The organism is Niallia taxi (assembly GCF_004005475.1).
GTDB classification, from domain to species: domain Bacteria; phylum Bacillota; class Bacilli; order Bacillales; family Cytobacillaceae; genus Niallia; species Niallia taxi.
The window spans coordinates 1-89,075 of record NZ_RZTZ01000017.1; the positions used below are offsets into that span (position 1 = coordinate 1).

Genomic DNA, 89,075 nt, shown 5'->3' on the forward strand with positions numbered 1-89,075 from the left:
TACCAGTTTTACCTTTAACTTCTTCCAGGAAATCGAAGAGTTCCTTCAGCCCCTCAAGAGTATGGGAAACTTTAAATCCCTTACGATATGGCTTCCCTTTATCCAAATATGCTTGAACCTGACTTTCACCTTTTGACACATCCAGACCCACTACTGGATTCATTATAAAATCTCCTCCTTTGAATTCTTTGCCAGTAACCCCTATATCCCTAATGCAGTATCACAGCTTCGCTTGTTATACGAGATCAAGTCTCAACCAGCCTCAAACATGTTTCTACAAGTAGGGGGTGAACGGTTTAGTTGACGGGATCTAGTCCCACGGGGGCGGACGTTCTACCCTGGCTACGATTATCATATATCGATATAAAAAAAGGTCAACCAGAAATATTTTCTGGCTGACCTTATAATACGAACGGGGGCGTTAGTAAAATAAGATGTTTCAATATAAGAGTTTTTTAGTGTAAATTATCGCTTAAATTAAATGAAAAATAACTCTTAAAGTGACACAGGGTATTGAGTGGTGTCAAAACTTATATCCATAAATGGAGGCGGCTTTTATGAAATATGGGTATGCAAGGGTGTCAACAATCGGCCAAGATTTACAAGCGCAGCTACAACGTTTAGAACAGGAAGTATGCGACGAAATTTACTCGGAAAAGTTTACGGGTACTAAATCGGATCGACCTAAGTTTCAAGAAGTTCTTACAGCGTTACAGCCTGGAGATACATTAGTGGTAACGAAGCTCGACCGTTTTGCTAGGTCAACATCTGAGGCGCTATCTATCATAAAAGAGTTGTTCGATCGGGGAATAAAAGTTCACGTTCTTAACATGGGGCTTATCGAGAACACTCCGACGGGTCGGCTTATCTTTACAATTATGAGTGGCTTCGCTGAGTTTGAACGTGACCTTATAGTGGAGAGAACGCAAGAGGGTAAGGCTATTGCAAGGCAGCGTGATGACTTCCGGGAAGGAAGACCACGCAAGTTTAATCGCAAACAAATCGAGCATGCACTCGACCTATTACAGACGCATTCATATACGGAGGTTGAGCGTATGACAGGAGTTAGCAAATCAACTTTAATAAGACGGAATAAGGAACGAAAAGACAATCGATAATGACTGTCTTTTTTTTCATGCCGGGGGCGTGTTCGAAATCTGAACTGCGTTTCCAAGCGGTATTAACACGCGAATATTAAAAAATCACTTTGACTTTAGAGTAACCGAATGTACAACGGTTGCTCTTTTTTATTCCGGAAAGGAGGGCGGTACTATCGCATGGGTTAACGGTAAATGGCTAACGACAAAGGAACGTCAAGAATTAATCGATATCTTAACGGAGTATCTGAACGCAATAGATGGACGTTACGGCGAGGAACTGCCCTCCGATGTAATCTCCGATTATTACGAGAAGGCAACAGAGCTTGAACGGCTCGCTAGGATACATCGCTGCGAAGGAAACTTACTCGAATTTGCGATCGAGTATTTTAGCGAAGCCCGTAACGCTGGAAATGACGGGAATTGGGACGGTTTTGATATCACGGAAGCAGGCCAAGCGCCAGAGTTTCACAAGGAAATAACCGCAATAATGAACGACGTGTCGAGCGTGAATACCAATGCAAAGACAGCAGTAGCAGCACCTCGTGGCCATGCGAAATCCACTTATTTATCAAAGGGATTTCCGTTACATGAGCTCGTATTTAGGCGTAGAAAGTACGTAATTATGATATCCGAAACGCCTAAAGTAGCAAAAGCGAATTTAGATTGGATACGTGACCAATTAAAGTTCAATAAAAAATTGCGAAATGATTTCGGCCCACTCCTATCTCCGAAGGATCAGGCGAACATTCAAGATAACAGCGAAGGCTTTATCGCATGGGTACCAGAAGATGATTATAAACGCCAAATTGCTTTACTTGAGTCTGCTTCGGTAGGAGGAGCGATTCGAGGACGTAACTGGAACGGTATGCGGCCGGACTTAATTATTGGTGATGACCTCGAAGATGCTCGACCAGGTGGTAACGCAAGTACGTCGGAACAACGGTCCCAACTTAGAGATTGGTTTTCACAAAGTGTAATACCGTTAGGAGATCCAAAAGGGCAGAAGACGGCCATTATCTTAATGGGTACGACTGTACATGCAGATTCACTCTTAATGCAAGTCTTATATAAGCGATCTGATTTTAAAACAAAGGTATACAGAGCAATAATTGATTATCCCATCAGAATGGACCTATGGGAAGAGTGCAGACAGATATACACCAATAGGGAAGATGAAAATAGGCTCGAAAACGCACTTGCTTTTTACCAAGGGAACAAGGATGACATGCATCAAGGTAGTAAGGTTTTATGGGAAAACGGAAAACCAATATGGGTCTTAATGACTTGGAAATGGGATAACGGAAGCAAAGCGTTTAATACCGAATACATGAATAACCCTATTGATGAAGAGTCAATGATATTTAACCCTGAAAAGTTCACTTACTGGACTGAATCAAACCCTAGACGGGAATTTCCTCATAAGCTTTATACAGTATCGCTTGGAATAGACTTTGCGATGGGGAAGAAAGAGCGTGGAGACTACTCAGCCACTACGATTGTTGCTAAACACAAAGAATCCGGTGCGTTTTTTGTTATAGATTCCTATGGAGATAGGGTAAAACCTGATGAATTTATTGAAGTTATCGTCACAAAGGTAAGTAAATTCCAACCGGATATTATTGCCGCTGAAAGTCAGGCTGCACAAGAGTTTTTCGTAGATATACTTAAGGAAAGGTTGCAGGCCGAAGGTTATCCTGCCAGCACAAGAGTTAAAAAGATTTATCAACGCTCGAGGAAAGAATTAAGAATTGAAGCCATGCTGCCATTGATAGAAAACAACACAATTCAATTCAGTAGTAACCACGCTTTGTTGCTTGAGCAATTCGAAAGATACGGTCAAGGAAGTCACGACGATTTAATAGATGCGACCGAGATGGCTATTTCGGCATGCAAACAAAAAGAGAATCGAATTGTTACATCCGCAAAACGAACACGATGAAAGGAGGCGGTGTCTAAGTGTTTTTCTCACCGAATAACGCAATGCCTTGGATTCGCCCGGACCAAGAATGGATGGGAACGGACGAAATGGAACGCATAGCACGCGTACTTCAATTATACGAACGCTACGACGGCTTGCAAGTATGGAAGCATTATAAGAAACCGGAAGGACTTGATTACGACCCGACCTTACTGACGATAAACTTTGACCGACTGCTTGTCGATACAATGGCCGCATGGGAATTCGAAATGGCTCCGAAATGGGAAGTCGAGCCAGACGTAATCGATAACCCAATCGACATGGTAAGCGAAAACTACGAACCGAGCACGGCGCAAGATGCAGAAAACCGAAAGGCTGCTGCAAAAGAGCAGTTGCTTAATTGGGTACATCGCGAAAACAAAACGCATGAGAAACTAATCGAAGCAGCGAAGGACCGTAAGATTGCCGGAACAGTATGGGCGAAGATATTCTACGACAAACGCCAGGGTAAAGTTCGCGTTGCTTTCCGCCCTGACTTCGAAGTGATTGCGAAATACAACCACGACGACGAAGAGTTGCTCGAAGAGGTTCATTTCTTTCGCTATCTCGACAAAGACGGCCGGCTGTTTTGGAAGCAATCGTTCACGCTCGAATGGGTCGAAGGCAAAGAAGACTACGAATGCTTCTTAACGGAAGCGACATACGAAATCGATGAAAACAACGACGTTTGGTTGCACGAAATGAAAATCGAGAAGTCAGCGATGGGGCTCAACTTCATTCCAATCGTGGAGATCCCGAACGAACGCCTTACGGGTATGAATCGCGGCTATTCCGAAATCGATAAGTGGGCGCCAATCACTGACGAAATCAATAAAAAGCTTAGCGATTACTCAGACGCAATCCGTTTTGAAATGTTTGCCATTACGCTATTGATGAACGTCGACAACGACAAAGGGCTTAACGTAGCACCAGGCGCAATGTGGAACTTACAAGGTGCAGGCGGATTGTTAGAAGGCGAACGACCGGACGCAAAGAAACTCGAATCGAACTTCAAATTTAAAGAAGCGGTCGAAGCGTACCTTGACCGGCTGTATTCGAATCTTCATAAGATTGCCGAAGTGCCAAGCGTAAACACAGCCGAAATGAATGTCGGCGGTATCAATGATATGGCGGTGAAGTTACTTTATTCGTCCATCATATCGAAAACACAACGGTCATGGATCGTATGGAAATCCCGTCTTGAATTATTGAACGAATATATATTGCGATACATGAGTGCGCGGTCAAATGATTCGCGTTTTATTTACGATCGCGATTTAGTAAATAGCATCGATAACAACTTCGATAATACGGTTCATTTCCGATTGCCACTGCCGGAAGACCAAGCGGAGTTAATCGAACGCTTAACAACCGAAATGAGCAGCGATTTAGAATCGATAAAAGGAGCACTTTCTCGCTTAGGCGTTGAAAATCCGGAAGCAAAATTGATGGAGATTCTAACGGAACGTCGATTAATGAAGAGCGAAGAAGATCCGTATAATGCTTAGTAAAAAGAAAAAAAGAGTGGAATGAACCACTCTTAATTTTCAAACTTGCGGATCCAATCTACAATTACCTCGTCACAATCTACACAGTGTGAGACAAAGCGCAGCCACATTCCAACTTGTTCTGGTTTTTTAGCATCAAACCGATCAGCTAAATAGAACTCCTTGCATGTTGGACATTGTACAAAATTATCATCTTTTTTCATATCTATATGCTCCTTTTGTTTAAGATACTTTATTTAAAGTTGTTAATAACGGAATGTCAATAGAACACAGGAAAAAAATGAAGAAATTATGAAGCAACAGCGCCTTACGGAATGGCGGTAAACTTTCGGCAGTAATCCAAATATAATGCGCGACGGCGGGTAAACGGCGGAGGTTTAAAATGAGCGAAGAATTGAAAAACGAACAAGTCGAAGAAGTTACCGATAAAACTACGGTTGAGGAACCGGAAACTAAACCCGAACCAAAAACGGTAACAATGACGCAAGAGGAACTCGATACTTTAATCGGACGTGAAAAAGGACGCGTTAAGAATAAATACGCTGACTATAACGATATTAAAGCGAAGTTAGACGAGTTTACACAAGCCGAAGAACAACGCAAGCAATCCGAAATGACAGAAGTCGAAAAGCTTCAAGCGCAGTTACAGAAATTTGAAACGAGCGCCAAGGAAGCGGAAGAGGCGAAGTCGAAAGCGCTAGAGAGTGCGAACAAGCGACTAATCAAATCGGAGTTTAAGTTGTTGGCGAGTTCGAAAGATTTCGGAGTTCGTAAAGATGCGCTAGACGATGCGTTTGTATTAGCGGATTTGTCAGGCGTAGAGGTAGACGAGGACGGCAACGTATCCGGCGTGCAAGAAGCGCTTGAAACGCTGAAGAAGGCGAAAGGATACCTATTCGGCGTAAGTGATTACGTAGATCCATCGCCAGGCCAAACCGAAACAAAGCGCGAAGGTTCGCAGGAGCAAGCACGAAGAAAGTTGCAAGATCTAGCGGACAACGCAAAACGCACTGGTCGTATCGAAGACAAAATTAAATACGCAGCATTTAAGAAAGAACTTGGATTGTAAAAAGAGGCCCCGATAAAAATTCGGAGTCTTTTTTAATACAAAAAAATATTTCAGGGGGAACATACAAATGCCTAAAATTTATAACTCAGATTTAATCGGAAAAAAATTATCGGTAGCAGATGAAATTCTATTATTGAATCCACATCAAACTCCATTACTAAACCTTTTAGGGTTTGCGGATCCAGTAACACAAGTAGAACACAGCTGGTATGAGGACGAATTATTTGGTGATGAATCAACTGTATCAGGAGCTGTTACTAATTCGGCAACTGCTGTCGTTGTTACTGATGTAGAACCATTTCGTGTAAACCAAGTTGTGAAAATTGGAGAAGAGTTACTGCTTGTAACTGCTGTAAATGTAGGTAGTAAAACATTAACGGTTACTCGTGGCTATGCAGGCACAACTGCAGCTGCAATTGTTGATCAAGCTAAAATTGAAGTTCAGTTTGTTGAAGGGCAAGAAGGTCGTGATGCTCGTGACGCAAGAAATAAACCTCGTGCTCGTAAGGCGAATCTTACACAAATTTTTGATGACACAATTGATATTTCTGGCACAGCTGCAGCTGTTGAACAGTATGGAATTGATAATGCTTACGAATATGAGAAACAAAAGAAACAGTTAGAGCTAGCTCTACAATTAGAAAAGGCTTTGATTGGCGGTATCAAGTATGAAAATGGTAATGTACGCCAGATGGCTGGTATTCGATCTTTGATTACTTCTAATGTAACAACAGCTGGTAGCCAACCACTTACTGAATCAATGATTAACGACCTTGCACAAAAAATCTTTGAAAAAGGCGGTTTTTCAGACGGTGGAGACTTCGTAATTATGGTTCCTGCGAAGCAAAAACGTGCTATCTCTTCCTTCGGTGAGAAGAAGTTAGATCGCCAGGATAATGGTCGCGGTTCAGTTGCTGATTACTTTATCTCTGATTTTGGTCAATTCGAAATTGTTTTGAATAACAACCTTCAATCTGATGAATTGTATATTCTAGACAAGAACCGCACGAAAGTTCGTCCATTGAATAACCGTGAATTCTTTCATAAATATCTTGGAGAAGTTGGTGATTCAACTAAGGGGATGGTACTTGGTGAATACACACTTGAGTTTAAACAAGAAAAAGCTCACGGCCGTTTGAAAGGATTGTCCTAATACGCTCGCCTTTTGGCGGGCTATTTTCTTTGTGAGGTGAATATGAATGGCGGAATATCAATCGAAATATCCCGAATTAGGGTTTTACGTTAATGGAGAACGAAAGCAGTTTGCATTCGGAGCTTACAAAACGGAAGAAAAAGATGAAATCGCAGTGTTAGACGTGTTAACTGATGTGAATCGCGTTGATAAACCAAAAGCAGCGCCTCGAAAAGCTGCGGCGGATAAAAAATAAGCGGAGGTGGCGCTAGTTGGCGACATTAGAGGAAAGATTAACGAAACGCTTTAGGAAATTGCCAGGCGTTACAGCCGATGATATTGCCGACTGGCTATCCGAAGCAACAAGCGAAAGTGGATTAACGGAAGGAACCGATACAAATACGGATAACGCGCTTTTATATCTTGCGTTTTCGATCGGATGTAAATCGGTTGCGTTAGATGCGGCACGCTATTTTAGTTATGGTGACGGAGAGGAGAACGTCGACAAGACGAATATATTCGAAAATTACATGCGTCTTTCCCTCGATGCAATCTCGAAGTTTAACTATTACAAAAGCGGCGGAGGTTCCCGTACTATAACACCGAAACGAGCTGACGATCGATGACGGAACAAGAAAAGCTCGACCAATTGCTCGAAGGTCTTTCAGACAAATATCAGAAACTCAACGCGAAACAACAACAGTTTGCCGTTAAAGAGATCGAACGTGTGCGGTCGCAAATGAACGACATTCTTGCGGACTATGCAGATAGCGAAGGAATAATAAAACGAACGCGCTTAAACGCATTGCTACGCGAGTTAGAGTCGATTGAAAAGGCCGTACGCACAAACAGCATGGATGCGTTAGAGTCGATTATCAAAGAGTCGTCGGAAGCGTTGACCGTTGGTATCGGCACTTCAATTGCTGCTGCCGGAATTGCCTTCGATAAAGTGAACGCAAATGTATTTCGCTACGTTGTAAACAGATTCGGAGAGGACGGTCTTGTACTGTCCGACCGAGTTTGGCAACTGGCGGGTGATCAGCGCGAGCAAATATCGAAAGTGCTCCGGTCCGGTATTATACGAGGCGAATCGGTAAATACGCTAATCGCTGCAGTACGTCAAGTATTTGCAAATGAAACGTGGAAAATTAAGCGGTTGGTTGTGACGGAAGGCAATACGGCATATCGTGTTGCATCGGCTTACTCAGCGCAACAAAGCGAAGTAGTTAAAGCGATGCAGGTACACCGCGGAAAAGCCGACCGTCCGGACCACCGTTGTACACAATTGGAACTTGCAGATTCTTACGGAATGGGCCGCGGTATCTATCCGGCAACAGCAAGCGAAATATACATGATGCATCCGAACTGTACCGGCTATCTAACGTACGTGCTAGACGAAAGGTGGTTATAAGATGCTAACGCAAGGTGATATCGAATTTATTAAGCAAACGCGGGCGGAAATAACCGCCAATCGAACGCACGAAATTACGGTTTACTATCCGGGTGAAGGAGCCGCAGACCCTATCACTGGAGAGCCAATCGGCGAAGCTACTATTCCTCGCACGGTCCCCTCGGTCGTTACCGAAATATCTTCGACTGCTTCTACGTCAAGCGAACGTGCATTAGAAACCGGTGTAGCAATCGAAAACGGCGACATTTGGTTTTCGGTGGACCTTAATTTCATTGCAGATATAGCCGAGTTAATAACTTCGGTTAAATATGACGCAGTAGAATACGAGATACTCGCGGGGGATAAAAAGGGCATCGGCGAACGTAACCGAGTCGAGTTCCTGGGGAGGCGAATAACATGAACGTTCAAATTCGAATTCAAGGCGTTAACCGTGTTATTTCAGCGCTGGCATATGACGGCTTGAAGCGTGATATCGCAAATACAACTGAAGCATACACACGAAAGGCTGCGAATGAGTCGGCCGGAATGGCGCCGGTAAAAGACGGGAAACTCCGAAACTCTATCGTTGCTAGTCCGGAACAAATTGACGAAACGCATTGGCAATACGGTTCAGACGTAGAATATGCGAGAAAGCAAGAATACGAACATAAAACGCAGAAGGCATTCATTCGTAAATCCGTTTGGAATAACGAAACTCCTTACCGTGAAAAGATACGCGACCATGTGCGCGATTTAGGGTAGGTGATACGATGCAGATGGAAATACAGCATTCAATCCGGACTTGGCTTGCGAATAAGACGGGGCTAACGACGACTTGGATTTATGACGGAGTAAAGCTTCCGACTGTTAAGCCGTTCCTTACGATCGAGCAAATGCAGAACAATATTTCGCAAGTGGCAAAGCTTCGCGAGACAATGCTAACAACCTATCGGTTTCAAGTAGGTTTATTCGCTAGTTCTTCAAGTGAGCGGGCACGACTGCAGGAACAAGTTAAAAAGCTATTAATGTTCGAAGAGATACCCTTAATAACCGCAACTACACCGGCTGAAACAGTCGGTTCTTTTTATGCGCAAGTAACAGCCGAGGTTCCAATCCCGGCAGAAGATGTCAGTAGTACAACGAATTTTCATCACTTGTACTTTGATATCGAGGTAGAAATAACCCAAAACAGGAGGAATAACTAATGGGAATTGAATACAGAGGCGACGAGATTTTATACGTAGTAGCTATTCCAGGCGAAACAGATGCGGAAACACTTCATCGACCATTTAACCAAACTGCAGGCACAACAACTATTTCCGCAGACTCAATCGACTTAGATACGAAAGATAAATCAGGTTCTGACTACGGAAAAGTAACGGAAGAGGTTTCGCTTGAAGGCGTTGTTTCAGAAGGCGATCCATTCGTTGATTACGTTAAAAACGCTATTCGCAAAAAGGAATTCGTTAAGATTTACGAAGTTGATACACGCACAAAGAAAGCGGAGTACGGAATGTATATGATTTCGTCTTTCGAAAAATCATTCGGAACAGGCGACTTTGCAACGTATTCACTAAGCGGAACATTGAACGGCGATGTAACACCGGTAACACTAACGGAAGTTCCAGAAGGAGCATGATTAACGGCGCTAATGCAGCGCCTTTTTTAATTTCGAAAACAACCGAAAGGATGATATAAATGGCACGTTTTGAAATCGAAGGTAATGAATACGACGTTAAATTAACGTTCGCAGGCGTTAAGTATCTCGGAAGCTTATATGAAGGTGGAGCGCTTAGTCTTATCGGTAAGGCAATGTCGGGCGATTTAGATACGTTTTCGCATATTATTCACGCTGGTCTTTTCCATACGGAGAAAAACTTTGCGCTTAAAACAGTCGAAAAGGCAATCGAGCAAGCTTTTGAAGCGGAGAAACTCGACATGGAAGCGGTCTTGAAAATGTCCAACGAGGTAGTGACGGAAAGTTTTTTCTTCAAGAAAATCGTGGCGAAGTTGGTGGCGAAGAATCCGGAAGCGTTCAAACAAATGCAGGAGATTTTAAGCTAGACGATATCTTGTCGGACGGTTGGCGTTACTTGTCGCTGAAACCTTCCGAAATTTACTTACTTACACCTCGCGAATTTACGTTGCTATTGAATGCGGAACGTGAAAAACACTATGACAGTTACGAACGCCAATCTCACTTTATCATAATGAGCGAAAATGCCAAACGAGCTAAACGTTCTATTAAAGCAAGCGACTTGTACAAACGGCCTGCAGACGAAAAAGCAGAAGCGAAACTACAAGAAGGCGTTGAGAAGGCGCAACATGCTTCGGAATGGTTGGCGCAGTTTGAGCAATTTAGCGGGAAGGAGGTAAGCGATGGCAGACCATAGTATTATCGTTGAGATAGGCGCCAATATTGCTGATTTAACGAATCAACTCAACAGCGCCAGCAATACGTTGCAAAACTTCGGATCAGCAACACAACGAATAGGCGCTGACATAGCAAAAGGGTTCGGTGCCGTTGGCGCAGGAATTGGTGCCGGTCTTGGCTACGCGGTAAATATGGCGGCAGACTTCGACTCTTCCATGCGTAAGGCAGGCGCAATTGCCGGTGCAAATACGCAAGAGTTCGAAGCGATGAAACAAGCAGCAATTGATCTTGGCGCAAACACTTCGAAAAGTGCCACGGAAGTTTCCGGCGCAATGACCGAGCTTGCAGCGAAAGGATTTGACGCAAATCAAGTAATCGCAGCAATGCCCGGTATCATTTCTGCAGCGGAAGCATCAGGCGAAGATTTAGCAATGACATCCGACACAGTATCGTCAGCGCTTAATATTTGGGGACTTGAAGCTGGCGAAGCAGGTCGTGTTGCTGACGTATTAGCGGAATCGGCTAACTCTACGGCAGCAGGTATTTTAGATATGCAATACGCATTCAAGTACGCAGGTGCTCCGGCAGCGGCCTTAGGTGTTTCGATGGAAGAAACGGCAGCATCTATCGGGTTAATGACAAACGCAGGTCTACAAGGGGAAAATGCTGGTACGGCGTTACGTGCGTCCTTACTAGCTTTGTTGAATCCGTCTGAGAAAAATTCGAAGATGATGGAAAGTATGGGAATTCAAATCACAGATACGGCAGGTAATTTCGTCGGTATTTCGAAGTTGGTCGATAACTTATCGAAGTCAATGGAAGGAATGACGGACACGCAAAAAGCGGCCAATCTTGCATCGTTAGTTGGAACCGAAGCGGTATCCGGCTTCTTAGCGTTGATGGACGCAGGACCGGCGAAAATTGATGAAATGACGGCTTCATTAGAGAATAGCGCAGGTGCTTCGCAAGAGGCTGCGAATAAAATGAAAGCGGGTATCGGGGGTTCCATCGAACAGTTAACAGGTTCTATTGAGTCGTTGGCAATATCGCTAGGTGATCAATTAGTTCCATACGTGCAGATAGTTGCGGACTTCATTTCGATGTTGGTGAATAAATTTAACGAGTTATCCGAAAGCACGAAACAGTTTCTTGTCGTAGGTGCTGCTGTAACTGCGTTACTGGCCTTGTTTTTGGCAACTGTTGGTGTAGTAATTATGACTATAGGCACTGTTGCTTCTAGTATAGGAGCACTAGCTATCGCCTTAGGCACTACCTCAGCAGTGATACTAACAACAATAGGAGTAATTTTAGCGATAGTAGCTGCAGTAGTAGCATTGGGTGTCGGGTTAGTTGCTGCATACAATCACGTTGGATGGTTCAGAGATATGGTCGACGCAGCATGGGCGTGGATTAAGAATGCGTTCTTCACAGCGCTCGAATATATCATGGGAGTCGTACAATGGTTAATGGCGGATATCAGTGCGTTTATAGGTGAACAACTTGCGAAGATTAAAGCATTTTGGAACGAAAACGGGCAAGCAATTATGACTATAGTTAAGACTTATTTCGGAGTTATCCAAGAGTATGTACAGATGGTGATGGGGATTATTAAAGGCGTTTTCCAAATGGTGTGGCCTATTATCGTAGGTGTAATTAGGGCAGCATGGGAAACGATTAAAGCGATAGTTGCAACAGCCATCGATTTAGTGTTAGGTGTTATTCAAACTACCCTGCGTATTCTACAGGGCGATTGGGCAGGCGCGTGGGAAACGATTAAGTCAACTGCGATGTCAATATGGAAAAACATCGTCGGCATCTTCGAAAATATCGACCTAGCAGAAACAGGAAAGAACATCATAAACGGACTGATTGGCGGTATCTCTTCTATGGCTGGTGCTGTTAAAGACGCAGTGGTTGGTATCGGCGAAAAAATCAAGAACGGATTTACTTCATTCTTTGACATTAACTCGCCTTCAAAAGTTATGTATAAAGACGTCGGGCGTTGGATTCCAGCAGGTATCGCTGACGGTATCATCGGTAATATTAGCTCCGTTATTGCTGCAACGAAGGAAATGTCGAAAGCAATTATGCCGCAAGCGGAAATGTCATTAGCGTACAGCACGCCGACAAGCAGTTACTCGCCAAAGTATCATAACGTTGATACAAAAGCCGAAACTGCAAACGCAACGAAATCGATGCAACCACGAGACATCATAATCGAAATGACACACGTACTAGACAGCGAAGTAATCGGCCGCAAAACAGAACGAGTAGTCAGCGGTCAACAAGCCGGTAAAATAGCGATTAAAAATTACATGCGAGGTGATTGACGGAATGAACATGATTGTAACGAAGCTTGACGGAAAAACCTACGACTTGGAATCAATGGGTATTACTTTGCGTGAATTCAATCCGGAATCTCCGTCGCCTCGCCATGTAACGGAAGAAATCGAAGGAATTCATGGCTTGATTGATAACGGCACGACTTACGCAGAAAGAAAGATTAATTGTTCGTTTTATTTAAAAGCAGTCGACGTCGAAGATTACTATCTGTTTCGCGATGAAATATTTGCGCTATTTGATTCAAGCCAGGCTTTTTACGTAACAGAATCGCGGAACATCGGTAAACGCTGGCTTGTCAAAACCGACGGCACATATTCCATTGACCAAGAGCGAGTCTACGGAATGTTTGACGTTACTTTTGTTGCGTTTCAGCCTTTCGCAGAGTCTCGTGGAACAACACTTTCGCCATTTTCATTCGATTCGGACTTATGGCAAATTGGCGAAGGATTAGACGATGGTATTCCGCCTCAGTACCGATTTAACACGACAACTTTTCGAGTTTACAACGCAGGTAACGTCGTAGTAAGTCCGGTACAAATGCCGATGCAAATAACGTATTTAGGCGAGTCGAGTACGTTGCAAATAAAGAACCGTACGACCGGAGATGCGTGGTTATATTCGGGCACATCCGAACCAAATGACGTCATTGATCTTAACCGTGTGCAAGCGAAAAAGAACAGCGTAAGTATCTTCGCTGCAACCAATCGAAAGTATATCACATTGGCTCCAGGCTGGAACGAGTTTATCTTATTAGGAACACGCGGAAGTTTCGAAATCGCATTTAACTTTCGTTATTACTATCTATAGGAGGGGAGTTGCGTGAGAGATTTATTCGTACAGGATTTAAGCGGTCGAATGGAACGGCTGACAGACTATTCCGTTACTCGTAAGAATGCGATTAATAACGAGAAAACAATCGATGTATCTTGCACTAAAACCGACCGTAATGCGCACTCCTTTCCGATGGTACAGAACGAGAATATCTTCCTTTACGAAGACGAGGAGTACGTAATTAAGCAGACGACGTTAACGGCTCGTGGCGTATCGAGCACGGGCATTCACCGAGTGTTTTGTGACCTGCGCGACTTGTACATCTACGACGTTATTGAAGGCGAAAACACTCGCGGTATTCAAACGCTACTTAACATCGCATTGAACGGCTCGGGCTACAGTTTTACGGTTGACTCGGTGCTAGTGAATACGACAGCAATCGTTGAGGATTTCGGCGATGCGTCTGCGCTTGAATTATTGACGACTATTTGCGAAAAGTTCGGCGTTGAGTTTGAGTGCGTCGGCAAAACGATTTACATTGCTAAGGAAATTGCGCGATATACCGATCATCAACTTCGATATCATTTCAACGTGAATGCACCGTCGAAAGAAATCGCAACCAACGATATTAAAACGTATATACGTGGTTACGGAAAGAAGTTCGAGGATGAGGATATATTCGACGAGTATAAATACGCAGGATCATCCGGTAGAAGCGGTACGTGGTACGAGGATGACAGCGGTGCACAACAATTTAGATCCGATAATCCAGAAGCCGAACTCGAATACGGTTTAATTACGAGAACAACCAACGATTATTTTACGTTCAATTTCACCGGAACTGGATTGCGAATGAAGATGATTACGAGCACTCTTGGCGGTAAAGTAAAATTCGACATTGATAACGGAGATAAAACGAAAACAGTTTCGCTGTATACGAATTATCTCAATCGTCCGACTAGCGTAGAGACTTTCGAAATTGCACGCGGATTGGAAAACAAAACACATACTGTTAAAGTATCGCTGGTAGGTAAAGACGGTAGTAATCCGTTTACTACTGGGCCTGTTCGACCGGTTTTTGTTATGCCGAAAAACGGCGACATTATTGGCGTGTATAGGTTACGTCAAGGTGATGACGAAATTTACACGTCAACGGCCGAATATACAAGCCCGTTAGCAAGCGTTTATGGTATTCGCCACGCAAAGCCATTACGCGATGATCAGTATACAAACAAGGTATCGTTGATTAACGCATTAAAAGCGGAACTGCACGATTACTTCGAAATATCGCTAACGCTTGATTATGTCGAGTTGCTGGACTTCGGAATTCAAGATATCCGCAAAGGTGATTACGTATGGTGCATCTTAGATCCGTTCGGTATCGACGTTAGAATTCGCGTAGTAGAAATCGAAGACTATTCCAACGATGCCACGTCGCCAAAGTTTACGCTAGGCACATTGCGCAAGACTTCGAATGATATTGCGGTAGAGTTTAAGAAAACGAGCAACACACTGGCGAAGGTAGTCGATAGCACGACCGGAAAGGTTAAGTCGTCCGCAGTCGATTTAACTATCGGTAAAACAACGAAGTTTGAGGCCGGCTATGACCCTACGCAAATTACTACGCCAACATACGATTTAGCGAGCGCATCTACCGACGGGCTAATGAGTTCGGAAGACTTCGCAAAGCTATCGAATATTGCGGTCGATGTAAACGGAAATGTCATCGTCACAATTGGGCCTGCGTCCGAACTAACTGACGGATTAATGAGCGCTGCAGACTTCGTAAAACTTCGCGACTTAGATTTCGAACAGATAAAAGCGGACATCGAAGATATAAAAACAAGGCTAACTGCGCTAGAAGGAAATAACGGAGAAACTACCGTATAGAAAGGGGAATATCGCATGGCAAAGTGGCCGTATAGAGTATTCGGAACGGCGTTCGACAGAGTGTTTCGCAACAATTTGAACAAGAACTTCGAAGATATTGCGACGGACATAAAGGAGCAAGCGAATAGGGTTAACGATTTAATAACGAAGAATCCACAGCCGTCGGAAATTATCGATGCGCGTATTGACTACGAGCACCGTCCGCACAGTTCACTCCGAGAACTATTAGTCGGAGAACAAATAAAGGTGGCGAATATAATGGGTGAAATCGAAGGGACAACGAAAATAAGCGAACTAACTTCTCCGCAGTATTTAGCGCACAGGGGAAGTTCTTTTTTATATCCGGAAAATACGCTCGAAGCATTTAAGATGAGCAAATTAAACGGCGCCCTGTTTATCGAATTGGATATTCGCCAGGACAGAACGGGTTCATTATGCGTTATTCATGACGAAGAAGTAATTCGAGTAACTGGCATTGACCACCGAGGAACTGACCGAATTCAATATCTGAATCCATCGTATGTGCGCTCGATGAAAGTGGAAGGTTTATTGCCGAATTATCCAGCGCAACCAATCGCTTATTTGGAAGAAGTGTTTCAGACGTTTGGCAACAAAGTTAATTACGCAATCGAATCGAAGGACAGACGAAGCGCCGAAGCAATAGCGGACATGGCGGAAGCTTATCGCCTGCAGGACCACGTATTAATTCAGTCGTTCAACCAAACGGAATTGAATGCGATTAATGATCGCGGATTCGATTTATTGCTATTAAGCGACAACGTATCAGATACCGAAGGATTACTCGCAAATAACATTAAGTACGTCGGCTGCAGCACGAGCGTAAGTGATTTATACGTTAGTATGCTGACGAAAGCCGGAATTAAGGTTTTGGTATATACGGTAAATCATCAATATTTAGCGGAAAAGTATATTGCGCTAGGAGCATTCGGCGTATTTAGCGACGATCCTTTTTATGTTGCCAACACGTACCCAACACGAGAAGACGCACCGTTTTCGGAAGTAGTATTTAGCAGCGGTTTTATTCCGCACTACGCCGAATATCGCGGAGGATTTACAAGCGATTATCGCTGGGGCTTCTTAACGCAAAGTGAAGACAGGGACTTCGTATTGCAAGGTTGGGCGGGCGAGTTGCCGGATACCTTTACAATGACTCTGAACGCAAGCTTTATCGAAAGGGCTAACGGTTGGGGAAGTATTGCGTTATGTACGCCGATTGACTACTTCGACGATAACAAAACGACATTATCGAACGGATACCATTTGCTGTTCAGTCCGGCAGGTATTTCGATTTATAAAGTGAAGAGCGGAGTAAGTACGCTGCAAGCGAGTTCGGCGGAAATAGACAATCTGACCGATGGAGCTACGAAGTACTTCACCGTTACAGTTAGCGCAACATCAATTACGTTTAGCACAAATGACGCAACCATTACAGTTAATGATTCAGAATTTCGTAATGGCTTTTTGCATTTCGGAAGAAAATGGGGAACTGTTTCCTTTCAAAATGTTCTAATTTCTTAAGAAGGTAGGGCGAATGTATGGGAATATTTCATCCGAATATTGATCCGGTTTATTTAATTAAACGCGCAGGAACAACGGAAGACCCGTTCGTAGAACTGAACGAAACTAAAACTGTGAAATACGGAAAGGTTCGTTTAGTAGAATTTCCGGACTTTAATTCAGAATTCAAAGTGGTCAGCCAAGATGGAGTGGAGTTCGCTGCGACAACGGAAGAAAATCCGAATGACGAAGAGTATCGAGTTGATTATATTGCAGGGTTGGTAATATTCAACCCTTCACAGGAAGGTAAGGATTTCGACTTCAATTATTTTGGAACAGGGTATCTGAACATACCGGCAGCTCGTGTCACGTCTGAGGATAGCGACGTTGATATTCAAGAAATTTTGGATGCGCAAGGTAACATCGTAACTAGATTGGATGAATCATTGTCTGCAACGGAAAATATTGAACAGTTAGTCCTTAACAATGAAGTCGTTAAAAACGTAGACTATCAATCTAATCAGGCTGAACTGAACCAAAAGATAGCGAAAAAAGTGGAACAAACATATGTTGACGCAATATTATCGAACCTTACAGATGGATCTCCGAAAGAGATATTCTATTCTGTTAGTTCTTTATTATCTAAGTACCCAAGTGGAGCGGTAGGTCCAATGTTGGTTTTCGACTCTTTACATCTAGATGGGGCACACGCTTATATATGGGACGGTTCTACATGGGCTGATATAGGAGTTTACCAGAGTAGCGGTATAGCTGATAGTAGTATTTCAGTTGGGAATTTAAGTAATAACGTAGTTGAAATGATTGAATCTGGAGAGGGAACAGGTCCTTGGATTTTGAATTACCCAACAGACATGAGTTTAGCTGCTAATACGACTAGGAATTTTATAATCAATAAACTATTCACACAGGAGAATTTAATCAAGAAAGTAAAGTTAGACACTCTCGCAACTGGAAATGTGAACATCTATGTATTTTCTAAGTTAAACGACCAATTTACTGTTCTTTCTAAAACAACAATAGCTGCGGACATAGGGCTAAAATCTTATGATGTAAATATAAATTTACCTGCAAATACTTACATCGGTGTTCAAGGCGCATTAAAATATAAAGCCACCGGAGGACTTGGAGTATTCGACAATAATAGTGGTATCTTAACCGTCGGGAATACTTACACTGGGACTTTTTCTGGAATCACAACACTAGTTTTAAGTATAGATATAGCTTTTAAGGCAGGAACACCATTAAAAACTTTAGCGTTAACGTCAACAGTTGACCCGGGAAGAATATCAAAAGACCTAAAGAGTTATATTGAAAGGAAATGGTACGGAGAAGAAGAGGTTTTTTCTGCGCTATATGACAGTGGGAAAGTTCGAGAGTTAGGTACAAAAAACACTTATTTAATTAATAAACCGTTAGGTAAATCGACCATTATGCGGTTGAAGTTGTATTCATTGAGTGGCGGAAAGTGTTATATATATATAGTCGATAAAAGTTCAGATTCAACTCAGTATACTGTCCGCAAAAAATACGAATTCACTGCGGTTGTTGGAGAAAATACGTTTGAATTGATAACAACTAATGACGCGAATCAATACCTAGTCATATTCGGAGCGATAAGTTGCACTACTGGTGTCACTAACGGAGTTGAGTTTTACGATACTCTAAAAACAAACGCTGATTCGACGGTGACTTATTACAGCGACTTAGCAGTCGGAAGCACTTACCCGATAACCAAATCCGGTGTAACATTAGCATTAGGGATTGTATTGTACGGCGTATTAGATTCAAGTTACGTAGCAGGTACGTCGATCTTGAATAATTTTACAAGCGGCTTTCAAAAACGGCCAGACAACGGGCAAGTTCTTTTTACCGTACCTGTCAATCAATTCGTTGTAGATAAAAGTTCAACAATTACTAATGTTAATGACAATGAAAGTAATATCATTAATGTTCCTAGTGCATTATGGCTACCTTCGACATACAAAGTATCTGGGAAAAAAGTTCCTTTGGTGATGATGGCTCATGGACACGGGGAATATTTAACAACAGACGGTACTTGGGGAACAAATCCTACTTGGATTGCGTGGAAAGATAGTATTGTAGCAGCAGGTTATGCGGTTTTTGACATAAATGGTTATGATAATACAATTAATCCAGGCTCAAAACACTGGGGAAGTCCTAGAACAATTGAGGCTTACTTCAAGGCTTATCTTTGGATTACAGAAAACTTTAATGTCGATTATAGGCTGATTATTACAGGCGGATCAATGGGCGGTATGACTGCGTTAAACTTCGCTAATGCTCATGCCAACATTGCACGATGTGTGCTTGCTTATGCTCCTTGTACAGATTTTGTGAACCAAGTATCTTCTCAAGCATGGCGAGATGAATATTTAACTAGTTATGCTATCACAAATCTAGAAAATGTTCCGGGATGGACACCTATTAATATAAATTACTTGAATATCCCTTTAAAGATATGGCATGGAACTGGGGATACAACACTAAACTACACATACAGTCAGACACTTGTAAATAAATTAAAGGCAAATAACTGTCCGAGTGAACTGCGTTTAATGAGCGGGTCTGGTCATGACGTAGCATACGGTAACCAAACAGTAATGAAAGAAAGTCTCATGTTTATGAATCGATTTAAAATTTAGATGAAAAGTCTAGATTTTGTTCTTAATAAAGAATATAATGATAGTTAATATGACAGGAAGAGGTTAACAAATGAATAAGATCCTTTCAACCTTGAAACATATATTAACTAATAATAGTACAAAACACAGAGTTGATAACTACTCGCCACAAACTCATAAAAAATGCGAGTCATGTGATGGTACCGGGTTTGAAGATGTTTTCTTTGATTGTGAATCATGTGAAGGCTCAGGAATTGTTAAGAAATCCTACGAAGAGTACGTGAACTCTTTAGAGATGAAATATTCCGATACTAAAAGCAGTGCGTAAATGTATGCTTATTTTTATTAACATTTCGTTCTCAATGAAGAATAAAGAAGGGGTTTAAATTAATTATGAGTGCAGATTTGTTCAAATTAGATAGAAGTATTGAATGGAACGGCGTTGAGTATTGTGTTTTAGAAACATTGTCTAGTGAACATTTACTTGTTGTGAAAAAGGAAGACTACCTGAAAGAAAATTTTCCATTGTTAACTTATATTATTCCTCATGAATAACACTCTAAAATTCAAATAAGAAGCTGAAAGCGCCCAGTCCTAACGGATTAGGCGCTTTTCTTATGCGCTGAAAGGAAGCGGGACCATGCCAGCGGAAGATATGAACGATAAAATAGCGGAAATTAGAGAGTGGCTCGTTCGCTTAGATACGAAACTTGATTACATGCATGACGTAAAACGGACGGCAGAATCGGCGGATGACAAAGCGACAGAAGCATTATCACTTGCGCAAAAGAATCACGATGATATACGTGATATGAAAGCCAATAGTAAATGGGCCTGGGGCACAATTTTTACGGTTGCCGGGCTCTTATTAACGTTTGGTATAGCAGTTTTTACATGATTGGACAACTTTATAACACGAAAAGGGGCGAATAAAAATGGGTAAAATTGTAGACATTTCGCATTGGCAAGGGACGATCGATTGGGCTGAATTCGCAAAGGAAGTCGACTTGGTAATTATACGCGTCCAGGACGGAAGCACCGGCGAAGACCGCGAATATAAGAACTACGTTGCTGGCGCGAAGAAATACGGAGTTCCGTTCGGACATTATGCATTTTGCCGTTTTGTTAGCGAAGAAGATGCGAAGAAAGAGGCGCAAGATTTCTATAATCGAGGCGATAAAGATGCGTTGTTTTGGGTTGCTGACGTCGAAGTTAAAACGATGGACGATATGGCGACCGGCACGCAAGCATTCGTCAATGAATTGCGAAGACTTGGCGCTAAGAAAGTCGGGGGCTACTTCGGCCATCATACGTATGAACCTTTCGGCATGAAGAACGTGAAAAATATCGACTTTACTTGGATTCCGCGATACGGCTCGACGAAGCCGAAGTTTGATTGCGATTTGTGGCAGCATACGGATACCGGAAAAGTCGCTGGCGTAAATGGTGGCGTTGACTTGAATACGCTGAATGGCGACAAGGATATCGAATGGTTCATCGGCAAGCAACCGGTTAAAGTAGTCGAGCCAGTCAAAACGGAAGTGAAAGCGGAAATAGTAAAGACACCAAATAAAGACACTACGCCTACAACGTATAAAATTAAAGCCGGTGACACACTCGGTAAGATTGCGGCGAAATACGGAACAACTGTTGCGAAGTTACAATCGTTAAACGGAATCGCCAACGCAAATAAGATATACGCAGGGCAAACGATTAAGTTGAGTGGAACTGCAGCGAAGAAAACAACGACTACTTCTAGCGCTAAGTATCATACGGTTAAATCTGGCGACACAGTTTCGAAACTGGCAATTCAATACGGATCTACTCAAGCGCAAATTAAAGCGTGGAACAAACTCGATAGTAAATATCGGATTTTTGCTGGTAAGAAAATCCGCGTGAAGTAAACGAAAAGGGAGCGATTAAAATGAAACGATTCAAAAACTACGTACTATGGACTGCGGTAGCTTCATTGATTGGAATGGCGTTGGTGGACTTCGGAGTAATTCCGGATACGGCGCTATTCAATGAATACGTTGAGAAGGCGTTATATATTGCGGTATTGCTTGGCGTTGTAAACAATCCGTCAAATGGGACCGGACTTAAAGACGCGGAATAATTAAAGGCCCGTCCACATAAGACGGGCCACTCATACTAGGATTTGAACTTTAATTTCTCTATTTGTTTGTGTAATTCAGTTTTATCAGTGATACCAAGGTAATCTTTGTCAGTTAGGAATGCTCTAATTAAATCAGCTGTATATGATTCAAGTTTGAGCAAACTCTTTAAGTCAACATCAGATTTCCCGTGATGTACAATACCCGATCTCTGTTTATATAATGTGCTCATTTCTTTAGAGATATCTATTCGCTCACTTACTTCCTTGCCAAGTATAAAAGCTGTCCGATCTCTTAGTGTTGCTGTTATTGGGTCACTATCATTAGAATTTAGCAGGGTTTCGACTGCTAAGGTTAACTTAACAAATCTTGCCCCAAGATCATGTTCAACTTTCGATTCTCCGAACCATGTTAACGCTCTTAAAATAGATTTATCCATACTCCCAAGATTATGATCTAAATTTTTCTGTAATAAATGACCAAACTTTTCATACCCTATATAATTTATATATTCTTTATCATCTAACTCATAATTTTCGCTTAGATCTTTCACTTGCTGGTATGTAAAAGTTGTTGAGTTACTGTCTTCTTTAACTATATACGCTCTCATGGATTCACGAGTTCCCCCAAATCCAGGCAGCCTAACAGCAAGATTTTCTTCGTTCCATCCAAAAAAATCAGCTAATCTAAAAAAGTTAACAATGTATTTCCCGATTTCAATAGCGAATTCGCCTGATTTTTCTATGTCGGCAGTTTCAGTAGAAACTTCAAGCATCGTTGGAGAGAGATATTTTACGTCGGCATCGTCAAAAGTTCCTATAGTGAGGAAGTCGATTATTCTTTTCATATTTAAATTATGAATTTTTATATTAGGAGAAAAATATACTTCCTCTGTATCAAATAAATCTAACCCCTTAATTGGAATGTAAACACTATGTTTTTGTGTGTTATTTGCATACTTTGAAAATTTTTGAATGTCATCGGTTATTTGTTTTGATTTATTGGTAGTATCCAAATTGTTATTTATTATTTTATTTAAATTACCAGCAATCATCGTGTAAGAAACTACCTTGCTAAGTCCAGTTTTCTCGTCTAAAAGTTTGCTTAATGTTTTTTCATAAGTTTCGTTATTGAAAATTTCTTTCGTCGTACTTACACCATTAAAATATACTGTACCTCGATTTCGTTTCTCAGGTGGTAATTCTTCAATTTCTTTGCAAATTTTTATAATGCTCTCTTTTAAAAAACTTAGGTTCATTATTAACCCTTCCTTTCATTTAAAATAAAGGTTGAATTTATTATAACCCAGCAACCTTGATCTGGCGTATACTATAATAAAAACGCGTAACTCCAAATTCACTCCATTTCGCACCACGAAGTTTTCCATAGAATACTAACTGCCCGTTAGGTTACTGCTATTTTAAAAATATTTTTCCAATTGCGCCATTAATCGCCTAACTAAGCACGTTGCCTATCCGTGCTATAATTGATGGCGAGGTGTTATATCGATGTTTATTTCGCCAATGTTATTACACAAGTCGGATGAACCGTTCGATTCGGCCGATTATTTGACAGAGCTGAAACTCGACGGCATCCGTTTTATATATTCCGTTGATGATGCGGGCAAAGTCCGCTTATATACGCGTCACAAGAACGAAGTAACCGCACGTTTTCCCGAATTAACTGCGCTCGATGTTCCGCCTGGTACCGTACTGGACGGCGAGTTGATTGTCACTGATAACGATGGCAAGCCGGACTTCGAGGCCGTCATGAGCCGTTTCATGAGTTCGCGTGCAACAACGCCTATTTCGCTCGTTGTGTTCGACGTGTTGAAAGCCGGCAGCAAGTCGACTACTAGTCTACCGTTGCTAGAACGCAAGGTAATACTCGCCGATGTCGTGCCAAATGATACCGAGCTGCTTTCGAAGGTTCAATTCGTCGAAGGACATGGCGCTAACTATTTCGACGCAGTTAAAGCGCAATCGCTCGAAGGTATCGTGTTAAAGCGCAAGGATTCGCGTTATGACGTCGGCAAGCGATCGCATAACTGGCTGAAAGTGATTAATTATCAATACGCCGATGTATTCGTAACTGGCTTTCGCAAAAAGGAATTCGGATGGTTGCTTGCTGATGCTGACGGTCGTTACCTCGGCGTAATGGAGCATGGCGTGCCACCGGTTGAGAAGCAGCGTGTGTATCGTGCGCCTATTGCGAAGGAAACCGACGACTTTTCGTACCTTGTTTCACCAATTAAATGCCGCGTGAAGTTCCGCAATTATACTAAGGCGGACTTATTGCGCATTCCTAGTTTCGTCGAATGGCTCGCCTAATTGCTGGCGGGCTTTTTATTTCGAACGAAATATTGGAGCGAATGTACACAAGGACAAATTTACAAACGTAGGAAGTGATATAATATATATTATTGAAAAATTTATGGGTGGGTTAATATGTATACAGGATTAATAAGATTTAACGATAAAAATTGTGTTTTTAAGCTTAAAAATTATGACTTGGAAATTGAAGAGATAGAGAATAGGGATGAGGTTTATATAAATGATTTAGAATCTATATTTAACCCTGATAAAAGGGAAACCATATCACTAAACGTTTTAGTTGGAAAAGACTTTGACAATGGGAAGGTAATGCATTTTAATCCTTATAAAATTACAAAAACAGGGGCCAAAACATTTTGCGCATCTTTATCTTCATATATTGTCTTTGACGACAAAGAATCTACAATTGAAGGGTTAAAGCTTAATTCTGAGGAACTTAATTGGTTCCATAATGTTGAGCATTCGTATTCATTTACTATCTCACCCGAAAATGGAAATTCAGAAATTAAAATTGAACCGTACGATAGAACTGATAAGAGGTTTTCATTTAATATTGAAGGCCAAAAAATTGAAGGTAACCTTAATATCTCTAGAACCTTTTCCCGTGTATCAACTATGCCACTAAAGTTAAAAACTGACATGAATCTTTATTTTAAGGCAACTAATAATTTTGCGCTAATTGAAAGGTTATCTAATATTACCTTCAATTTCCTTAAGTTTGTTACATACAGAAGAAACATTACATTCAATCAATTAACCTTAATGAGTAAGTATAGGGATACAGATAAATACCATAAAGTTGGTACCTTACATATCAAAGGGTTTAATAAAGACCGAATTGAAGAGGAAAAAGTTATTCAAAATCAGTTAATTGATTTACCGTATTTAGAGAATGAATTAGGAAAGTTATTTGATGATTTAGCAGAAAATAAAATTTATCTAACACATATTCCCGAGAGCCATGCTGATAATAATACTATAACCCCAGCTCGCTTTATATTGGTTACAGCAGGTTTTGAATGGCAGTTTCGTTCAACTTATAAAGAATTAAATACAGAAAGTGAAGACAAATATAAAGAACTTAAAGATGAGATAATATCTTTCTTAGACGAGAAGATTAATCAGCACACTGGAAAAAATAAAAAGTATTTTAAAAGTCATAAAAATTTGTTAATGAAGACTAGTATGACACTGGCAGATAAAATAAATTGGGCTTTAAGGGAATTCAATGATGAATTGAACTTGTTTATAAAATCTGTGTATGAAATGAATGGAATAAATAATTACAAGTACTCAGAAATTTCAGAACGGATTCAAAATCAAAGAAATAATATTGCTCATGGTAATCTTGATAAAGAATTTAACAATATTGTGGTCTTAGATTTGTTTGTATTGGAATGGCTTTATTATGCAATGGTATTAAATTCTATGGGTGTCTCAAGGTCTAAGATTAAATCAGCTATTAACAAATTATTTAAACGAGGATTCGCGGTTTAATTCTGTCTAAATTGCGTGCAGAACATGCGTTCGTGTATAATGTTCACGAGGTGAAGTTTTTATGGTGATTCGAGACAGAGGAAAGATAAAATGGCTACCGGCAGCGTTCTTGCCAGAACAAAAACAACTGATAAGCGAAGCATTGTACGACCTGAGCAAATTAGCGCAACCGATTCTCGACGAGTATCAAATCGAGGAAATCGAAAAAAAAATTTGCTACGCAATGGAGTACAACTTTTTCGTAACAATTAGCGTTTGGGAGTCGGGGCTAATTCACAAAATGAGCGGGTACATACGCTATTTAGAGCCGCTGAAAAAGGAAATACGAATGGAAGTCGGTACACCCAGCGAATACATAATCGAAAGAATAAGTTTCGCCAATGTTATTTCGATATACTTAAATTCATAAAAATATCGCAAAGGCCATCGGAAAGTTATTGACGGAACAATGATCCGGATGTTAAAATTCGGTTAAAACGGTCAGTTGTTCGACTCAATGACCGATTCAACTTTCGATTAATAATAACGTTATATATAACGCGCTCAATTAGCGGTCAGAGGTTCGAATCCTCTAAGGCGCGTACTTAAAATAAGCCCTCTCTTTTATTATTTAAAGGAGAGGGCTTATTTTTATTTTAGTATAATATTATCAGCATGAAAAGGGTACGGACTGAATGCTCGCCCCCTTTATGTAAACTGAAGCAGCAACACATCCTATTTTAAAATACTAGCAATTCAGAGCTACCTCAAAGTTCTTTTTAACAGCATTCACAAAAGGGTTTAGGCAAGTTATCTATTTTTGTTTTCTTTTTGTAAAAGCTAATAAAATGAAAGAATTCAAGTGAAAAAAGGAGCTAACATTGACTTATGCTATTAAATTTAGCTCAATTGGTTCAATATGGTTAAATTTGAATGAAAATCGAATTTTAACTATCTTTACATGCATTAACTTAAAGGAGTATGATTGCTAACATAATATTGCTTCTTATATCGCTGAATCTATTTTAGAGCGGGGGACCCATCCGCGGTATTTTTACCGCACGGGGTGAATCCTTCTTAGTAAGGTAGGGCTACTCTTTTGGCCCGAATCCGACAGCTAACCTCGTAAGCGTGAAGAGAGAGGATGTGTAACTGGTGATCGAAAAAATCAACTCGACCACGGGGTAATCCTCCGCGGTCTTTTTTCTGTTAACTAAATTAAAAAATATCTTATATCGCTGAATCCACTTGGAGCGGGGGACCCATTTTAATTGTGAGATTTCTCACCGGGGTGAATCCTTATTAAAGGTAGGGCTACTTCTTGGCCCGAATCCGGCAGCTAACTTCGTAAGCGTTAAGACAGAAGGTATTACCTTGGAATTTTACCCCTTGTGTAATACAGGGGGTTTTTTGTGCAAAAAACAATGGTAAAATTTAACAAAAAGAGGAGAAGTGTATGGAAGACTTGCTTATGCTTTTTATTATCGGAATGTCCTTAACCTCTATGTATGGATTAATTAGATGGTCTGCTAGAAAAACAGCTCGCAATGAGCAGGAGGGACAGAAATGATTACTTATATATTTATCCTGGCGCTTGGTGTTGTTAGTTATTTGCTTTATGCCTTAATAAATCCTGAGAAATTTTAAGTTGGATGGAGGGAAATTAAATTGTTTTTGACAATAGTATCTATCATTCTCACATTGCTGATCATAGTTGGACTGGTAATACCAATGGGAAACTATATGGCTTCTGTTTTTAGTGACAATACAACGAAGCTAGATAAGCTATTCCATCCTGTTGAAAAGTGGATATATAAGCTTGGGGGGATAAAAAACAATAACCAAAATTGGAAGCAGTATGCCTTATCGATGCTTACAGCAAATGCCTTTATGATTCTGTTAGTCTATTTAATCTTTCGGATGCAGGGTCACTTACCGTTAAATCCAGGGAATATTGCGGGAATGAGCCCAGATTTAGCCTTTAATACGGCGATAAGCTTTATGACAAACACGAATTTACAGCATTATAGCGGTGAGTCTGGACTTTCGTTGCTTTCCCAGTTGATAGCCATTGTTTACATGATGTTTGTTGCGCCGGCTACTGCGTTGGCTGTTGCGATTGCGTTTATTAAGGGGCTGGCTGGAAAGAATATCGGCAACTTCTTTATTGATTTTACAAAAAGCATTACAAGAATCCTGCTGCCTATTGCCTTTGTAACTAGCTTTCTCTTTATAGCGCTTGGTGTTCCGCAAACATTCGAAACAACGACGGAAGCAACAACGCTAGAAGGGGCGGAGCAAGTAATAGCGACAGGGCCGATTGGTTCCTTTCTTTCCATCAAGGAGCTAGGGAACAACGGAGGAGGCTATGTTGGTGTTAACTCTGCTCATCCATTCGAAAATCCGAATGCAATCAGCAATATCATGCAGATTATCTTAATGTTTTTATTGCCAGCATCCATTCCAATTACTTACGGAAGGCTAGTTGGAAATAAAAAACAAGGAAAAGTACTATTAATCTCAATGTCTTTGATATTTCTTGTGTTCCTCAGCACGTCTCTTTATCAAGAATATCAGGGAAACCCAGCGCTTACAGCACTTGGCATATCTGCTGAAAACGGCAGTATGGAAGGAAAGGAAGTAAGATTAGGCATTGCACAGTCTGTTTTTTATGCGATAACAACAACTGCAACAGAGACCGGTGCTGTTAATACGATGCATGATACATTAACACCGATATCTGGTATGCTGTCTCTTGCCAATATGCTGTTAAATACAGTATTTGGAGGTGTCGGCTCTGGTTTTATCAACATTATGATGTATGTATTAATCGCTGTATTTATTTCTGGGCTAATGGTAGGAAGAACACCTGAATTTCTCGGCAAAAAAATAGAAGGTAAAGAAATGAAGCTGATTGCTATAACGATGTTAATATCACCATGTCTTATATTAGTGGGGAGTGCGCTTGCGTTATTTACACCATTAGGGAGTGAGGGGATATCAAATCCAAGCTTTCACGGATTGACACAAGTACTGTACGAATTTACTTCGTCTGTTAATAATAATGGCTCAGGTTTTGAAGGGCTTGGTGATGCAACGCCATTTTGGAATATATCAACAGGAATCGCCATGTTTATTGGCAGATACTTCCCCCTTATTACCATGCTTGCAGTTTCTGGAAGTCTTGCAGCAAAAAATATTGTACCAGAAACAGCAGGAACATTTAAGACAGACACATCTCTTTTCGGAGGTTTATTTATCGGAACAGTATTCATTGTTGGAGCGTTAACGTTTTTCCCAGTATTAGTTTTAGGGCCAATTGCAGAATTTTTAACATGGTAATGGAGGGTAGCTATGAATACTCAGGAGGAACTGCAAAGTCAGAAAGGAAGTACGTTAATGAATAATAACATTATCATTCAGGCGGTTAAGGATTCATTTATTAAGCTGAATCCAACATTAATGGTGAAAAATCCAATTATGTTTATTGTAGAATTAGGCTTTTTTATTACAGTTGTTCTGGCCATTTTTCCAGACGCATTCGAAGCAAACGGGGCGGAACGCGGCTTTAATATTGCCGTTTCTATCATTCTATTGTTTACTATTTTGTTTGCAAACTTTGCAGAGGCGATTGCAGAAGGACGGGGAAAGGCTCAGGCCAGTACGCTAAAACAATCTAAAACAGATATGTTCGCAAACCTTTTAAATGAAGGCAGCATTAGTCATGTACCGTCCTCTCAGCTGAAAAAAGGTGACGTTGTATTAGTTAAGCAAGGAGAAACGATACCAGGTGACGGAGAAGTGATTCAAGGATTGGCATCTGTCGATGAATCTGCAATCACAGGTGAATCAGCACCTGTTTTAAAAGAAGCTGGCGGCGATTTTAATTCTGTAACTGGCGGAACAATTGTAGTCAGTGATGAAATAAGGGTGAAAATAACAAGCAATCCAGGAGAATCCTTTTTAGATAAGATGATTTCATTAGTAGAAGGAGCAGAGCGGCAAAAAACACCGAATGAAATAGCATTGAATACGGTTTTGATTAGCTTAACTCTCATTTTCCTGTTTGTTGTCATCTCACTGCCGTTCTTTACAAACTATCTAGGCTTTCAGCTTTCATTGCCAGTATTAATTGCTCTTCTTGTTTGCTTAATTCCGACAACAATTGGCGGACTCCTTTCAGCCATAGGGATTGCTGGGATGGATCGGGTCACAAAATTCAATGTCCTGGCGATGTCGGGTAAAGCAGTTGAGGCTGCTGGTGATATTAATACGATAATTTTAGATAAAACAGGTACGATAACATTTGGTAATCGGATGGCAAGTGAATTTATCAAAGCAGGCGAGGCTGATAAGGATATCTTTTATAAATGGGTTGCAGCAAGCTCACTGAAAGATGAAACACCAGAAGGCAGATCTGTTTTGGAGCTATTAAAAAAGGAAAATTATCACTATGATGATACATTGGCAGCTGGAGCGGAGATAGTTGAATTCAAAGCGGAAACTAGAATGAGCGGCTTGAATTTGCAGGATGGTAGATTGGTCCGTAAAGGAGCAGTAGATGCCATAAAGCAATGGGTTTTATCAAAAGGCGGCATAATACCTGCAGATTTAGACAAAAAAGCGAATCATATTGCACAAGCAGGGGGTACACCTTTAGCAGTAGCAATTGACAGCCGAATAGTTGGGCTCATTTACTTAAAGGATACTGTAAAACCAGGCATGAGAGAAAGATTCGAAGAGCTGCGGAGAATGGGCATAAAATCAATCATGTGCACTGGCGACAATCCTTTGACTGCAGCTACGATTGCTAAGGAAGCAGGGGTTGATGAGTTTATTGCTGAATGTAAGCCAGAGGATAAAATTGCAGTCATTAAGCAGGAGCAAGCAAAAGGCAAATTGGTCGCAATGACAGGCGATGGTACAAATGATGCGCCAGCATTAGCACAGGCAGATGTTGGATTGGCAATGAACTGTGGTACAACTGCTGCTAAAGAGGCTGCCAACATGGTTGATTTGGATTCTAATCCAACTAAACTCATAGAAGTAGTTAGTATTGGGAAGCAGCTGCTAATGACAAGAGGAGCTTTAACAACCTTTAGCATTGCAAATGATATTGCCAAGTATTTTGCGATAGTGCCAGCCATGTTTATGGTGGCAATACCTGAAGTCAGCAGATTAAATATTATGGAGCTGCATTCACCGGTTTCGGCGATATTGTCTGCATTAATTTTTAATGCGGTTATCATCCCGCTTCTTATTCCGCTAGCGATGAAGGGAATAGCATATAAGCCAATGAGCTCTGATGCATTATTAAAGAAAAACCTGTTTTTATACGGTGCTGGAGGTGTTGTCGTTCCGTTCATTGGCATTAAAGTAATTGACTTGCTTATATCGACTGTATTATAAATTTTATTTGACTATTGGAAGGGATGAAAACATGTTTGCAACCGTTGCAAGAACCAGCTTGCTGTTTATGCTTATTTGTGGATTGATTTACCCGTTAGCTGTTACAGGCATTGCCTCCATTTTGCTCCCAACACAGGCTAACGGCAGCCTCGTGTACGGGGAGAATAGTGAAATAATTGGCTCTAAGCTAATTGGTCAGTCATTTACGGATGAACGTTTATTTCATGGGAGAGTTTCAAGCATTAATTATGATGCTTCAAGCTCTGGCACCAATAATTATGCACCAACAAATGCAGAGATGCTTGAGCGGACGAAGTTATCAATAGTGGAATGGAAGAAGGAAAATCCAAATCAAACACTGCAGGATTTGCCAATTGACCTTATTACAAACTCTGGGTCCGGGCTTGATCCTCATATTACTCCAGAGGCAGCAAGAGCGCAGGTAACAAGAATCTCCAATAATACTAGCATAACAAAGCAGGAATTACTGGAATTGATTGAGCGTCATACAGAGAAAAAGGATTGGGGGATGTTTGGCGAGGAAAAGGTAAATGTTCTGCAATTGAACATAGAATTAATGAAATTAATCCTCTAATACAGATTGGGTTTCCCGCTTGTGACTAAGCGGGAAGCTTATGAATGATGGAGCTGATGTTGGGTGTGAATACGGAAAATCCATTTGCCAACAGGAGAACGCCTGAAGAAATCCTTGCAGAAATCAATAAGCAAAGCAGGGGTAAATTAAAGCTGTATATTGGCGCAGCACCAGGGGTCGGAAAGACATATAGAATGCTACAGGATGCTAATGAATTGCGGAACGAAGGAAAGGATATTGTCATTGGGCTGGTTGAAACACATAACAGAATGGAAACAGGAAATCAGATAGGAAAACTAGAGAGAGTTCCACTGCTTGAAATAACATATAAAGGAAAGAAGTTTTTTGAAGTAAATGTTCCGGCTATCATAGCAAGAAAACCGGAAATTGTCATTATTGACGAGCTTGCTCATTCGAATATTTATGGATCAGTAAATCCAAAAAGATACCTAGATGTAGAAGAAATAGTAGCTGCAGGGATTGACGTTTATACAGCTGTTAATATACAGCATTTGGAAAGTGTTCATGATATTGTGGAGAATTTCACTGGGGTAAAAGTAAAGGAAAGACTGCCAGACCTTTTTCTTGATAAAGCAGATGAAATTCAGCTTATTGACATCACTCCAATTGAACTAAGAAAGCGGCTGAAGGAAGGAAAGATTTATGCAAACCATAAAATTCAGCAAAGCTTAAGTAATTTTTTTACGGAAGCGAATCTTTATGCATTAAGAGAGTTGGCTTTAAGAGAAGTAGCCGATGATGTGGATGAAAAAATAGAAGAGAACAATGGTCATCTTTACCAAGGTCCGATTGGACTTCATGAAAAGATATTAGTATGCGTGCAGTATAGTGAAACAGCGGAAAAGCTGATAAGAAGAGGCTGGCGTATGGCCAATCGACTAAAGGCAAAGCTCTATGTGCTCCATGTTACAGATACTGAAGTGCTGGAAATGCCGCAATGGAAAAGGGAAAAGATCAGAGTCTGGGAAGAATTATCCATACAGTTTGATGCTCAGTTTATTCTTCAGAAAAAAGGAAAGAAAAAGCCTGCTAAAGTAATTGTGGAAACAGCCAAAAGTTACTTTATTACGCAAATATTATTAGGGCAATCAGCAAGAACAAGGTGGGAGGAAATTAAGAGAGGCTCCATCGTCAATGATATTATGAGACAAACAACTAATATAGATATTCATATTGTGGCAGACAGCAAGCCAATAAGAAAGGAAAATAAACGGAAATGAACGTAGCATTTTTTCTCATTCCAAAACAAGAGGTTGCTTTCGTATTTCAACATTGGACAATGAGACAGGTAATGGAAAAGATGGAATATCACCGCTACAGTGCTGTGCCAATCTTAAACAAGAATGGTCACTACTTAGGCACAATAACGGAAGGTGACTTACTGTGGAAAATGAAGAATACTGGTAATCTCGATTTTCAGCATACAAATGTAGTCAGCCTTCAAGATGTGCCGCTCTATTCTAAATATGAAGCCATTTCCGTCAGCAGCGAAATAGAAGAAATAGTTAGTACCCTACTTGAACAAAACTTTGTCCCAGTCGTTGATGATTCAGGTGTGTTTATTGGGATTATTAGACGAAGAGAAGTGATACAGTGGCTTTCAAAGCAAAATGGCAATGCGATGCTACAAGAAACTGATTAGGAATGTCTAATCAGTTTCTTGTTCTTATCTTCTTTATTCTGCGGTAAACACTTGATTAATTCTTTCAAGTGCCCAATCCAATTCTTGCGCAGTGATAATCAGCGGCGGCGCAAACCGAATTACCGTATCGTGCGTTTCTTTGCAAAGCAAGCCAAGATCCTTCAACCGCTCACAATATGGTCGTGCTGCCTCATATAATTCCATACCGATAAATAATCCTCTGCCACGAACTTCTTTAATTGCCGGGCTCTTGATTTCTTGCAGTTTGGCAAGAAAATAAGAGCCAAGCTCATGGGACCGTTCTGCAAGCTTTTCCTCCTCTATTACTTCTAATGCTGCGATGGAGACGGCACATGCAAGCGGGTTTCCGCCAAATGTAGACCCGTGTGATCCTGGATTGAATACGCCGAGTATGTCCTTGTTTGCAACAACACAGGAAATAGGAAATACGCCTCCACCAAGTGCTTTGCCCAATATAAGCACGTCTGGCTCGATGTCCTCCCACTCATAGGCAAACATTTTTCCTGTTCTGCCAAGGCCAACTTGAATTTCATCTGCGATAAAGAGAACGTTATGCTTTTGACATAATTCAAATGCAGCTTTAATAAAGCCGGGAGGTGGGAGAATAATACCAGCTTCTCCTTGAATTGGCTCGATCAAAAATGCTGCCGTACTTGGAGTAATCGCTTGTTTAAGACTGTCTAGATCTCCGTATGGAATGAGTTTAAAGCCAGGAAGCAATGGACCGAAACCACGCTGATATTCAGCCTCAGACGATAACGAAACGGCGGCCATCGTGCGGCCGTGGAAATTTCCTGTGCATGCAATAATTTCTGCCGAATTAGCTTTGACGCCTTTCACATCATAGGCCCAGCGCCTTGCTGCTTTAATGGCTGTTTCAACAGCCTCTGCACCAGTATTCATCGGCAGTGACATATCCTTATTTGTCCATTTACTAAGCTTCTCATACCATGGACCGAGCTGACTATGGTGAAAGGCGCGGGAGGTTAATGTCACTTTATCAGCTTGATTTTTTAAAGCCTCAATAATTTTCGGATGCCGATGTCCTTGGTTTACGGCCGAATAGGCACTAAGCATATCCATATATTTTGTGTTTTCTGGGTCTTCCACCCATACCCCTTCTGCTTTTTCAATCACTATTGGCAGAGGGTGATAATTGTTTGCTCCATATTTTTCCGTTTGCCTTATAATCCTTTCCGATAAAGACATAAGGGTTCCTCCATTCATTAGGTGGTTTATCAAACGTGAGTTTATATCATATGATTTGTTGTCCAAACATAAACTAAAATAGCTGATTTTTCCGTAATGTGGAAACGATATCTACTATTTGGAAATTATCTTTATTGTCAAATAATTTCAATAATATGTCAATAGGTTATCATGCTTGTTATGAATAAAATTTTAATAATTCTTAAGATTGTAAAAATTATATTGCGCAATGTTTATCTGTCTGCTACATTGATGGTGTGAAAAGGTTTTTTATGTCAAAAACAGAATGAAGGTTATTATGGTACAGTCTATCGATAGAGCATTAAACATTATCAAGTTAATAGCTTCTGATAAAGGAGAATGGTGGTCCATTTCAGAAATTGCTGATAGCTTGTGTCTTCCAGTAAGTACAGTTCATCGCTTACTGAATACACTCATTCAACATCGCTTAGTACAGCAAAACCAACATACGAAGCAATATAAACTCGGAAGCTTATGGATGGAGATCGGCTTAAGGGAGCTTGAGAAAGCTGACTATAGAACAAAAGCACGAGAAGTGATGGAAGTATTAGCACTTCAAGTAGAGGAAAGTATCTATTTCAACATTCCGGACGGAAAGGAAGCTATCATAATAGAGCGTGTGGACAGTCCAACAAATGTGCGAATCATTGACAAAATCGGACTGCGAATTCCCCTTCATATCGGAGCGCCGAATAAGACAATTCTAGCTTATATGCCAGAGGAGACAATTGAGGCAAATGTAAAGGAGTTGCTGCCATCATCTAAAGAAAAACAAAAAGAATTATATGGTCATTTAGCTCTTATTAAAGAACAGGGCTATGCTACTAGCTTCAGTGAAAGAACAGAGGGAACATTGTCTGTTGCAGCACCTGTCTTTAATTTTAATCACGATATTGTCGGGGCAATCAGTATTGGTGTCGTCCAATATCGTGTTAGTGAAGAACGTTTATCCTATTTAATTCATTGTATAAAGAAAGCGGCAGACGAAATTTCAACAGCAATAGGCAGAACCACATAATTTGCGGGTTCTGTCCATTTTTATATAGTGAATGGAAAGCAATTTCATCATTCGGAAAAGAGGGCATGTCATGGAGAAATGGAGTACAAAGGAGCAATTAGTTGACCTTTTATGTAATCTTGTAAAGATTCCTAGCATTACAGGCACAAATGCCGAAAAGGAGCTGCCTGACTATGTCATAAAACAGTTAACAAGCTTAAAATATTTCCAAGACAATCCGCAGCATCTGCAAAAAAATCCAACAGGTGACGGAACGTATTTTGTTACGGCTCTTGTAAAAAAACAGCCACTAACGAAAAAGACAGTCATACTTATCAGTCATTTTGATGTAGTAGATGTGGAGGATTATGGAAGATGGAAGGAATACGCATTTGATCCCCAGAAAATCACAGAATTATTCCAACAGCATAAGGAAGAACTGCCAAGACAGGTCAAGAACGATTTGGAAACAGGAAATTGGCTATTTGGCAGGGGAACAATGGACATGAAATGTGGGCTTGCGCTCCATATGTCTATTATAGAAAAAGCATGCAACGGAGAGTTCGATGGAAATATTCTGCTAGTGACAGTTCCTGATGAGGAAGTAAATTCAGTCGGAATGAGAGCGGCTGTCCCACTTTTATTAGAAATCGCACAAAAACATGACTTGGAATATGTGACGGTATTAAATGGTGAGCCGATGTTTATGAGATATCCCGGTGACCAGAATAAATATATATATACGGGGTCGATTGGGAAACTGCTGCCAGGCTTTTTATGCTATGGAAAAGAAACGCATGTTGGAGAACCCTTTGCAGGATTAAATGCAAATTATATGGTCTCTTTATTGACAGAGGAATTCGAATTAAACACTGATTTATGCGAAATGGTAGAGGGAGAAATTACGCCGCCGCCAACTAATTTAATTCAGTATGGGATAAAAAAGGATTATTCTGTACAAATTCCGCATCGGGCGGTATCGCTATTCAATTTATTTTTATTAGAGAAGAAAATGGATGATATTGTGACTGCATTAAAAGAAACAGCCGACAGAGCCGCAGCAAAAATAGCTAGTTCTTATCAAAAACAAGCTCATGCGTTTGCTAAATTTACTCCTTTTGTGCCACCGGACATGAAAGTTACTGTATTAACATTTGATGAGCTTAGTAAGTATGCTGTGACAAAGTATGGAAAAGAAAGTGTGGAAAGTATTCATGCAAATATCCTGAAAAACAGGGGGACAATGGATGACAGAGAGGCAACGATTGAAATGGTCGATAAGTTAGCGATTTTATGTAAGGAACTGGCACCGATGATGATCTTGTTTTTTGCGCCGCCCTTTTATCCAGCGATAAGCTCCTATAAAGATCCGTTAATCAATAATGTTGTGCAAGCCGTTCAGAAATATGGATTAACTTCTCATGGAGTAGATTTCGAAAAAAGAAACTACTTTAATGGCATATCTGATTTAAGCTATGCTGGTTTACAGTATCCTGCTGCATCCATGATATCACTTACCGCCAATATGCCAATGTGGGAGAGGGGATACTCTGTTCCGCTTAAAGAATTAGAAGTATTTAATGTACCTGTTTTAAATATCGGACCTGTTGGTTTTGATGCACATCAGTGGACAGAAAGATTGGATATCGACTATGCATTTGAAACATTAAAGGATCTTCTGTTCTTCAGCATTACAACAATATTTGCAGCCAATCCTTCTGCATAACATCATGAGAATGGGTAATGTTCGTTTAATTATTTGCTTGTACTTTTTCCACCTTGCGAACAACGGCCATAAATAACCTAACAAATAAGAAGGAGAAAGCAATGGAAATAAAGCTGTAATAAGAGTTCCAGCCTTTTTTATATTGGACCAGCTTCGTATTTTTCTCAATAAAATGTTCTGCAATTGCTGATGGAATGCTGAAAAGCAGGCACTTAATCACTATTCCGGGCAGCTTTGAATCTTTTGATGCGTGGTTGTAATAAACACATGTGACAGGAAAGATTAAGTAGCTGAAAAGCACACTAATGTCGAACGTCCTAAATATTCTGACAGGGTATGTAATATAGCCTTTTTTAACAGCTAGATTATCTAATATTGACGCAATGTAGCTTTTGAACAAAAAAATAATCAGCCACTCCTTTAAAGGTGGCTTTCTAATCATATTTATCAATAATCCAATGCTGGCAAAGAATAATAGACGTAAGAAGTTTAATTCATTCCGCTTAAACATCGTTTTCTCCTTTTATTTTTATCTTAGTTTGTCCTTGGAGATCATAAATATTTAATAGTAGATGTTAGATAATATTGGTATTTTAGAGGTTGTAATTCTTAGCGTAAATAGTAAAAAAAGAGGGAATCCTTAAATTCAATAAATCATTTATTAGGGCTTATGTTTATAAATGAATCATCCAAGTAAATAAAAAACCGAACTAAATAGTTCGGTTTTAATGGAGATTATTATACTAATGTCCCATCCTCATCGTTTTAGACGGAATTACTAATTCTTAGCCTAATTAAATATGTCTGTCCCGTCCTGCCATCATTCCAAATATTGTTACAATCGCTGCTACAAAAATAAGAGTGATTAGTGGGATGGACCATACATGTGTCCAATCAAATAGGGAACCGATGAATAATGGTCCAACTGCAGCCAGAATATAGCCTGTTGATTGTGCCATACCTGAAAGCTCTGCTGCTTGCTTCGCACTTTGTGAACGGAATCCAATTAAGCTTAGTGCTAATGGGAATATTCCGCCAAGAGCTAAACCAATTAATATAATGCTGATAATTAAAATAGGATAGTGGTCAGCACTAACCAATAACCCGAAATAGCCTAAAATCGCGCAAATGCCCAAACCGAGGGCAATCCAAGATTGGGACTTGAGACGGCTTGCCACAAATGGGATAAAAAAGCTGGCAGGTAAACCTACTAATTGCATAAAGGATAACATCCATCCCGCAGTCTCTATGCTCATTCCATAGCTATGCAGAATTTCTGGCAGCCATGAAATTGTCACATAAAATAAAAATGACTGAAATCCCATGAAAATAGCGATTTGCCAAGCAATCGGAGAAGACCAAACTTTTGTTGGAGTAACAAGATTTGTATTTTTAACTTCTGCACTATCATTCCGATTGTATTTCTGTAAATAAAACCAGACAATAATCGCTGCTACAGCGGGAATGCCCCACACCATTTGAGCACCTTGCCAACCTAGACCGTTCTCCTCAGCTAGCGGAACACTAAGACCTGAAGCTAAGGAAGCGAAAATACCCATAGAAGTAGAGTATACACTTGTCATTAGACCAAACTTTGTCGGGAATTTATCCTTTACAATTGCTGGCAAGAGCACATTGCCGATAGCTATGCCAATTCCGATTAGTAATGTCCCAGCGAAAAGGAAAAAGGTATATGGAATGGATCTAGAACAAATCCCTGTTAATAATACAATTAGACCGAGAAGTAGCGCCTTTTCATTTGATAACCGGCTGGATATTTTCGGTACGAGAGGTGACATGACGGAAAATGTGATTAATGGCAAGCTCATCAGTAACCCTGAACTCCAATGGGCTAGTCCAACGTCTTCCTGAATAAAGCCGACAAGAGGTCCTAAAGAAGTAATTGCCGGGCGAAGGTTGAAAGCGACAAGGACAATCCCTGCAATAAGTAAATAAAAAGAAATAGATTTAGTTTTGTTATACTCAGATGATTTTGATAAGTCCATAATATTGGTAACTCCTCTCTTATGTTGCAAACCTTATACAGTATAACATAACAAGGATAGTTTTTTTGAGAATGATTCTTCTAAAAAAAAGTAAATAGATGATTAACTAGTTGTTCACGGAAATTAAATATTTTTGGTTTTTTTGTTATATTGAAATATTCCTTACACAGAAAATAGTGTAGGTAGTAATAGGTAGCTTTCACTTGCACTATCCAAATAAGAAATACAAGAATAATTCTCTGCTAAATTGCCAGATATGCCCCTATTGACATTAATTTCATAGATTGGTAATGTTAAAAAAATATTTCTTATCCAGAGAGGTGGAGGGACTGGCCCTATGAAGCCTCAGCAGCAGGTCTATTGACACTGTGCTAATTCCAGTGGGTGTTGACTCCCTGATAGATGAGAGCTTAGTTTATTTGTCAGCGACACACTCTGTTTAGGGTGTGTTTTTTTCTGGATATTTTAAGGAGAGTTTGGGATGGAAAACAACAAAGAACAATTTCAACGAAAAATGCAAACGAGGCATTTAGTGATGCTGTCACTAGGGGGAGTTATTGGAACAGGGCTATTCTTGAGCTCAGGCTATACGATACAGCAGGCTGGCCCTATAGGCACAATTCTAGCGTATCTTATTGGAGCGCTTGTCGTATATTTGGTGATGCTGTGCTTAGGAGAGCTGGCTGTACATATGCCGGAAACAGGAGCATTTCACAGCTATGCCGCTAAATACATTAATCCAGCTACAGGCTATACAGTTGCATGGCTGTACTGGTTAACATGGACTGTTGCGTTAGGATCGGAATTTACAGCAGCGGGACTTCTTATGCAAAGATGGTTTCCATCTGTTAATGTTTGGATTTGGAGCTTAGTATTCGCACTTTTAATATTTTTGTTGAACGTACTAACAGTGAGGTTGTTCGCAGAATCTGAATTTTGGTTTTCTTCTATTAAAGTAATTGCTATCGTACTTTTCATTTTACTAGGCTTAGGTGCTGTTATTGGCATTATACCAATGGCACATACACAGTCAGCACCATTGCTAAGTAATTTCACAAGTGGTGGTCTTTTTCCTAATGGAGCTATCACAGTGTTCATGACAATGCTGGCAGTTAACTTCGCCTTTTCGGGAACAGAGTTAATCGGAATTGCAGCAGGTGAAACAGCCAATCCAGAAAAAACAGTTCCTAAAGCGATTCACACAACATTATGGCGTTTAGTTATCTTCTTTGTTGGAACGATTTTTATTTTGTCAGCACTATTGCCATCATCGGAAGCTGGAGTGCTAGAAAGCCCATTTGTGGCTGTTTTTGAGCGAATCGGAATCCCTTATGCAGCAGATATTATGAACTTTGTAATATTGACTGCTATTTTGTCAGCAGCTAACTCAGGACTCTATGCATCATCAAGAATGCTATGGTCACTAGCAGATAAAAATACTATTTCACCGAGATTTAAAAAACTATCCAAAAACGGTGTTCCAGTTTATGCAGTGGTATTCAGCATGTTTGGCGGAGGATTGGCCCTTTTATCAAGCATTATTGCACCAGGTACCGTTTATATCGTATTAGTGTCCATTTCTGGACTTGCTGTTGTCGCTGTGTGGATGAGCATAAGTGCTTCGCAGTTTTTGTTCCGCAAGCAGTATTTAAAAGAAGGCAATTCAGTTGACGACCTTGTTTATCGGACGCCGCTTTATCCTTTTGTACCAATCGCTTCCTTTGTACTCTGTCTTGCATCATGCATTGGAATAGCCTTTGACCCAACACAACGTATAGCCTTATATTGTGGAATACCGTTTATCGTATTCTGCTATAGTAGCTTTTACATCACAAAGAAGCTTAAGACGAAAGGGGAAGCAGACTATGTTCAGCAGCAATCCAATTAAAACTATATTAACAGAATACCCTCTAATGATTTTGGATGGAGCGTTAGCGACAGAATTAGAAGCATATGGGTGTAATTTGGATGATCCTCTATGGTCAGCAAGAGTGCTTCTAGACAATCCAGAACTTATCTATCAGGTGCATAAGGGTTATTATCTAGCTGGAGCAGATTGTGCCATCACCGCGAGCTATCAAGCCTCCATCGCTGGTTTTGCCAAAAGAGGCATTCAAGAATCTGCAGCATTAGAGTTAATAAAAAAGACTGTAGCCCTTGCAAAAAAAGCCAGGGATGACTTTTGGGATGAGCATAAACATCCTATCCCAAACAGGCCGAAGCCGTTAGTCGCAGCATCAGTTGGACCGTATGGAGCTTACTTGGCAGATGGATCTGAATATGTCGGAAATTACGGAGTATCAGATGAAGTGTTGGCAGATTTCCACCGCAAAAGAATGGCGGCATTAATTGAAGCAGGGGCTGACTTATTAGCATTTGAAACAATTCCATCATTGCAGGAAGCAACAGTGTTAGTAAAAATCCTAAGTGAATTCCCAGATACATATGCATGGCTGTCTTTTTCTTTAAAATCAGATACAGAAATTAGTGACGGCACTCCAATCAGAGATTGTGGAAGATTGTTTGACGAAAATGACCAAATTGCTGCAATTGGAATAAACTGTGCACCAGCACCAATTGTTACAGAATCAATCAAACATTTTAAAGAAAATACAAGTAAACCAATAATCGTCTATCCAAATTCGGGTGAAACATATAATCCTGAAACGAAAACATGGCATGGCGAAGAGGTCTGTTCCAGTTTGTACCATAAAGAATGGTTTAAAGCAGGAGCGAGCATTATTGGCGGCTGTTGCCGAACATCACCGCGGGATATTGAGGAGATTGCGAAGAATTGGCGCAGGTGAATGATGATAATCGGAAGACCACTTCCTTACGGGAAAGTGGTCTTTTTTATATTCGTAGCATTTTATTTTTTCAACAGTGTAATTATTTGGTATAGTAATGGTATGTTTAAATATGCAACAGAAGGTGAACGGAATGAAGGTATTAGCAATAGCTCCATATGAAGGGCTAAAAGAATTAATTACACAGCTGGCAAAAAAAGAAAAGCTTGATATTACGACAGAAATTGGTGATTTAAACCAAGGCTTATCACTAGCAAAAGCTGCGAAAAAGCAAGGCTTTGACATTATTATAAGCAGAGGAGGAACAGCAGAACTCATTCAACGGGAGCTGAGTATACCAGTCGTTGAAATAGAGGTTTCCGGTTATGATATGCTTCGCGTTTTAACGCTTGTTAAGAAATATCCTGGAAAAACAGCAATCGTAGGTTTTGAGCAAATTGCAGAGGGTGCTGCTGCGGTTTGTGAAATTTTAAATATTAGCATGTCATCCTACAAAGTAAAACAGGAGCAAGATATCAGCGCGATTTTGGAAAATCTAAAATCAAATGGCTATCAAAATATTATTGGGGATGCTGTCACAATCAAAATGGCACAAAGTGCCGGTTTGAATGGCATTCTGCTTACATCAGGAAAAGAAAGTGTCATGAAAGCTTTCCGCAATGCAGAGAAGGTATATGGATTTTATCAAAAAATAAAAGAAACCTATTCTTTGCCATATCAACTGATTGAGCAATCTGATTTGGGAATAGCTGTTTATGATGCCGATAAAACAAGAATATACAGCAATAGCCTTTTTAATGAACAGGTTACGCCGAACATGCAAGAGCAATTGCAGGAATTGTTAGGTAGTCAGGTTGGCGAAAAACATGTCTACTTGCTTTCAGACGCAGAAGCACATTGGAAGGTCTTACAGGAGCAGCTGAATAGAAACGATGAGCAAATAACTGTATTCAAGCTGGAAAGACTAGCCGTGAACGAGAAAAATCAAGCTGGCGTTCTGACATCAATTGGTGATGAAAAAAGAAACAATGGCCTTACATTCCTGTCTAAAAATGAAAAAGTGCAAAAGATCTTCACATTTATCCAAAATAGTAAACAAGTGAATTCATGCATTTGGATAAACGGAGAAAAAGGAACAGGGAAAGAATATATAGCTTCCTATATACACGCAAGTAACATGCATCTAAACAGTTCATATTTGATTACATTTGATTGTGAGCTTATGACAAAAGAGACTTGGCTGGATTGGCTATCACGGCTTGATAATGGCAAGAAAACAGTGTTCATCAAAAATATCGAGTATTTGACAATTGAACTGCAAAGAGTTCTATATCGCTTTGTAAAAGAGCATAAAGAGGAGTGCTTTTTTATTATATCTTGCAGCCAAAATATCTTTGCTAAAATCCAAACAGGTGAGTTTTTGGAAAGTCTCCATCAGCTTTTGTCTGATGTAAGCTTTGTATTGCCACCATTACGGGAAAGAAAAGAAGATATTGAAGGGATGGCATCTGTTTTCATCAATGAACAAAACTTGAGGTATGGAAAGCAAGTTGTTGGCCTTCGTCAAGAGGCAAAAGAGTATTTAGAACAAGGGAATTGGCCAGGTAATATTAATCAGCTTAAACAAACTATAAATAATGGTGTGTTATTTTCAAATGGATATTATTTAGAAATAGAAGATGTTGCAGAAGTAATGCAAGGTGAACCTGCTGGTGTGACGAGTGATTTGACGTTAACAGGAACCTTAGATGAAATAGAAAAAAGCATCATCCAAAAAGTTTGGCTAGAAGAAGGCAAAAATCAGACGAAAACCGCCGAACGGTTAGGAATTAACCGAACAACATTATGGAGAAAATTAAAAGAATAATAATAGTTGCAAAATGCAACGATATAAAAAGGTTTAAAAATTCAACTAAAAAAGTGTTGAGTTTTTAAACCTTTAGTTTTATAATGAAAAATGTAAGCGGTACATAAAATGTTAATTGTTTAAAAATGCAACCATTCGGAGGTTTATTATGGATATTAAGGGGATTATTCCAGCAATCGTGACACCAATACGTCAGGATCAAACAGTTAATGAGGTGGTGCTGAAACAACTTGTCAGCCATCTAATAGAATCGGGAGTACATGGCATATTTGCACTTGGTACAAATGGAGAATTTCATTTGTTTAATAAGGAAGACAAACTGAAAATCGCAAAAACTGTCATTGAAGCAGCTAATGGAAAAGTTCCGGTTATTCTTGGAGCTGGCGGTAATAGTACAGAGGAATCGATTGAGCTGTCTAAAGAAATGGAAGCGCTTGGTGCAGATGCATTATCGGTTATCACGCCATACTTTATTGCCCCATCACAAGAAGAATTAAAGGAGCACTTTAAAAAAGTAGCCGAATCTACATCCTTACCTGTGCTGCTTTACAATATTCCAGGAAGAACAGGTGTGAATATTGAGCCTGAAACAGCAGCTGCACTCGCAGATGTTCCGAACATTATCGGTATTAAGGACAGCAGCGGCAACTTCGAAAATATTGAACACTATATTGAGCTGACAAAGGATAAAGACTTCTCCGTATTGGCAGGAACTGATTCGCTTATTTTACAAACATTAAAAGCCGGGGGAGCAGGGGCTGTTGCAGCAACCGCAAATTTATTGCCAGAAATAGTTGTTTCTATTTATACACAGTGGATGAATGGAAATTTGGAAGAAGCAGAGAAAGCACAAAGCAGGCTTCAGCCATTGCGAGACACATTTAAATACGGAACGCTTCCGTCAACCTTAAAAAAGGCAGTTGTGTTATCAGGTATTGATGTTGGACCTCCTAAGCTTCCTGTTAAGGAGCTTGAAGGCGAAGGACTTGAAGTGGTAAAACAAATGGTTTCTGGTTATTCAAAATTACAAGTTTAATAGGCAGGGAGGAAAAGAAAATGCAACCGATATATAGCTTTCAGACAGCAAAACAAATAATAGCAGGTAAAGAATCCCTTAAACGATTAAAGGATGATATCAAACTAGTAAATAAAAATATAAAATCAGCGCTGATTATATCGCAGCCCTCCATCAGCGATTTAGGGTTTGTTGGAACAATTAAGGAGCAGCTTGAAGACCAAGGAATATATGTAAATATTAATTTAGATATTCTTCCAGAGCCTACGGTTGAAAATATCGAGGACGTTTTTCAGCAAACCTCTAATACACAGTACGATGTTCTTATTGGTATTGGTGGAGGAAGTGTACTTGATACAACGAAGATCTTGTCTGTTTTAATGACAAATGATAAGCAAGTCAGAGAGCTTTTAGGCACTGATATGGTGGAAAAGGCTGGTGTTCCTACAGTATTAATACCAACAACTTCTGGAACTGGCGCTGAAGTTACTCCTAACGCAATTGTGACAATTCCTGAAGAGGAATTGAAAATAGGGATTGTTAGCAATCACCTATTACCGGCATTGGTTGTATTAGACCCTCTATTGACAGTTGGATTGCCAAAGCCAATTACAGCAGCGACTGGAATGGACGCATTTACTCATTCATTAGAGTCATTTATTTCAAATAAAGCAAATCCGTTAAGTGATATGTTTGCACTTGAGTCGATTCGTCTTATTGCTTCAAGTATTGTCGAGGCATATGAGAATGGATCATCAGTAGAAGCAAGAGAAAAAATGCTAGTTGGTTCCATGTACGGAGGAATGGCTTTGACAAGTGCAGGCACTGCTGCCGTACATGCATTAGCATACCCACTTGGCGGTAAATTTAAAATACCTCACGGTGTTGCAAACTCAATGCTGCTTCCACATGTAATGGAATTTAACTTAGATGCTTGTACAGAAAGATTAGCACTTGTTGCAGAGCCTATGGGATTAGCTGTTTCTGGTCTGTCTGCAGAGGAAAAAGCGCGAAAGGTAATTGAAAAAATCTCAGAATGGACTGCAACACTCGAGATTCCACAGGATTTACAAGCATATGGAGTGGTCGAAGAAGATATTCCGAGTTTGGCAGTTTCAGCTGCACAAGTTACTAGACTATTGAACAATAATCCGAAAAAGGTAAGCACCGATGAAATGGAAGCGATTTATCGTAGGCTGCTTGGCTAGGGAGTGGTGTGTTAACTATGAGATTAGCAGTAATTTCTGATGATTTAACTGGTGCTAGTGATTGTGGTGCACAACTAGTGCCTTACGGGCTGAATGTAGTCGTTTCTGTGAAAAATGACAGAATTAAACGACAAAATGATACGGTCATTTTTAATACTGACAGCCGTTCTTTATCAAAAGAAGAAGCCTATAAAAAAGTACATGAGCTTGCATCCATATTAGCAGCAGAGAAATTTGATGTAATTTATAAAAAAATCGACAGCACGATGAGAGGCAATATTGGAATAGAGTTAAATGCACTTTTTGAGGCATTGTGCCCTGATTTTATCGTCATTGCACCAGGATATCCGAAAAACGACCGAATAATCGCAAATGGCCTGCATTATTTAAATGGAAAACTGCTGCATGAAACAGAGGTTGCTAAAGATCCGAAAACACCAGTGCTTGAGTCTAATATTACAAAAATGATCGAACAGCAGGCTGGACGTAGGGTTGGGCATATTAATAAAGAAGTGCTGCGAAGTGGGATTGACGACATTTGTAAGGCTTTGCAAAAGTATAAGCAAGAAGGAGTTTCCTACATTACTGTTGATTCAGTAGAAGAACTGAATTTTGAAGTGTTATTGCACGCTATTAATCTCATGAACTATAAAACAGTATATTGTGGTTCATCTGGATTAATTGCACATATACCGAAACTCTTTCAGTTAAAAGTCAAGGAAAAGAAATCTTTCATGCTAAATGAGCCAATTTTACCAGCATTATTCGTTGTCGGCAGTGTCAGCAAAATAGGGAGAACTCAGCTGGGTTATCTCTTAAATAATGAACAAATCGAAGGAATTGAATGTAATCCAATTAACCTTTTATCAGGAGAAAGTAGGGCACAAGAAGAGCTTAATTCCATAAAAAACCGAGCTGTTGAAGCAATCCGCACACAAAAAAATGTTGTGTTATTTTCTTCAGATAAAGTCGAGGAAACCCAAAGGGTTGGGATAGATAGAGGACTGACATTAGTGGAAATAAGCAATATTATTTCCAAAACAATAGGTAATATAGCCGTCCAAATCATCCGTGAATGTCAGGTGAAACGACTTTTCCTGACAGGTGGAGATACTGCACAGCAAGTACTTGAGCATCTTGAAATTGAGTATTTTCACTTACTTGATGAAGTCGAGAGTGGTATCCCAATTGGAAGATTAGACAATAGTGGGATAATCGCGGTTACAAAAGCAGGTAACTTCGGTAATGAGTATACAATGAGCACAGTATTAAAAAAACTAAATGGCACAGATCAGCAACAACTGATTGCTGAGTAATAATACTTGCCAAAAGAGGAGGGGAAATCAAGATGAAGCCAGTTATAGGAATTACAATGGGGGATGCTGCAGGCGTAGGACCCGAGATTATAGTTAAAGCACTAGCACACCAAGAAACATACGATTTGTGCAAGCCTGTCGTAATAGGTGATTCCTCCATTTTAGAAAGAGCAATCAATATTTTAGGTTATTCTTTTAAAGTAAATATAGTTAAAGCAGTCCAAGAGGCAAAATTCAAACACGGAGTCATCGATATTGTTGATTTAAACTTGTTCGAATCAAATCTTGAATTTGGTAAAGTATCAGCGCAATCCGGCGCAGCTGCGTTTAAGTTTTTGGAAAAGGCAGTACAGCTTGCAAAGGATAAGGAAATAGCGGCAATCTGTACGGCTCCCTTAAATAAAGAGGCAATGCATTTAGGCGGTTATAAATATCCTGGTCATACAGAAATATTAGCGGATTTAACAGATACAAAGGATTATTCTATGATGTTGTCATCTCCAAAGCTAAAGGTAATTCATTTGACAACACATGTTGGATTAAGAAAAGCAATTGATTTAATTGATCCTGAGCGTACATATAAAGTAATTCAATTAGCGTATGAAACATTAAGAAATGCTGGTATGCTGAACCCAAGAATTGCTGTTTGCGGAATAAACCCGCATGCAGGAGAAAATGGTCTGTTCGGTATGGGAGAGGAAGAGGAAAAATTACAGCCTGCCATTGAAAAAGCTGCTGCAGAAGGTGTAAATGTTACTGGACCGTATCCTGCCGATACTTTATTTTTCCGAGCTGTAAGGGGAGATTTTGATATTGTAGTAGCTTGTTATCATGATCAAGGCCATGTACCGATAAAGGTTCTCGGCTTAGAAGAAGGCGTGAATATCACCGTTGGTTTAAATGGCGGCATTATCCGGACATCAGTTGATCATGGTACTGCCTTTGATATTGCCGGTAAAGGGATTGCAGATGAAAGAAGTATGCTTGCTGCATTAACATCTGCGGCTGAATTAGCTCCTAAAGAAGTCAAAAAATAATCAAGCTAGGGAGGGAGGTTAGCGATATGCTATCTTTCCCCTGCGCAGTGAAAAGGAGAATAAACATGAAAGTTGTTTCAACTTCACCTTCATTTGCTAAATACTCCAATGAACCAATCGAATTCTTAAGAAGTCACCAAATCGAGTTTGAGTATTTACCAGCAGATATTACAGAAGCTGAATTCATTGAGAAAATGCAAGGGGTTAATGCGGCGATTGTTGCTTTTAATACCATTAGCGAAAAGGTACTTGATAGCTTGCCAGATTTAAAGATTGTCTGCAAGCATGGTGTCGGTGTTGACAATATAGACGTAAAAGCGGCACAGGACAGAGGGGTCGTTGTCACAAATGTCCCTAATGCCAACAAGCATGCTGTAGCTGATTTTGCATTTGCACTAATGCTTTCATTAGCGAGAAAAATACCTGAAGCCAATGATAAAACCAAAAAAGGGGAATGGCCAAGAATTTTTGGTTCAGATGTATACGGAAAAACGTTAGGAATCGTTGGGCTTGGAATGATTGGCAGAGAAGTAGCGAAAAGGGCAAAAGGCTTTGATATGAAAATAGTCGCCTATGATCCATATCCAAACGATGCATTTGCTGCGGAGTATGGTATTGAATATGTGCAACTTGAAGAATTGCTGACAATTAGTGACTTTATCACATTACATATGCCATTAACACCACAAACAAGAAATCTCATCGCAGAAAAAGAGTTTGCACTTATGAAGGAAGAGGCATTTATTGTAAACGCTTCACGAGGTGGCATTGTTTCTGAAGCTGCTTTATATGAAGCATTAAAAAATGGCAAAATTGCTGGAGCTGCTTTAGATGTGTTTGAAGAAGAGCCTGCTACCGATCATCCGCTTTTTGAGCATTCCAATTTTATTGCCTTGCCACATATAGCCGGCTATACAAGTGGAGCAATTAATACCCTTGGTATGGTGTGTGTGCAGAATATTGTTGACGTACTTGTTAACAACAAAGAACCAAACCATGTAATTAAGCTATAAATGCACTTTTTTCGAAATGTAAGGAAATGCTTCCACTATAAATGATGAAATGGGTGAACAATGTATGATAGAAAATAAACAGACCATTCCTAATGAAGGCATACAACCTGCAAGAAAGAAATCAAAGGTCCGCTGGGTTGTCATTTTCCTCATGTGGCTGGCAATTGCCATCAATTACATTGACCGTACGGTGCTCTCTGCTGCTGCACCATATATTACAGAGGAATTCCACTTATCTGCAGCACAAATGGGTGTTATCATGTCAGGCTTCTTTTGGTCCTATGCACTGTTACAAATTCCAGCAGGCTGGTTTGCAGATAAATATGGACAAAAGAAAACGCTCGGATTTGCAGTAATTTGGTGGTCTGTAGCTACTGCAGTGACAGGGCTGGCAACTGGCTTTAAATCACTGTTAGGATTTCGGGTTGCGCTAGGTGTAGGGGAAGCTGCTGCATACCCAAGTAATGCGGGGATTGCATCAAAGTGGTTCCCTGATAAAGAAAGAGCAACCGTTTCAAGTATTTTTGACAGCGGTTCCAAGTTTGGCGGAGCAATCGCAATGCCGCTAATTGTTTGGCTGATTGCCCTTGTTGGCTGGAAGGCAACCTTTGTAGTTATCGGTTTATTAGGAGTCATTTGGGGAGTTATTTGGTTCATCTATTTTAAAGAAAATCCAGAGGACCATAAAGGTGTGAATGAAGAAGAACTTCATTATATCCGCTCTGGACAATCTCGAAAAGATGGATTATCAAGCGCTCCTGCAATGAAATGGTATGAGTTACTTAAATACCGCAATATTTGGGCTATGTGTCTTGGTTTCTTTGTCATTAACTATAATTCCTATTTCTTTATTACATGGCTGCCATCATACCTTGTCGAAGAACGAGGCATGAATTTAATTGAGATGGGATTTATCGCGTCATTACCACTATTAGTAGCGATGGTAGTAGAGGTTATTGCTGGCTGGACTTCTGATAAAGTAGCTGCAAGTGGCAAACTATCGTTAACGGCAACAAGAAAACTATTTTTGATTATAGGCTTATTGATGGCATCTTGTATCGGATTTGCTGCCTTTGCAGATTCAGCAGTTCTAGCAGTAGTGTTATTATGTATCGCTAAATCAGGAACAACTGTAGCTGCATCACAAGTATGGGCATTGCCTTCAGACGTAGCTCCGAAAAATATGACATCCATCGTTGCAGGTATGCAAAATACAGTGTCTAATATGGGTGGCGTAGTTGGACCGATTATTACAGGCTTTATCGTTGCAGCTACAGGCTCCTTCGTCCCTGCACTTTTGTTTTCAGCAGGATTAATTATCCTAGGAATATTCAATTATTTATTCCTGTTAGGTAAGGTTAAACCTTTAGATGCTTAATTGGTGTATTGATTTTCGAAGAGGCTGAAATGGCCTCTTTTTTGTTTGCGAATATACAAAGCTCTGCTTGTCTATAGGAAATTCAGATTAGAATTTTTACTAGATGAGAATTGGGGTAAAGAGCAGGGTTGTACCTAAGGTTATAGCTTAATATGATAAATATATGCCAGATGAAAAGGGAGGTATTTGTCATTTCAAAGATAGCATATAGTTCTTTTTGGAAACAAAGTGTTTTAGGATCCCTAATAGTTTTGTGTATTACATTCTTTCTTCATGATTGTATTGTAGAAAATGCTCAATTAAATGTCTTTGTGGATTTCCTTGTTTTTGTGGTAATATTCTTTATTCTGTATACGATGTATTTTCTAATTGTCCGTCCTAAATTTCATCTAAAAACTAGAAAGCATGTCCAGTTGTTAACAGTATTGTTACAACTGGACATGCTTTTTTACTTGATTTATTTATTGTAAGGAAATAAATCTAGATAAATTAGCAGTAAAAGAGCTATGTTATGATAGATATAAGAAATATAAATATCCTTTTGTGTCAGAAAAGAGGAAGTAAATGAAATACTTAGACAAACGGTTAGCACAGGAAATCGTCAACCGAACGATGACAATCATCAACTGGAATATTAATGTAATGAATGAAAAAGGGATTATCATAGCGTCTGGTGATGAGCGACGGGTCGATGCTGTCCATGAAGGCGCATTAAAGGTGATTGAAACGCAAGCTGGCTTTGAAATTGCTGATACAGAAATTGGGCAGTTCCATGGCGTAAAAGCGGGTATTAACTTGCCAATCAAATCTTTCGATAAAGTGGTCGGTGTTATTGGGATTACAGGAAATCCAACAGAAATCCGTCATTATGGAGAGCTTGTGAAGATGGCTGCCGAAATGATTATCCAGCAAGCATTTTTAATGGAGGAAATGCAATGGGATGAGCGTCTTAAGGAGGAGCTTGTAACCAAACTTCTTGACGGGCAGGAATACGATGCGCTATTTTTTGACAGGGCAAAACGGCTCGGCATCGATGTGAGTATACCGAGGACGGCGGTAATTATTGCATCTACAGATAAAGCGAGAGTGTTTAAATCGCTCCGTTCTAAGCTGTTAAAGGATGATCTTCATGTAGTTCACCAGCAATATATCATTCTATTAAAAAAGATAGCTTTAAAAGATGGAGTTTGGAACGAAGCAGCTACAAAGCTTGAACTGAATAAGTGGGCAGCCTATTTTGAAACACAGGAAGGGATATCAGTTGAAATTGCACTTGGCTCCTATCATAGTGGCATGGAAGGTCTAAGTTTTTCTTATCAGGAGGCTTTTCATGCGTTGAAGGTTGGAAGAAAGCTGTCTCCAGATACAACTCTATATTTCTCAGCTGATAGTAAGCTGCCGATCTTTCTTTCGCAAGCGCAAGAGCTGGGATTAAGTGTCAGCATTGAACCATATGTTGACCGCTTCAAGCAACAGGATAAAAAGGGGGAACTGCTTGAAACATTGCTTATGTATGTGGAGGAAAATGGCGATGTCAACAAAGTGGCAGGCAAGCTGTTTATCCATCGCAATACACTTCGGTACCGGTTGGAGAGAATTAATGAACTGACAGGCAAAGACCCGCGAAAACTAAAAGAGCTAGTGGAGCTTTATATTTCGGTCCTGCAAAACCAGCTTTCATAACAAAATTGTGCAAATGCACAAAAAAGCTTGGCGCTGCCGAGCTTTTTTTTATGCTGTGTCCAATGAAAAAACATTAGTAACCGCTTACAATATAAAGTATAACAAACGAGGAGGAACTCTTATGGATGACATTCAAGTAAGTGCATTAGGAGCGATTGTTGCACTTGTTGTAGCGATCGTTTTGATACTGAAAAAGGTTTCTCCTGCTTATGGGATGCTTGCCGGCGCCTTAGTCGGAGGAATTGTTGGAGGAGTCGATATAGTCAATACAGTTTCATTAATGATGGCTGGTGCGGAGGACATTATTCCTGCTGTATTAAGAATTTTGGCTGCTGGAGTGCTTGCCGGTGTCCTGATTGAATCTGGAGCAGCTGCAGTTATTGCTGAAACAATTGTTAAGAAGCTGGGAGAAACCAGAGCGCTTCTCGCTTTATCATTAGCGACAATGATTTTGACAACAGTTGGGGTGTTTGTTGATGTTGCGGTTATAACAGTTGCACCAATTGCGCTTGCCATTGCTAAAAAGGCAGGCATTTCAAAAATGGCGATATTACTGGCGATGATTGGCGGAGGCAAAGCAGGGAATATCATGTCACCAAACCCGAATGCGATTGCTGCGTCAGATGCATTTGATGTTCCGTTAACCTCGATTATGGCTGCGGGTATCATTCCAGCTGTATTCGGACTGATTGTTACTTACATACTCGCAAAGAAACTCGTGAAAAAAGGTTCAGCAATCCAAGTAGAGGAAATCGATACACCTAATAGTTTAGAGCTTCCTTCCTTCTTAACAGCTATCATTGCACCTATTGTAACGATACTATTATTATCATTACGACCGTTGCTTAATATTAGTATTGATCCTATGATTGCCTTGCCAGTTGGTGGTATTGTCGGGGCAATTGTAATGGGAAGAGGGAAAAAGATTAATGATTATGCTGTTTCAGGATTAGGTAAGATGACTGGTGTTGCGATCATGCTGCTTGGAACAGGGACATTAGCAGGTATTATTGCGAACTCTGGCCTAAAGGATGTGCTCATTGATGGTTTAAATCTCCTTGGACTGCCAGGCTTTGTACTTGCACCTGTCTCCGGTATCTTTATGTCAGCGGCAACAGCCTCAACAACAGCAGGAACAGCGGTTGCGAGCCAAGTGTTTAGCTCAACCATTTTAGATATGGGGGTGTCCGCACTTGCTGGGGCAGCAATGATTCACGCAGGAGCAACAGTGCTCGACCATCTCCCGCACGGCAGCTTTTTCCATTCAACAGGCGGAAGTGTCAATATGGAGATGAAGGAGCGTTTAAAGCTGATACCTTATGAAACGCTAGTTGGTTTAACATTAGCACTTATTTCGACGCTTATTTATGGAGTTTTTCACTTATTTGGCTAATAAATAGAGAGGAGCAAAAATAATGAAGATTGTCCTTGCACCAGATTCGTTTAAAGAAAGCTTGTCAGCATTACAGGTAGCAAAGTCGATAGAAAGAGGCTTCAAACAGGTTCTTCCAAATGCTGAATATGTGAAGGTTCCAATGGCAGATGGTGGAGAAGGCACTGTGCAGTCTTTAGTTGATGCAACAGGCGGAAGAATCATCAAGAAAACAGTGACTGGACCATTGGGAGAAGCAGCAGAGGCGTTTTTTGGCATATTAGGGAATGAAAAATCAGCGGTAATTGAAATGGCCGCCGCCTCTGGCCTTCACTTAGTTCCAGCAACTAAAAGAAATCCACTACTTACAACAACAAGAGGCACAGGCGAATTGATTGCTGCTGCACTTGAATATAATGTCAATCATATAATTATCGGAATTGGCGGCAGTGCTACAAATGACGGCGGAGCTGGGATGGCGAAAGCGCTCGGTGCACGTTTTCTTAATTCAAACGGACAAGAAATAGCAGAAGGAGGCGGGGCTTTAAGCGATCTCGCTGCCATTGATTTATCCAGCTTAGATTCTAGATTAGCACATGTCAAAATAGAAGTAGCCTGCGATGTTGATAACCCGCTTATTGGTCCAAAAGGAGCTTCTGCCATCTTTGGACCACAAAAAGGGGCGACACCAGAAATCGTCAACCAACTGGATGAAAACCTTGCTCATTATGCGGAAATTATTGAGAAAGATCTCGGCGTGAAAATAGCAGATGTGCCTGGAGCCGGTGCCGCAGGCGGTCTTGGCGGAGGTTTGCTGGCATTTATGCAAGCTGAATTAAGTCGTGGGGTCGATATTGTTATGGAAGCGGCAAAGCTTTCCGACATCATTGCGGGAGCTGATTTAGTCATTACAGGCGAAGGTAAAATTGACGGACAGACCATCTTCGGAAAAACCCCAATCGGTGTTGCCAAAACAGCCAAAAAACACGGCGTACCTGTAATTGGGATTGCTGGAAACGTCGCAGGTGATAGCGATGCTGTACATGAATATGGGATTGATGCCATATTCAGCATAGTTCCAGGAGCAGTGTCCTTACAGGAGGCTTTCCTCCATGCAGACAAATTTGTCGAGAGAACTGCCCGTAATATTGCGTCAGTTTGGCAGTTGAAAGGAAAATAAGAGTCGCCAGTATACTGGTGACTCCCATATGAAGCCCCGGTGAGCTTCCTTGTGATTGACAGAATAGAAGAGTTGATGGAGGTAAAGTTCAGACTAGGTATTTGTTTTGGTGTTGAAGTGGAAACACCAATTTCTAATGAGTAATATTAATTAAAATTAGATTGAAATGAAAAGTAAAAGCCATGGTGCTTTTACTTTTTTATTATGTTTGAAAAATAAAAAACGCGTTGGAATACAACTGTTCCATCTAATGAACAGATATGATATTGAAACTTTTTTTGGACTTGATACGTAAATAATTAATAAATATTAACGTGAAAAATTTAGGTTCAAGCTATAAAGGAAAGTTATTAATCGATTTATAGTAATGGCAAATTTTAAAGGAGGCTTCTTATGAAACAGCTTTATATAAAGCAAAAGGTATTCAGTTTAAGTGGAAAGTTTACAGTGAAGGATCAGCAGGAAAAAGATATTTATTATGTGGAAGGGAGCTTTATGCAAATCCCAAAGACTTTCTCCATTATGAATACAGCAAGACAGGAAGTTGCCCTTATTACTAAAAAGGTATTTAGCTTTTTACCGAAGTTTTATGTAGAGGTCAATGGTCAAGAGGAGCTAACGATAAAAAAAGAATTTTCGTTTTTTAAACCACGTTACACGATAGATGCTGCTGGTATTGATGTACAGGGTAACTGGTGGGATATGGATTTTCAGGTCCTGCAGCATGGGAAAGTAATCGGTACAGTTAGCAAGGAGTGGTTCACTTGGGGCGACAGCTATAAGGTTCAAGTAGTGAACGAAGACATGGAAGCTATTATTATTGCGTTGGTTGTTGCAATTGATTGTGTGAAGGCTGATGAAGCAGCTGCTTCTTCTGCTGCGACCTGATCCAAAATTGTTGAAGTAATTATTATGTTAGGAAATCATATTCATTATGATAAAACCTCATTTAGAAATGGTACTTTTTTCTGTACTAAGTCTAATTGAGGTTTTTATTTTTATCCTTATAAGTATCCTCGGTATCTTTCGTTCTATTATTTTAACTTCATTTTTCAAAACAAAAAACTCCATGTAATTAAAAAATAACTTAGAAAATAGTGATAAAAATCCTTACAGGTCTTTAGATGTGTTTTTGCTCCTAAGAGAGATTGAATTATGAAATCTCGGTAGCGTTTTCATCCTTGATATGATTCGAAAAAATTAAATAAAATGGATAAAGTATTTACGCTTTAACACGAAAATGTAGCAAAAAGAACATGTGAGAAAATCTCACATGTTGCTTGCAGTACTACTAGGTAGCCGAGTAAACTAGGCACAGGAATATTATCGGAATAATCCGAAAGTTTTGAGGGGGCTGCCAGTTATGTTAAAGCGAAAGTTAATTTTGATTGGAAATGGAATGGCCGGAATTAGGACGATAGAAGAAATATTAAAACTTGATCCAGATGGATTTGACATTACTGTTTTTGGAAGTGAACCACATCCAAACTATAACAGAATCCAATTATCAAAGGTTTTGCAGGGAGATACAACAGTTGCAGATATTACATTGAATGATTGGAATTGGTATGAAAGCAACAATATTCGCTTATATCCAGGCGAAAGCGTAATTAATATTGATACAAAAAAACAGATTGTTTATACAGATAAGGACCGCGAAGAACCTTATGATAAGTTAATTATTGCAACTGGATCTAATCCATTTATGCTGCCGCTACCTGGTGCGGATAAACAGGGTGTAACTGCATTTCGCGATATTAAAGATTGTGAAACAATGCTGCAGTACTCCAAAAAGTATAAGAAAGCAGCCGTTATCGGAGGAGGCCTGCTAGGACTTGAAGCGGCTCGTGGGTTGCTTAATCTTGGAATGAAGGTAGATGTTATTCACATTAATGAATATATTATGGACAGACAATTAGATAGAGAGGCAGGTAAACTGTTACAAAAAGAGTTGGAAAATCAAGGCATGAACTTTTTATTAAATAAACAGACAACTGAAATTATTGGAAAAAAACAGGTAACTGGCTTACGTTTTAAAACCGGTGAAAAGATTGCAGCAGACTTGGTTGTTATGGCAGTCGGAATAAAACCAAACGTGGCATTAGCTGAAGAATCCGGCATTCCTGTTAATCGAGGGATTGTCGTTAATGATTATATGGAAACGGAAATTCCTAATATATTTGCAGTCGGTGAATGTGCTGAGCACAGAGGAATGGTATACGGCTTAGTTGCCCCGCTGTATCAACAGGGAGAAGCGTTAGCTAAACGTATTTGCAGTGTATACGATGAGGGATACAAAGGGTCCGTTCTTTCCTCTCAATTAAAAGTGTCAGGTGTAGATGTCTTCTCTACTGGAAAAATCAGAGAGGATGAGAACACTAAGGCAATAAAAATGTTGGATGATTGGAATGGCATCTATAAAAAGATAATGATTGAGCAAGGGAAAATAACTGGGGCTGTTTTATTTGGTAACACCAAGGAAGGCAATCGATTATTAAATTTAATCAAGAATGGTGCAAATATAGAGGAATATACCGAATCAAATCAGACGGAAGAATCTGGTGCCAGCTTAGTAGCACAGATGACAGATGATGAAGTGGTATGTGGATGTAATGGGGTAACGAAGGGGAATATTGTCTCGGCTATTAATAATGATGGACTTACAACAGTTGAACAGGTGAAGGGGTGTACAAATGCATCACGTTCATGTGGTTCATGTAAGTCATTAGTTGCTGATATTTTGGAATTTACACTAGGTGATAAATATAGTGAAGACCACAAGGAATCCATTTGTGCTTGTACCACGTTAACAAGGGATGAAGTTGTTAATGAAATTAGAGAAAAGCATCTTACACATACACGAGAAGTTATGAATGTATTGGGCTGGAAAAACGATGACGGATGCTCTAAATGCAGACCAGCATTAAATTATTATTTAGGAATGCTGAACCCAACGGAATATAAGGACGAACGGGAATCTCGTTTTGTTAATGAAAGATTGCATGCCAATATTCAAAATAACGGTACCTTTAGTGTGATTCCAAGAATGTATGGTGGTGTAACTAATGCCGATGACCTTAGAAAGATTGCTGATGTAGCAGATAAATACAAGGTGAAAATGATTAAATTAACCGGGGGACAACGCATTAATTTGCTTGGTGTTCAAAAGCAGGATTTACCAAGTATTTGGGCAGAGCTTGGGATGCCATCAGGACATGGTTATGCTAAAGGATTACGTACAGTTAAAACTTGTGTTGGTGCAGACTTCTGTCGTTTTGGCACACAAGACTCAGTAGGAATGGGGATTGAATTAGAGAAGAAATTTGAAGGGTTGAATGGACCACATAAAATTAAAATGGCTGTATCAGCTTGTCCAAGAAACTGTGCTGAGAGCGGAATTAAGGATGTTGGAGTTGTTGGTTTAGATGGGGTTTGGGAACTTTATGTAGGAGGCAATGCAGGTACAGATCTTAGGGAAGGTGACTTATTCGTTAAGGTGAAAACAAAAGCTGAGGTACTTGAATGGACTGGGGCCTTTTTACAGTACTATCGAGAAACAGCGAATTACTTAGAAAGAACATCTGTATGGGTTGGCCGTCTTGGTATTGATCATGTGAAGGAAAAACTTGAAGATAAAGGCTTCCGTGATGAACTGAATAAACGGATGGATATAACTTTAGCAACCGTTCAAGAACCATGGAGTGAAACACTTAAGGATGAAAATTTAGTAAAAAGACTTTATGAAACAGTTAATGTTCCAGTAGCTTCTAAATGATAGGTAGGGGGAGTAATTGTGGAAAATACACTAGGAAGAGTCTTAATCGGAAAATATTCGGATCTGCCAGAACGCCTCGGAAAAACGGCTTTTATTGGGAAGGAAGAAATTGCGATATTTAAGCTGGCAAATGGGAATGTCCGTGCCATAAAGAATCGATGCCCCCATAAAGGCGGTGTCCTTGCAGAGGGAATGGTAAGCGGAGAACATGTTTTTTGCCCGATGCATGATTGGAAAATTAATGTGTGTGACGGCCAGGTTCAAGCACCGGATCATGGTTGTGTTAAAGCATTTAAGGTGGAAGTGGAAGAGAACCTTGTATACATTGTTATCTGATTATACAAAAGGAGGGATACCATGTCATTCGTAAAGACAGATCAAGTAGTGCAGGGCATGATTGAGGCTGGTGAAGCAAAAGCGAAATTATCTGTTATAGACATGTTAATTCGAGGAGGGCTTGCAGGGGCCCTGCTAGGGTTTGGTACAACATTGGCATTCACCGCTGAAATTCAAACGGGAATGGGGATTTTTGGAGCATTATTATTTCCGGCTTGTTTTGTATTAGTCATACTGCTCGGGCTTGAATTAGTAACAGGGAGTTTTGCACTCATCCCTTTAGCAGTTTTAGAAAAAAGGGTTTCCGTTTTTCAAATGCTTTCAAATTGGTTTTGGGTCATAATTGGTCATTTAATAGGAGCAGGACTGTATGCTTTGCTGTATGTTATCGCAACAACGCAACTTAGTCATGTGACGGACAATGCTATCGCTGCAAAAATTATCGCAGTTGCAGAAGCAAAAACATTATTGTATGAAAACCTTGGCAGTGATGGTTTAATCGTCGTTTTTGTGAAAGCAATACTGTGTAATTGGATGGTAACATTAGGTGCAGTTATGGCGATGACATCGACAAACACCATTGGAAAAATTGTTGCTATGTGGTTGCCGATTTTGATCTTCTTTGCACAAGGATTTGAACATGCTGTTGTAAATATGTTTGTCATTCCTGCAGGGATGATGTTAGGTGCAGATGTGTCGTTAGCAGATTGGTGGCTATGGAATCAGCTCCCTGTCCTATTTGGCAATTTAGTAAGTGGTGTTGTATTTACAGGTCTAGCATTATACTTTACTCATCATAAAGTGAAAAAGAAAACTAGTAGCATGGTAGTTTCAGAAAAGGAAGACTATATTGCTGAAACATAACAAGTTAGTTTAGGGGGAGGCATGATGATGGGGAAAGTATATATAGTTGGAGCGGGCCCAGGTAATCCTGACTTACTTACAATTAAGGGTTTAAAATGTATACAGCAGGCAGACGTTATTGTATATGATCGATTAGTCAATAGAGAATTATTACGGGAAGCAAAATCTCATGCAGAATTCATTTATTGTGGCAAACAACCAAAATTTCATACAATGCCACAAGAAAGGATTAACCAGCTATTGGTACAATATGCCCGTTCAGGAAAAGTAGTTACTAGACTAAAAGGTGGGGACCCTTTTGTGTTCGGCAGAGGGGCGGAAGAAATAGAGGAATTGGTAAGGAACAATATTCCTTATGAAATCGTACCGGGTGTAACAGCTGGAATTGCTGCCCCAGCTTGTGCTGGAATTCCCATCACACATAGGGAGCTTGGTAACTCATTTGCAATCATTACTGGTCATTGCAAAAACGGAGAACCAACAGACATTAAGTGGGAAAGTCTTATTCATGGAGTGGATACATTAGCTATCTATATGGGAGTAGGAAATCTGCCATATATATGTGACCAATTAGTGAAGCACGGTAAGCGGGAGAATACACCTGTCGCAATTATTCAAGAAGGTACCACCTCCGGACAAAAAACAGTAACAGGTACAATAGGAACAATTGTTAGTCTTGCGCAAAAGACGAAGATAAACAACCCAGCAATGATTATTATTGGTGAAGTTGTTAGCTTCAGACATAGAATAGAGCAAATTCAAGCAGCGAATAAACAAGTCACCATGGAACTTGTTTCAGGAAGCTAACTAAATGTAAAGTGTTGATAATGGGAGCGTAATTACAGAAAACACATATTAAGAGTGATTGGTATGTTTTTTATTCGAAAAACTATGTAAAGAGGCTGGGACATAAGTATTTAAGTCTGATTCATAATCGAACTATTTAACTTTTATGATTAAAAGTTTATGTTTTTCCGTTTAAAACAATCATTAAAAATATTAGTGGAATGAAGCGGAGGCCACTCGACTACTAAGGGAAATAGAGGAAAGGATGAGACCCCGCAGTCGAAGACGAGGAGGCTCCATTCCTCCCCGAGGAAAGCGAGTGGGTGCAGCGTAATGAAACGAATTAAATTTAAATTCATACTCTATTGATAATTTAATGCTCCATTGTTTGTTAGATAAATTTATTTACTATTCGTCTTTAGATAGGTATTTTTGTTTTTGTCTCAACCTCTTTTAGTAATTTTAAGAAACCTCGGAAGATTATCAAATTATATATCTTGCGCACCAAAAAATAATATGTTACTATGTGTGTAACCGGTTACACAAAAGAGGTGAACACATGGCTACAATACGGGATGTTGCCAAAAGAGCTGGAGTATCTGTGGCAACCGTTTCGAGAGTATTAAACAATAAAGGCTATGCACATGAAGATACGAGGAAGCTCGTTAATGACGCAATAAAGGAATTAAATTACAAACCAAATGAAGTAGCAAGATCTTTATATAAAAAAAAATCAAGATTAATAGGGTTATTGCTTCCTGATATTCGCAATCCCTTCTTTCCTGAGCTAGCTCGCGGCGTAGAGGATGAAATGCAGGAGCAAGGACTTCACTTAATTATTGGAAACGCGGATGAAAAACCAGAAAAAGAAATAGATTACATACAGACTTTTAAACAAAATAATGTAATAGGCATTATTTCAGCAACAAATCACGCTGAGACAAAGCTTTACGAAAATCTATCCTTCCCTGTCGTCTTACTTGATCGCATAACAGGCAGTTATCCTTCCGTTTATGCAGATGGATTAGATGGAGGCAAAATAGCAGCACAAGAAATGGTCAGAAGGGGAAGTAAACGAATCGCTTTACTTAGAGGTCCGATTGAATTAAGGACAGCACAGGACAGATTCAAGGGTGCAGTGGATGAGCTGTGTGACGCTAATGTGGACTTTCAAGTGATTACATCATCATTTAGCTTTCATGATGCTGAAAAAATGGCTAAAACCTTATTTGAGAAATTTCCTGAAACAGATGGAATAATTGCCAGCAATGACCTAAGTGCAGCAGCAATTTTACATGAGGCGCTACGCATTGGAAGATCCATTCCAGACGATTTACAAATTATCGGATATGATGATATCCCGCTTAGCAAGCTGCTGTTTCCGTCCCTTTCAACTATAAGGCAGCCTGCCTATGATATGGGAAGAGAAGCCGCAAAATTATTAATGAACATTATTAATAACAAGCCGTTAGCACAAAAGAATATTCAATTGCCTGTTACCTTTATAGAAAGGCAAACAACAAGAAAGGTTGAGGAAAATGATTAAAATGACGACAATTGGCAGTTCTTCTATCGATTTAGTTGTAACTGCAGCAAAACGACCAAATCAAGGGGAAACGATTATTGGAGAAAGCTTTAAGACAGTTCCTGGTGGCAAAGGGGCTAACCAGGCTGTCGCAGCTGCCAGGCTCGGTGCTGATGTAAAAATGATTGGTTGTGTTGGAGCCGACGAGTTTGGAGAGAAAATCGTAAATAATTTCACTGCTAATGGTGTTGATACAACCAATGTGGAACGGGTTACACATACGGAAACAGGCACAGCACATATTACCTTAGCAGAGGGTGATAACAGCATAATTGTAGTGAAAGGTGCTAATGATTATGTCACACCTGATTTAGTTGAAAAAGCACTAAATATTATTCTTGCATCTGATATTGTGCTTATTCAGCAAGAAATTCCCGAGGAAACAGTCGAATATGTTGCAGAACTTTGCTTTGCAAATGATGTGCCCCTATTACTTAACCCAGCTCCTGCAAGACCTATAAGTAAAAATGTTATTGAAAGAGCTGCTTATCTTACACCAAATGAAACAGAAGCGGCTATCCTTTTTAAAGACAAGGATATCACTGAAGTATTAAAAGAGTTTCCCAATAAATTATTAGTTACAGAAGGTAAAAACGGAGTTCGTTATTATGATGGTGAAAGGGAAAGGCTTATCCCAGCGTATTCTGTTGAAGCGGTTGATACAACTGGTGCAGGAGATACCTTTAATGCAGCATTTGCAGTTGCGGTAGCAGAGGGTAAAAGCGTGGAAGATAGCATTCGTTTTGCTAATCGGGCTGCCTCCTTGTCTGTAACAAAATTTGGTGCACAAGGCGGGATGCCAACAAGAGAAGAAGTAGAAGGGAGTTTATGAATATGAAACGTTTTGGCATTTTAAACAGTCACATTGCGAAGATTTTGGCTGATCTCGGTCATACCGATTTTATTGTAATCGCAGACGCTGGTTTACCAATTCCAGATGGTGTTAAAAAAATCGATTTAGCAATTAAAGGCGGCATTCCTTCATTTATAGATGTTGTGAATGCCGTGGAAGAGGATATGGTTATCGAAAAAGTGATAATTGCGTCTGAAATAGAAGCAGGAAACCCCGAGCATGCTAGCTACTTAAAGGATAAATTTGCTGATAAGGAAATTGAAAACGTTTCCCACGCGGAGTTTAAACAATTAACGAAACAAGCTAAAGCAGTTATTCGTACAGGTGAGATTACACCATATGCAAATTGTATTTTACAATCAGGAGTATTTTTTAATTAAATGAGGTGATAACGATGCGAATTACGATGGAAAACATCCATAAAGCATTTGGAACCAATCAAGTTTTGACTGGTGTTGATTTTGATTTGCTTAATGGAGAAGTGCATGCGCTAATGGGGGAAAATGGGGCAGGAAAATCAACAATGATGAACGTACTTACAGGACTGCATGCCCGAGATAATGGAAAAATCACCATTGATGGAACGGAAACCTATTTTAAAAATCCAAAAGAAGCCGAGCAAAGTGGGGTTACCTTTATCCATCAGGAATTGAATATTTGGCCTGATATGACTGTTTTAGAAAACTTATTTATTGGCAAGGAACGAAAGAATACCTTTGGCTTTTTAAAAACCGCTGAAATGAAAGCGTTAGCAAATAAGCAGTTTGAACGATTATCCGTATCCATACCGTTGGATAAAGAGGCGGGAAGCTGTTCTGTTGGGGAACAGCAAATGATTGAAATTGCGAAGGCATTAATGACAGAAGCAAAAGTAATTATTATGGATGAACCAACTGCTGCACTGACTGAAAGGGAAATCAGCAAGCTGTTTGATGTGATTTCTTCACTGAAAAAGGAAGGCGTATCAATCGTCTATATTTCTCATCGAATGGAGGAGATTTTCTCCATTTGTGACAGGATTACCGTTATGCGTGATGGGAAAACCGTTGATACGAAGGCCATTGCCGCAACCAATTTTGATGAGGTTGTCAGAAAAATGGTCGGCAGGGAATTAACGGATCGATTTCCTACCCGAAATCAAAGCCTTGGTGAAACCGTTCTGGAAGTAAAGGGTTTAACAAAAAGTGGCTATTTTGAAGACATTAACTTCTCTGTTCGTGCTGGCGAAATCGTTGGGGTTTCAGGATTGATGGGAGCTGGCCGAACCGAAATTATGAGGACAATCTTTGGTCTTGATTCAAGCGAAAGTGGTGAAATATGGCTAAATGGCAAGAAGGTTCATATCAAAACACCAGTTCAGGCTGTTAAGTTAGGTATCGGCTTCATTACAGAGGATCGCAAGGATGAGGGATTAATCCTTGATTTCTCCATAAAAGATAATATCGTTTTGCCAACACTTGCAAGCTTTGCTCCAAAAGGAATCATCCGGGAAAAAAGTGAGACAGACTTTGTTAATATGCTTATTAAACGCTTAACAGTTAAAGCAGAATCAAAGGATATTGCTGTTGGCAGACTTTCAGGCGGAAATCAACAAAAAGTGGTGATTGCCAAATGGGTGGGAATAGGACCGAAGCTGCTCATTTTAGATGAACCAACAAGAGGAGTAGATGTTGGTGCGAAAAGAGAAATCTACCAACTAATGAATGAGCTAACAGAGCGTGGTGTTGCAATTATCATGGTATCTTCAGAACTACCTGAGATTCTTGGCATGAGTGATCGAATACTTGTCGTCCATGAAGGAAAAGTAAATGGAGAATTACTAAAAGAAAATGCGACCCAAGAAAAAATTATGACATTGGCAACAGGAGGTCAATAATATGAATCCCCTTAATACAGTAACACAACCGAGTAAGACGAATATGATGAATACTATTACCCAAAAGTTAGGACCATTACTAGGTTTGTTTTTATTAGTAGTGATTGTGTCTATTTTAAATCCTAGTTTCCTTGAACCTTTGAATCTATTAAATTTATTGCGGCAGGTTGCCATTAATGCACTAATTGCTTTTGGGATGACCTTTGTTATTTTAACAGGAGGAATTGATTTATCTGTCGGAGCTATTCTTGCGTTATCCAGTGCATTGACTGCAGGGATGATGGTAGCTGGCGTAGACCCAATTGTTGCCATCTTAATTGGCTGTATTCTTGGAGCTTTAATGGGAATGGTCAACGGATTATTCATTACAATCGGAAAAATGGCTCCATTTATTGCAACACTAGCAACAATGACGATCTTCAGAGGCTTAACACTTGTTTATACTGGTGGAAACCCTATTACTGGTCTTGGAGATAATTATCTGTTTCAGTTATTTGGCCGTGGGTATTTTCTAGGAATACCTGTACCAGCTATTACGATGATTCTAGCATTTGTGTTTTTATTTGTTCTTCTTCACAAAACTCCATTTGGTCGCAAAACATATGCGATTGGTGGCAATGAAAAGGCAGCCTTAATTTCAGGTATTAAAGTACCAAAAGTAAAAATCATGATTTATAGCCTTTCCGGCATGCTTGCCGCTTTGGCAGGTGCGATACTGACATCTCGTTTAAATTCAGCACAGCCAACAGCAGGTACTTCCTATGAGCTTGATGCGATTGCCGCGGTTGTGTTAGGAGGGACAAGCCTTTCAGGGGGAAAAGGACGAATTTTTGGGACACTTATTGGTGCGTTAATTATCGGTACTTTAAATAACGGCTTGAATTTGCTTGGCGTATCATCCTTCTACCAAATGGTGGTTAAGGGGATTGTTATATTAATTGCAGTATTACTTGATCGTAAAAAGTAGTATAGGGAGAGATTACCATGAAAAAATTAATCGTTTTATGTTTAACACTAACACTTTTGCTCCTAAGTGCTTGTTCTATGCAACCGCCTTCATGGGCAAAACCAGCTAAAAAGGAAGATTTAAAGGATATTAAGATTGGTTTATCAGTTTCGACGTTAAACAACCCGTTTTTTGTATCTTTAAGAGATGGAGTTGTGAAAGAAGCGGAAAGCTTAGGGATGGAAGTTATTATCGTTGATGCACAAAATGATTCGGCAAAACAAGTAAATGATGTCGAGGATTTAATTCAGCAAGGGGTAGATGCGCTGCTTATTAATCCAACTGATTCGGCTTCTATTTCAACAGCTGTTCAATCAGCAAATAATATTGGCATACCTGTAGTTACATTGGACCGCTCTGCAGATAAAGGGAAGGTAGAAGCGTTAGTAGCTTCTGATAATATAAAAGGCGGAGAAATGGCTGCGAATTATTTGATTGAAAAGCTAGGAGAAAAAGCAGAGGTTATTGAATTAGAAGGGGTGCCAGGGGCATCAGCTACTCGGGAAAGAGGTCAAGGTTTTCATAATATAGCGGATCAAAAATTGAATGTCATTGCTAAACAAGCAGCTGACTTTGATCGGACAAAAGGCTTAACTGTCATGGAAAACCTGCTGCAAGCAAACCCGAATGTTAAAGCAGTATTTGCTCATAATGATGAAATGGCATTAGGGGCTATAGAAGCAATTAATAGCTCAGGTAAGGATGTGTCGGTTATTGGATTTGATGGAAATGACGACGCCCTAAATGCTATTAAAGCGGGAGACCTGGAAGCAACAGTTGCTCAGCAACCAGAGCTAATTGGTAAGCTTGCGGTAAATGCTGCAAGAGACGTTTTACAAGGTAAAAAGGTCGAGGAAAACATTGCTGCACCACTAAAATTAGTCACAAAAGAATAAATGTGCAAATCGTTTGAGTAGCCAAAAGATAAAAAAGGACTGGTTTCAGTCCTTTTTTATTTGAACCATCCTTTTTCCTTAAATCTCGTGATGGCTTCTATGCGATTTTTCACTTCTAATTTATCGAGAATCATGCTGATATAGTTACGTACGGTTCCTGTTTTAATTGATAGCTCTTGAGCAATCTCTTTAGTATTTTTGCCATCTGCAACTAGCATAAGGACTTCTTTTTCCCGCTCTGTTAGGGGATTTTCTTCTTTATATACATCATCAACTAACTCTGGTGCGTATATTCTTTTTCCTTCCATCACACTGCGGATGCTTTTTGCCAAATCATCACTTGGACTATCCTTGAGTAAATACGCCGATACGCCAGACTTCAAGGCTCGCTGGAAATAGCCTGATCTGGCAAAGGTAGTTAGTATAATGACTTTGCATGGATGGTTCATGAGCTCTTCCGCTGCTTCCAAGCCAGTCTTGGCAGGCATTTCAATATCCATGATACAAATATCAGGATTTTGTTCCTTAACAAGCTGAACTGCTTCTTCACCATTGTTTGCTTTGCCGACAACCGTAATATCATCTTCTAAATCAAGCAATGAACCTAAAGCACCTAAAAGCAGGCGCTGGTCTTCGGCAATGACAATCCGGATCATAATAACTCCTCCCTTTCAATTAATTTCCCGTCATGTGGAATCACGATTGTTAATATTGTGCCCTCATTGCTGCAAATCTCTAAAGTACCGTTGATAAAATCCAATCGTTCTCGCATGCCTGCTAATCCATTTCCATTGTGCGTATCTTCTTCCTTAAAAGGACTTGTTCCGTTATCCTTAATTTCCATGATTGTTTCCTTTTTATTTTGGATGATGCTTATGTAGCAAGAGGTGGCATTGCTATGGCGAACCACATTAGTAACAGCCTCTTTTAAGCACATGCTAATAATATTTTCAGCAATCGATGACATTTTTAGATTGGAAGCAATATCGCTAATTAAGGTTATTTCAGCCGCCTCTAATACTTTCTTTACGAGAAGGAGCTCGTCTCTCAATTTAATGCCGCGCATTTCAGAGACCATTTTTCGGACTTCGTTTAATGCTGTTCTTGAAGTATGCTGAATATCCTTAAGCTCCAAGCGGGCTTGTTCAGGGTCCTTGTAAACTAATTTTCTTGCTAAATCACTTTTTAAGCCAATAAGGGAAAGCTTTTGGCCAAGTGTATCATGAAGGTCTCTTGCAATCCGCTGTCTTTCCTCTAGTTTAACTAAATTTGATATGCGTTTATTCGCATCCTCCAGCTTTTCCTGCAGCTGGCCTCTCTCTTTGCGGTTATGGATGGTCAATGGCAATAAAATAACACCGAACCATATAATCAGCACAAACGGAAGCTGCTTTAACAGCAAGGAATCACCTATTATAACTTTGTAGTAAATGGCGAAGGTTGTAACCGCCAAGTGTATAAAGTAAAGGACAAAATAGGGAATTTGTTTTTTTATATTACCGATAAAGTACGACAGGAAAAAAGAAAAATACACATAGCTGTATGCATAAATGGCAAAGGTGGATATCCCAATTAAAAGGGAAGGCCATAAATATATCGTCCAGCCTTTAGAAAGATAGGCTAATCTATAAAATAGAAAAAATAAAATCGTTAGGATGATACCAGAAATCACATCAACCGCTGAAGAGGCGTGAAATATAAAATAAAAGGGCAAAATTGTAAGTAATGTCCATATATAAGGAGAAATGCCGGTGCTCTTTTTTAAAACCTCTAATTTTTTTATCATCAGTTTAATCCTCGTTATTTATTGGCTGTCATTTGTAATTTTAACATAATTAAGCAGCAATTAATGGCATAATCGCCGTTATAATTGCTGCTCATAAGATTGGTTTATGTTATTACATCTCTGATCCTGCAGACAATTTAAGTGATTTCTTTTGTTTTTTCCATTCATAGAAGCTAATAAACTTCTTGTCTTTTTCGTCCCACAAACGGAACTTTAAAGAACGGAGACTGCTTGCCAGTGTTATCGTTGGTACATTCCTTAGTGGTTCTGTCTCATTATGAACCTGCTCCAAATTATAATTTGGAACCCTTGGACTTAAATGATGCACATGATGGTAGCCAATATTACCAGTCAGCCATTGCATCCATTTCGGCAGGTGATAATAGGAGCTTCCTTCAACAGCAGCCTTAACATAGTCCCAATTTTCATCTTCCTCAAAATACGTATCTTCAAAAGTATGCTGCACATAAAATAACCAAACTCCAACAGAGCCAGAAATAAGAAAAATCGGCAGCTGTACAAGCAAGAAAGAGGACCAGCCAAGTGTACTTCCAAGCAGAATAACCAATAATACAAGGGCAATGTTAGTTGCATACGTATTTAGCCTTTCATTCCATCTAGCTCCTTTACGATTAAAGCGATTCGCCAAAAGGAATTCATAAATAGGTCCTAAAATAAACATGATGAATGGATTGCGGTACAAGCGGTATTGCAGCTTTACAAACAAAGAGGCATTCTCATACTCGTCAATCGTCATCATCCATAAATCGCCGACGCCACGTTTATCGAGGTTGCTGCTTGTTGCATGGTGAATAGAATGGCTATGCTGCCATTTGCTGTATGGGAATAATGTCAGGATTCCTGTAATGGTACCTAAAACCTTATTCGCCTTCCGGTTCTTAAAGAAAGAAAAGTGACAGCAATCATGAAAAATAATAAAAATTCTGACCAAAAATCCTGCTGCAGCTACAGCGAACACAAGTGTTAATATATAAGAAATAGTTAAGCTTTTGTAGGCCGCAATCCAGAGCAATACAAAGGGCAGGATAGTATTGACAAGCTGCCAGACACTCGTTTTTAAAGTGGACTTCTCAAAGGGCGCTACAGCAGTTCTCAATTGTTTTAAGTTTTTAATATTCATAATTAGCTTCCCTTCTATTAATCGATATCTCCATTATAAATATAGCCCTAACATATTTGCAGACATACATGTCATGGTCGCTATATGACATTTGTCATATAGGAAGCATTTCCTTGTGAGATGGCCACTAAAGCGCTAACAGAATGGCAAGTAAACTACTAGAGGCTGCTTGATAATGGGAAGTAGATTTACGTTTACCTTACTGGATTTTAGTTGATACCGGAATTAAAAGCAGGGAAGGGGAATCTGTCTTAAATAACGTAAGCTTCTGACATTAAAGAATTATTGCAAATATCATTAATTTAAATGATTATTATAGATACTAGGTGAATTTTGTAACTAAAATATACAAAGGAGTTTTGCTATGGAAAAGTGGGATGTATTTGATAAGCATCGAAATAAAATAGAAAAACAAATAACGCGTGGAGATGAAATGGCACCAGACGAGTTTCATTTAGTAGTACATGTATGTATATTTAATTCAAAAGGAGAAATGCTCATTCAACAGCGTCAGCCCTTTAAGGAAGGATGGTCGAACCTTTGGGATATCACATGTGGCGGCAGTGCCATTGCTGGCGATACAAGTCAGCAGGCCGCTTCAAGAGAGCTATTCGAGGAGTTGGGAATTCATTATAACTTTGACAAAATCCGTCCACACTTTACTATTAACTTTGAACGTGGCTTCGATGATTATTATTTAATCGAATATGACGTTGATTTAAATGAATTGACGTTACAGGCTGAAGAGGTACAAGCAGCTAAATGGGCCTCTAAAGAGGAAATCTTAAAGCTAATCGAACAAAAAAAATTTATACCTTATTATCAAAGTATCATTGCGTTTCTTTTTGAGGGTCGCCATCATTATGGGTCTATTCGTCTTTAAATGAAACTTAAAAAGGTGGATGCCAATTAAGAAGCCATTAACACTGTCAAATCATTGTTAGTGGCTTTTCTTTTCACTATAGTGGATTAAGGGAAATCATTACATTTAAGTACTAAGATTATTTGAGAAATGTTTCAATCGCTAATATCTACTTTAGGGTTATTTTCAAGTGAATATCTGTTAAATGGTTTATATTCTACAACAGAGGATAATTTCACTAAGGTAGTAGGTTCTCCAAAACGTAAACTAGCATCAATAAATTCTTCAAGTAGTTTTACTGATTCCGTTACGACCTTTACTAAATAACTAAATTGGCCTGCTAAACGATGGCATTCTACCACTTCAGGTTGTTCCTTACAAAAGTCCTTGAATTTTTGCCCCTGCTTCGTATCGAATAAAATAAATGCTGTTACATTTTTATTGAGTTTTTCAGGATTAATGATGGCTTTATACCCTTTTATAACCTCTTTTTCTTCCAGTTTTTTCACTCTTTCATTTGTTGCAGGTGTTGAAAGACCAATTTTCTTCCCTAATTCTGTCATTGATATCCGCGCATTTTCTTGAAGATGAATAAGAATATTTTGATCAATTTCATCCAAAGCAGTTTCCTCCCAATACATAAAAAAATAAAGTGAAAGCACATTATAAAAGTTAAAAAGTAAGTATATTTCGAAAATAACATCAAATAATTATGTATTTAGAATAATATACCATATAAAATTATACCTAATAAATATAAAAAAAGTAGGAGAGGAACATGAATGATTATATTTCAAGCTACAATGGAAGATCTAGACGGAGTTGCTAATTTATTTAATTTGTATCGAACATTTTATCAACAAGAATCTGATTTAGAAGGAGCTAAGAATTACATAAAAGAGCGGATTAATAAGGAGGAATCCGTAATATTTGTTGTTAAAGACGAACAAAACTATCTTGGATTTACTCAACTTTATCCTACATTCTCATCCATTTCAATGAAACGAGCGTGGATATTAAACGACTTATATGTTGATGAACAAGCAAGAAAACAAGGCGTGGGTGAACTGCTCATACATAAAGCAAAAGAATATGCCATTGAAACAGGTGCAAAAAGTCTTAGTCTAAGTACAGCACCGGATAATCATACAGCCCAACGATTATATGAGAAAAATGGATACGAGAAAGACATTTCTTTTTATCATTATGAATTAGGTCTAGTAGAATAGGCTTATAATGGCAGCATTCCTGTAATAAAAGAAAAAAGGCTTATTTATGTTACAATCATGCAAAGGCGGCAAAGGAATTTAATAAAGTTTAGAGAATAGTAAAGGAAACAAAGTGTAAAAAGGGTGAATTATTTGGAACATCATATTTCCCTTAATGTTGATTTAGATTCATTAGAAATTAATCGAAGTAAAAATATAACATGCACGATATATTTTATTATTGATTATCATCGATACTTTCCTAGTGAAGGGTGGGATGATTTTTTGGTAATCATCTTATCTTGGTGGATTAAATCTATTAGAGGTCTTGATATCTCTAGACTTGGAACAACCTATAAATTGGATTTTATGGATGGCACACCAGAAATTTTTGTGAAAAAAATAAGTGAAGATCAAGTAGAAATGAATTTTAAATTTGAAGATAATTTAGAGGACAGTTTTAAAGGAAGATTCCTGTTTAAAGAACTCAAGGATTCTGTACTTTCAGTCTCAAAGAAAGTAATACGCGAACTTGATAGAAATCAGTGGATAACAGAAGATATTGATGAATTTAAAGCTTTAGTTTTATCATTAGAACGCTATCCATTTAAGAGAGGAACAAACAAATGAGATTTAAATTATTTGGTGCAGGGATTTTAACAAGTTGGTCAAAGCGATGAGTAGCACAGTCACTATTTTAGTTACAGTCTTCTCAATTATTGTGGTTTCTAATTTTGTAAAAAAGTTGAAATTTACTAAATATCAATCAAGTAGTGTTAAGCAATATGGAGTACGTGCTGTTGTAGGAATTGTACCTGTTATTGTATTGTCAACCATGGGTTATTTGCTTTTGAATTTTATTTCAAGTAAATAAAATAAGCGTATATCAGTTTTATCCTGTTAAGAGGTTGCAATTTGGGTAACCTCTCTTTTAGTTAACTAATGTTACTATTTTAAGGAAAAGATTACTGCTTCTTACCATTTAAACTTTGTACAAGAGGGACTATCTGAGACTATGTATTATATTAATGAAGATAAAAAACATACAGATTTTTTTTAAACTAGCCCTTTCCTACAAGAGCAAGTAAATAAAACAAAAATAAACGTGACGAGAATTATGTATAATATGATTCGAGAAGAAAGAGAAAACAAACCAAGAGGTACATATATGTAACTATAGTATCCTTTCTAAATTTTAGATTTTTATTAACTATAGGGCAGCATTCCTGTAAGAAATAAAAACTAGGTTATGGCAAGGACGGGGCTGATTGGTTCAGAAGGAAAATAAGTGGATACAGTGTATCGTATCCACTTATTTCTAAAAAAGTTCTAAGGTAAGGGTTATTGAAGATGATAGTATTTATGAAGAGATTTAATTAATTATAATGCTTCCGCAAATCCATTTTAGTCCTTATGCTTTTATATCTAGACCTTCTTTTTTATATCATGCTTTATCAATGTTTGTCGGTTATAAAATTTTTCAAAAAGAATTCCCGTTAAATAGTAAAACACGAGGCCAAAAAAAATGTGAATAAGAGTAAATTTAGAGCCAAATGAAGTGATTTCATAGACTATAACTGGTAATTTTACTGTTGACCAAGCACCTAGGAAAAACACGATATATCGGACGCTGGCTCCTTTTTTTAATAATAGTACTGCAATTGGAAAGGCAATATAAAGAGGGCCTGCAGCCACCGTTGCTAATAATAAGGTGAAGAAAACTCCATATATACCTGATTTTTCACCCATATACCGAATAAGTGATTCTTTCTTTACCCATTGATCTAATAATCCCACTAAAATGAATATTGGAGGAAGTAGGAATAACATATCTAAAATACTTTTACCAGTAATCTGAACGGTTTTCAAAGCTATAGAGTGATTAATAAACGCAATTATAAGAAGCCCTAATAATAAAATGGAAAAGAACCGATATTTTTTTAAGATTGTCATGTCATTGCCACCCCAATAATCAATGCGAATAGAAGAGACATTATTATGGCAGAAATATTTCGAGCATAAGCAAATCTTCTTCCAAAAGTTTTTTGTTCCATAGATAAAGTTACAAGTCCTACTGACATCATTGTTGACATTAATACGGCTACTTGTGGAAGCGCCGCACCATTTTGAAGTAATGTATTTCCAAGAGGAAAGACAATAAAGCTTGGTACTAGAGCAATAGAGCCGATGATTGTTGAGAAAATGATACCTAGGAAGCCGGAACTTTCACCAATAATCGATGAGATAAAAGTGGGTGTAAATATCGATAATGCTAGCCCAATAAAAAGCATAATGGCTAATAAATCCGGTAAAACATTGCGGAACATTTTCCATGAACTCAAAAGGGCAACCTTTGTTTTATGTTTGTCTTTTATGAAGGAAATACCTAAATAAATAGTGGCAATAGTATAGAGAATAATTCCACTAACCATCATTTTAATCGTTCCATTCTTTATATCTTTCTAGGAAAAACGATAAGTTTTTTATTTTTTCTTCAATATCTATTTGAAATTCCTCTAATTTCTTTTTACCTACATTAGTGATTTTGTACATCCTTATTGGTTTATCTCGATTAGATACATCAAGATAAGACTCTACAGCACCTTCTTCCTCTAATTTTTTTAGTGTGCGATATAATATCGAACTATCAATTGGATTGATGGGAAGTTCTTCCTCACATTTTTGTAGGAGTTTCCCTCCATAGTTATCGCCCTCTGTTAAAAACAGCAATAGAAATGCTCCTGTATGTCTCCCTGTATGTTTCATAAAGTATATACCTCCTTTTTTTATCGAAAACGTAATACTGTTAATAACAGTATGCTGTAGTTAACAGTAATGTGTCAATTTTTTCTTTATTGAGAATTAAAAATTTTATTTGAAGTATGAAAAGAAAAGGGGAAGGGTTAGCCTCAATGAATTTACAAAGTGTATAGCCTTGTTCAAGGATGCGTTTCTTATTTAAGTGAGGTAGGATTATTAATATTGATGGTAAAGATACATTAGTTAAGAAAACCCCATATATAGACACTTGTACACCCGAAATGACTAATCAAATCAACCTTTTCAGCACTATACTAGGTTCTTCTTTTCGTATTACTATCAAATTTTAATTATTAGAAGATAAATTAAGTTTCAATATATTTAAGTTTCCTAGCTTATTTAGGTAAAAAGATTACTTTTCTATAAGAATATACGATTTTGACAAAGTTATAATCAATTTTTATGGAATTTATAAGTGGGAGAACCTAGAATGTTGATATACCTACAATAAGTGGGATAAGCATTAGAGCCAATTGCATAATTTCTTAGTATGATGTGTAAAGTCTAAAAAAATATTAAATTGACAGCAAGAAATTACCTATGCTAGACTTATTTCAAGGATTGTTACCGCTTTATTGCGAGCTATACCGTTGTTTTTTTAAATTTTTTTTAAATAGAATCTAATTAAAAATGAATAGGGACTATCGATGAATGTTTATAAAGTAATTAATAATAATATCGTATTGTCTAAAAATAAAGATAATCAGGAAGTTGTCATCATGGGAAGTGGTATCGGCTTTAAGAAAAAAGTCGGTGATGATATTGATGAAACTCGAATTGAGAATATCTATCTCAGTTCAAAGGAGTGGAGTGTCAATAAACTAACCCAGATGCTTTCCTCTATACCAATGGAGCATATTCAGGTTGCAAATGAAATCATTAGCTTTGCAAAGATTTCACTTGGGAAGAAATTAAGTGAAAATATCTTTTTGACATTGACCGATCATATTAGTTATGCAATTGAGCGCTATGAGAATGGTATGGAAATCAAAAATGCTCTTCTATGGGAAATTAAGAGATTTTACAATCATGAGTTCTTAATTGGTAAAGAAGCATTATCCATTGTCAAAAACAGACTTGGGGTAGATTTACCTGAGGATGAAGCAGGATTTATTGCCTTACATATCGTAAATGCAGAACTTGATATGGGACAAGTAAGCCGAGTTTCAGAAATAGCTAAGGTTATTCAAAATATTCTAAGTATAATAAAGTTTCACTTTAAAATTGAATTGGATGAGTATTCTCTTTATTATGAACGGTTTATAACTCACTTGAAGTTTTTCTTCCAACGTTTGTATAGTGACGTTAAATTAAATGATGCAGGGACTACGAGTTTTTTATGGATTTTGAAGGAAAAATATAAGAATGAGTACGCCTGTGCATTGAAAATTAAGGAATACATAAAAAAGGAACTTGGCAAAGACCTAGAAGAAGATGAGTTAATCTACCTAGTAATACACATTAAAAGAATAACGAATGATTAGGATTGTTACTGATTCAGGCTATACCTAAATGAACCCTTTATGATAAGGACTTCATTTAGGTATTTTTTTATTCATTTTTTACTTTATTAATCATGGAGGATGATGGGGATGAACTATCAAGAGTTAGCGAAATTAATCATCGACAAAGTTGGTGGTGAAGAAAATGTCAAAAGTTTAAATCACTGTGCTACACGCTTGCGTTTTAATTTGAAAGATGACCAAAAACCAGATGAACAAGCGTTGAAAAGTACTTCGGGTATAATGGGCGTAGTAAATAAAGGTGGTCAATATCAAGTTATTATCGGAAGCGATGTGGGAAATGTTTATAAAGAGATAACGAAGCAAACCAATATATCGAATGAAGGTGAAGAGACTAAGGAAGAAGATAAGCGTTCCACTTTTGCAAAAGTCATTGATACAATAACAGGGATTTTCACACCGATTCTTCCAGCAATAACAGCAGCAGGTATGCTAAAAGCCGTTTTATCTGTATTGGTTGTATTTAATGTTTTAACAACAGAAAGTCAAAGTTATCAAGTTATAAATTTCATGGCTGATGCGGCATTTTACTTTTTACCTATTTTGCTAGCAGCGTCTTCTGCACAAAAATTTAAAACAAATATGTATTTAGCTATAATGGTTGGAGGAATTTTACTACATCCGGCATTCGTTACGATGGTGAATACAGTAAAAGAGTCCGGAGGCAGCATTCATCTTCTAGGACTTCCAATTTCAGCAGTATCTTATTCTTCCTCTGTTATACCAATTATTCTTTCTGTATGGTTCATGTCTTATGTTGAACCTATTGCAGATAAAATTTCACCAAAGGCAATAAAGTTCTTTAGTAAACCATTGATTACGATATTTGTTGTAGGGACAGTTAGTCTTGTTGTATTAGGACCTATCGGTTATTTGATTAGTGATGCTATTTCAAAAGGAATAACGACTCTAGAATCCGTAAGTCCATGGATTGTTCCATTGCTGGTTGGTACTTTCTCTCCATTACTAGTAGCAACAGGTACTCACTATGGTCTAGTGCCAATTGGAATTAACAATCGGATGACAACTGGTTATGATACAGTTATTTATCCTGGAATGCTAGCTTCCAATGTGAGCCAAGGAGCTGCTGCTATAGGGGTTGGTATTAAATCGAAGGATACTAAGATTAAACAATTAGCTTATTCAGCTGGTTTAACTGGTCTTTTTGGTATTACTGAACCTGCATTATATGGAGTCAATTTACGATTTAAAACACCACTGTACGCTGCTATGATTGGCGGTGGAGTTGGTGGATTATTCTTAGGGATATTTAGAGTAAGAAACTTTTCTGGTGGGTCACCAGGGCTTTTAACTTTACCTAGTTATATTGGGGATAACACATTGAGTTTCTTCTATTATGCATGTATTGGTGCAGTTATTAGTATTATAGTAACATTTATCGCAACATTAATACTTTATAAAGATCCAGTCGTTGAAGAAACATCTGAACCCGCAAAATCAGTAACAAAAGAAAGCCTGCCTTTAAATGGCGCAACAGTATTATCACCGATGCAGGGGTCTTTACACAGTTTAAAGTACGTAGAAGACGGAATGTTTTCAGAAGAAATATTAGGGCAGGGAGTTGCAATTGAACCATCAGAAGGTACGGTTGTTTCGCCTATAAATGGTACAGTAAGCGCAGTGTTTGACTCAAAACATGCAATAGGACTTACTAGTGAAGAAGGTATAGAAATTTTAATTCATATTGGAATTGATACAGTTCAACTAAATGGAGAAGGATATGAGTACTTCATTCAGAAAGGACAAGAGGTTCGCATAGGAGATAAGTTAATTGAATTTGATCTTGAGAGTATCAAATCAAAAGGATACAAGATCGTTACCCCAATTGTGATCACAAACTCGGCAGAAGTTGGGGAAATACTAACAGCAAATGAAGACGCAATTAAATATGGAGAAGAAATTATTAAAATAATAAAGTAGGAGGAAGAATAATGGGATTTAGTAAGGATTTTTTGTGGGGCGGCGCAACAGCTGCAAATCAATGTGAAGGCGGATTCGAACAAGGTGGAAGAGGCTTAGCAAATGTGGATGTTATTCCGATTGGTAGTGACCGTAGAAGTATCATCACTGGTAAAAAGAAAATGTATAATTTTGAAGAAGGTTATTATTATCCTGCTAAAGAAGCTATTGATATGTACCATCATTTTAAAGAAGACATTGCCTTGTTCGGTGAAATGGGCTTTAAAACGTATCGATTATCGATTGCATGGAGTCGAATTTTTCCGAAGGGGGATGAATTGGAGCCAAATGAGGAAGGTTTAAAGTTTTATGAAGATTTATTTAAAGAATGCCATAAATATGGAATTGAACCTTTAGTGACAATAACTCACTTCGATTGTCCGATGCATCTAATTGAACAGTATGGTGGATGGAGAAATCGGGAGTTAATAGGTTTTTATAAACGGTTATGCAGAGTATTATTTACTCGATATAAAGGGTTGGTAAAATACTGGCTAACTTTTAATGAAATCAATATGATTCTTCACGCACCATTTCTTGGAGCAGGTATTTGTTTTGAAGAAGGGGAAAATGAAGAGCAAGTAAAATATCAAGCAGCACATCATGAACTAGTTGCAAGTGCAGAAGCGACTAAAATTGCTCACGAGATAGATCCAGAAAATAAAGTAGGATGCATGTTAGCTGCGGCAAGTTATTATCCTTACAGTTGCCGGCCAGAAGATGTCTGGGAAGCAAAGAAAAAAGATAGAGGAAATTATTTTTTCATTGATGTTCAATCAAAAGGAGCTTATCCAGCATATGCACTAAAGGAATTAGCTAGGAACAATATATCCATTGATATGATGCCTGAGGACATTGAAATCTTAAAAAATCATACAGTTGACTTTATTTCTTTTTCTTATTATGCTTCCCGTGTAGCAGCAGCTGAAGATTCTAATGTTGAAAAGACGGCAGGAAATCTTTTCCCGACTATAAAAAATCCATACCTACAAGCAAGTCAATGGGGATGGCAGATTGATCCTTTAGGTTTACGTATCACAATGAATGACTTATATGACCGTTATCAAAAACCTTTGTTTATTGTTGAAAACGGCCTTGGTGCAATAGATATACCTGATGAGTCGGGATATGTGGAAGATGATTACCGGATTGAATATCTATCCGCACATATTCAAGCTATGAAAGATGCTGTTGATGAAGATGGGGTAGATATACTCGGTTATACAAGCTGGGGTTGCATTGATCTTGTTTCCGCAGGTACGGGTGAAATGAAGAAACGCTATGGTTTTATCTATGTTGACCGTGAAAATTATGGTGAAGGTACGTTAAAAAGAACAAAGAAAAAGTCATTCAATTGGTATAAGAAAGTCATTGAGACAAATGGAGAAGATTTATCCAATCAATAATATTAAAATGGAAGATACTCTATAATTATTTAAACCTCTTATTTAATGCTCAAAGCAGTTGTTGACACTATTAGACATATTTATTATCAGAGGGATGTACTGAAAAGTACGTCCTTTTTTATAAAATACGGACGAACGCGTGCTTTAAGTCACTCAAGCTCAATAGAAAGAGTGTTTTTTATTATAAAAGAAATAAGAAACGAGCCATAATATAAAAATATATGGCCCGTTTCTAATTTCGCTAGCTTTATTTAAAGTATTTACTTAATGTATAAGCAATCCCGTCTTCATCATTTGAGCGAGTAACTTCATCAGCTACAGCTTTTAAATCGTCTACTGCGTTAGCCATAGCTACTCCAATTCCAGCATATTCGACCATTGTAGCGTCATTGTGTCCATCTCCGAAAGCAATCATTTCTTCCTTTTTGTATCCTCTAGGAATTAATACTGTATCCAACGCTTTTGCTTTATCTATTCCTTTAGCAGTAAATTCAAAGTAAAAGGGAGCTGTAAATACACAATTTAAAGTGTCCTTAAAAGGTTCCATCATTTCTTTGTAATGCTTCTGAAGGTAATCATCAGATCCGGCTGTTAGGATTTTATTTAGTGGATAATCAGCAAAAGCGGCCAAATCATCAACTTCAGATAATTTGAATTTACCACCACGGGATTCGTATTTTATTATATTAATAGAATTTCCATTATAATCTATTTCATTATTGAAGACATCCGTTACATACATATAGTTATCTTTATCTATCATAGGAATAACCTCAAATTTTTTCATATGTTCCAGCACTGTTTGACCTTGCTCAATAGTCATCGTTTCATTAAATAATACTTCATTAGTTTCACAATCTACCACTTTAGAACCATTAAAAGAAACCAAAAGCCCATGATTTTTTTCCATTTCTAATTCTTTCGCAAAATCCATTAATCCGGATGTTGGTCTACCAGAAGCGAGAACTAAAATAGCTCCAGCTTTTTGTGCTTTTAGTAAAACCTCTTTTGTTTTTGCAGGAATTACTTTTTCATTATTAGTTAATGTGCCATCTACATCCATAATAATTACTTTAATATCATTCACGATTGAATCCTCCCTTGATTTTCCCGGTTATAAGTATATTATTTATAATATCTTATATTTATTTTTATTTAATCATTTTCCAATACCAATATTATAGTATTTTTGCTTACTTTAACTATCAAAATAGGGTTTAAAATTATCAAAATTGTATATTTCTTGGTGGTAATCATGAATTCAGCATTGGAGATATTTTCGGATTTATCAGAACAAGTAAACTATAATTTGCCTGATTTCCCTTTATATGTACGAAAAGGAAGACTACTTTACTTTGATAAATATGTTGCACCAATTTATTGGCATTCCGATCTTGAATTTATTGAAGTACTTGACGGTTCTATGGATGGTGAATTTGCGTTTGTAGGTAATGTATGTAGGAGTATATGCTGTAATTTATTTAGTAAATACATTGAACAAACTACTAATAATTATCTAATAGGTTATCGAATCCAAAAAAAATTGTGAGATGCTAAAAGAAACAAAAAGGTCTATAAGTGAAATAGCAATTGCATGTGCATGTGCATGTGCATGTGCATGTGGTTTTCAAAGCGGTAGTTATTTTTCCTATACTTTTCGTAGGAAAATGGGATATGGACCACAGTATTAACGAAAGCAAATTACAATAGCTACCCCCTAATTCTACAAAGTATAGTTCTTGAAAATAATGACAATAGTGGTATATCGCATCTTAATCCTAAGAAAGAAAAGGTAGTTGCCAGCAGGCAACTATTTTTTTATAGATTTTATTTAAAAGTTCAATTAGATAATAGAGCAGATTATTATATAATATACGATTTCGAAAGAATGATATTTGATTTTGATGGAAGTAAAAAAAGTAAACGTATACAATTTGTATATCATAAATATAAGAAAGACGGGGTGTGGAGTGTTAAAACAAGTAAAAGGATCAAACAATGAATTTAATCGTACCCTTAATCATTCATTATTATCATTGGTATTACCAATAGCATTTCAAAACTTAATTTCAGCAGCTGCCATTGCGGTAGATGTTATAATGCTTGGTGTAATTAATCAATCTGTAATGTCGGCTGTATCACTTGCAGGGCAAGTAACATTTGTATTGTCACTATTTTATATGGGTATATCAACAGGTGCAGGTATACTCACGGCTCAATATTGGGGTAGAAATGACGTAAAAGTAATACAACGGGTATTTAGTATCACCAGTATATTTTCATTAAGTATATCCGTAATCTTTTTTTTATTTTCTTTTTGTTTTCCCGAATTCTTAATGCGACTATTAACCAATGATGCCGAGTTAATTCATTATGGAGCAATTTTTTTGCGTACGGTTTCTTTTTCTTATATCGCAATGGGAATTTCTCAGGTTTATTTTAGTGTTTTAAAAAGTATGGAGAATGCACGATTTAGTGCATGGATTAGCTCTATTTGTCTTTTTCTTAATATTGGATTAAATGCCCTTTGTGTTTATGTGTTCTTTCCAGGAATGCCAGAGAAAGCCATATTAGGGGTAGCTTTAGCAACGGTATGTGCTAGATGCGTAGAACTTGGATGCTGTGTTGTTCATTCAATCCGATACAGTAAAGTTAAGTTTCACCTACCAGGTAAGGATAGGATTAACCGGCAGTTACGCAAGGATTTTTTAAAGTATACAATTCCAATACAGGCAAATTATTTTGTTTGGGGTGGTGGATTAACGGTTGCAACTTCCATAATTGGACATGTAAGTGCAGATATGGTTGCAGCAAATTCTATTGCAACAGTAGTTAGAAATTTGGCAATTGTTTTTTGTGCAGGTATTTCTAGCGGAGGTGCTGTACTTATAGGGAAATATTTAGGAACAAACGACAAATTAATGGCTATAAAAGCATCTAAGAGAATTAATTTATATGCATTGATTTTGGGTATAGTAGCCGGAGTAAGTATCTTGGTGATAAAGCCATTGGTATCCCTTGTAGTAGAATTAAATGATATATCCCAATCATACCTAGATGGAATGTTGTATGTATGCGCTTACTACTGTGTTGGTAAGTCCATTAATTCAACCATTATTGGCGGCTTCTTTCCAGCTGGAGGAGATGCTAAATTCGGTCTTTGGTGTGATATTGTAGTAATGTGGATTATTGTATTGCCATTAGCATATTTGTGTGCATTTGTGTGGCATGTACATCCTATATTACTGTATGTAGTAATCAATCTAGATGAAATTTTCAAACTTCCTTTGGCTGTATATCGTTACAGTCAATATAAATGGCTGAAAAATATTACAAGAGATGTTGCGTTATAAAATATGAAAATAGAATTAGAAGGAGAAATGCTAACTCAGTTGCTGTTGGTAATCCTTGTAAAGTAATACGTACAATAAATGAACTTGATGTGGAATATTATTACAAGGATAGAAAAATAACTCAAGAAGACTTAAATGAGGAAGCAAATTTAAGATAGGTTAATATAAAGGAAATAATCCTATCCCATATGATTAATAGGTTAATTAAAGATACAACGTAGGAGTTTAAACTTGTTCAAGAAGTATTGTTATTGATTAGGGTAGTATTTAGATAACAACCTTAAGAGATGAAATATGTGGGATTTTACAATTTATTAGGAGGTTATTTTAAACGAATTGTATTTGAGGTGGGGATATGATATTAAGTCAGATCATAGTTAATATTCCAAGGGGGCTTCAGGCGAGAAATACTTGTAGGCTTTATGTAATCGCATCCTCGTTTGAATGTAACATACATATTATTTATAAGGGGATTACTTGTGAGATGGATTTAATGGATATAATGAATTTAAATGTTTTAGAAAGAGATGAATTAACCCTTGTTGCTAATGGAAAAGATGAAAAGGATGCTATTTCAACTCTAAAGAAGTTTTTAAGTGAAGGAAAGTTTAGCTTTAATAATAACTAGTTACTACAGTTATCTATAGTTATATATAAATATAATATTTAATATGAACAAACGGAAGATACTAAATTACACTAATAAAGAATCTAGGTGAAACCCAACTTTGTAAAGAATTACACTTACCCTTTTGGGGTGTTAATCCAGTAAGGAGGATATGCTATTTTTTTGCGCCGGGCACTATCATGGCAGGTTAGAAAATGGAAACTAACACCTAACATTTTTCGTAAACTTACTGAAACCATATTAAATTGGGGGTTTTTTTATTGGATGTTAGTAATGAAAAAAGAAAGAGGTCAGAAGTGATATGGGGAGTTTTTGGTTTAGCTTTTGGTTTGGGGGTTGGAGCAATATTAGGAATAATAGCTTATAATAATCATTGGTTGGGGTAAAGGAAAAACGGAAAGAGAAGTTTATTTTTAATACACGATATAGTATTTGCAGGATAGCACTATTGACAAATTTAAAAAAAGAAGACAGGTTTTTTCATTTCTGTCTTCTTTTAAATATTTACAAGTTATTGTTTAGCTTTTTTTCCAGATCCTTTTTTTGCTGAACGGTGGTTAAAAGTTTCATTCCCCTAAGCGAAGGGGTTTTTTTGTTGAGCATCTCAATTGCACCTTTTAATTCACCATTCTTCGCAAGCTCTTCCACTTCAAGGTAGAACAACAACATATCATCTTTGATTCGTTGTTTATTTTCTTTATAGATAGCAAAGTCGTCTAGTTCTAGCGCAAGGCCGGCAGTCAAATACCATTTATATTTACCTTCCTTAATATACGGAATTACTTCCATTGCTTCGGTAAATCTATCTTGTTTTGACAGCCACATAATTTTGCAAATATAAGCTCTTTGAGGAGAACGGATTTTTTTTAGATATTTTTCCGCTGTGCTGTCTTCATCCTGAATCATGTAATATAAAAATTTATATACTGGATTTTTAAATTTTTTTAAGGCTCTAATAATTTTATCAACCTTTTTTCCAAACAAAATTGGATAAAGAGCAAGATATAAGTATGTTAAAATAAACAGCCCAAAGACAATCCCAACATACACCTCCGGCAAGTCGAACAAACCAGCTAAAAGGGCAAAAACAAATAATAAAAGGAATAAAAAAATCAATAGCTAAACCTCCATTTCATAGGAGTATTTTACCTTCATATCCTAATATTGTATACCCTATGTTAGTGGAGCCGGTCCTATTAGGCTAATTTGAACTATCTTATTGAACTACCACGGCTGCATTGCTGTAATAAATGAAAAAACCTTATAGAAGAAACAGGTGTTTAAGTGTACTTATTCACATATTAGCGTCAGCATGTGCTTAGTTACCCCCTTAATCGCATTTTTGATGATAAAAACAAAAACACTTGATAAGAAGTACAATCTTTTATACATATTTTCTTTTGGAAAAGTAGGAATAGTTGTATCTATGTGGTCATTCATTGTTTGCGCAATGTGGTGGGGCTAATCTTATTAGTAGGGTTCTATTACTTTGTTTCATTTGTTTATGGTTATTGGCTGACAACAGAGGAAATATTTACTCATTCAAATGGTCCTGTTGGGCTAATTGACTGCTTTAAGTATGCTGAAAAAATTCATAAAACATTTACATATTCATAAAGTACAGTACTCCACTAATAAATATAAATATAACCATTATTTATGAGATGGTAGGATTTCAATTTTAACATTTGTTAGATGAGGAGGAATTTATTATGGGGACTGTTTATTCATCAATACTTCCAAAACACGAAGAATTTATAAGAAAACAACGGATTTTTTTCGTTGGATCAGCACCACTAACCGCAGACGGTCATGTTAATATTTCACCAAAAGGTCATGATGTATTAAGAATCCTTTCCTCAAATGAGGTAGCTTATTTAGATTTAACTGGTAGTGGAAATGAAACAAGTGCACATTTAAAAGAGAACGGTAGAATTACTTTTATGTTCTTAGCTTTTGAAGGACCTCCTATGATTTTAAGGCTTTATGGTAGCGGTAATGTGATATTACCTAGCACACCAGAATGGACGGATATGGCGAAACATTTTGACATACTTCCTGGTGCACGACAAATTATTCATGCAAAGATTGAAACAGTAAAAACATCATGTGGATTTAGTGTGCCGTTCTACTCATACGATGGTGAACGAGATACTCTTCAAAAATGGACTAACAATAAAAGTGAACAAGACTTAGAGGAATATCGTAAAAAGAAAAATTCTATAAGTATGGATGGGATAGTTACACCGATTGGAGAAAGTTTTAGCTAACTTTAATAATTTTAATTAACCATAATGTACTAACCGGGGCTTCCTTAATTAAAGGGAAGCTTTTTCTTATGTAGCAAATCAGATCAGCATCTCTGTAATAAATGAAAAAATAGCTTGCGGAAGAAACATGGCAGTCTAGTTGTAGATAGCTTGGAACAGATTTTAGAATTTAAAGACTAGGATAGTGATGTGGAACAAGCAACAAAAGAGTCTAGATTACTTTTATTCAAGCTTAAATTTAAAAAAGACCAATACTGGACAAGAGCTGTTTCGAAAAAGGCAGAGTTAATAAAATGTACAGACATTGATTTCACTATCCTTTTGTATAAACTCTCCAAGGAATGTAGCATGTACCGATAGTACCGCGGTACATGCTATATTTCTGTAATATCACTTGCCATAAACAACAATCAGAGGAGATATTTCAAAAATATTTTTTGATAAAAAACACTACTAAACGGAATGAAAACAAAAGTATCATTCTATTCCAAATGGATATTCAGAATACATTTTTTAAGCGAATGAAGAAAGCAGGTTATATACTTTTTTAATTTAACAGCCCAAGTTAAGGGCGAATAAGCTTCACAAAAAAAAGTGCCACATACAATGCCTTTAGGATTTATTTAAAATAAGGTGGCGAATTTTAAAATGTATGAAAATATAAATTATGATCGACAATTTCTGAATTCTCTATTCCCACAATCTCCGGGCCCATCAGGTCAACCTGGATTTGGAGGGCCTGGATTTGGAGGGCCTGGATTTGGAGGACCTGGATTTGGAGGGCCTAGTTTTGGAGGACCTGGTTTTGATGGGCCAGGATTTGGAGGACCATCAGGTTTACCACCATTACAACCATCACAAGCTCCAACATCTCCTCCTCCACCATTTATTCCTCAACAAGCAGCTGCTTCACCATTTGCTGTGGATTCTGGGGCAATAAGATTATGCCTGTTTCGGAATACTTTTATTTGGCTGAGTAATGGAACAGGATTTTGGTTTTATCCAGTATTCGTAGGCCCAAGATCTGTGGCTGGTTTCAGATGGACTGGTAGGGGTTGGGTGATTTTTGGTATTGACACAAGAAGAATTATTTCATTTACATGCTTTTAAATATACAGGGTGATGCTTTATATAGAGCATCGCCCTTTTACTTAGGCTGAAAATATCTATTATGCAAGTATATCTTCCTGCTAACAGTATTTGTTTTGATTTTTTTTTAAGAAGATGGGAATAAATTATGTTTAATACAGTTGGAAAAGGCAAAGAATGGAGGAACAAAAGTGATACAAATAATGGGTAAATCCTTTGAATTCCAAGATAATTTGGAACTAGATCAGGTTGAGAAAAACATAATGCAATTTATGCAAGAAGATCATATCGAATATTCTTATAATTCTTTGAGAGAATTACTATTTGAAATAAAATTAAGGAAAAATATTATTAAAGGTGCAATAGAAATGAATGAAGCCAGGCATGAATTTACTATTTTCGAGCAAGCTCGATGTAACCCAAATTACTGGCAATTAACGAAGGCTGGTGGTTTTCTGCTGAGACCGGATGTAAGTCCTTCTGATGCAATTATGGACATTTATAAGAACAGTTCGCTGTATGCGTTTGAATGTGCTACAGCTTCTGTGATTATCTATTACTATGCTACGTTACAGACCCTTGGTCATCATATATTTAATGCTTATTTTCAAGGACTTTATCTTTACAGCTGGCATACAGATGCTGACCTCGGTCTAGTTACATTTTATTCAAGTGGTTTTTTACCTGGTGACATTGTTTACTTCGATAACCCTGACTTTAACCCACAAACACCGTGGTTTAGAGGGGTAAATGCCATACTTCTCGATGACTCAAGGTTTTTCGGACACGGATTTTCCATTAAAACTAATGAAAAAATTGTTCAGGTTCTCAATAAACAGAGAAGGCAAGGGAGTACTCGATCTGCAGCCCTAACAAGTTTGTTGACAAGACCTTCATTTTCTCGTTTATCAGCATTGACAAACAGACAACCGACTAGCATTGATTTCAAAATAAAACAGCCTTTCATACACCATAACCTCAGTTCCATTTCATTACTAAATTACAATAATTATATATTTTCATTGGGATATCAGTTGTTCTAAGACAAAAATAAGCATAAGCAACTTATACGATAAATTTTATCTCTAATTATCGGGTAAAACACCCATTTTTCAGTAGACGGGCTCCATTTTCATATCTGAGAGTATTATGTAGTTATAAGCTTACTTAAAAAGAAAGGATGTTTAAATATGTATGCAAATGTGAACGCACCTCCAACAGTCGGTGCGAATGTACCGCCTCAGCCAACTACGTCTCCTACTTTCGTTCAATCATTCCCTACCTATACAGCACCAGCTTACAGCTATGCATGTCCGACATATCACAATAATAATTTTGTCTTAATTGTCGTGTTATTTATTTTATTAATCATTGTGGGAGCATGTCTCTGTTAAGTATTTTTTCTGCTTAGACAGAAGAAATATAGCTCGTTTGGTGTTATTGAAGTTGTAACATAAAGATTTACAATTAAAATGCAAGAGCCTATAGAAAAGTCCCCCTAGTAATGTCGTGATAGCTGTAATAAAAAACGTAAGAGATAAAGCGGGGGGAGTGCATTCCTTTTTAAAGGGGAGTGCTTTTCTTTGTATGCAAAAAAGTAGATTATTGAAAAGACAGTTTACTTATACTATTTATCAAAAAAGTTTACTGATTAAAGTAGTAAATATGTTGAGATATTGCCCTAAAATATTGTATTTTACCTTTTCCTGCGTTATTAATAAAAAGCCTAAACTCTTGGAACATATTAAAATGTACCCTATAGAGTAGACACTTAAAAAAAGTCTACCTATAGGGTATTTTTTTGTATAATTATGTAACACAACTAGAGAAACATGGAGACGGAGAAAATAATGAGTAAAAAGATTTTCACA

The 89,075-nt window shown here is 38.4% G+C and carries 86 protein-coding genes, 1 pseudogene and 3 riboswitches; of the genes and pseudogenes, 72 read left to right on the forward strand and 15 right to left on the reverse strand.

What is annotated here, in order from left to right; genetic code table 11:
* Positions 1–163, reverse strand: a pseudogene (locus EM808_RS29265) (IS110 family transposase); the annotation flags it as partial.
* 394 nt (positions 164–557) lie between these two features.
* Between EM808_RS29265 and EM808_RS24535 the strand changes: the two are divergent.
* From EM808_RS24535 to EM808_RS24545, 3 genes are all read left to right on the forward strand, one after another.
* A complete protein-coding gene (locus EM808_RS24535) occupies positions 558–1,118 on the forward strand; it encodes a recombinase family protein (RefSeq protein ID WP_127741820.1) in 561 nt (186 codons plus the stop codon).
* A gap of 469 nt (positions 1,119–1,587) precedes the next feature.
* Positions 1,588–3,039, forward strand: coding sequence for a phage terminase large subunit (gene terL / locus EM808_RS24540; protein ID WP_127741822.1), 1,452 nt, complete (start codon positions 1,588–1,590; stop codon positions 3,037–3,039).
* Between the two features lie 17 nt (positions 3,040–3,056).
* Entirely contained in the window at positions 3,057–4,565 is a 1,509-nt protein-coding gene (locus EM808_RS24545) for a phage portal protein (RefSeq protein WP_235856707.1), read from the forward strand.
* A gap of 32 nt (positions 4,566–4,597) precedes the next feature.
* Here EM808_RS24545 and EM808_RS28800 read toward each other — a convergent pair whose 3' ends face one another.
* Positions 4,598–4,768, reverse strand: a complete 171-nt coding sequence (locus tag EM808_RS28800) for a hypothetical protein (RefSeq protein ID WP_164849780.1) — start codon at positions 4,766–4,768, stop codon at positions 4,598–4,600.
* A gap of 179 nt (positions 4,769–4,947) precedes the next feature.
* Here EM808_RS28800 and EM808_RS24550 point away from each other — a divergent pair, with 179 nt between their 5' ends.
* The 21 genes from EM808_RS24550 (at position 4,948) to EM808_RS24640 (ending at position 21,831) form a co-directional block, all read left to right on the forward strand.
* A complete protein-coding gene (locus tag EM808_RS24550) occupies positions 4,948–5,634 on the forward strand; it encodes a phage scaffolding protein (RefSeq protein WP_127741824.1) in 687 nt (228 codons plus the stop codon).
* A 67-nt stretch (positions 5,635–5,701) separates the two neighbouring features.
* Entirely contained in the window at positions 5,702–6,787 is a 1,086-nt protein-coding gene (locus tag EM808_RS24555) for an SU10 major capsid protein (protein ID WP_127741826.1), read from the forward strand.
* A 46-nt stretch (positions 6,788–6,833) separates the two neighbouring features.
* Positions 6,834–7,022 (forward strand): hypothetical protein, encoded by a 189-nt coding sequence (locus tag EM808_RS24560; RefSeq protein ID WP_127741828.1) that lies wholly within the window; start codon positions 6,834–6,836, stop codon positions 7,020–7,022.
* Between the two features lie 16 nt (positions 7,023–7,038).
* Positions 7,039–7,392 (forward strand): hypothetical protein, encoded by a 354-nt coding sequence (locus EM808_RS24565; RefSeq protein ID WP_127741830.1) that lies wholly within the window; start codon positions 7,039–7,041, stop codon positions 7,390–7,392.
* On the forward strand, positions 7,389–8,177 hold the full coding sequence (locus EM808_RS24570) for a structural protein (protein WP_127741832.1): 789 nt from the start codon (positions 7,389–7,391) through the stop codon (positions 8,175–8,177). Before EM808_RS24565 ends, EM808_RS24570 begins: the two co-directional genes overlap by 4 nt.
* Position 8,178: 1 nt before the next feature.
* On the forward strand, positions 8,179–8,577 hold the full coding sequence (locus EM808_RS24575; protein WP_127741834.1) for a hypothetical protein: 399 nt from the start codon (positions 8,179–8,181) through the stop codon (positions 8,575–8,577).
* Positions 8,574–8,918: an HK97 gp10 family phage protein gene (locus EM808_RS24580; protein ID WP_127741836.1), complete on the forward strand. Its 345-nt coding sequence runs from the start codon at positions 8,574–8,576 to the stop codon at positions 8,916–8,918. The genes EM808_RS24575 and EM808_RS24580 overlap by 4 nt, the downstream gene beginning before the upstream one ends.
* A 14-nt stretch (positions 8,919–8,932) precedes the next feature.
* A complete protein-coding gene (locus tag EM808_RS24585; RefSeq protein WP_127741838.1) occupies positions 8,933–9,361 on the forward strand; it encodes a hypothetical protein in 429 nt (142 codons plus the stop codon).
* Positions 9,361–9,795 (forward strand): phage major tail protein, TP901-1 family, encoded by a 435-nt coding sequence (locus EM808_RS24590; RefSeq protein ID WP_127741840.1) that lies wholly within the window; start codon positions 9,361–9,363, stop codon positions 9,793–9,795. The genes EM808_RS24585 and EM808_RS24590 overlap by 1 nt, the downstream gene beginning before the upstream one ends.
* A 59-nt stretch (positions 9,796–9,854) precedes the next feature.
* Positions 9,855–10,220 carry a tail assembly chaperone gene (locus EM808_RS24595; RefSeq protein ID WP_127741843.1) on the forward strand — a complete coding sequence of 122 codons (366 nt, stop codon included), beginning with the start codon at positions 9,855–9,857 and terminating at the stop codon, positions 10,218–10,220.
* 29 nt (positions 10,221–10,249) lie between these two features.
* On the forward strand, positions 10,250–10,549 hold the full coding sequence (locus EM808_RS24600) for a hypothetical protein (RefSeq protein WP_127741845.1): 300 nt from the start codon (positions 10,250–10,252) through the stop codon (positions 10,547–10,549).
* Positions 10,536–12,860, forward strand: coding sequence for a phage tail tape measure protein (locus EM808_RS24605; RefSeq protein ID WP_127741847.1), 2,325 nt, complete (start codon positions 10,536–10,538; stop codon positions 12,858–12,860). The genes EM808_RS24600 and EM808_RS24605 overlap by 14 nt, the downstream gene beginning before the upstream one ends.
* Before the next feature lie 4 nt (positions 12,861–12,864).
* Positions 12,865–13,680, forward strand: coding sequence for a phage tail family protein (locus EM808_RS24610; RefSeq protein ID WP_127741849.1), 816 nt, complete (start codon positions 12,865–12,867; stop codon positions 13,678–13,680).
* Between the two features lie 12 nt (positions 13,681–13,692).
* Complete coding sequence (locus tag EM808_RS24615; protein WP_127741851.1) at positions 13,693–15,534, forward strand: phage tail protein; 1,842 nt, start codon at positions 13,693–13,695, stop codon at positions 15,532–15,534.
* A gap of 15 nt (positions 15,535–15,549) precedes the next feature.
* A complete protein-coding gene (locus EM808_RS24620) occupies positions 15,550–17,073 on the forward strand; it encodes a glycerophosphodiester phosphodiesterase (RefSeq protein ID WP_127741853.1) in 1,524 nt (507 codons plus the stop codon).
* Positions 17,074–17,261: 188 nt separating this feature from the next.
* The gene (locus EM808_RS24625; protein ID WP_164849781.1) at positions 17,262–19,736 is read left to right on the forward strand and encodes an alpha/beta hydrolase family protein; all 2,475 of its coding nucleotides are present in this window, start codon (positions 17,262–17,264) and stop codon (positions 19,734–19,736) included.
* 70 nt (positions 19,737–19,806) lie between these two features.
* Positions 19,807–20,043, forward strand: coding sequence for a hypothetical protein (locus EM808_RS28805; RefSeq protein WP_164849782.1), 237 nt, complete (start codon positions 19,807–19,809; stop codon positions 20,041–20,043).
* 65 nt (positions 20,044–20,108) lie between these two features.
* The gene (locus EM808_RS28810; RefSeq protein WP_164849783.1) at positions 20,109–20,270 is read left to right on the forward strand and encodes a hypothetical protein; all 162 of its coding nucleotides are present in this window, start codon (positions 20,109–20,111) and stop codon (positions 20,268–20,270) included.
* Positions 20,271–20,355: 85 nt separating this feature from the next.
* Complete coding sequence (locus tag EM808_RS24630; protein WP_127741857.1) at positions 20,356–20,613, forward strand: hemolysin XhlA family protein; 258 nt, start codon at positions 20,356–20,358, stop codon at positions 20,611–20,613.
* Positions 20,614–20,650: 37 nt separating this feature from the next.
* On the forward strand, positions 20,651–21,619 hold the full coding sequence (locus EM808_RS24635; protein WP_127741859.1) for a LysM peptidoglycan-binding domain-containing protein: 969 nt from the start codon (positions 20,651–20,653) through the stop codon (positions 21,617–21,619).
* A 20-nt stretch (positions 21,620–21,639) separates the two neighbouring features.
* Positions 21,640–21,831, forward strand: coding sequence for a phage holin family protein (locus tag EM808_RS24640; protein ID WP_127741861.1), 192 nt, complete (start codon positions 21,640–21,642; stop codon positions 21,829–21,831).
* Positions 21,832–21,866: 35 nt separating this feature from the next.
* On the opposite strand, the gene EM808_RS24645 is transcribed toward EM808_RS24640, so the two are convergent.
* A complete protein-coding gene (locus tag EM808_RS24645) occupies positions 21,867–23,087 on the reverse strand; it encodes a HEPN domain-containing protein (protein ID WP_127741863.1) in 1,221 nt (406 codons plus the stop codon).
* 250 nt (positions 23,088–23,337) lie between these two features.
* On the opposite strand from EM808_RS24645, the gene EM808_RS24650 reads away from it, so the two are divergent.
* The 9 genes from EM808_RS24650 to EM808_RS24690 all read left to right on the forward strand — a co-directional run bounded on the left by EM808_RS24650 (position 23,338) and on the right by EM808_RS24690 (position 33,305).
* Positions 23,338–24,159 (forward strand): ATP-dependent DNA ligase, encoded by an 822-nt coding sequence (locus EM808_RS24650; RefSeq protein WP_127741865.1) that lies wholly within the window; start codon positions 23,338–23,340, stop codon positions 24,157–24,159.
* A 117-nt stretch (positions 24,160–24,276) separates the two neighbouring features.
* The gene (locus tag EM808_RS24655) at positions 24,277–25,659 is read left to right on the forward strand and encodes a HEPN domain-containing protein (protein WP_127741867.1); all 1,383 of its coding nucleotides are present in this window, start codon (positions 24,277–24,279) and stop codon (positions 25,657–25,659) included.
* Between the two features lie 61 nt (positions 25,660–25,720).
* Complete coding sequence (locus EM808_RS24660) at positions 25,721–26,068, forward strand: YolD-like family protein (RefSeq protein WP_127741869.1); 348 nt, start codon at positions 25,721–25,723, stop codon at positions 26,066–26,068.
* 572 nt (positions 26,069–26,640) lie between these two features.
* A riboswitch (cyclic di-AMP (ydaO/yuaA leader) is annotated at positions 26,641–26,786 on the forward strand.
* A gap of 78 nt (positions 26,787–26,864) precedes the next feature.
* Positions 26,865–27,006: riboswitch (cyclic di-AMP (ydaO/yuaA leader) on the forward strand.
* 198 nt (positions 27,007–27,204) lie between these two features.
* Positions 27,205–27,285, forward strand: a complete 81-nt coding sequence (kdpF, locus tag EM808_RS29860; RefSeq protein WP_127741965.1) for a K(+)-transporting ATPase subunit F — start codon at positions 27,205–27,207, stop codon at positions 27,283–27,285.
* A 27-nt stretch (positions 27,286–27,312) separates the two neighbouring features.
* Positions 27,313–28,980, forward strand: a complete 1,668-nt coding sequence (gene kdpA, locus EM808_RS24670; RefSeq protein ID WP_127741967.1) for a potassium-transporting ATPase subunit KdpA — start codon at positions 27,313–27,315, stop codon at positions 28,978–28,980.
* Between the two features lie 57 nt (positions 28,981–29,037).
* Positions 29,038–31,047: a potassium-transporting ATPase subunit KdpB gene (gene kdpB, locus EM808_RS24675; RefSeq protein ID WP_235856711.1), complete on the forward strand. Its 2,010-nt coding sequence runs from the start codon at positions 29,038–29,040 to the stop codon at positions 31,045–31,047.
* Positions 31,048–31,060: 13 nt separating this feature from the next.
* Positions 31,061–31,642 carry a potassium-transporting ATPase subunit KdpC gene (kdpC, locus tag EM808_RS24680; protein ID WP_127741969.1) on the forward strand — a complete coding sequence of 194 codons (582 nt, stop codon included), beginning with the start codon at positions 31,061–31,063 and terminating at the stop codon, positions 31,640–31,642.
* A gap of 56 nt (positions 31,643–31,698) precedes the next feature.
* Positions 31,699–32,883, forward strand: a complete 1,185-nt coding sequence (gene kdpDN, locus EM808_RS24685; protein ID WP_127741971.1) for a KdpD-like non-kinase potassium sensor — start codon at positions 31,699–31,701, stop codon at positions 32,881–32,883.
* Entirely contained in the window at positions 32,880–33,305 is a 426-nt protein-coding gene (locus EM808_RS24690; RefSeq protein ID WP_127741873.1) for a CBS domain-containing protein, read from the forward strand. Before kdpDN ends, EM808_RS24690 begins: the two co-directional genes overlap by 4 nt.
* A gap of 33 nt (positions 33,306–33,338) precedes the next feature.
* Here the strand turns inward: EM808_RS24690 and EM808_RS24695 are convergent, their stop codons facing one another.
* Positions 33,339–34,535 carry an ornithine--oxo-acid transaminase gene (locus EM808_RS24695; protein WP_127741874.1) on the reverse strand — a complete coding sequence of 399 codons (1,197 nt, stop codon included), beginning with the start codon at positions 34,533–34,535 and terminating at the stop codon, positions 33,339–33,341.
* Between the two features lie 298 nt (positions 34,536–34,833).
* Between EM808_RS24695 and EM808_RS24700 the strand changes: the two genes are divergently transcribed.
* Both EM808_RS24700 and EM808_RS24705 read left to right on the forward strand, forming a co-directional pair.
* Entirely contained in the window at positions 34,834–35,574 is a 741-nt protein-coding gene (locus tag EM808_RS24700; RefSeq protein WP_127741876.1) for an IclR family transcriptional regulator, read from the forward strand.
* A gap of 70 nt (positions 35,575–35,644) precedes the next feature.
* On the forward strand, positions 35,645–37,279 hold the full coding sequence (locus EM808_RS24705) for a M20/M25/M40 family metallo-hydrolase (RefSeq protein WP_127741879.1): 1,635 nt from the start codon (positions 35,645–35,647) through the stop codon (positions 37,277–37,279).
* Between the two features lie 25 nt (positions 37,280–37,304).
* Here the strand turns inward: EM808_RS24705 and EM808_RS24710 are convergent, their stop codons facing one another.
* A complete protein-coding gene (locus tag EM808_RS24710; RefSeq protein WP_127741881.1) occupies positions 37,305–37,790 on the reverse strand; it encodes a CBO0543 family protein in 486 nt (161 codons plus the stop codon).
* A gap of 283 nt (positions 37,791–38,073) precedes the next feature.
* Positions 38,074–39,285: a CynX/NimT family MFS transporter gene (locus EM808_RS24715; RefSeq protein ID WP_127741883.1), complete on the reverse strand. Its 1,212-nt coding sequence runs from the start codon at positions 39,283–39,285 to the stop codon at positions 38,074–38,076.
* A 305-nt stretch (positions 39,286–39,590) separates the two neighbouring features.
* Positions 39,591–39,694: riboswitch (SAM riboswitch) on the forward strand.
* A gap of 72 nt (positions 39,695–39,766) precedes the next feature.
* On the opposite strand from EM808_RS24715, the gene mmuP reads away from it, so the two are divergent.
* The 23 genes from mmuP (at position 39,767) to rbsB (ending at position 67,138) form a co-directional block, all read left to right on the forward strand.
* Complete coding sequence (mmuP, locus tag EM808_RS24720; RefSeq protein ID WP_127741885.1) at positions 39,767–41,173, forward strand: S-methylmethionine permease; 1,407 nt, start codon at positions 39,767–39,769, stop codon at positions 41,171–41,173.
* Entirely contained in the window at positions 41,151–42,092 is a 942-nt protein-coding gene (gene mmuM / locus EM808_RS24725; RefSeq protein ID WP_127741887.1) for a homocysteine S-methyltransferase, read from the forward strand. Before mmuP ends, mmuM begins: the two co-directional genes overlap by 23 nt.
* A 133-nt stretch (positions 42,093–42,225) precedes the next feature.
* Positions 42,226–43,959: a sigma-54-dependent Fis family transcriptional regulator gene (locus EM808_RS24730; RefSeq protein WP_164849784.1), complete on the forward strand. Its 1,734-nt coding sequence runs from the start codon at positions 42,226–42,228 to the stop codon at positions 43,957–43,959.
* A 148-nt stretch (positions 43,960–44,107) separates the two neighbouring features.
* A complete protein-coding gene (dapA, locus tag EM808_RS24735) occupies positions 44,108–44,995 on the forward strand; it encodes a 4-hydroxy-tetrahydrodipicolinate synthase (RefSeq protein WP_127741891.1) in 888 nt (295 codons plus the stop codon).
* Between the two features lie 20 nt (positions 44,996–45,015).
* Positions 45,016–46,182, forward strand: a complete 1,167-nt coding sequence (locus tag EM808_RS24740; RefSeq protein WP_127741893.1) for an iron-containing alcohol dehydrogenase — start codon at positions 45,016–45,018, stop codon at positions 46,180–46,182.
* Positions 46,183–46,199: 17 nt separating this feature from the next.
* On the forward strand, positions 46,200–47,498 hold the full coding sequence (locus EM808_RS24745; RefSeq protein ID WP_127741895.1) for a four-carbon acid sugar kinase family protein: 1,299 nt from the start codon (positions 46,200–46,202) through the stop codon (positions 47,496–47,498).
* A gap of 32 nt (positions 47,499–47,530) precedes the next feature.
* On the forward strand, positions 47,531–48,535 hold the full coding sequence (gene pdxA / locus EM808_RS24750; RefSeq protein ID WP_127741897.1) for a 4-hydroxythreonine-4-phosphate dehydrogenase PdxA: 1,005 nt from the start codon (positions 47,531–47,533) through the stop codon (positions 48,533–48,535).
* A 65-nt stretch (positions 48,536–48,600) separates the two neighbouring features.
* Complete coding sequence (locus EM808_RS24755) at positions 48,601–49,548, forward strand: phosphoglycerate dehydrogenase (protein ID WP_127741899.1); 948 nt, start codon at positions 48,601–48,603, stop codon at positions 49,546–49,548.
* A 64-nt stretch (positions 49,549–49,612) separates the two neighbouring features.
* The gene (locus EM808_RS24760) at positions 49,613–50,926 is read left to right on the forward strand and encodes an MFS transporter (protein WP_127741901.1); all 1,314 of its coding nucleotides are present in this window, start codon (positions 49,613–49,615) and stop codon (positions 50,924–50,926) included.
* A 564-nt stretch (positions 50,927–51,490) separates the two neighbouring features.
* A complete protein-coding gene (locus EM808_RS24765) occupies positions 51,491–52,609 on the forward strand; it encodes a sugar diacid recognition domain-containing protein (RefSeq protein ID WP_127741903.1) in 1,119 nt (372 codons plus the stop codon).
* A 121-nt stretch (positions 52,610–52,730) separates the two neighbouring features.
* The gene (locus tag EM808_RS24770) at positions 52,731–54,002 is read left to right on the forward strand and encodes a GntP family permease (protein ID WP_127741905.1); all 1,272 of its coding nucleotides are present in this window, start codon (positions 52,731–52,733) and stop codon (positions 54,000–54,002) included.
* Between the two features lie 22 nt (positions 54,003–54,024).
* The gene (locus tag EM808_RS24775; protein ID WP_127741907.1) at positions 54,025–55,161 is read left to right on the forward strand and encodes a glycerate kinase; all 1,137 of its coding nucleotides are present in this window, start codon (positions 54,025–54,027) and stop codon (positions 55,159–55,161) included.
* A gap of 393 nt (positions 55,162–55,554) precedes the next feature.
* Positions 55,555–56,049, forward strand: a complete 495-nt coding sequence (locus EM808_RS24780) for an LURP-one-related/scramblase family protein (RefSeq protein ID WP_127741909.1) — start codon at positions 55,555–55,557, stop codon at positions 56,047–56,049.
* A gap of 475 nt (positions 56,050–56,524) precedes the next feature.
* Positions 56,525–58,936, forward strand: a complete 2,412-nt coding sequence (nirB, locus tag EM808_RS24785) for a nitrite reductase large subunit NirB (protein WP_127741911.1) — start codon at positions 56,525–56,527, stop codon at positions 58,934–58,936.
* A gap of 15 nt (positions 58,937–58,951) precedes the next feature.
* Positions 58,952–59,272: a nitrite reductase small subunit NirD gene (gene nirD, locus EM808_RS24790; protein ID WP_127741913.1), complete on the forward strand. Its 321-nt coding sequence runs from the start codon at positions 58,952–58,954 to the stop codon at positions 59,270–59,272.
* 21 nt (positions 59,273–59,293) lie between these two features.
* Complete coding sequence (locus EM808_RS24795; protein ID WP_127741915.1) at positions 59,294–60,136, forward strand: formate/nitrite transporter family protein; 843 nt, start codon at positions 59,294–59,296, stop codon at positions 60,134–60,136.
* Positions 60,137–60,163: 27 nt separating this feature from the next.
* Positions 60,164–60,943: a uroporphyrinogen-III C-methyltransferase gene (cobA, locus tag EM808_RS24800; RefSeq protein WP_127741973.1), complete on the forward strand. Its 780-nt coding sequence runs from the start codon at positions 60,164–60,166 to the stop codon at positions 60,941–60,943.
* Positions 60,944–61,481: 538 nt separating this feature from the next.
* The gene (locus EM808_RS24805; RefSeq protein WP_127741917.1) at positions 61,482–62,468 is read left to right on the forward strand and encodes a LacI family DNA-binding transcriptional regulator; all 987 of its coding nucleotides are present in this window, start codon (positions 61,482–61,484) and stop codon (positions 62,466–62,468) included.
* Positions 62,461–63,339, forward strand: a complete 879-nt coding sequence (rbsK, locus tag EM808_RS24810; RefSeq protein ID WP_127741919.1) for a ribokinase — start codon at positions 62,461–62,463, stop codon at positions 63,337–63,339. The genes EM808_RS24805 and rbsK overlap by 8 nt, the downstream gene beginning before the upstream one ends.
* A 2-nt stretch (positions 63,340–63,341) precedes the next feature.
* On the forward strand, positions 63,342–63,740 hold the full coding sequence (rbsD, locus tag EM808_RS24815; RefSeq protein WP_127741975.1) for a D-ribose pyranase: 399 nt from the start codon (positions 63,342–63,344) through the stop codon (positions 63,738–63,740).
* Between the two features lie 14 nt (positions 63,741–63,754).
* Positions 63,755–65,236, forward strand: coding sequence for a sugar ABC transporter ATP-binding protein (locus tag EM808_RS24820; protein WP_127741921.1), 1,482 nt, complete (start codon positions 63,755–63,757; stop codon positions 65,234–65,236).
* 43 nt (positions 65,237–65,279) lie between these two features.
* Positions 65,280–66,203, forward strand: coding sequence for a ribose ABC transporter permease RbsC (gene rbsC / locus EM808_RS24825; RefSeq protein ID WP_127741977.1), 924 nt, complete (start codon positions 65,280–65,282; stop codon positions 66,201–66,203).
* Between the two features lie 17 nt (positions 66,204–66,220).
* Positions 66,221–67,138 (forward strand): ribose ABC transporter substrate-binding protein RbsB, encoded by a 918-nt coding sequence (rbsB, locus tag EM808_RS24830; RefSeq protein WP_127741923.1) that lies wholly within the window; start codon positions 66,221–66,223, stop codon positions 67,136–67,138.
* A 56-nt stretch (positions 67,139–67,194) separates the two neighbouring features.
* On the opposite strand, the gene EM808_RS24835 is transcribed toward rbsB, so the two are convergent.
* The 3 genes from EM808_RS24835 to desA all read right to left on the reverse strand — a co-directional run bounded on the left by EM808_RS24835 (position 67,195) and on the right by desA (position 70,065).
* Positions 67,195–67,794, reverse strand: coding sequence for a response regulator transcription factor (locus tag EM808_RS24835; protein WP_127741925.1), 600 nt, complete (start codon positions 67,792–67,794; stop codon positions 67,195–67,197).
* Positions 67,791–68,924 (reverse strand): sensor histidine kinase, encoded by a 1,134-nt coding sequence (locus EM808_RS24840; protein WP_127741927.1) that lies wholly within the window; start codon positions 68,922–68,924, stop codon positions 67,791–67,793. Before EM808_RS24840 ends, EM808_RS24835 begins: the two co-directional genes overlap by 4 nt.
* 112 nt (positions 68,925–69,036) lie before the next feature.
* Entirely contained in the window at positions 69,037–70,065 is a 1,029-nt protein-coding gene (desA, locus tag EM808_RS24845) for a Delta(5) desaturase DesA (protein WP_127741929.1), read from the reverse strand.
* A gap of 364 nt (positions 70,066–70,429) precedes the next feature.
* On the opposite strand from desA, the gene EM808_RS24850 reads away from it, so the two are divergent.
* Positions 70,430–70,948 carry an NUDIX hydrolase gene (locus tag EM808_RS24850; protein WP_127741931.1) on the forward strand — a complete coding sequence of 173 codons (519 nt, stop codon included), beginning with the start codon at positions 70,430–70,432 and terminating at the stop codon, positions 70,946–70,948.
* Positions 70,949–71,082: 134 nt separating this feature from the next.
* Here the strand turns inward: EM808_RS24850 and EM808_RS24855 are convergent, their stop codons facing one another.
* Entirely contained in the window at positions 71,083–71,547 is a 465-nt protein-coding gene (locus tag EM808_RS24855) for an Lrp/AsnC family transcriptional regulator (protein WP_127741933.1), read from the reverse strand.
* Between the two features lie 162 nt (positions 71,548–71,709).
* On the opposite strand from EM808_RS24855, the gene EM808_RS24860 reads away from it, so the two are divergent.
* Positions 71,710–72,156, forward strand: coding sequence for a GNAT family N-acetyltransferase (locus EM808_RS24860; RefSeq protein ID WP_127741935.1), 447 nt, complete (start codon positions 71,710–71,712; stop codon positions 72,154–72,156).
* Between the two features lie 132 nt (positions 72,157–72,288).
* Positions 72,289–72,765: a hypothetical protein gene (locus tag EM808_RS24865; RefSeq protein WP_127741937.1), complete on the forward strand. Its 477-nt coding sequence runs from the start codon at positions 72,289–72,291 to the stop codon at positions 72,763–72,765.
* A 795-nt stretch (positions 72,766–73,560) separates the two neighbouring features.
* Here the strand turns inward: EM808_RS24865 and EM808_RS24875 are convergent.
* The 3 genes from EM808_RS24875 to EM808_RS24885 are packed head-to-tail and all read right to left on the reverse strand — an operon-like array spanning position 73,561 to position 74,901.
* On the reverse strand, positions 73,561–74,088 hold the full coding sequence (locus EM808_RS24875) for a permease (protein WP_127741941.1): 528 nt from the start codon (positions 74,086–74,088) through the stop codon (positions 73,561–73,563).
* Positions 74,085–74,567 carry a hypothetical protein gene (locus EM808_RS24880; RefSeq protein WP_127741979.1) on the reverse strand — a complete coding sequence of 161 codons (483 nt, stop codon included), beginning with the start codon at positions 74,565–74,567 and terminating at the stop codon, positions 74,085–74,087. The genes EM808_RS24875 and EM808_RS24880 overlap by 4 nt, the downstream gene beginning before the upstream one ends.
* 4 nt (positions 74,568–74,571) lie before the next feature.
* Entirely contained in the window at positions 74,572–74,901 is a 330-nt protein-coding gene (locus tag EM808_RS24885; protein ID WP_127741943.1) for a PadR family transcriptional regulator, read from the reverse strand.
* A 701-nt stretch (positions 74,902–75,602) separates the two neighbouring features.
* Here EM808_RS24885 and licT point away from each other — a divergent pair.
* From licT to EM808_RS24900, 3 genes are all read left to right on the forward strand, one after another.
* Positions 75,603–76,439, forward strand: a complete 837-nt coding sequence (gene licT / locus EM808_RS24890) for a BglG family transcription antiterminator LicT (RefSeq protein WP_127741945.1) — start codon at positions 75,603–75,605, stop codon at positions 76,437–76,439.
* A gap of 108 nt (positions 76,440–76,547) precedes the next feature.
* Positions 76,548–78,419, forward strand: a complete 1,872-nt coding sequence (locus EM808_RS24895) for a beta-glucoside-specific PTS transporter subunit IIABC (RefSeq protein WP_127741947.1) — start codon at positions 76,548–76,550, stop codon at positions 78,417–78,419.
* Positions 78,420–78,430: 11 nt separating this feature from the next.
* Positions 78,431–79,864 (forward strand): 6-phospho-beta-glucosidase, encoded by a 1,434-nt coding sequence (locus tag EM808_RS24900; protein ID WP_127741949.1) that lies wholly within the window; start codon positions 78,431–78,433, stop codon positions 79,862–79,864.
* 247 nt (positions 79,865–80,111) lie between these two features.
* Here the strand turns inward: EM808_RS24900 and EM808_RS24905 are convergent, their stop codons facing one another.
* Positions 80,112–80,927 (reverse strand): Cof-type HAD-IIB family hydrolase, encoded by an 816-nt coding sequence (locus EM808_RS24905; RefSeq protein ID WP_205685898.1) that lies wholly within the window; start codon positions 80,925–80,927, stop codon positions 80,112–80,114.
* 192 nt (positions 80,928–81,119) lie between these two features.
* Between EM808_RS24905 and EM808_RS24910 the strand changes: the two genes are divergently transcribed.
* From EM808_RS24910 to EM808_RS29605, 4 genes are all read left to right on the forward strand, one after another.
* Positions 81,120–81,413, forward strand: coding sequence for a hypothetical protein (locus EM808_RS24910; RefSeq protein WP_235856708.1), 294 nt, complete (start codon positions 81,120–81,122; stop codon positions 81,411–81,413).
* Between the two features lie 421 nt (positions 81,414–81,834).
* On the forward strand, positions 81,835–83,217 hold the full coding sequence (locus EM808_RS24915; RefSeq protein ID WP_235856709.1) for an MATE family efflux transporter: 1,383 nt from the start codon (positions 81,835–81,837) through the stop codon (positions 83,215–83,217).
* A 355-nt stretch (positions 83,218–83,572) separates the two neighbouring features.
* Entirely contained in the window at positions 83,573–83,845 is a 273-nt protein-coding gene (locus EM808_RS24925; protein ID WP_127741953.1) for an HPr family phosphocarrier protein, read from the forward strand.
* 260 nt (positions 83,846–84,105) lie between these two features.
* Complete coding sequence (locus EM808_RS29605; RefSeq protein WP_268926532.1) at positions 84,106–84,231, forward strand: hypothetical protein; 126 nt, start codon at positions 84,106–84,108, stop codon at positions 84,229–84,231.
* A gap of 118 nt (positions 84,232–84,349) precedes the next feature.
* Here the strand turns inward: EM808_RS29605 and EM808_RS24930 are convergent, their stop codons facing one another.
* Complete coding sequence (locus EM808_RS24930) at positions 84,350–84,961, reverse strand: hypothetical protein (RefSeq protein WP_127741955.1); 612 nt, start codon at positions 84,959–84,961, stop codon at positions 84,350–84,352.
* A 596-nt stretch (positions 84,962–85,557) separates the two neighbouring features.
* On the opposite strand from EM808_RS24930, the gene EM808_RS24935 reads away from it, so the two are divergent.
* The 4 genes from EM808_RS24935 (at position 85,558) to EM808_RS29865 (ending at position 88,598) form a co-directional block, all read left to right on the forward strand.
* Positions 85,558–86,115 carry a pyridoxamine 5'-phosphate oxidase family protein gene (locus tag EM808_RS24935; protein WP_127741957.1) on the forward strand — a complete coding sequence of 186 codons (558 nt, stop codon included), beginning with the start codon at positions 85,558–85,560 and terminating at the stop codon, positions 86,113–86,115.
* 648 nt (positions 86,116–86,763) lie between these two features.
* On the forward strand, positions 86,764–87,225 hold the full coding sequence (locus tag EM808_RS24940; protein ID WP_127741959.1) for a collagen-like protein: 462 nt from the start codon (positions 86,764–86,766) through the stop codon (positions 87,223–87,225).
* A 170-nt stretch (positions 87,226–87,395) separates the two neighbouring features.
* Entirely contained in the window at positions 87,396–88,247 is an 852-nt protein-coding gene (locus tag EM808_RS24945) for a protein-glutamine gamma-glutamyltransferase (protein WP_235856710.1), read from the forward strand.
* A 147-nt stretch (positions 88,248–88,394) separates the two neighbouring features.
* Positions 88,395–88,598: a YjcZ family sporulation protein gene (locus EM808_RS29865; RefSeq protein WP_127741961.1), complete on the forward strand. Its 204-nt coding sequence runs from the start codon at positions 88,395–88,397 to the stop codon at positions 88,596–88,598.
* Positions 88,599–89,075: the final 477 nt, after the last annotated feature.

Bases quoted from the DNA above. Each gene is read 5' to 3' on its own strand.
- EM808_RS28810 (WP_164849783.1), top strand. From the start codon at position 20,109: ATGAGTGCAGATTTGTTCAAATTAGATAGAAGTATTGAATGGAACGGC.
- EM808_RS24595 (WP_127741843.1), top strand. From the start codon at position 9,855: ATGGCACGTTTTGAAATCGAAGGTAATGAATACGACGTTAAATTAACG.
- kdpF (WP_127741965.1), top strand. From the start codon at position 27,205: ATGATTACTTATATATTTATCCTGGCGCTTGGTGTTGTTAGTTATTTG.
- dapA (WP_127741891.1), top strand. From the start codon at position 44,108: ATGGATATTAAGGGGATTATTCCAGCAATCGTGACACCAATACGTCAG.
- EM808_RS24610 (WP_127741849.1), top strand. From the start codon at position 12,865: ATGAACATGATTGTAACGAAGCTTGACGGAAAAACCTACGACTTGGAA.
- EM808_RS24605 (WP_127741847.1), top strand. From the start codon at position 10,536: ATGGCAGACCATAGTATTATCGTTGAGATAGGCGCCAATATTGCTGAT.
- EM808_RS24580 (WP_127741836.1), top strand. From the start codon at position 8,574: ATGAACGTTCAAATTCGAATTCAAGGCGTTAACCGTGTTATTTCAGCG.
- kdpB (WP_235856711.1), top strand. From the start codon at position 29,038: ATGAATAATAACATTATCATTCAGGCGGTTAAGGATTCATTTATTAAG.
- EM808_RS24780 (WP_127741909.1), top strand. From the start codon at position 55,555: ATGAAACAGCTTTATATAAAGCAAAAGGTATTCAGTTTAAGTGGAAAG.
- EM808_RS24650 (WP_127741865.1), top strand. From the start codon at position 23,338: ATGTTTATTTCGCCAATGTTATTACACAAGTCGGATGAACCGTTCGAT.
- EM808_RS24635 (WP_127741859.1), top strand. From the start codon at position 20,651: ATGGGTAAAATTGTAGACATTTCGCATTGGCAAGGGACGATCGATTGG.
- EM808_RS24660 (WP_127741869.1), top strand. From the start codon at position 25,721: ATGGTGATTCGAGACAGAGGAAAGATAAAATGGCTACCGGCAGCGTTC.
- EM808_RS24895 (WP_127741947.1), top strand. From the start codon at position 76,548: ATGAACTATCAAGAGTTAGCGAAATTAATCATCGACAAAGTTGGTGGT.
- EM808_RS24775 (WP_127741907.1), top strand. From the start codon at position 54,025: ATGAAGATTGTCCTTGCACCAGATTCGTTTAAAGAAAGCTTGTCAGCA.
- rbsK (WP_127741919.1), top strand. From the start codon at position 62,461: ATGATTAAAATGACGACAATTGGCAGTTCTTCTATCGATTTAGTTGTA.
- EM808_RS24880 (WP_127741979.1), bottom strand. From the start codon at position 74,567: ATGGTTAGTGGAATTATTCTCTATACTATTGCCACTATTTATTTAGGT.
- EM808_RS24860 (WP_127741935.1), top strand. From the start codon at position 71,710: ATGATTATATTTCAAGCTACAATGGAAGATCTAGACGGAGTTGCTAAT.
- cobA (WP_127741973.1), top strand. From the start codon at position 60,164: ATGGGGAAAGTATATATAGTTGGAGCGGGCCCAGGTAATCCTGACTTA.
- EM808_RS24900 (WP_127741949.1), top strand. From the start codon at position 78,431: ATGGGATTTAGTAAGGATTTTTTGTGGGGCGGCGCAACAGCTGCAAAT.
- licT (WP_127741945.1), top strand. From the start codon at position 75,603: ATGAATGTTTATAAAGTAATTAATAATAATATCGTATTGTCTAAAAAT.
- EM808_RS24885 (WP_127741943.1), bottom strand. From the start codon at position 74,901: ATGAAACATACAGGGAGACATACAGGAGCATTTCTATTGCTGTTTTTA.
- EM808_RS29865 (WP_127741961.1), top strand. From the start codon at position 88,395: ATGTATGCAAATGTGAACGCACCTCCAACAGTCGGTGCGAATGTACCG.
- EM808_RS24585 (WP_127741838.1), top strand. From the start codon at position 8,933: ATGGAAATACAGCATTCAATCCGGACTTGGCTTGCGAATAAGACGGGG.
- EM808_RS24640 (WP_127741861.1), top strand. From the start codon at position 21,640: ATGAAACGATTCAAAAACTACGTACTATGGACTGCGGTAGCTTCATTG.
- EM808_RS24590 (WP_127741840.1), top strand. From the start codon at position 9,361: ATGGGAATTGAATACAGAGGCGACGAGATTTTATACGTAGTAGCTATT.
- EM808_RS24770 (WP_127741905.1), top strand. From the start codon at position 52,731: ATGGATGACATTCAAGTAAGTGCATTAGGAGCGATTGTTGCACTTGTT.
- EM808_RS24840 (WP_127741927.1), bottom strand. From the start codon at position 68,924: ATGATAAAAAAATTAGAGGTTTTAAAAAAGAGCACCGGCATTTCTCCT.
- pdxA (WP_127741897.1), top strand. From the start codon at position 47,531: ATGAAGCCAGTTATAGGAATTACAATGGGGGATGCTGCAGGCGTAGGA.
- kdpDN (WP_127741971.1), top strand. From the start codon at position 31,699: ATGTTGGGTGTGAATACGGAAAATCCATTTGCCAACAGGAGAACGCCT.
- EM808_RS24820 (WP_127741921.1), top strand. From the start codon at position 63,755: ATGCGAATTACGATGGAAAACATCCATAAAGCATTTGGAACCAATCAA.
- EM808_RS24940 (WP_127741959.1), top strand. From the start codon at position 86,764: ATGTATGAAAATATAAATTATGATCGACAATTTCTGAATTCTCTATTC.
- EM808_RS24745 (WP_127741895.1), top strand. From the start codon at position 46,200: ATGAGATTAGCAGTAATTTCTGATGATTTAACTGGTGCTAGTGATTGT.
- EM808_RS24910 (WP_235856708.1), top strand. From the start codon at position 81,120: ATGAATTCAGCATTGGAGATATTTTCGGATTTATCAGAACAAGTAAAC.
- EM808_RS24935 (WP_127741957.1), top strand. From the start codon at position 85,558: ATGGGGACTGTTTATTCATCAATACTTCCAAAACACGAAGAATTTATA.
- EM808_RS24550 (WP_127741824.1), top strand. From the start codon at position 4,948: ATGAGCGAAGAATTGAAAAACGAACAAGTCGAAGAAGTTACCGATAAA.
- EM808_RS24755 (WP_127741899.1), top strand. From the start codon at position 48,601: ATGAAAGTTGTTTCAACTTCACCTTCATTTGCTAAATACTCCAATGAA.
- EM808_RS24760 (WP_127741901.1), top strand. From the start codon at position 49,613: ATGATAGAAAATAAACAGACCATTCCTAATGAAGGCATACAACCTGCA.
- mmuP (WP_127741885.1), top strand. From the start codon at position 39,767: ATGGAAAACAACAAAGAACAATTTCAACGAAAAATGCAAACGAGGCAT.
- EM808_RS24740 (WP_127741893.1), top strand. From the start codon at position 45,016: ATGCAACCGATATATAGCTTTCAGACAGCAAAACAAATAATAGCAGGT.
- EM808_RS24715 (WP_127741883.1), bottom strand. From the start codon at position 39,285: ATGGACTTATCAAAATCATCTGAGTATAACAAAACTAAATCTATTTCT.
- EM808_RS24620 (WP_127741853.1), top strand. From the start codon at position 15,550: ATGGCAAAGTGGCCGTATAGAGTATTCGGAACGGCGTTCGACAGAGTG.
- EM808_RS24765 (WP_127741903.1), top strand. From the start codon at position 51,491: ATGAAATACTTAGACAAACGGTTAGCACAGGAAATCGTCAACCGAACG.
- EM808_RS24850 (WP_127741931.1), top strand. From the start codon at position 70,430: ATGGAAAAGTGGGATGTATTTGATAAGCATCGAAATAAAATAGAAAAA.
- nirB (WP_127741911.1), top strand. From the start codon at position 56,525: ATGTTAAAGCGAAAGTTAATTTTGATTGGAAATGGAATGGCCGGAATT.
- EM808_RS28805 (WP_164849782.1), top strand. From the start codon at position 19,807: ATGAATAAGATCCTTTCAACCTTGAAACATATATTAACTAATAATAGT.
- EM808_RS24575 (WP_127741834.1), top strand. From the start codon at position 8,179: ATGCTAACGCAAGGTGATATCGAATTTATTAAGCAAACGCGGGCGGAA.
- EM808_RS24925 (WP_127741953.1), top strand. From the start codon at position 83,573: ATGATATTAAGTCAGATCATAGTTAATATTCCAAGGGGGCTTCAGGCG.
- EM808_RS24835 (WP_127741925.1), bottom strand. From the start codon at position 67,794: ATGATCCGGATTGTCATTGCCGAAGACCAGCGCCTGCTTTTAGGTGCT.
- EM808_RS24560 (WP_127741828.1), top strand. From the start codon at position 6,834: ATGGCGGAATATCAATCGAAATATCCCGAATTAGGGTTTTACGTTAAT.
- desA (WP_127741929.1), bottom strand. From the start codon at position 70,065: ATGAATATTAAAAACTTAAAACAATTGAGAACTGCTGTAGCGCCCTTT.
- EM808_RS24655 (WP_127741867.1), top strand. From the start codon at position 24,277: ATGTATACAGGATTAATAAGATTTAACGATAAAAATTGTGTTTTTAAG.
- EM808_RS24570 (WP_127741832.1), top strand. From the start codon at position 7,389: ATGACGGAACAAGAAAAGCTCGACCAATTGCTCGAAGGTCTTTCAGAC.
- rbsD (WP_127741975.1), top strand. From the start codon at position 63,342: ATGAAACGTTTTGGCATTTTAAACAGTCACATTGCGAAGATTTTGGCT.
- EM808_RS24645 (WP_127741863.1), bottom strand. From the start codon at position 23,087: ATGAACCTAAGTTTTTTAAAAGAGAGCATTATAAAAATTTGCAAAGAA.
- EM808_RS24805 (WP_127741917.1), top strand. From the start codon at position 61,482: ATGGCTACAATACGGGATGTTGCCAAAAGAGCTGGAGTATCTGTGGCA.
- EM808_RS24535 (WP_127741820.1), top strand. From the start codon at position 558: ATGAAATATGGGTATGCAAGGGTGTCAACAATCGGCCAAGATTTACAA.
- EM808_RS24555 (WP_127741826.1), top strand. From the start codon at position 5,702: ATGCCTAAAATTTATAACTCAGATTTAATCGGAAAAAAATTATCGGTA.
- EM808_RS24875 (WP_127741941.1), bottom strand. From the start codon at position 74,088: ATGACAATCTTAAAAAAATATCGGTTCTTTTCCATTTTATTATTAGGG.
- EM808_RS28800 (WP_164849780.1), bottom strand. From the start codon at position 4,768: ATGAAAAAAGATGATAATTTTGTACAATGTCCAACATGCAAGGAGTTC.
- EM808_RS24730 (WP_164849784.1), top strand. From the start codon at position 42,226: ATGAAGGTATTAGCAATAGCTCCATATGAAGGGCTAAAAGAATTAATT.
- rbsC (WP_127741977.1), top strand. From the start codon at position 65,280: ATGATGAATACTATTACCCAAAAGTTAGGACCATTACTAGGTTTGTTT.
- mmuM (WP_127741887.1), top strand. From the start codon at position 41,151: ATGTTCAGCAGCAATCCAATTAAAACTATATTAACAGAATACCCTCTA.
- EM808_RS24700 (WP_127741876.1), top strand. From the start codon at position 34,834: ATGGTACAGTCTATCGATAGAGCATTAAACATTATCAAGTTAATAGCT.
- EM808_RS24690 (WP_127741873.1), top strand. From the start codon at position 32,880: ATGAACGTAGCATTTTTTCTCATTCCAAAACAAGAGGTTGCTTTCGTA.
- EM808_RS24710 (WP_127741881.1), bottom strand. From the start codon at position 37,790: ATGTTTAAGCGGAATGAATTAAACTTCTTACGTCTATTATTCTTTGCC.
- terL (WP_127741822.1), top strand. From the start codon at position 1,588: ATGAACGACGTGTCGAGCGTGAATACCAATGCAAAGACAGCAGTAGCA.
- rbsB (WP_127741923.1), top strand. From the start codon at position 66,221: ATGAAAAAATTAATCGTTTTATGTTTAACACTAACACTTTTGCTCCTA.
- EM808_RS24705 (WP_127741879.1), top strand. From the start codon at position 35,645: ATGGAGAAATGGAGTACAAAGGAGCAATTAGTTGACCTTTTATGTAAT.
- EM808_RS24695 (WP_127741874.1), bottom strand. From the start codon at position 34,535: ATGTCTTTATCGGAAAGGATTATAAGGCAAACGGAAAAATATGGAGCA.
- EM808_RS24630 (WP_127741857.1), top strand. From the start codon at position 20,356: ATGCCAGCGGAAGATATGAACGATAAAATAGCGGAAATTAGAGAGTGG.
- EM808_RS24795 (WP_127741915.1), top strand. From the start codon at position 59,294: ATGTCATTCGTAAAGACAGATCAAGTAGTGCAGGGCATGATTGAGGCT.
- EM808_RS24905 (WP_205685898.1), bottom strand. From the start codon at position 80,927: ATGGATGTAGATGGCACATTAACTAATAATGAAAAAGTAATTCCTGCA.